The sequence below is a fragment of the Hymenobacter cyanobacteriorum genome, assembly GCF_022631375.1.
GTDB lineage: Bacteria > Bacteroidota > Bacteroidia > Cytophagales > Hymenobacteraceae > Hymenobacter > Hymenobacter cyanobacteriorum.
The window spans coordinates 229,057-342,475 of record NZ_JALBGC010000003.1; the positions used below are offsets into that span (position 1 = coordinate 229,057).

The following is a 113,419-nucleotide window of genomic DNA, read 5'->3' on the forward strand; positions in this document are numbered from 1 at the left end:
CGGACAAAGCGCCGCATAGCCAGTATTACGTCAGCATTACGGCGGCCGACGGCCAGAATCATAAGCTGTATTTCGATGCCGCCGGGCAACTGGTGGCGACGACAACGACGACGGCGACGGTAACCAGAGCTGCCAGCACCCCGGGCCTCATGGGCCTGCCCAGGCCCGCGCCCGTGCTGTACGTCGACGGCCAGCGCTACTCGGGCGATATGAACAGCATCGACCCCAATACCATCGCCAACATCAGCGTGTTCAAGGGTGAAAAGGCCCGCCAGCGCTTCGGAGCCGAGGCGGCCGCCAGTGGCGTGCTCGTGATAACCACCGTGGGCAAGCAGAACGATGCCGACGTGAGCGCCTTCAACAAGCAGGTGGCTGAAGGTGCGGACAAGCCCGCCGCGCCGGCGGCTGCGGCGGCCGCAACGGCCCCGGCCAGCGTCCCCTACCTGGCGGCCCCGGCGCTGGAATACCTGACCAAACAATACCCCGGCGCCCGCCTGCTGGGCGTGGCCCAAGTGCCGGCAGCCGATGGCGGCCCCACCCGCTACCAGGCCGAGATTGTGCGGGGCCGCCGCCCGGGCTACGTGCTGTTCGACGGCGCGGGGCAGTTTATTTCGGATTCTTACACCAGTTACCTGAAGTAGCCAACATCCTTCCTTTCCACCGCGTGCATGGCGGGCTTTCCCTCGTTGGGGCAGCGCTGGCCGGGGCCCCGGCAACGGCGAAAAGCCGTGCCCGCCGCTGCGTGCGCGCCTGAAGCGGCCCTAGCAACGAGCGGGCGCCAACTGCTTCTACATGAACCCCGGTGCGCCTGCGCCGGGGTTTCTTTTTGGCGGCTACCTTCGCCCGGGCCTTCTACCAACGGCGGGCTTTCACCTTTCTTTCGATGAAACACTTTTTCGCGGGAATGCGCGGCCGGCTGGCGGCAACTTGTTTGCTGCTGCTGGCGCTGGCCGGGCCGGCGGCACGGGCGCAGGCGCCGGCCTGGCAGGCGACCGTGACGACCCTCGGCGGCTACTCCTACATTCTGACCACGGCCGCTGATGACAACGGCAACGTGTACTTAGCCGGCACGTTTTCGGGCACGCTCAGCCTGGGGGCGCTTACGCTGACGAGCGCGGGAGGGGATGACGTGTTTGTGGCCCGATGGAACAGCGTGCGCAACGCGTTTGCCTGGGCGCAGCGGGCCGGTGGCACGGGCTACGAGCGCGCCACCGGCATTGCCCTGAACGGGACGGGCGTGTACGTGGCGGGCACGTTTCAGAGTGCCACCATCAGCTTTGGCGCTACCACGCTGGCCAACGCCAGTGCTACCGACGACGTGTTTGTGGCCAAACTCACCGACACCGGCCCGGCCGCTACTTTCGACTGGGCCCAGCGCGTAGGGGGGCCGGGCCACGAGCAGGCCTATGCCCTGGCGGCTGCCGGCGGCAACGTGTACCTGGCCGGGGCTTTCGACAGCGCGACCCTGGGCGTGGGCACCACCACGCTGGCCACTGCGGGCGACTACGACCTGTTTGTGGCCAAGCTGCTGGACCAGGGAACGACGAGCCAGTTTGCCTGGGCCGTGCGCGCCGGCGGTACCGGGGCCGATGCGCCGGCCGCGCTGGCCGTTGCCGACGAGAAGGTGTATGTGGTGGGCGCTTTTCGGGGCGCGGCGGCCAGCTTTGGCCCGCATACGCTCTACAACACGGGTGCGGAAAGCCTGCTGGTGGCGAAGCTGGTGGATACTGGCAGCACCGGCGACTTCGCGTGGGCTCAGCAGGCCGGCCCCGCCAACGAAGGCCAGGCCACCGCGGTGGCCGTGCGCGGCAGCAGCGTGTATGTAGCCGGCGATTTTCAGGGCGCTGCCGCCACTTTCGGCGGCACCTCGCTCGCCAGCCTGGGCAACAAGGACGTGTTTGTGGCCAAGCTCACCGATGCGGGCGCCACGGCCAGCTTTGCCTGGGCCCAACGGGCGGGGGGCACGCACGACGACCGGTGCTTTGCCCTGGCCGTGAGCGGGCCGAGCCTTTACTTGGCGGGCCTCTACCAAAGCGTTGCCGCCAGCTTTGGGGCCACCGCGCTCGCCAATGCCAACCAGAATACCTCCGGCGATGCCTTCGTGGCCAAGCTCACCGATGCGGGGGCGGCCGGCAGCTTTGCCTGGGCGCTGCGGGCGGGCGGCCCCAACGAAGACGCCGCCCGGGGCCTGGCCATTGCGGGCACTACCGTCTTCGTCACGGGGTACCTGAGCGCCCCGGCTACCTTCGGCAGTCAGGTCATCGCGGGCTTGCCGAACGACAATGCCGCCTTCCTCACGGCCCTTACCGACCCCACCCTGCTGGCCACTGCCGCCGCCCACAGCGGCCTGAGTTTCTCCCTGTTTCCCAACCCTACCCGCGCCGCTACTACCATTACGCTGCCGGCCCAGCCCGGCACTGCCGCCGCCACCCTTACCCTGCTCGATGCCCTGGGCCGTACCCGGCGCACGGCCACCGTGCCCCTGCCCGCCGCCGGCCTGCGCCACGAGTTGGACCTGAGCGGCCTCGCGCCGGGCATCTATGCCTTGCAAGTGCGCGCCGGCCGCACCGTCGGCACCCAGCGCCTAGTGGTAGAGTAGCCCGGCCGTACCCCGAAGCGGTGCTTCGGGGTACGGCCCACACCGCCTACCCTTCCATCACCCGGTTCTGGCGGTTGATGGATTCCAGATGCACGGCCGCCAAATACTGCTCCACAAACTCGTGGGTGAGGCCCACGGAGGCGCCCTGGCGCTGGGCGCGCTCCAGCACCTCGTTCCAGCGGTTGGTTTGCAGGATGGTGATGTCGTTGTCGCGCTTGTACTGGCCGATGCGTTCGGCCACGGCCATGCGGCGGCCCAGCAGCTGCATCATCTCGGCATCGAGCTGGTTGATTTGCTCGCGCAGGCCGGTGAGGGCCGACAGGAACTCCTGCTCGTTGGTGGTTTCGTGGCGCCACACCAGGTTTTCGATGAGGTCGCGCAGCACCTCGGGGGTGATTTGCTGCTTGGCGTCGCTCCAGGCATTGTCGGGGTCGATGTGGCTTTCGAGCATGTTGCCGTCGAAGCCCAGGTTGAGGGCCTGCTGGGCCACGGCGGCCAGCGTGTCGCGCCGCCCGCAGATGTGGCTGGGGTCGCAGAGCAGCGGCAGCTCGGGCAGCCGACGCTTCATCTCGATGGGCAGGTGCCACATCGGCGCATTGCGGAAATCGGTGTTGCCGTAGCTCGAAAAGCCCCGGTGAATGAGGCCCACCTGCTTCAAACCGGCCTTTTGCAGGCGCTCCACGGCGCCCACCCACAGCTCCAGTTCGGGGTGAATGGGGTTTTTGACGAGCACCGGCACATCCACGCCGCGCAGCACGTTGGCAATTTCCTGCACCGAAAACGGGTTGCCCGTGGTGCGCGCCCCCACCCACAGAATGTCCACCCCGAAGGCCAGGCAGTCCTCCACGTGCTTGGCGGTGGCCACTTCCACGGCCACGGGCAGGCCGGTCAGTTCGCTGGCTTTCTTCAGCCACGGCAGCCCCTTGGTGCCGATGCCCTCGAAGCCGCCGGGCTTGGTGCGGGGCTTCCAGATGCCGGCGCGCAGGGCCTGCACCTTGCCGGTGGCGGCCAGGCGCTGGCAGGTTTCGAGTACCTGCGCCTCGGTTTCGGCCGAGCACGGGCCGGAAATGAGGTAAGGCTTGTCATCGGACTGGCGGTTGAATAAGGCGGATTTCATTTTAATGGTCAATGGTTAGTGGTCAGTGATTAATTTTTGGCTGTCATCCTGAGCACAGCGAAGGACCTTATCACCGAAGAACGTCTTGCAGTAATTCACGCAAACGTGCTAAGGTCCTTCGCTCCGCTCAGGATGACAGATGTTGCCATCGTTCACGGCAGAATCTTGCGAATGTGGTTGGCCTGCCGAATCTGCTCGGCCAACCCGTCGTAGTCTTCACTGGCCAGCAGCTCGCGCAGGTGCTGCAATTGGTGCAAATGCTCATCAAGCACATCGAGCACATTCAGCCGGTTCTGCCGGAAAATGGGTACCCAGGTAGCCGGCGCGCTCTTGGCCAGCCGCACCGTCGACTCAAACCCGCCGCTGGCCAAATCGAAGATGCGCTGCTCCTCTTTCTCCTTTTCGAGCACCGTGAGGGCCAGGGCAAACGAGGTGATGTGCGAGATGTGCGACACGTAGGCCGTGTGCACGTCGTGGTCGGCCCCGTTGAGGTACAGCAGCCGCATGGGCAGCGCCTGAAACAGCCGCTCCACCGTTAGCACCGCGTCAGCGTCGCTGTGCTCGGCATCGCAAAGCACCACGGTTTTGCCTTCGAACAGGCCCGACACGGCCGCCTCCGGCCCCGAATGCTCGGTGCCCGCCATGGGGTGCACGGCCACGAAGCGGCCCCGGCGCGAGTGCCCCGCCACGGCGGCCAGCAATGCCTGTTTGGTCGAGCCCACGTCGATGACGACCTGCCGCGGGCCGATGAGGTCGAGCACCGGTGGCAGCACGGCCACCATGGCATCTACCGGCACGGCCACCACCACGAGGTCGGCCCGGCGCACGGCAGCGGCGAGGTCGGGTTCGATTTCGTCGACAAGACCTAATTCCAGCGCCCGACGGGCGTGGGCCGCGCTGCTCTCCACGCCAATAAGGTGCTGCGCTAGCCCATGTTGCCGCAGGCTCAGCGCCAGCGAGCCGCCGATAAGGCCCAAGCCGATAATGGTGACCGTCATTGGAGGAAGGGTTGAGTTTTGAGGGTTGAGTGGGCTAATGGAAACCGCCTGTCATCCTGAGCGCAGCGAAGGACCTTATCATGTCCGAACAACAGGCAGTAATTAAATCGGCGCGGTCGTGATAAGGTCCTTCGCTGCGCTCAGGATGACGGACGATTCCCGCACCCGCGCCAGCGCCTCGCGCAGCAGCGCTTCCGGCTGGCACAGGCTGGCCCGGATGTAGCCGTTGCCATTGCTGCCGAAAATGCCGCCTGGCGTGAGGAACACCCGCGCTTCGGCCAGCACCGCGTCGCTTAGCGCGTAGCCGTCGGCAAAGCCCGCTGGCACCGCCGCCCAGATGAACAGGCCCACCTGGCCCGGCGCGGGTGTGCAGCCCAGCGCCTGCAACAATTCCAGCACTAAGGCGCGGCGAGCACGATAGGTGGCGTTTAGCTCCGCAAACCAATCGTCGCCCAGCGCTAGGGCCGCCACGGCAGCCTGCTGCACCGGCAGAAACATGCCCGAATCCATGTTGCTTTTGAAGCGCAGGACGCTGGCGATGACGTCGGCACGGCCCGCCAGCAGGCCCACGCGCCAGCCCGCCAGGTTGTGGCTTTTGCTCAGCGAGTTCAGCTCGACGGCCACTTCGCGGGCGCCGGGCACGGCCAACAGGCTCAAGGGTGGCGTTTCGTTCAGAATGAAGCCGTAGGGGTTGTCGTGCACCAGCAGAATGTTGTGGGCTGTGGCAAATTCTACCAGCCGCGTGAGAAACGGCAGGCCGGCGGCCGTGCCGGTGGGCATGTGTGGGTAGTTCACCAGCATCAGCTTCACCCGCGAGAGGTCGGTTTGGGCCAGCGCGTCGAGGTCGGGCAGCCAGCCGGTGGCTTCGGTCAGGTTGTACTCGCGTACTTCCGCCCCGCAGATTTCGGCCACGGCCCGGTACGTCGGGTAGCCGGGGTTGGGAATGAGCACCGCGTCACCGGCCTCCAGAAACGTCATCCCGATGTGCATCAGGCCTTCTTTGGAGCCCAGCAGCGGCAGAATTTCGGTAGCCGGGTCCAGCGCCACGCCGTAGTGCCGCTGGTAGAACTCTGCCATGGCTCCGCGCAGTGCGGGCGTGCCCTGGTAGCTTTGGTAGCCGTGCGCGCCGGGCTGCGCGGCCGCCTGCGCCAGCGCTGCCACCACGCTGGGGTGCGGCGGCAAATCGGGGCTGCCAATGCCCAGGCTGATGATATTGGCCCCGGCTGCGTTGAGGGCAGCCAGCTCGCGCAGCTTGCGCGAGAAGTAGTATTCGCCGGTATGGGCCAGGCGGCTGGCAATGGAGATGTTCATGGGAGAAGGCAGCTTAATTTTTAGCAAGGCTTAGTGCCTCGTGAGCTTCTGTTTCGGCAACGTTCCAGGTACCGCGCCGGTAGGCTCCCAGCACCCGCAGTTCCTCCGTCACCGGCTCCAAATCCAGTAGCAGTGCCTCCAGTTGTGCCAGCGCCGCAAATTCCACGTCGGCGTGGAAGCCGTAGTGCCAGGGTTGGCCCGGCCGGGGGCACGATTGCAGCTTGCTCAAATTCAGCCCGTGGGCTGCCACGCGGGCCAGCACGGTGGCCAGGCTGCCGGGCGCGTGCGGCGCGCAGAAGTAGAGCGAAGCCTTATCGGCCGCGGGGTCGGGCAGCACCTCGGCGGCGCGTTCCAGCACCAGAAAGCGGGTGTAGTTGTGCGGGTCGTCGTGGATGGCGGGGGCCAGAATGTGGAGGCCAAACTGTTCGGCGGCCTGCGCGCCGGCCACTACGGCCACGCCGGGGGGGCGCTGCTCGGCCAGCAGCTGGGCACTGTGGCCGGTGTCGTCGGTTTCCACCAGCTTCCAGTGCGGGTGGTGGTCGAGGAAATCGCCGCACTGGCGCAGGGCCATGGGGTGCGAGTGCACGGCCTGCACGTCGGCCAGCGTGGTGCCGGGCAGCGCCAGCAGGTGCTGATGAATGGGGAGGTACACCTCGCCGGTGACGCGCACGGCGTGGCGCTCCAGCAGCAGGTAGTTGGGTAGAATGCTGCCGGCCAGCGAGTTTTCCATGGCCATCAGGCCGGCGGCGGCGGTGCCGTTCACCACGTGCGCCACCACCGCGCCAAAGGTGGCGCAGGGCAGCAGCGCCGGCTGCGCGCCAAAGAAGCGGCGGGCCGCTACCTCGTGGAAACTGCCCTGGAAACCCTGAATGGAAACGTGGTGAATCATGATGTTGGGGACTTAGGGACTTGGGAACTTGGTTTTTTGACTTTGGAGTCTTGGGTTTTGAGGTTTTTCTTCAGAAACAGGTTGGCTGACTTTGAATATCCAAGTCCCCAAGACCCTGAGTCCCCAAGTCCCGACAACAAAAAAGGGCCTCCGCGGTGCGGGGGCCCTGGGTTGTTGGCAAGCGTGTGATGGTTAACACGGGCAACACAGGGCCGGCTTCTTCGGATAGAAGAAGTAATAGCAATAGGTAAAAAAGACGTGGTGCAGTGTGGGCATCTGAAAAGAAACGGGCATTAAAAAAGCGCCTCCCGAAGAACGAGCGGCGCTGGAGAAGTTTGCGGGAGTTAGCTACAAACGGCGGCTCGTTCTACGCGGCGGCGTAGAAGTAATAATAGCCAAAAAAGTAGCGCGTCTGGAGCATGGTGCGGGTGGTTTGCGGCTGCAAGGTAAGGGGGGATTGCAGAAAAGCAAATTTTGCGGGGGCTCGGCGGGCCATAATTAAGAACGTCATGCTGAGCTTGTCGAAGCATCTCTACCGCGCAACGCAATCAATGACGACTTCAATGAAGCGGTAGAGATGCCTCGGCTGCGCTCGGCATGACGGACTGGTTTCCCTTCTGACTACACTACCAGCCACAACCTTCGCTCCGCAAACCCGGTTTACTCAGCTTCGCATTCCCTCAGCAATTTCATGGTTAAGCTATTTGAACCCCTGGCCCTGCGCGGCGTCACCCTCAAAAACCGCATTGTGGTATCGCCCATGTGCCAGTACAGCGCCGAAGACGGCTTTGCCAACGACTGGCACCTGGTGCACCTGGGCAGCCGGGCCGTGGGCGGCGCGGGCCTCATCATTCAGGAAGCCACGGCCGTGTCGTTCGAGGGCCGCATCAGCCCCGAAGACCTGGGCATCTGGAAAGACGAGCACCTGCCCATGCTGCGCCGCATCACCGATTTTATTGTGGCGCAGGGCAGCGTGCCGGGTATCCAGCTGGCGCACGCGGGCCGCAAGGCCAGCACCTACCGCCCCTGGAGTGGCGCGGGCGAAGTGCCACTGAACGCGGGCGGCTGGCCGGTGGTGGGCCCCGGCGACGCTGCGTTTGCCGACGACTACCCCCGGCCCGAAGCGCTGGACGCGGCCGGTATTAAAAAAGTCATTTCCGATTTCCGGGCGGCGGCTGGGCGGGCGCTGGCGGCCGGCTACCAGGTGGTGGAGTTGCACGCCGCCCACGGCTACCTGCTGCACGAGTTTCTGTCGCCGCTCAGCAACCAGCGCACCGACGAGTACGGCGGCAGCTTCGAAAACCGCGTGCGCCTGCTGCTCGAAGTAGTGGCTGCTACCCGCGAAATGTGGCCCGACGAACTGCCGCTCATCGTGCGCCTCTCGGCCACCGACTGGACCGAAGGCGGCTGGAACGCCGACGAATCGGTGCAGCTGGCGGCCCTGCTCAAAACGCGCGGCGTGGATTTGATTGACTGCTCAACGGGCGGCAACGTGCCCAAAGCCCCCATCCCCGTCGGCCCCGGCTACCAGGTGCAGTTTGCCGGGCGCATCAAGGCCGAAGCCGGGATTATGACCGGCGCGGTAGGACTCATCACCACGCCGGCCGAGGCCGAAGCCATCCTAGCCAACGGCCAGGCCGACCTGGTGCTGCTGGCCCGCGAGTTTCTGCGCGAGCCCTACTTCCCGCTGACGGCGGCTCAGGAGCTGGGCGTGGAAATTGAATGGCCGGCGCAGTATGAGCGCGCCAAGCCACGTGCGTAGTATTTTACTGCGCAAATAGTTAGCTACCGCGCGGCCGACAGTGGCTTATTCCACCATCAGCCGCGCGGTGGCGCTGCCCGCCTGCACCAGGTAGAGCCCGGGCCGCAGCCCGGCCAGCGGCAGCGCGACGGCGGTGCCGGCTACCGGCACAGTGCGCACGGCCCGGCCCATGGCATCGCGCACCAGCACGGCGCGGGTGCCGGCCGGCAGCTGCCGCACCCACACGGCGTCATCGGCGGGGTGGGCCGGCACAGGGCTTATGGTGAATGGAGCGGCTGGGGCTGGGTTCAACTGTGCCAAGGGAGCGCCGGTGCCATTGTTCAGGCGCACGCTCAGGCGGTTGCCGGCAGTGCTGGCCAGGGCCACGTCGAGGTCGCCGTCGTTGTCGAGGTCGGCGGCGGCCAGGTCGCGCGGGCCGAAGTACACGTACGACGAGTTCATGCGGGGGCCGAAGCCGCCCGTGCCGTTGTTGAGAAAGGACTCGACTTTGTCGCTGCCCGTGCCCAGCACGTCGGGCGCGCCGTCGCCGTTGAGGTCGGCGGCGGTCAGGCTCGTCTGGTTGCCCAGGGTGGCCAGGCGTGCGAACAGCAGGAAACTGGCCTGGCCGTTATTAGCGTACAGCTCGACGCCGCGGAAATTGTCCGAACTCAAGGCGATGTCAAGGTCGCCGTCGCGGTCGAAGTCCGCCAAGGCAAGCGCGTAATTGTAGGTGTTCGTGACGATGCTGGCCGTGCCCGAAAACACGCCGCTGCCGTTGTTGAAGCGAATGCTTACTTCGCCGCCGTTGTAGGTATTGGCCAGCAGGTCGAGGTCGCCGTCGCCGTCGATATCGCCCAGGCACAGGCGCAGACACTCCGACTGCATGGGCAGGCTGGTGGGCGCGCCAAAGCCTCCCAAGCCGTTGTTGAGGCGCACCTGCACGGCCGGCGCGGTGCCGCCCAGGCTGGCCAGCAGGTCGAGGTCGCCGTCGCCGTCCACATCGCCCAGCACCAGGCTGTGCACTGGCTGGGGCGCGGCCACGTTGCCGGTGCCCGAAAACACGCCGCTGCCGTTGTTGAAGCGCACGCACAGCACTCCCACGCCCGACACCGCGCCGGGGCTGGTGTATGCGCCGGCCACCAGGTCGAGGTCGCCATCGCCGTCGAGGTCGCCCACCGTCAGCGACTGTGGGCTGTAGGGCACGGGCACCGCCACGATGCCGCCGGCCGTGAAGCCGGCCGCCCCGTCGTTGCGAAACACCGTCACGTTAAAGCCGGTGGAGTTGGCGCTCAGCAGGTCCACGTCGCCGTCATCGTCCACATCGGCAGCGGCAATGGCGTAGGGGTTCGACGGCCCCATGATGTCGGTGTTGCCAAGCAGCTGGCCAGTGCCGCCCACCGCGGCGGCCGTGAACTGCTACACCTGTGGCCGCGCCAGGGCCGTGCCGCTGGCCGTTTGCGCGGCGGTTGTGGCCGTGGCCCAAAGCGTTTCGCCCGGCCGAAACGCCCGCTGCGGCTGCAACGTCAGCGCGTTGCCGCTCAGCGTGCGGGCGCCCATCAGCCGGCCACCGCGCTGCTGGCTGAACACCTGCACCGCCGACGCCGAAGCCGCCCCTAACGGCTGCGAAAAAGTGAGCGTGACCGCGCTGGTCCGCGGCACCTGCGTTGCCATCGGGGCCGGCTGGCGGCTGGTGAGCAGCAACGCCTGGGCCGAAGCGCCGACCGGGCCCGCAGCTAGGCCAATCAGGATTGCCAAGCGCATCGAAACGAGAAAATCAGCATTCATGCCGGAAGATAAGCACCCGCCCAGTATGTGCCTCTTAGGCAGCGCCTACGCCTGGCTGCGCACCCATTTGGCCGTTACCAACAGCTGGCCCAGGTGGCGGGTGGTGTGCTCGGCGGCGTGTACCAGCAAGCCGATGACGGTGGAGGGCACCTGCGCCCGCCCTACGCCGCGCAGCTCGGTGAGGTCGGCGAAATCGGTGGTGCGGAGCTGGGCCAAAGCCCGGTCTACTTGTTGATTGAAGCGCTGCTGAAGCTGCTCCAGCGTTTCGGCATCGGTGGGCAGCGGCTGGGTTTCTTTGGCCAGCTGGGCCTGCTGGGCGGGCGTAAGGGCCTCGCCGCGGGCGTAGGTAAAGGTGCGGTCGAGCACGCCGGCTAGGTGCTGGAGGTGAAAACCCACCGACGCCACTGCTTCGGGGCGCTCGTTGAGCAGGGTGGGCGGGAAGTCGGCGAAGGCGCCGGCCAGCTCCTCGCGGGCTTGCAGCAGGGCGTGGGCCACGGGCTGAAGCATGGATGGCACGCCCGGCACGGGGCCGCGCAGCCAGACTTCGAGGGAAGCAGAATCGGACATGTGAAATAGAAATATACGGGGCCTGCGGTGGTACGCAGCAGCGACCGAGCCGGTAGTCTTGTTGAATAAAAAGCAGTACTGCCAACCGCTTTCAGCGGTTGCAGCAGCTTTCCCAAGGGCCTGGGGCAGCTATTTGCCGGGGGCGGCAAGGTGCTACAACAAGGGCGGGCGTACTTTTGTGCTTATGTCAGAAATTAACGAGGCGCTGCGCGCCGCGGCCGAACAGTTCGGCACTCCCCTATACGTTTACGACGCCGCCACCATCACGCGCCAGTACCGCAAGCTGGAAAATGCTTTCTCGCTGCGGCCCACGCGGTTTTTCTACGCCTGCAAAGCCCTGAGCAACGTGGCCATCCTGCGCCACATCCTGAGCCTGGGCGCGGGCCTCGACTGCGTGAGCATTAACGAAGTGAAGCTGGGCCTGCACGCCGGCTTCGCGCCCGAGAACATTCTGTTCACGCCCAACGGCGTGACGTTTGCCGAGGTGGCCGAGGCCAAAAACATGGGCGTCAACCTCAACATCGACAACATTTCGCTGCTCGAGCGCTTCGGCGCTACCTACGGCGGCTCGTATCCGGTGTGCGTGCGCCTGAACCCGCACATCGAAGCCGGCGGCAACTACAAGATTCAAACCGGCCACATCGACTCGAAATTTGGCATCAGCATTCACCAGCTGCGCCACCTCGAGCGCGTGGTGAAGAGCACCGGCCTGCACGTGCGCGGCCTGCACATGCACACCGGCTCCGAGATTAAGGATGTGGAAGTGTTTCTGCGCGGGCTGGCGGTGCTATTCGATGCGGCCGGGCGCTTCCCCGACCTGGAGTTTCTGGACCTGGGCTCGGGCTTCAAAGTGCCCTACCGCCCCACCGAAACCGAAACCGACGTGGCCGAGCTGGGCCGGCGTGTGGCCACGGCCTTCAGTGCCTTCGAGGAAGAGTACGGCCGGCCGCTGGAGTGCTGGTTCGAGCCGGGCAAGTACCTGGTGAGCGAAAGCGGTTTTCTGCTGGTGAACGTGGCCGTGGTGAAGCAGACCACCGCCACGGTGTTTGCGGGCGTGAATTCGGGCTTCAACCACCTCATCCGGCCCATGTTCTACGAGAGTTACCACCACATCAGCAACCTCACCAACCCCGAGGGCGCCGAGCGGCTCTACACGGTGGTGGGCAACATCTGCGAGACGGATACCTTCGCCTGGGACCGCCTGCTGCCCGAAATCCACGAAAACGACCTGCTGGTGTTCCACAACGCCGGGGCCTACGGCTTCGAGATGAGCAGCAGCTTCAACTCGCGCCTGCGCCCGGCCGAAGTGCTGCGCGAAGAATCGGGCGAGCTGCGCCTAATTCGCCGCCGCCAGACGTTTGAGGACCTGCTGGCCGGGCAGGTGTGATTTGAACGTCATGCTGAGCGCAGTCGAAGCATCTCTACCCCGAGAGTAATCCTTCCGATTGGAATGCGTTGCGCGGTAGAGATGCTTCGGCAAGCTCAGCATGACGTTCTTTTTCCATTACTAGCCCCTAACTCTTCACCGAACCCAGCCACGCCACCGCCTCGGCTTCGTTCTCGAAGGTGCGGTAGGTGTGGGGCAGGTCGCGGGTGCCGAAAACCAGCTGCGTCATGGCCAGGCGGGCGAAAACGTTGTGGGCCACCAGCACCGCCCCGTGGCGGTAGCCGTGCTCGTGCACGGCTTTGGGTAGCCACTCGCCGGTCATCCAGGCCTGCTCGACGGGGGTGAAGGGAGCCATCTGGCGCTGGTCGACAAGCATATTGGCCCAGCCGTGGCGGCTTAGCGCCTGCGCCGCGTGGGTGAGCAGGGCGCGGAACTGCACCAGCTCGCGCGGGCCGGGCTTGTATTCCAGCCGCAGGTAGCCTTCGGGTTCTTCCCAGAGGCGGCCAATGGTGTTTTCGAAATAGAGGGAACGGGTGGCCGGTGGCATTAATCAGAAAAACAACTGCATACAACCGCGGCTGCTACAGCCCATTGGCCCCGAGGGCCAGGCTGCAACAGCCGCGTTCGCGCTTAAACCGCTAAGGGCAGGCAGAAGTTGGCCGGCCCCGGCTTTTTCTGCCAGGCCAACCCGCCTGCTACGCTTCTTCTTCCGTCGGCAGCGGGCCGCGGAAAGCGTCGAGCCGCGGGGCGGCGGCCAGTTTCACCGGCTTGCTTTCGCGGGCCGACTGGTAGATGGCTTCCATGATGCGCTGGTCCTGCAGGCCCTCTTCGCCGGGCGTGTAGGGCGGCCGGTTCTGGCGCACGCACTCGGCCAGGTGGTCCATTTCGAGGGCAAACTGGTTTTTCATGGGGTCGTTGGGCGTTTCCTTCAGCTGCTTGCCGTTGGGCGCGTGCACGTATTCCAGGTGCAGGCCGTGGTAGGGAAAGGCCGGGTCCATTTTAATGCTGCCGGTTTCGGCGTGCACCGTGTAGGCCTTGCTGTTGAAGCTGCCGTAGCCGGTGGTGCACTGCGCCAGCACGCCGCTGGGGAAGCGTAGCGTAAACGTCACGTTCTCTTCTACTTCCTTGAAGCGGGCATCGCCGGGCGTGCTGTATAGCTGGGCCGACACTTCGATGGGTTCTTCGCCGAGCAGGTAGCGCGTGGTGTTCAGGCAGTAGAGGCCGATGTCGGGCAGGGCGCCGCCGCCGGCCAGGGCTTTTTTGTGGCGCCACTGCTGGTCGTGGGCCTGGTTCTGGCAGTTCACCATCTGAATGAGCTTGGTCTGGCCGTAGGTTCGGGCGCGCACCGCCTTCTGGGCCTGGCGGTTCAGGGGCTCGTACTGAATGCGGTAGGCCACCATGAGGTGCTTGCCGGCTTTTTTGCAGGCCGCAATCATCTCCTCGCACTCCTGCACCGAGTTGGCCATGGGCTTTTCGCAGAGAATGTGCTTGCCGGCCTTGGCCCCGCGCAGCGTGAATTCGTGGTGCATGGAGTTGGGCAGCACGATGTAAATCACCTCCACCTCGGGGTTGTCCTTGAGTTGGTCGTAGGTCTGGTACGAGTAGCAGCCGCTGGGCTTGATGCCGTATTGATGAGCCACCTTGGCCATTTTGTCGGCGTCGCCGCTCACCAGCGCCACCACTTTGGCGTGCTTGCACTGCCCAAAAGCGGGCAGAATCTCGTTCAGCGTGAGGTGGCCCAGGCCCACCACGGCGTAGCCCACGCGGCGCTCGGGCGCGTCGGGGTTGAGAGGGCCCGCGCCCTTGGGGTCGGTGGGCGCCTCCAGGGGCGGCAGCTTAATATCGAGCGGACCGGTGACGGGCGGCGGGGTGGCCGTTTTGGCGGTTTTGCCGGCCTGCGCCTCGGCGGCCAGCGGCAGCGCGCCGGCCACGCCCACGGCCAGCAGCCCGCGCCCGGCGTGGTTGATGAAGTGGCGGCGCGAGGTGTCGCAAGCGGCATCGGCTGCGGCCGTGTCTAGAAGGGCGGAAGTTGAGAAGCTGTTTTCCTGGAGCATATAACCGGGGCGAATACGTAAGATTGAATGAGAAGCTGCGACGAGAACCTGCCGTCATTCCGACGCAGGAGGAATCTGAGTAAAACCAATAATCCGCACTCTTCAGATTCCTCCTGCGTCGGAATGACCAGAGGCGGTTGCATGTCTTACGTGCCGGAGCGGCTTGCGAGTTGTGCCCAAAGGCCTTGTGGTTGAGCTTATCGGCCAATTCCCGGCTCCGTGCAACCCGGCACCAAAACCCTGTTACATTTACAGCCCCGCATTGGGCCCGTTTTGATTTTCAACGCTATGCCGCAGGTTTTACGCCCCTCTTTTTTCGTTCTGCTTCCCACGCTGCTGGCCGCCGGCCTGGCTTCGGCCCAGGCCCAGACCATCACGCCCATCGGCACCATTCAGGGCAGCGGCGTGCTGGCCACCTCGGGCAACTACACCATCGAAGGCGTGGTAACGGGCGTGTACGCGGGCCTGAGCCCGGCCGGCTTCTACGTGCAGAACGACGCGGCCGCGGCCGACGGCGACCCCGCCACTTCCGATGCCCTTTTCGTGGTGCAAACCGCGCCCACCGTGGCCGTGGGCAACCGCGTGCGCATCAGCGGCGCGGTGCAGGAAATTGCCAGCACGCCCTCGTTCAACCAGGCCGTGCTTACTACGCCGGTTATCACGGTGCTGAATGCCAGCAGCCCGCTGCCCGCGTTCAGCATCATCGACAACGCAACCTTCTCGACGGCCGATGCCGAGCCGCTCGAAGGCATGCTGGTCGAGTTCAACGGCACTACCACGGTGGCCGACGTGGCGGCCGTGAAATCGCGCGGCGAGCTTACCATTTCGCTGCGCGGCCTGGTGTACCAGCCCACGCAGTTCGTCGACCCCAACGACAACCCGGCCAGCGGCACCAGCAGCACCGGCACCAGCAACGTAGCCGCTGTGAATGCCTACCAAACGGCCAACGTGAACAAGTCGCTGGTGCTCGACGATGGCCGCGCCGCCACCAACCCCACGCCCATCCCCTACCTCGACGCCACCACCCAAACCGTGCGGGTGGGCAGCACTATAGCAAAATTGCGCGGCGTGCTGGGCTACGGCAACAGCAAATGGCGCGTGCAGCCGCTGGCCGGCGTCGATGCCCCGCAGGTTGTGACCGTGCGCCCGCCAGCGCCCACCTTCGGGCCGATTGACGTGAAAATTGCCAGCATGAACGTGCTGAACTTCTTCAACGGCGACGGTGCGGGCGGTGGCTTTCCCACCTCGCGGGGGGCGCTCACGCTGGCCGATTTCCAGCGCCAGCGCAGCAAAATCATGGCCGCCTTCACCCAGATGAACGCCGACGTGCTCGGGCTGATGGAGGTAGAAAACGACGGCACCGGCGCCACCTCGGCGGTGCAGGATTTGGTGAACGGCCTGAACCAGAGCTTCGGCGCGGGCACCTACGCCTTCATCAACGACGGCGGCGCGGTGAAGCAGTACAACAACACCGACCTGATTCACTGCGCCATCATCTACAAGCCGGCGGTGCTCACGCCCTACGGCCCGGCGCTCATATCCCTCACGCCGGGCGTGTTCGAGCGGCCGCCGCTGGCCCAGCTGTTTATCACGAATAATGCCGCCCGGCGCGACACGTTTGCCCTCGTGGTGAACCACCTGAAATCGAAAGCCAGCGGCAGCGGCGTGAACGCCGACCAGCAGGACGGCCAGGGGGCCAGCAACCTGCGCCGCAAGCAGCAGGCCGACGGCCTCGTGCAATTCATCAACACCGTGGTGAAGCCGGCCGGCACCCGCTACGTGGTGAGCGTGGGCGACTACAACGCCAACTACGAAGAAGACCCCATCGATATTCTGCGTGCCGCCGGCTTCGTGCTGGGCAGCCCGGCCGCCAGCGCTTCCTACCTGTTCAGCGGCCTCAGCGGCTCGCTCGACCATGCCGTGCTCACGCCCAATCTGGCCGGCCATTTCGCCGCCGAAAAGTGGCACATCAACGCCGCCGAGCCCGAATTCCTGGAGTACGACGTGGCCGGCGCGGCCACCGATGTGAACAGTCCCTTCCGTTCTTCCGACCACGACCCCATCCTCATCGGCCTGAATTTCCGCACCACCGTCACGGCCGCGCTGGCTCCGAAAGCCGCCACCGCCCGCTTACAGCTATTCCCCAACCCCGCGCCGGGCGCGTTCAACATTCGCATCGCCAGCCCCAACGCGCAGCCGCTGACGCTGGAGGTGCTCTCGGCGCTGGGCCAGCCGGTGCTGGCGCTGCGCGGCACCGCCGCCGAGGTGCAGGCCGCGCTGGCGCAGCGCACGGCCGCGCTGGCTCCGGGCGCTTACTTGGTGCGGTTGAGCGGCGAAGGTTTGAGCGAGGTGCAGCGAGTGGTGAAGGAGTAAAGGAGTCGAATTATAATCGAGCGCCTTTGGATTTAATGCTTAATTTTCAACGCAATAGCATTGCGCTGCAACATGTCTTTCCGCTTTCCTCAGGTCATCGCAGTCCTTTCTTTGCTCGGCCTTCTACTCAGCAGCGGCTCGCCGGTGAAGGGGCAGTGCCCGGTGGCGGCCTGCACGCCAGGTAATGCGCCGGCATCGAGCGCTGCCTTTGGCATGGGGATTTTCCGGGTGCAGCTGGCCGGGCTGGATACAACTACCGCCGGCGGCACCGACGGCTACGGCAACTACGTCTGCCGCTCCGGCGCCGTGTTGCAGCGGGGCGCTACCTACACGCTGAACGTGCGCACCAACCCGTACACCGATGAAACGGTGCGTGCCTGGCTGGACTACGATGACGACGGACAGTTTGCCACCAACGAACTTATACTAGCCTCGACGGCCCGCCAGCACGCGGGCACGTTCACGGTGCCAGCCGCGGCAGTGCTGGGCCAGCCTTTGCGCCTACGCATTGCGGCTGACTATGCGAATGCGCCGGTGCCCGGCCCTTGCTCAACTCCGCAATACTCCCAAACCGAGGACTACCGCATTGTCTGTTCGGCCGGTGCGCCCCTGCGGCCCACCCCGCGCTTTGCCGCCCTCGATACGGTGAGCTGCGGCGGACCGGTGGTGTTTCACGACCAGTCGGGGAATAGCCCCACCACCTGGCGCTGGAGCTTTGGCGATGGAACTGCCAGCACCCAGCAGCACCCGCAGCACACGTACGCACAGCCCGGCACCTACAGCGTGCGGCTGCGCGTGTGCAACGCCGTCGGCTGCGATTCGCTAACCAAAACCGGCTACGTGCTGGTGCGGGCCGATGCCCCGCGGCCGGCCCCCTGCCAGCCCGCCACCATAGCCGCCTGCTGCGGCTTCGGCATTACCCGGGTCCGACTAGCGGGCCTCGACCACGCTTCGGCTGCCGGCACGGCAGGCTACGAGGACTTCAGCTGCACTTACCGCGCCACGCTGCGGGCCGATTATCCGGCGCTGCTTCAGCTTACTACCGGGCCAAACGCGCACGATGTGCGGGTGTATCTCGATTTGAACGACAACGGCCAGTTCGACCTGCCGACGGAGCTGCTTTACCAGGGCGCGGGCGTGCAAAGCCCCGTGGTTCAGCTGCTGGTGCCGGCCGCAACGGGCGTGGTGTACAACCGGCCGCTGCGGCTGCGCCTGTGGGCCGATGCCGCCGGCGCCACGGCCAGCCCCACGGCCTGCACGCCGCTTCAGCAGGGGCAGGCCGAAGATTATGCCGTCGTATTGTTGCCAAATACAGCCGCCCCGGTAGCGGGCATTGGCGTGACGTACACGCAGTTCTGCCCATCCCTGCGCACCGTTTTCAGCAACACGACCGTGGGCGGGGCCACCAGCTACTCCTGGACTTTTGGCGACGGCACTTCGCCTTCCACCGCCGTGGTGCCCCCACCGCACGTCTATACCCAGCCCGGTCCTTACGAAATCAGGCTCGTGGCCCGCAATGCGTACGGCACCGACACGGCCAGATACCAGGTGGTGGCGACAACTTGTGGCGCTTATTGCACCGCCGCCGGGGCGGGCGGCTCGGCTGATGCCGCCGCCTATTTCACGCGGGTTCAGCTGGCCAACCTCGACAACGTCGATACGCGTAGCCCCGGCGTAGGCTACCGCGACTTTACCGCGCGCTACGCGGAGCTGCAGCAGAGCCGGAATTTTACGCTGCGCGCCGAGTCGCCGCCGTGGTCGTTTGGTGGCCTGGGGCCGTGGGTGGTTGTCACGGCCGCCATCGATTACAACCAGGACGGGGCCTTTTCGGCCAACGAGCAGCTGGGCAGCGTGAATACCTACAGTCCTTACCTGCTCCCGTTTCACGTGCCGCTCAGTGCCCGCCCCGGGGCTACCCGCCTGCGCATTCAAATCAGGGCCAGCTCGCTGCCGACTGGTAATGCCGTGTACTGCACGCCGCCCTCGTGGAATACGAGTACCGAAGATTACACGGTGGTCATTACCGCGGCCAATGTTGCCCCCCAGGCGGGCTTCCGCAGCAACCTGACGACCTCCTGCTCCGGCACAGTGCAGTTTCAGGACACCAGCTCGGCCGCTCCCAATAGTTGGTACTGGACCTTCGGCGACGGCACTTCCAGCACCCAGCAGCATCCGTTGCATACCTATGCGCAGCCCGGAACCTATAGCGTCGCGTTGCGGGTCACCAATCAAACCGGGGCCGCAACGGTTGCCCGCGCCAGCTATATTACCATAGCTTCGCTGAACCAAGCCCCGGTGCCCACCACCTGCCTGCCCATCACCGGCCCGAATGCGGCGCTGTACTTTAGCCCGGTAAGCACGCTGGAGCTGGGCCCGTGGATTTACAACAACCCGGGGTTGCGCGATGGCTACCGCGACGAAACCTGCGCCGCGGCCCCAATTGCCTGGGATGCCGGCCGCACCGTGCCCGTCACGTTTCGCCAGCCGAGCCAGTTCCAGAACGTTTCCTCGCCCCGGCTGTGCCGGCTGTGGCTGGATGCCAACGACGATGGCATGCTCGACGACAGCGAAAAAATATTGCAGTACACCATTTCCGGCTATGTCTCGGTTTGGAACACCACCCTTACGGTGCCAACGGGAACCATACGCAACCGCCCGCTGCGGCTCCGGATGACGTATTTTGGCTACGACGGGTATTCTCCCTACGACACGCGTGCCTGTGTGCGCAATGAGGACTACGGTCAATCGCGCGACTTCACCGTAGTGGTGGCGGGTACCGCGACGGCCGTGACCGGGCCGCCCGTAGCGGGCAAGGGCTGGAGCCTGTTTCCCAACCCGGTTTTGGCGCACCAGCTGACGGTGCTGACGGCCCCAGGCACTGGCCAGAGCTATTTGCTGCAATTGTGGGATGCATCGGGCCGACTGGTGGCTACGTTGCCGGGTACGGCCAATAGCCACGGCGAAGCCTCCCTGACGCTGCCTGATTTGCCCGCCGGATTGTATTTGGCGCGCATAGCTGGCCAGGCCGCCGGCCAACGCATCGAGATTCGTTGAATCCAGCCAGTCTCCGCTGCAAGCACGTTTTCACTTTAGTCAGATAAGCGCTGTACTTCATGCCGCCCCGCCGCAAGCCCACCCCTGCCCCGCGCAAGCCCACCTACTTCCCCGATGAAAACGTGGCCGAGCGCTGGGATGCCCGGCACCTGTTGGGCCACACCGAATTTGATGAATTTCGCTTCGTGGGCTGCGATTTCGGCGGAGCCGACCTGCGCCGCCTGCGCTTCACCGATTGCCGGTTCGAGCACTGCAACCTGACGACGGCCCAGCTGGCGGGCACGGCCTTCCAGAACGTGGCCTTTGACGACTGCAAGCTGATGGGCCTGCAGTTTGGGGCCTGCCGCGACATGCTGTTTGGCGTGCATTTCGACCAGTGCCAGCTGCGTTACGCCTCGTTTGCGGGGCGGGCCATGCCGGGCACGCGCTTCGTGGGCTGCCAGCTGGAGGATGCCGACTTTGCCGATGCCGACCTGAGCAACGCTGCGTTTGAAGATTGCGCGCTGGGCGGGGCCGTATTCCAGAACACCAAATTGGCCGGGGCCGACTTCCGCACCGCCACCGGCTTCATCATCGACCCCGAGCGCAACCCGCTGGCCGGCGCGCACTTCACGCTGGCCGGCCTGCTGGGCGTGGTGGCGCGCTACAACCTGGTAGTGGAGTAGCCGGCGGCGGCGGCCTGATTTCAACAAAGGCAGCCAGATTCGCGGGCCGGTGTAGATTGCGGGTGAATTCCCATCGATGGCCGAAAGCGGCTGCCCCGCGCGCGGGCGGCCTACCTATCTTCGGCCGTATGCCAGGGCCCGGCCCGGGCGGTAGTGCCGCCCCCGCCGGGTTTTCGTTCACCTCGCCAACTATATCCGATGGCTAACCGCCGCGCTTCCATTACCGACCTGGCCAAAACGCTGGGCTTGTCGCCGTCCACCATTTCCCGCGCCCTCAGCGACCACGCCGACGTGAGCGAGGCCACCAAAGCCCGCGTGCGCCAGCTGGCCGAGGAGATGCACTACCAGCCCAACCAGCTGGCCGCCGCCCTGCGTCGGGGCCGCAGCAACACGCTGGGCGTGCTGGTGCCGCACATCACGGGCCACTTTTTCCCGCTGGTGGTCAATGGCATTGCCACCGAAGCCGCCAAGCTGGGCTTCAACGTGATGATTTGCCAGTCGAACGAAGACGCCCGGCAGGAGCAGAAGAACATCGACCTATTGATGAACTCGCAGGTGGAAGGCATTCTCGTTTCGCTGGCCAACACCACGCAAAGCTTCGGGCACTTCGAGGCCGTGCGCCAGCAAAACATTCCGCTGGTGTTTTTCGACCGCATGGTGGAGGATTTTGAGGGCAGCAACGTGAGCGCCGTGGTGATTGACGACTACCAGGGCGCCTACCAGGTGGTGACGCACCTCATCGAGCAGGGCTGCACCCGCATTGCCCACTTCACCGGCCCACTGCACCTGAGCATCCACAAAAACCGCCACCAGGGCTACCTCGATGCCCTCGTCGCCCACGGCCTGCCCATCGCCCCCGAGCTGACCGTGCACTGCGAGATGAACCAGAAGGGCGGCCAGACCGCCATGCGCCAGCTACTGCGCTTGCCCGCCGCCCAGCGCCCCGACGGCGTGTTCTCGAGCAACGACCTGGCCGCCGTGGGCGCCCTGCAAGCCGTGAAGGCCCACCGCCTGCGCGTGCCCAAAGACGTGGCCATCGTGGGCTTCAGCAACGAAGTCTTTACCGCCCTCACCGAGCCCATGCTCAGCAGCGTGGACCAACGCTGCGAGCAAATGGGCAAAACCGCGGTGCAGCTGCTGCAGAAGATGCTGAAAAGCGGCCCCAACCGCGTGGGCCCGCCCAAGCCCATCGTGCTCAAGCCCAAGCTGCTGGTGCGCGAGTCGTCGCAGCGGCGGTAGCTGAATGACGAATAAAGCTCGTCATGCTGAGCGCAGCCGAAGCATCTCTACTGCAGAAGTAAACCATTCGATTGGATTGCGTTGCGCAGTAGAGATGCTTCGGCTGCGCTCAGCATGGCGTTCTCTTTGGCCCTTCTTCAGCCAAAAGCCGTAAGCAGCCATTTGCATCGCTGAGTTGTTATAACAAGCGAAACCCTGCCGCTGCCCGATGCCCGAAGCCACTACTGCCCCGCCCGCCCCCAAAGTCACCCTCTGGACGCCTTTTGCCTACTCCGTTTTCCGGGCCATCTGGATTGCGGGCATGGTTTCCAACGTGGGCACCTGGATGCAGAACGTAGCCGGCGTTTGGCTCGTGACCACCCTCACCACCTCGGCCCTGCTCGTGGCCCTGATGCAGACGGCCACCTCGCTGCCCGCCTTTTTGCTGAGCATGCCGGCCGGGGCCATGGCCGATTTGGTGGACCGCCGCCGGCTGCTGCTGTTCACGCAGGGCTTCATGTCGGTGGTGGCGCTGGGGCTGGGCGCGCTCACGCTGGCCAACGGCATTTCGGCCTATGGCGTGCTAGGCTTCACGTTTCTGCTGGGCATGGGCGCGGCCCTGAACGCGCCCATCTGGCAAAGCATTGCCACCGAGCTGGTGCCGCGCCAAGCGTTGCCCTCGGCCATCACGCTGAACGGCGTGAGCAACAACATTGCGCGGGCCATCGGGCCGGCCATCGGCGGGGCTATCATTGCCTACTATTCGGCCGGCTGGGTATTTGTGCTGAACGGGGTATCGTTTCTGGGCACCTGGGCGGTGGTGTATTTCTGGAAGCGCCAGCCCACGGTAACCAACGGGCCGGCCGAAAACTTCATTGGCGCGCTGCGGGCGGGGCTGCGCTACGTGCAGTATTCGCCAGCCATTTATGGGGTGCTGGTGCGCACGTTCGCGTTTGCGTTTGGGGCGGCGGCCATGTGGGGACTGGTGTCGGTGGTGGTGGCGCGGCGGCTGCACCTGAGCTCGGGCCACTACGGCGTGATGCTCTCGTGGCTGGGCGCGGGCGCCGTGACCGGGGCCGTGCTCATGGGCCGGGCCGGCTCGCGCCTCACCTTCAACCAGCGGGTGCTGCTGGGCGTGCTGGCCTTCGTGGGCACCAATACAGCCCTGGCCCTGGTGAACCAGATTTATGTGCTCTACGCCGTCATGTTTTTGTCGGGCATTGCCTGGCTGATGGTGATGACCAGCTTCAGCACCACCGTGCAACTGAGCGTACCCAAGTGGGTGCAGGCCCGCGTGATAAGCGTGTACATGCTGGTGTTCCAGGCCGGCTTGTCGGTGGGCAGCCTGGTGTGGGGCGAACTGGCCGACCACCTCTCGCTGCAAACCGCGCTGTTGGCCGCGGCCGGCTGGATGCTGGCCAGCACCCTGCTGGCGTTCCCCTTCCCCATGCGCTCGGCCGAGGGCCTGAACCTCGACCCCGCCGAGCACTGGCCCGACCCGACCACCGAAAGCCCCATCGACCCCGACGACGGCCCCGTGCTCGTGATGATTGAATACCAGGTAGCGCCCGCCGACTGGGCCGCCTTCCACCAAGCCGCCGAGCAGCTCACGCGCCTGCGGCTGCGCGACGGCGCCCTGCGCGCCGGCGTGTTTGCCGATGTGGCCGTGCCCACGCGCATCAGCGAGTTTTTTTACGTGGCCACCTGGGGCGAGCACCAGCGCCAGCACCACCGCTTCACCCGCGAAGACCAGGTGGTGGAAGGCCGCGTGCGCCGGTTTCACCGGGGGCCGGAGGAGCCGCGCGTGACGCACTTCCTGGCTTTCCCGAATACTTCGAACGTGGAAGTCGCCACGCCCATCCCGACGCTGGAAAGCCAGCGCTAGCCGGCTTGCACGACGGGCTGCCCGCTCATGGCGCGCCGCTCCCACAGCTGCTTCAGAAACTCCTGCTCGGCCAGCCACTGGCTCTGGCGGCTCAGCAGCCAGGCTTCCGAATTCTGGTCGGGCGCGGCGGGCTGGGTGCGGGCCAGCGGTTTCAGGCGCTGGGCAGCGAAGGCCAGGCAAGCACGAAAATCTTCGGGCTCCAGCCCGGGGTGCGCGGTTATAATTTCAGATTCCGGCCGGCCAGTCGCCAGCCATTCAAGCACTTGCCATACCGGTACGCGCAGGCCGCGCACGGTCGGTTGCCCGTCGCAGATGGCGGGATGAACGGTAATACGTGAGGAGCCCGGCATATTCATTCATCCAAAATACGGGTTGCTGATGACATTTGCAACTTCTGCCTTACAAAGCCTGAGCATCCTGGAACGTCCTGCTGAGCGAAGTCGAAGCATCGCTACCGCGCAAGTAACTTGATTTACTGTTGCGGTAGCGATGCTTCGACTTCGCTCAGCAGGACGTTCTTTCTAATTGCCCAAACACTCTCCAAAGGCAACCGGAATCCAGAGCCGCTACAGCAACTGCCGCAGGTCGGCGGGCTGGTCAATTCGCTCGGGCGCTTCGTCGTGGCTAAGCTGGCCGAAGCCGTAGGTAGCGAAGATGAACGGCACGCCGGCTTTTTGGCTGGCCTCCAGGTCGCCCAGCGTATCGCCCACGTACACGGGCGCTTGCAGGGCATACTGCGCCACTACCTCGCGGATATTCTCCGACTTGGGCAGCAATTTGGTACCGAAGCACTGATGGCCTTCGAAGTAATGACCCAGCTGGCTGTGCTTGAAAAACGCCTCTACGTAGCCCAACTGGCAGTTGCTGACGATGAACAGCCGGTAGCCCTGCGCTTTCAGGTAGGCCAGCGTGGGTTCGAGGCCGGGATAGGGCGCGCCGCCGTGCTGCTCGGCGGCCGTTAGCTCCTGGCGGGCGCAGAGGGCGCGGTATTCGTCGAGCTTGTCGGCGGGTAGGGTCGGGAACAGGCGCTCGTACACCACGGTATAGGGCTGGCCGGTCACGGCCTGCACCTGGGCCAGCGTCACATTGTGGTCGATGTAGTCGACGCTTTCAACGGCAGCCTGAAAGGCTTTGGTAATACTCGCCGAGGCATCCCAAAGGGTGCCGTCGAGGTCAAAAATTACGCTGTCAAAACGGGTAGGCATCAGCAATGAGAATGGGTTGGGCGCAATGAGCTCGCCCGGTACCTAACCGCCAGATGCGCCCCGGGGTTGCGCACATCTGATGGCGAAGGCAGCACGCCCGGTTCTGTGTGTTGACTGGAACGGGGTAGAGCCGCCAACTATTGCATCTCTACCCCATCCCTGCTGAGCCTCTAGTGCAGCTTAATCGCACTGTATACTACCCCGGCCACCATGGCCAGTGCCTGCGCTCCGACAGCGGCGGCCTGCTGCCGCACCAGCTGCCGCGCCCCCCGCCAGCGGCTGCTCATGGGCCGGACGTCGGCCGAGAGCGGGCGGCCCAGAAATTCGGCCAGCGCCTCATCAAAGGCCTTTTCCTTCCCGGGCTGCTTGAGTAGCAGCGCGAAAAATTCGGCATCGAGCGCCACGCGCCAGGCCAGGTATTTTTCGAGCAGGCCCAGCAACACCGCGCCGCCCAAAATCAATACTTCCAGCCCGGCACCAGCCCGCGCGGCCAGCACCAGCGCAGCCAGCAGCAGCATCGACGAGCCGTGGTCGAGTACCCGGCCCGCTTTCAGAAAGCCCACCAGCACGCGCAGCCGGACCGTATTTTCAGGGTTTGCCATGCCGATAACATCAATTAGCCAACACCGGCTGCGGGCACCAGACCGCCCCATAAGCAGCCAGCGCCGCGCAGTGCCCACCCGACAGCACCACCTGCGGCCTCGCGGCCCGCACCTGTGCCACGGCGGCTTCGGGCGTGGCGGCGAGGCCGCGGTGCAGCAGCCAGGCCGCCACCACCACGGCCGCCCGCGAGTAGCCCAAGGCGCAGTGCACCAGCACCGGCCTGGCTGGCCACAGCGCGTCGAGGGCGGCCACGGCCTGCGCCAGCTCGGCCGGCGTGGGCACCACCAAATCCAGCAACGGCACGCTGCGGTAGGGCCGGTGGCGAGCGGCAGCGGGCCGGTTGAACTCAGCCGTGAGGTCGAGGATAGCGGCGGCGGGGAGGTGGCGGCGGTCGGCGCGGCCGGGCGCGCGGCCCAGCCAGAGGCCGGGCACGACTTCGGCGGCCGGCGCTTCGCGGCGCGTGAACCAGCGCGACGACAACCAGGCCCCCACGCGGTAGGGCAGCAACAGCCAGCCCGCAGCCCAGCTCAGCTGCCCACCTTGTTTCTGAAATATGGACACCCCGAAGCGGCTATACGCCAGGCCTACCAGCAGCAACGCCGCGCCCGGCCACAGCAGCAGCCACGCCCAGCCGCCTAGCGCGGCGGCCAGCCCGAGGCAGCACGCGGCCCCTAGCAGGTAGGTGGCCGCCAAGTGGTGCCGCCGGGGTGCATTGGCCGGAGCGGGGGCGGGTTGCCAGCTATGTGGCACATCGGGCAGCAGGTACACCACCACCACGGCCACGGCCGCGCCGGCCACCCCATCAATGAAATGGTGCTGGAAGGTGGTGAACACCGACACTGCAATCAGGCTGAACCAGCCGTGCATCACCCAGCGGGCTGCGCCACGCAGGTGGCGCGCAAATACCAGCCACACCAATATTACTAAGCTGATGTGCAGCGACGGGGCCTGGTTGTAGGGCTTGTCGAACCCCATCAATACCTCGAACAGCGCCCCGCTGAAGCCACTGGTAGCCGGCCGCACAAAGCTGAACTGCAGCGGAAACAACAGAAACCCCGCCACCGAAATAATGCTGGCCGCCAGCAGCCGCCGGGCGTGCGTATCGAGCTCGGCCCGCGTGGCGCACAGCAGCAGCGAGCCGGCGTAGAACGCATCGAGCGACATGTAGGGCACAATGGTCCAGGGCACGAACGGGATGTGGCGCTCCCAGCCAAACACCACCGCGCCCACGTGCGGCAGCCGGCCCGTCCACCAGTTAGCGAAGCCGTAGGACAGGAAAAAGAACGGCCCCAGCACCGCCAGCCAGCCCACCGCCCGCCACCACGGCCGGCGCACCGCAGTGCCCGGCACCAGTGCAGCCGGCCGGGCCAGCAGCACGGCCAGGCGAGTATCCGAGAGCGCAACGAAGAGGCGAATAAGGAGCGACATGAGGAAGCGTTTGGATGCTGAGCCGACGGTTATTCGGCCAAAGCCATGGCGGCTTTTGGTGCGGCAACTACTGTGGCCGGGGCGGGCAGCCGGCGGGCCAGCGACACACTGAAAATGCCCCACTGGTCGCTCAACTGGTCGATTTTCTCGAAGCCGGCGGCCGTCACCAACTCGTCCATTTCGGCCTGCACGCGGCGGCGCATCACCCAGGCCCGGCCTTCGCGGTGGCTGGTGAGCGAGCGGGCAATCATTTCGAGCTGCGGGTGCCAGGGCTGGTTGGTGTAGAGCAAGTAGCCGCCGGGCTCGACCGCCTCGGCCAGCCCGGCCAGCGACCTGCGCACCAGCTCGTTATCAGCAAACAACTCGTAGAGGCCCGACACCACGGCCAGCGTGGGGCGCGGCTCCAGCGCGGCCAGGCTGGCCTGGTCGAAGGCGTCGCCGGACTCGAACCGGGCCACGCCAGCCAGCCCTTTTTCGGCAATGAGGCGGCGGCCAGCGGCCACGTTGAGGTCGCTGTAGTCGCGCAGCAAAATGCGGTCGACCTGGCCGGGGCGCTGGCCCAGCGCCTCCAGCACGTAGCGGCCGTGGCCGGCGGCAATGTCGACGATGCGCACCGGCCGGCCGGCGGCCCGCAGCCGGTCGATGGCCTGGCCGATGAGGCGTTCGAGGTGGGTTTTGCGCACCCGGATGCCGCGCCAGCCGATGCTGTTCAGGTAAAACCCATCCACGAGGCGGCCGATGGGCGAGAAGCCCTGGCGGCGGTTGCGGTAAACGTAATCGAGCGTGCTGCCCGAGTCGAAGCCGGTGGCCAGGCTCTGTTTGATACCCGCCGAAAACCGGCCGCCTACCCGAATCCAGAAGCGGCTCATGGCCCAGTAGGCGCGGGCCAAGGCCGAGACGGCGGGCCGGCCCAGCGTGTCGAACTCCGTTTTGGTGAAGCCCTGCTGGTCGGCCGCGAGCAGGCCGGGCGTTGCCACAGGCGCAGCGAATACGCGCTTTATAAACCCGCGCACCAACGCCACGGCCCGGTCGCGGTCAAGCTCGCCCAGCGTGTCGTGGTAGAAGCCGTCGAGCACGTGCAATTCCTTCTGAGCGCTGCTTAGGTTGTCGTAGAAAGCCTGCTGCGGCTCGCGGTACACCACCTGGTCGTCGCCCGACACCAGCACCTGCGTAGGCACGTGGATGGCGGCAGCATCGGCCACCACGCGGGCAGCAGCGGCGTCCACGTCGAGCAGCACGTTCACGGCAATGGGGCGGGTGATGAGCGGGTCGTGGGTATAGGATTTGATGCGGGCGGGGTCGTGGGTGAGCTGGGTGGGCTTCACATACGACTTCACGAAGAAATTGCCCCGCACCTGGTGCAGCAGTGCCAGCAGCTGGCGGGCGCCGGGCACAATGAGGTTGATTTTGAAAGCCGGAGCGGCCAGCACCATGCCCCGCAGGCGCGGCGCGTAGTCGTGCACCCAGGTAGCCACCGTCACCGCCCCAAAGCTCTGGCCGATGACGACGGTGTTTTCGGGCGTAATGCCGTGGGCCGTGCCCAGGTGGCGCACGAAGGCGTCCACGTCCTTCACCAGCACGCCGAAGCTGGCGGCCGCGCCGCGCTCGCCCAGCGACTCGCCCAGGCCCCGGGCATCCCAGGCGAAAAAGTCGTAATCGGGCAGGTTTAGCTCGTCCACGAGGTGGGCCATGCGCCCACCGTGCTCGTGGCCGCGATGAAACAGCAGAATGGCCTTTTTCGACCCGGCCACGTGGCCGGCCGTGGTAGCGGCCGGCCAGTGGCGGTAGAACAGCGGCATGGCATCGGCCGAAGAGAAGTAGTGCTCGCCACAAGTGCGCGCGGTAGCATAAGCAGTGTCCATGAGCTGGGGGGTTAGGAAATGGGAAAAAGGAAATGGGGAAAGGGGAAGCAGGAGAAGCGCCGGCAGCTAGTCGTCGGCGAGGGCGGGCGTGTGCACTTTGTGCTGCAGCCAGGTAAGCTGCTCGCGCAGGTGGTGCAGGAAATCGAGCTTGTCGGCACAGCCGTGCAGGGGCTGGCCCACGGCCACCTTCACGTAGAAGGGCACCGGAATGAGCGTGCCCCGGGGCATGGCCTTGCCCAGGCCGTGCAGGTACACCGGTATCACGGGCACCTGGGGGAAGCGCCTGGCCAGGTGCCAGATGCCGGCCTTGAGTTCGGCCATTTCTTCGGGCGCGCCGCGGGTGCCTTCCGGAAAAATCACCAGCACCTTGCCGGCTTCGAGGGCGCGGTAGCAGTCGGCCAGCGGGTCGGGGCCGTCGGGGCAGAGGTGCAGGCTGCCGCGCACCACCGGAATAATGCCGATGACGTGCAGCGAGAACCATTTCAGCCAACGGTTCTGGCAGAAGTAGTCGGCCGCGGCGGCCGGCTGCACGCCCGGAATGCGTAGCAGCGGAAACAGCGAGAGCAGCGCCAGAATGTCGAGGTGGCTGTTGTGGTTGGCCGCGATGATGGCCGGCCCGCGGGTGGGCAGCCGCTCGCGGTGCCGCACATGAATGCCCAGCCACAGCCACACCACCGGGTAGGCCACGCACGTCACAAACAGGAGCCGCAGCGGGGTTTCGGCCCAGCGGCTGGCGGTATTCAGCAGCTTGCTCATGGCTATTGGCAGTGAGATGGGAATACTGAGTAACAAGTATTGAGCAGCGAGACACCTATTTGACTATCTGACATCTAACTACTCAATACTTACTACACAATACCCTTAGTAATAGAAGTAGTAGAGGAAGTGAAAAAACAGCGGGGCCGTATAAGTCAGCGAGTCGAGCCGGTCGAGGATGCCGCCGTGGCCGGGGAGCAGGCTGCCCGAGTCCTTCACGCCGATGTCGCGCTTGATGGCCGAAATCACCACGTCGCCGGTGAAGCCGAAGGTGCTGATGAGCACACCCGCCAGCACGGCGTGCAGCGGCGAGAGCGGCGTGAACCAGGGGGCCAGCAGCCAGGCCAGCAGCGTGGTGGTGGCCACGCCGCCCAGCAGGCCTTCCACCGTTTTGTTGGGGCTCACGGTGGGGGCGGCTTTGTGCCGGCCCAGCCACTTGCCCCACAGGAACTGGGCCACGTCGTTGAGTTGCGTGAGCACCAGCAGGAAGAACACCAGCATCTCGCCACGCACGGGGCCGTGCGCGCCGGTGTGGGCCGGCAGCACCAGCAGGTAGGCCAGGTGGCTCAGGCTGAACACCGTCGTCATCAGCCCCCAATGAATGGTGCCCGCCGCGCGCAGAAACCCCTTGGTTTCGCCGGCGATGACCATGCGCAGGGGCAGCAGCAAAAACACGTACACCGGAATGAAGATGATGAACATGCCGTACCAGCCGCGCCCTACCCACAGGTACTGCACCGGAATGGCCAGGTAGGCCAGCAGCAGCGCCCCGTTGTCGATGGGCCGGGTGGGAATCAGTGAGATGAATTCCTTGAAAGCCATGAAGCTCAGCAGGCCCAGCACCACCACGGCCACCGTGCGGTTGATGCCCAGCGCCAGAAACAGCAGCCCCGCCAGCCACCACCACGTTTGGATGCGCAGCTTGAGCTCGCGAAAGTTGCGGCCGGGGCGGGCCCGCATCAGCCCGGCCAGTACACCCGACGCCGTGAGTAGCAGGCCCACAATGCCCCCAAAAGCGTAACTCAATACGTCGTTCATGGCGAGGTTAAGCAGCTAAGGATGAAGCAGCCCGCAAAGCCCGACGGGCGCGGTTGCAAATGGTGAGGACGAGCAGGCCAGCCAGGGCCGCCATCACGTAGTCGAGGTAGGGGGCCACCGGCACGCCCAGGCCCAGCAGCAGCGCTACCGCACCAAAGGCCACCGCCCGGTCGCTTTTGCCGCAGGGGCCGTCGTAGCGGCGGCCGCCGCCCACCACCTGGCCCAGCACGCCCACAAACTCGCTCAGCCCGGCCAGAAATACCACCGCCAGCACCCCTAGGGCGTGCACGCCCGGCAGCAGGGCCAGCGGCGCGTAGAGGGCGGCATCGGCCACCACGTCGCCGGCCTCGTTTAGCAGCGCGCCGAGCTGGCTTTGCTGGCCATATTCGCGGGCCAGCAGGCCGTCGATGGCATTCAGGGCCATGCGGGCCAGCAGGAAGGCCGGCAGCAGGCCCCAGGCCCAGCGGTTGGCCGGGTCGAGAGCCAGCCAAATACCGTAAGAGGCCGAGGCCAGCGCGGCTGCCACGGTTACGCTGTTGGCCGTGCAGCCGGCCCAATGAAAGAAGGCAGTAGCGGGCCGCAACAGCTGCTGAAACCGGGGCTTCAGGTCGTAGATGGAAGGCATGGGCGGGGACGTTTGGCGGATAGGCCCGGCCAGGTGCTGGCTTGCACCGAACCGGGTTGATATTGAGCCAAAGCTAGAAGTTGCCCATACGCCTTCGCAATCCAGAAATTCGAGATTACGGACTTTATCCAATCAGACCAACCTATCCAAAAAACGCATTAGCATGGCGTATAAGGCAATAATCGAGTTTGCATCATCAGACTTTTCAGCCGCTGATATATCGTATTATTATGGTATCAAATCGCCTTACTCACCCCAAAAAGCAAGCAGCCGGCCCGCTCGCGTGATAGGCGAGGAAGCCGGCTGCTTGCTGCACGGTGGCGATGTGGATAGGGTAATCGATGCAGGAGCATGCTCAGCCGTTCAACAACGGGCGGGGGCAAGCCACGCCCCTACGCTGTTCAACCAATTCAACCCGCTTCTACTCGTACAAATCCTGCGGGTCGGCGGCGGCCAGCTCCACCAGAAACTGTGCGATGTTGGTGGTCACGGCTTCCAGAAAAGCCGCGCCTTTTTCGGCCGTGGCGGCGGCCGGGTTGCCCACCCCGGTATCGGCCGATACCTGGCTCCACTCGCGTTGCGCCCAGGCCCAGCCCTCGCGCAGCGCCGCGATGCGGAAGCGCTTGGCCGCGCCGTCGCCGGCTTCGGCCAGAGGGCTTACCAGGTCGGGCACGAGGTGCATCATTACGCTCGTTTCCAGTTCGTCGGCATGGTCGCCGGGAGCCGAAAAGAATTGGTTGCGGTCGGCCGCTTTAAACCAGTTCAGCGTGCTCAGAAACACGGTGGGGAAATCGGCCTGCAGCTCGCGCAGAATCTGGCGGAAGTCGTTGCCGCCGTGCCCGTTCAGAATTACCAGCTTCGGGATGCCCTGCCGCGCCAGCACCTGCACGAGGTCGCTGAGAATGGCCAGCTGGGTACTGGGGTTCAGGTTCATATCGAGCGTGATGTCGAGCTGGCCGGTGTTCACCCCAAATGGGATGCAGGGCAACACCACCACTTTCGCGCCTTGGGCCCAGGCTTTGCGCGCCGACTCGGCCGCTACGTAATCCGACTGAATATTGTCGGTGGCGTAGGGCAAGTGATAGTTGTGGGCCTCGGTGGCTCCCCAGGGCAGCACCACCACTTCGTAATTGGCTTCTCGCACGGTTTTCCAGGTGGTTTCGGCGAGGATGTAGGGACGGGAGGCCATAGCGGGAGCAGTAAAGAGTGGTTTGGAAGCCGAAAAATAGCCTATTCGGAGCTTACGAGCTGAAGGTTGAACTGGATAAGGAAGACGGAAAATGACAAATAAAAATCTTACCTTCGCCTTAACCAACTGGTTAAATAATGGCAACGATTGATGCTCCGACCCGCGACCGAATTCTGACCATTGCCAGCGAGGTCTTCTACCAAAAAGGCCTCAGCGGGGCCCGAATGCAGGAAATTGCCGACCAGGCCGGCATCAACAAAGCCCTGCTGCACTACTACTTTAAAAGCAAGGAGCAGCTGTTCGACACGGTGTTTCAGCGGGCGCTGGGGGAGTTTCTGGGTGGCATCGGGCGGGTGCTGAACGGCGAGGTTCCGCTGCGAGCCAAGATTGAGCAATACGTGGCCTACACTACCACCGCGCTGGCCGAAACGCCAGCCCTGGCCGCTTTCATCGTGCACGAGCTGCAACAGCACCCCGAGCGCCTCAGCGAACAGTTCGGCAGCGGTCAGGTGATTGATTTTGAGCAATTTCGGAAGCAGCTGGCGGCGGCGGGGCCGCAGTTTCAAACGCCCAATGCGGCCGAACATTTCTTCGCCAACATGGTGGCGCTGTGCGTGTACCCGGTGCTGGCCGCGCCGCTGCTGGCGCCGCTCATGCACCAAGCCGGGCCACAGTATCGCCGCTTTCTGCGCGAGCGGGCTACCCAGATTACGCAGTTGCTGCTGGGGCAGCTGTGAGTTTTTTTATCCATTCCTTAACCAATTGGTTAATACAAAACCTGCTGAACATGACACCGAGTAAGCTCACGCAGCGCGCCAGCTTTGGCGGGGCGCTGGTCTTTCTGGCCGTGGCCATGCTGGCCGGCTACCGCAACATCGGCCTGCCGCCAGTGGTGATTGTGGGCGGTTCGGGCGTGGCGGCGCTGCTGCTCTGGAGCCGCACCTACCTGAAGCGCCCTGCCGACCCTGCCCTCATTCTGCCGCTGTTTCTGCTGACGGTGGCAGCCCTCGAAATCCACATGGTTGAGGAGTACCTCACCGGCTTCGGCCCGGCCATGAGCCGGCTGTTCGACATCAGCTGGACGGAACGGGGCTTCCTGCTGATTTTCGCATTTTTCGGCCCCATTCTGTACACGCTCACGGCGCTGGGGCTGTATTACCGGGTGCCCATCGCGGGGTTTATGGCGTGGTTTATCTTCATCGGGCCGGGCGTGGCCGAGTTCACGCACTTCATTTTTCCGGCGCTGCGGCCCGCCATTCAGCCCGAGCTGGCCCGCACCATTTCGGCGGTGGTGAGCAACGGCGGCTTCGTGGCCAACATGCCCAACTACTACTTCCGCATCACCGGACACTACTACTTTGCCGGCATGTGGACTGCTGCCCTGCCTATGCTGCCGGGCATCTACGCCATTGTGCGGCTGCTGCGAGCGCACCGGCAGGCAGCAACGGCCGGGCTCGGCTAGCCGGCCGCGCCCGGCCGCTCCAGCAGCACGATGGGGGCGCCGTGGTAGATGCCGCGGGCGTACTCGTGGTAGCCAAATTTGGCCGCCAGCTTCAGCGATGGCTCGTTGCCGGGGTCGATGATGCACACCGTGCGCACCGGGCCGAAGTGGCTTTCGCCCCAGGCCAGCACGGCCGCCACGGCTTCGCTGGCGTAGCCCTGGCCGTGGATGGCGGGGTCCATCACCCAGCCGATTTCGGGGGCGTCGCCCAGCGGCGGCTCAATGGCGCGCTTCAGGCGCAGGAAGCCCACGGCGCCCACAAACCGGCCGCTGGCTTTCTCCTCCACCGCCCAGAACCCGAAACCCATTATCACCCAGTGCCCGGCGCTGCGCAGCAGCAGCTTCCAGACTTCCTCGGCCGGCATGGGCTCGTTGCCGAAGTAGCGGTAGTAAGCCGGCTCCCGGCTGAAAGCAAACCAGCTGTCGAAATCCTCGGCCCGAAAGCCGCGCAGGCGCAGGCGGCTGGTTTCAAGTACCGGGGCAATGGGTTGGGTGATGGGTTGGTCCGACATCAGTAGCAAAAGCCCATAGGCTTGGGTAAGGAGAAAGAAAACCGCAGCCGCAGCAGCGGGCAACTGCCAAAGCAGCAGTCGTAAATACCGGCGAAAGATATAGCGCGACTTCAATAAACGCCGCCCAACTACCCAACAGGATAAGCGCTAAAAAGAAAAAGGCCCCGGCGGCCATATGCCCCGGAGCCTTTTCCATCTTGATTCAGCCCCAACGGCTACCACGAGCCGCTGTTGTCATTGGTGCTGTCGAAGCCGCCGCCACCGGTGTCGCCGGAGGAATTGTCGTCGTACGACGAGTTGTTGTCGTCGGAAGAAAAGAAGTCGTTTGAGTTGTCCGGGGCCGTGTTGGCATCGGAGAAGTAGTCGGGGGCCGAATTATCGGCGCTGCCGCTGCCACCGTCGCGGGAGCTGAAGTAGTCGCTGCCAGCCGAAGAGCTGGCCGCGCCCGCCGCGCCGGCTGCCGCGCCGCCAAAGCCGCCGCCGTTGTTATCATTGGTCATGCTATTGCCCGAGGTATCGTGGCCCGAAGCCATGCGGTTGCCGAGGTAAGCGCCGGCCGCCGCGGCCGCGCCGGTGGCCAGCATGCCACCCACGCCCATGCCGCCGCCCGAGTTGGGGGCCTGGCCGTAGCCGGGGCCGTAGTTGCCGGGGTTCTGGCCGTAGTTATTGCCGCCTGTGGGGCCATTGGGCCGGTTGGGCAGGAAGTTGGGCGTGCCATTGGGGTTGCTATTGTTAGCAGCCGCGCGGCCCTTGAACATGCGCACCACAAACCACAGAATGCCGCCAATCACGAGCGCGCCAATCAGCAGCGTGCCCATGCCGGGGCCCGAAGGAGCCGGCTCGACGGGCGTGGTCGTCACCGGGTCGTTGCCGGTGGTGGGGTACTGCTGCGTCTCAGCCGACATATTATCCGACGGGTTTTCGGAGGCGGCGGCCGCGCCGGTTGTAGCGGCTGCATTGTTGGCCGTGGCATCCTTCACCGAATTGGGGTTGGCCGTAGCCATCAGCGTGTTCAAGCCCTTCCGAAAACCGGCGAAGTAGTTGTTCTGCTTGAAGTCCGGCGTCATTTCGTTGATGACGCGGCTGGTCACTTCCGGGGTGATGGCGCTTTGCATGCCGCTGCCGGGCTGAATGGAAATTTTGTGCTCCTGCGCGCCCAGCAGCACCACAATGCCGTTGTTTTTGTCGCGCTGGCCCACGCCCCAGGCAGTGCCGAGGGCCCGGGCGTAATCGGCCACCGTGCGGCTGCCCAGCGAGGGCACGGTTACGACCACAATCTGGGTGCCGGTGTTATCGGCGTAGCGGCGCAGGCCGCTGTCCAGCTTTTTGGCGTCGGCCGGCTCCATTAGGCTGGCCTGGTCGTTCACGAATTTGAAGGGAGTGGGGCGGGGCGGCAGGCCGGCTTCGCCCGTTTGGGCAGCGGCCGGGCCGGCACCTACGGCTCCCACCAGGAGCATTACCAAAAGCAACAGACGGTTCATAGCACGAAGTGTAAGAGGGTGAAAACGATAGCCTGATGAGCTTTCGCGATGGCGGCTACCCGGCAGTACGGCGCGGGCGGCCAACCGTTACGCGCCGGCGGGCAGGGCGGGTGGCGGCGAAGGCTCCACGGCGCGCTCGAAACGCAGCTGGCTATCCTCAGCGGTGCCGGCCGGCTCGAAGCCGTTGCGCAGCAGCACCCGTTGCGCGACCTCATTAGCAGCAGCGGGACGGGCTACCAGGCGGCGCACCAGGCCGGTGTCGGCGGCTTGCTGCACCAGGCCGGCCACCAGCTCGGTGCCCAGGCCCTGGCCGCGCCAGTCGGCCGCAATGGCGAAGGTAATTTCAGCCACTCCCGCGGCATCGGGAGGGCCCAGGAAGCTGGCCGCGCCCACCAGGGTGCGGGGCGTGGTATCGTCGGCTTTGCGCAGGGCGTACCAGCCGTGCCAGCCGGCGGCATCGCGGCCGCCGGCCGTGAGGGCTTCGAGCGACTGCTCCAGCGTGGCGCGCGGGGCCTGGGCCGTGTTCCAGTCGGCGGGCAGCGCGGCCCCGAGGAGCACCGGGAAATATTGGGGTTTCTGCAATTCGGCCGTGAGCAGGGCACGGCTGGCGGCCAGAATCTGGAGGCGGGGGGTTTGGGTGATGAGCGGAATCATGGGGGCAGTATACGGCAGTTTGCCCGCGGGGGCCAGTTCTGCGGGTTGGCAGCAACGCATCGCCGGGCTGTTGTGCGGCTCCTACCTTTGTGCGCAATGCCCCAACCTGCTGCTCTACCCCTCCTTTTTACCAATGCGGCCGGCCAGCTGCACGAAGACCCCGCTGGCTTTCTGCGCGCCACCTGGGGCAGCGCGCCCCGCCCTTCGGCGGCCGTGCAGGAGCTATTCGAGCGCATGCTGCTGGTGTTGCAGCACCGCCAATGGGCACGCATCCTGGTGAACCAAAGCCAGATGCGGGCTTTCACGCCTGAGGAGCAGCGCTGGGTGGCGCACGATTGGCTGCCCCGGGCCGTGGTAGCGGGCTACCGCTACGGCGCGGTGGTGGTGTCGCCGGTGGCCATGGTGCGGCTGGCGACCTCTTTCATCACCACCAGCGTGATGGGCCTGCCGCTTACTTACCGCTCCTTCGATGATGAGGCGGAAGCCGAAAGCTGGCTGGAACAGCAGCCTGGGTAAGTATATCAGACGCAATTAGCCAAAAGGTAGGGGCGGGGCTTGTCCCCACCCGTCGTATGCGCAACGACTTAGCATTGTGCACGCGACGGGCGGGGCAAGCCCCGCCCCTACTCAAAAGTTAAAAAACCGTTAAAACTTCAAGCCCACCGAGGCCAGGTAGTTGCAGGTGGCCTGCGGGTAGAACCAGTTGAAGGTTTGCGAAGTACCGTTGCCGTCGAGGTAGCTGTAGGTGTAGCCGTTGGCCGAATACTCGCGGTTCAGCAGGTTATTCACGAGCAGGCCCAGTTCAATCTCCTTCATAAACGACGGGTGGATGGCGTAGCGCAGGCGGAAATCGAGCGTGTTGTAGGGGTCGAGGCTGCGGTTCTTGTTCTCGGAATTGTCGAGGTACTGGCGGCTCACCGTCTTCAGCAGCAGCGCCAGTCGCAGGCCCTTCACCGGCTGCCCTTCGAGCGTATGAGCCGATACCACGCCGGGCGAATACGAAATGGTGGACGTGCGCGCCGCCGCCAGCACGGGCTCGTAGTTGGCATCGTAGGTTACGTCCTGGTAGTCCAGAATGCGGTTCTGGCTCAGCGTAACCGTGGTGCTGAGGCTGATTTTGTCGTTGGCCGAGATGAAGCCGCTCAGCTCCACGCCGCGGCGGTAGCTGCGGGCCACGTTGGTGCGCAGGGCCGTGCCCACGTCGTTGAGCTGGCCGGTGGCCACCATCTGATTCTGGTAGTTCATGTAGAAGCCGTTGGCTTCGAAGCGCAGCGCTCCATTCGCACCCAGAAAACCCAGGTCGGTGCGATTGAAACGGTAGCCGCCTTCGAAATCTTCGAGGCGCTCGGCTTTGGCCGTCTGGTCGCCCACGGGGCGGTCGGTGAAATCGGAACGCACGGGCTCGCGCTGGCCCACGGCGAAGCTGCCGTAGAGCTGGTGCCCGTGGCCGAGCGTGAGTGTAGCCCCGGCCTTGGGGTTGAAGAACGTATAGCTAGCGCGGGTCGTCACGTCCTGGTTGCCCTGCTCCACACCGTTGATGGCGTAGTTGATGTGGCGCACCTGCACGTCGCCGTAAATGCCTAGCACCGGCAGCACCTGCCAGGTGGCCCGGGCGTAGGCGTTGTAGTCGGTTTTCACGGCGTTGTTGAAGTAGTAGCGCTGGTTCAGAAAGCTCGTCGAAGCGTAGCGCGCCCAGATGATTTCACCGTAGTGGTCGTTGTCGAAGCGGTTCCAGGCGCCGCCCACGGTGGCCTGCAGCTTGCCGTTGGTGGGCTGGTAGTTCAGGGCCAGCGTGCCGCCGTAGAAATTGTTATTGAGCCACTTGCGGTCCACCAAATCGGTGCGGGTAATCGTCTGGGTGCCAATGACGACGTTGGGCAGGCCGTAGTTCGAGAACTTTCGGCCCGCGCGGAAGCTCTCGTAGTAGCCGAAGCCGCGCGTGAGGTGCAGCGCCGCGCCCAGGCTCCAGCGCTGGCCCAGACCCTGCGAGAGGTGCAGCTGGTAGTGGTTCTGCTGGTAGTTGTCGGTCTGGTTGTCGTAGGTGTAGTAGCTGTAGCGGCGACCCTCGGTGAGCACGCGGGCGGCATCGGCGGGGCTCAGCTCGCCGTTGTCGACGTAGGTCTGCAGCAGGGCGCGGTTGCCGGTGATGGCCGGCTCGGGCACGCCGTTCCAGGCCTGGTAGGTTTTCTCGCGGCCCGAGAAGGTGATGAACTTCAGCAGCGTGTTTTTGGCCTGGTAGCCGGCCGCGAAGTAGTACGACTTCAAATCCGACGTCGCCCGGTTCATGTAGCCATCCGAAGTAATGCGCGACAGCCGCCCATCCACCGTGAAATGGCCGTTAATCAGCCCCGTGCCGAAGGAAACGTTGTTTTTCCAGGTCTGGTAGGAGCCGTAGGTGTTCTGGGTTTCGGCATAGGCTTCGCGGCGGTTGTCGAGCGTGCTGATGTTCAGGCTGGCCCCGAAGGCCGCGCCGCCATTCTGGCTCGTGCCCACGCCCCGCTGAATCTGCAGCGAGTTCACCGACGACGCCAAATCGGGCAGGTTAATCAGAAACGCCCCGTGCGACTCGGGGTCATTCAGCGGCACGCCGTTGATGGTGGTGTTGATGCCCGTGTTGCTCGTGCCCCGAATGCGGATGTCGGTGTAGCCCACCCCGGCCCCGGCGTCGGAGTTCACCACCACCGAAGGCGTCTGGTTGAGCAGGTAGGGCAAATCCTGCCCGAAATTCTGCTTGGCCAGGTCCTGCTTGCTCAGGTTGGTGTAGGCTGTGGCGGTGCGGTCGTTGGCCCGCGAGGCCGTCACCAGCACTTCGGGCGTCACGCTGCTGCTGGCTTCAATAGCCAGCGGCGGCAGCTGCTGAGCGGCGGGCTGGCCGGTCACAGCGTAGATTATCGGGCTGAAGCCCAGCGCCGTGAAGCTAAGCTCGTGCGCGCCGGCCGGCACGGCGGGCAGGGCAAAGGTGCCGTCGGCGGCGGTGGCGCCCACGGGCTGGCCGTCGAGGCGAATGGTGGCGCCGGGCACAGCTTGGTCGTTGGCAGTGGCGAGGCGGCCGGACACGGGGCCTTGCGCCCACGCCGGCGCGGCAGCCAGCCCCAGAAGGGCGGCAGCCGCGAAGAATACAGTTTTCAAGAAAAAAACGAGGTAAAAGGTGGAACGCGCCGTCGCCCCAGGGGTCGGAGCGGCCGCGGAATCGTTCGTGGATTGTTTATTTCCCTGCGCCGGCATTACCCGGTTCAGGTTCGATGGGTATCATCTCAGCCGATGTCGTGCACAACATCAGCACCCCTAAACATGCAGCAAAGGTAGGGCCGCGCCGGCCTCCGCACTGCAGATGCCGCAAAAATTGGTGGCGGCGAACTTGCGTGGCTGTTGCCGGTTTCCTGACTATGAGTTAATTTAGGGACGTCGGCCGGCGCAACGTTGGCCCCAGTGCCTGCGTTCACAGCACTGCCCCGTTTTAGCCGCCTTCGCCATGATTAGCTTAGTCTACGCCGCTGCCATCTGCGCCCTGTTTTTGTTTGTGCTGGTGCTGCCCCGGCGTCGGCGCGTGCTGCCCCCGCCGCCCCCCACCGACGGCGACGACGACGGCGGCGAACCTCACGACCCCGGCCTGCCCGACCTCGACCTGCCCCCCGGCATCTCACGCCCCATCAACGACTGGGAACCGGATTACAACCGGCGCCGGGTGGAGATTTAGGCCCTTCTGTCATTGCGAGTGAAGCGCAGCGAAACGCGGCAATCCTTCCGCTCGATGCAACCAACCTAATAATGTGACAAGCCTCTTACTTACCCCTTGTAAAGCAGAAAGCCCCGACTCACTCCAGAGCCGGGGCTTTTCACATCTTGAGGGTTGGTCGCTGGGAGAGGAAAGATTAGCTACGCTGACCTTCGGGTGCCGCGCTTCGCTCGCAATGACAGACGTGGTCCGACTTCTACCCTATTTCCATCGAATAGGTGGCCGTGAACGACTGCCCGGGCTCCAGCGTCAGAATGCCTTCCTTTTCGCTGAGCTCGCCGGGCTCGCCGGCCGGGCTGGCGATGCCGTACCAGGGCTCGACGCACACGAAGTTGGCGCCGGGGCCTTTGGTCCAGAGGCCGAGGTAGGGAAAGCCATCGAACTGGAAGCGCACGAAGCGCGCCGACTTGTGCGAGCGCAGTGTGAGGCGCGTGAAGTCGTAGTGTTTGAACACCAGCGCGTCATCGGCAAACAGCTCGTAACTGAGCGGCAGCTCCTGGCCCTCGGTGAGGACGCGGGCCGTTTCGCCGGTGAGCAGGCCACCGGTGAGCAGGTGGCGGTCCAGCGTGACGGGATGGTCGAAGGCGAAGTAATAGTCTTCGAACCGCTCGCCGGGCAGCAGCGGGCAGCGCACCGCCGGGTGCGCCCCGATGCTGAAGAGCAGCGGCTGGTCGGGCGCGGGGTTGCGCACGTCCCAGCGCACGCTTAGCTGCGCGCCCCGCAGCGTGTAGGTGATGAGCAGCTCGAAGGCGAAGGGGAACACGGCGCGGGTGCTCTCGTCGTGCTGCAGGCGGAACACCAGCTCGGTGGGGCTCTGGCTGAGCACGGCAAACTCTTGGTCGCGGGCGAAGCCGTGCTGGGGCAGGCGGTAGTCGCGGCCCTGGTAGTGATAGGCGTCATCGGGCAGGCGGCCCACCAGCGGAAACAGCACCGGCGCGTGCCGGCCCCACACGGCCGGGTCGCCCGACCACAGGTATTCGAGGTTGTCGGCGGTGCCGATGAGGCTGATGAGCTCGGCCCCGCGCGGGCTGAACGTGGCCCGGCACTCGGGCGTGAACAGCGTGTAGGCGGGGGCACGGTAAGCGGCGCGGGGTTCTTCCATGAGGGGCAGGGCGGGTTGGGCGGCGGCGAGCAGCAGCTCATCCACCAGAAAACAGGCGTGGGCGAAGCGGCGGTTGTAATCGCCCGATATTTCGGCGAAGTTGGACATCTGCTCGCGCAATTCGCGCTGGTAGAGGTCGTAGAAGTGCTGGCGCAGGTGCGGGTGCTCACGCAGCGGGTCGGGCTCCCAGGGCAGGTCCACGCCCATCAGCAGCACCAGGTCGTAGTGCTGGCGGGCAATGGCTTGCTGAATCCACTCGGGGCAGGAGCCGAAGGAGTGCTCGAACCAGATTTTGATGACGAGCAGGTCGCTGTCGAAAAATACCACGCGGTGGCCCCGGGCCTCGGCTTCGGCCACGGCGGTGGCTTCGGCGGCGAGCTGGCCGCGGGCAATTTCTTCGAGGTCTTCGGGCGAGTAGTGCGGGCCGGAATCGGCGAGGTACTCGCGGGCGAACTCGGGGGCGAAGGTGGTGCCGTAATGCGCCGCCAGCCGGTCCGCCAACGTCGATTTACCCGTCGATTCGGGGCCAGTCAGGGAAACACGCAGCAACGGAGAAGATGGGGGAATGACTCGTGAAAGGACAGTTGCGAAAGGCAGGATGCGGCCGGCGCAAGGTGGGCCAGGGTAAAGAATTTGGAAACTATACTTTCGGCATTGTCGGCGGCGATGCTTCGGCCATCAGCTTAGGCGCGGCCAGTAGCTCGCGTCGCCACTGCCAGTAGCCGTAAGCGGCCAGCGCCAGGTACAGGAAATAGAGCAGGCTGGTGGTGTACAACGCCTTGTACCAGAGCACGGGAACGTAAATAATATCGACCAGCAGCCAGAGCAGCCAGTTTTCGAGGCGCTTGCGGGTGAGCAGATATTGGGCCACGATGCTGCCGGCCGTGGTGAAGCTGTCGAGGTAAGGAAAGGCCGCGTCGGGGTGGTGGTGATGCAGGTAGTAGCCAAAGCCCAGCGTGAAAAGCGCCGCGAAGGCCGCCCCCAGCAGCCACTCGCGGCCGGGTGTGTGCGTCACGCCTAGTTCCGTAGCGTTGCTGCCGCCGTATAGCCACTCGTACCAGCCGTAGCAGCTCAGCAGAATGAACAGCCCCTGCAGGCCACTGTCGGCATAAAGCGTGGCTTCGAAATACACGAAGACGTAGAGCAGGCAGCTAATAATGGCCAACGGGAAGTTCCAGATGGACTCGCGGGCGGCCAGCCACACGCAGGCAAAACCCGTGGCCACGGCCACCAGCTCCAGCGCCGTGGTGGCCTGCCAGTATTGGGCCAATGCCCCCGAAATATCAAGCGCCAGAAATATGCTCACGAAAGCCCGCTGGTGGTGAAAGCCGAAAGGTAGCGCCGGGCAGGCCTATTTTTGGGATTTCCGCACCCTCGCATGCCTCCCGAACCCCTCGACCTTACGCCCGAAGACCTGCACCGCCGCCTGCAGGCAGGCGACGACCTCCAGCTAATCGACGTGCGCGAGGAGATGGAATTTGAATACTGCCACCTGCCCGGCAGCCAGCTTGTGCCGCTAGATGAGCTGCCACGCCGCGTAGCCGAAATCCGCACCGAGGGGCCGGTGGTGATGATTTGCCACCACGGCGTGCGCTCGGCCCACGCGGCGGGCTACCTGCGCCACCTCGGCCGCACCAACGTGCTGAATCTGCGCGGCGGCGTGGATGCCTGGGCGCTGCGGGTCGACCCGAACTTTCCGGTGTATTGAGGCAGCGCGGCTATCCGACGAACACGGCGGTCTGGCAGCGGTTTGCGTTTAAAGCAAACCTTTCCCACCCGCCCTCATGCTCGATTTACCCCTGCTGCCCACTCCTCCCCCGGTTCCCGACGCGGTACCGCTTTCAGCTCGCTTAGCGTTGCGCGAGCGACCGGCCGGCGCGCCGTTGCTGCGCCAGCAGTGGAGCGAACTACTGTTTCTGCACTGGCCGGTGCCCGCCGAGCTGCTGCAGGCCCACCTGCCGCCCCGGCTGCAGGCCGACACCCTCCAGGGCCAGGCCTGGATTGGCATTGTGCCCTTCGAAATGAGCAAGGTGCGCACCCGCTACACGCCGCCGGTGCGCGGCACCCACGAGTTTCTGGAGCTGAACGTGCGCACTTATGTGCACCTCGACGGCGTGCCCGGCGTGTGGTTCTTCTCGCTTGACGCTACCAGCGCGCTGGCCGTGTGGGTGGCGCGCACCTTCTTCCACCTGCCCTACCTGCGCGCCGATATGCGCCTCGACCAGCCCAGCCCCGAGTTGCGCCAGTTCGCGGCCACGCGCACCCACGGCGGGGCCCCGCCCGCCACCTTCCGCGCTACCTGGAAGCTGGGCGCGCCCATGCCACCCTCGGAACCCGGCTCGCTGGAATTTTTCCTCACTGAACGCTACTGCCTGTACGCCAGCAACAAGGACCAGAGCAAGCTATATCATGGTCGGGTGGCCCATGCGCCGTGGCCGCTGCGCGCCGCCCAGGTGTTGCACCTCGAATCGGACCTACTGGAAGGCCACGGCCTGCCCACGCCCACGGGCAAGCCGGTGGTGCACGCCGGCGGCCCGGTGCAGGTAGAGTTGTGGCCCATGCAGCGGGTGTAGCGAATTATTCGCGCAACCAGCGTTTCATGCGTGGGAAGTCCTCGTTCGTCGTCAGGCCCATCCAGACCAGCAACGGTAGGCCAGGGAATATTTTTTGGCTAAAATTATTCAGCATCCAGTGGCTACTGCCCCGGTAGCCGGCAGGGTGAAACACGATTTCGGGCGGCACGCCGATGACCTCACTGGCGGCGTACGACCACAGCATAGCCGCGATTTCTTCGCCGTCGGTGCCGTGCTGCTCGGGTTTGCCGGCCATTACGTTGCCCGCCAGTCGGGCGCGCTCGTCGGCGGGCGTCACGGCCAAGTGGCCGGCCTCGTGCAGGAGGTCGCCAGGGTAGAGCAGCTTGGCGGGGTCGATGAGCAGGCCACCGTTTTCGATGAGAATACCGGGCAGGAAGGTGTCAGCAGTGAGCTCGGATTCCTGGGTTGGAATACCGATTTCGGCCAGAAATTCCCGCATGGCGGGTAGGTAAGCGGTGGCGGTCGGTGGCGGGGCCATTTCGTTGCAATTGTTATTGCAGCAAGCTATAGCGCGCAATGGGTTTCGGCGCCTGCCATGCGGCTTGCATTATTAATCTGCCAGCACCAACTCTTGGCTGAAATGCTCAGCCAAGCCGGGCAGCATCAACTGCAAATCTGCTACTTTGTAGGCATTGGGAAACTGATAACCATTGAGATACAGCGTGGGTGTGCGAGCGATTCCGTGCTGCTTTACCCACACATAGTGCTGCGTACCGAGCTGCGTGCTAAGGGAATAATCGTCGGTGAAGTCGGCCGGATGCGTGGCGGCAAATTTGTCGAGGTTCATCACGGTGTACCAGTCATGTAGCAGGGTGGCCGTGCGGGCCGGCTCGTCGGGCGTGCCCCAGATATTGGTGAGCCAATAGTGCAGCAGATACTGCGTGGCCGTGGGAAAGCGGCCGGTATCGGCTGCGCTCACCACAAAGCGCAAGCGGACTTTCAGCTTCTCCGGGTGCAGCGCCAGCAGGTGGTCGAGTTGCTCGTGCTGCCGCTTGCACGGCGCGCAAAACGGGTTGCTGACCATTAGAATTTCGATGGGTGCGTCCGGGTTCCCCAGCACCAGCTCCTGATTGAACTCGCGCAGGTCGGCGCGGGGTTGCTGCAACAGCGCCGCGGTAAAAAGGGAAACCGAATTTTTGCTGCGTAGCAACCGCAGCTCACGTTCGTGCACTTCGTTGTAGCGCAGGCCAAATTGCTTCAGGGCCACTACTAAAACACTTATAGCCAGCAGCGCCAGCACCGCCGTAAGGCTGCTACCCAAGCCGAAAGCCGACCACACAAAACCGCCGCCAACCAGCACATAAATGGCCAGCCCCGCCTGCACCAGCAGCACAGCGTCGACCACCAGGCACAGCCGGCACCAGGCTTTGGCCACCGCCTGCTGATAATACAGCGAAAACGCCACCACCGGCAGGCCCAGCAATGCGCCCGCGCCCGCCAACAGCCCCAGGCCCGCCGCCGTAGCCGGGGCTAGGGCCGCTACCAGCAGCAGCCCCACCTGCCAGGAGAAATAAGCCGCCGCTGCTTCCGAAAGCGTAAAAAAATTGAACAACCGCACCGGGTCGGCCTGCAATACCTCGTCGCAGCCCGCGTGGGACCCGCCGCCGCAAAAGTCATCCACTATTTCCGACGTGATGCCCAAGTCCTTGGCTAGCAACACCCAGCCAACCACCACGCCCACCAATGCGGTGCCGTAAGCGGCCGCCAGCACCCAGCCGTGCAAGTAGAAAAACGGTTGTAGCAGCAGCCCCGCCCCCAGCCCCCACGCCAGCTTGCGCCCCACCGACTGCTTGCGCTCGCGGGCTACTTCTTGGGCCTGCTCGGGGCTTGGAGGCACGCGCAGGCCATCGGCCTGCACCAGAATGCCGCTCCAGGTGGTTGGGTTGGCTCGCGCGGCGGCCAGCTCGGCGGCGTTGGTTATAAGCACCAGGTCGCCGTTGCCTTGGGCATCGCTTAGGTGGGCCAGGTATGGGAAAGCCACTTCGTCGACTTCGGCCTCGTCGAACTGGGCCACATAGTTGTTCACGCCCAAGCTATCGAGAGCGTCCGACACGCTCACCAGCGCCGGGTAGTCGGGGTGCGACTGAATGAGTTGCTGGCATTCGTGCCGGGCTACCGGCAGGCGCAAAAGCTGTAAAAAACGGGCGACGGCTTGCTCCATGATAGAAAAGGGCAAAAAGTTGATGAATAGATTTCAGCCTCAATTGACGTTGTGCAGCGCCGATAGCAGGGGGCTGAACAGACGTTGCAGCAGGCGGCGGTCCTGCGTAATGACTTCGGCCGAGGCCGTCATGCCCAGCTTATAGGTGAGTTTCTGGCCGCGCGAGGTTATCAGGTCTGTCGGCAGGCTCACTTCGGCCATGAAGCCTTCTTCCAAAGGAATTTCGGCCACGTTTCGGATGGTGCCGCGCACCAGGCCAAATTCCTGGTAGGGGTAGCCATTGAAGCGAATCAGAACCGTTTGACCAGCCCGCACCTTGCCCGCGTTCTGTTGCGGAATGCGCATCTGGCCCAAGTAGGCGGTGTGGCCGGGGGCCACGTAAAACAGCACCTGTTCGGTCGCTACCTGCTGGTTTTCCTGCAGCGGGGCCGGGAAATACACCCGGCCAGCCCCCGGGGCGCGCACTACGTACTTGCGCTCCCACTCGTCGGCGGCGCTTTGCAAGGCATTCAGGGCTTGCAGAAACTGGTCGCGCTGCTCAATCAGGGCCTTGTCCAGCTCCAGCAGCTCCTGCTGCTTGCCGCGCTGGGCCACCGTGTTGGAGATGCGCGAGGCTGCCATCTGGCGGTAGGGCAACTGGTGAGCAAGCAGCTTGGTTTCCTCGTGCTGCAAGTCGAGCGGCGCAATCACGCGCTGCTGCGCCAGTTGCTGCTGCACCCGGTAGTCGGCCTCGGCCAACGCCAGCGCGTGGCCCTGAATGGCCTGCTGCTGTGCCAGGTTGCGGGCCATGGCCTGAAGGTCGCCGGCTTCCTGCTGCAACAGGGCCCGGCGGCGCACATAAATGCCTTGCGCGAAGAACGTTTGCAGCCGCAGGTGGGCTAGGGCAAACGGCTGGTAAGCGCCTTGCAGCTCGCCCAGCTGCCGAAACCGCTCCAGTGGCAGGCGGGCTACCGCCTCTAGCTGGCCAGCGCTGGCCAGCGTCCAGGCCTGCCGCATGGCTTGCCCGAGCTGGGCCACTTCCCGGGGCTGGGCAGTGCTTTCCAGGTAGGCCAGTGGCGCGCCGGCCGGCACCTGCACGCCGTCGTGCACCAGCAGCCGCACCAAACGGCCGCTGCTGTGGGCGGGTGCCGCTTTCGGCGCATTCACCGAGGTGAGGGTGAAAGTGGCGGGCACTAGGTCGGGGAAATGAATGAGCCAGGCACCGGCAAACCCCAGCGCCAGCAGCACGGCCAGCAGCGTCACGCTCCAGCGCAGAAACCAGCTGGGCTGCCGGGCCATCAGGTCCTGCACCTCTTCGGCGCGCCGCTCTACGAATGGGGCAGTCGTGGGCATAAGAGTTTTGGGTTAGGCGCCCAGCGCCAGTTGGTTTTTCACCAGGTTCCAGTACTGCCCTTTTTGGGCCACGAGGCTGGCGTGGGTGCCGCTTTCTGTCAGCCGGCCTTTGTCGAGCACCACCAGTTGGTCGGCGTGGCTTACCGTGCTTAGACGGTGCGCGACCACCACTACGGTGCGGCCTCGGAAAAACTCCTGCAAACGCCCCCAAATAACCGCTTCGTTATTGGCATCGAGCGCGTTGGTAGCCTCATCAAAAAACAGATACTGCGGGTTTTTATACACCGCCCGCGCAATGAGAATGCGCTGGCGCTGGCCCTGACTAATGCCGTTGCCCTCGGCCCCTATTTTGGTGTGCAAGCCCATGGGCAGGGCCGCCAGAAAATCCTCCAGGTTGGCCACGTGCACCGCGTGGGCCAGCTGCGTGGCATCGATGGCCTCGACGCCCACGGCAATGTTGCGGGCAATGGTATCGGAAAACAGAAAGCCGTCCTGCATCACCACGCCGCACTGCTGGCGCCAACTGGCGTGGCTCACGTTGGCTAGCGCCACATTGCCCACCCGCACTTCGCCCGTGCCCGGCGCGTAGAACTTCAGCAGCAGCTTCAGCAGCGTGGTTTTGCCACTACCGCTCATGCCCACAATAGCCGTGGTGCGGCCGGCCAGTATCGACAGGTTTATCTGGTCGAGCACCGTGGTTTGGCCCGCGCCGGGGTAGCCAAAGGAAACGTCGCGCAGGTGCAGCGTCTGCTGCTCGCTCACCGGGGCCCCGGCGGGCGGCACGGCCAGCACCAGGCTGCCTTCGGGCTCCTCATCGGCCAGCGCATGAATTTCGTTGAGCCGCTCCACGCTGATTTTGGCATCCTGCAAGCCCTGCACGAAGCCCACCAGCTGGTCGATGGGCCCGTTGAGTTGCCCCACCATGTATTGCATGGCGAGCATGGCCCCCAGCGTAAGCTGCCCGCCAATCACGGCCTTGGCGGCCAGAAAAGTAATGAGCAGGTTTTTGGTTTCGTTGATGGCAAAAGCACCCGCCTGCTGGTACTGCACCTGGCTAAGCGACTTCATTTGCAACTGAAACAGCCGGGCCTGCAGCCGCTCCCAGGCCCAGCGCATGGGCCGCTCGGCCCCGGCCAGCTTAATTTCCTGCATGCCCTGAATGAGCTGCACCAGCACGCTCTGGCTGCGCGCCGAAGCGCCGAAACGCTTGTAGTCGAGCTGCCGCCGCCGGTGCAAAAACAGCCGAATCCAGCCCAGATACAGCAGGCTGCCACCCGCAAAAACCAGGAAAATGGTGCCGTTGTACAGCGCCAGCACCGCCCCAAACACCACCAAGTTCAGCAGCGACAACAAGATGTTGAGCGCCTGCCCGGTCAGAAAAGCCTCGATGCGGTTGTGGTCGTTGATGCGCTGCATCAAGTCGCCGTAGTGCTTCGTGTCGAAGAACACCACCGGCAGCCGCATCAGCTTAATAAAGAAATCGGATAAAATATTCAGGTTGAGCCGGGTACTGATGTAAAGCAGTATCCAGCTGCGCACAAATTCTACCGCCAGCCGCCCCAGCAGCAGTACCAGCTGCGCCCCCAGAATGAGATACAGAAACGAGACGTTCTGCGTGTTGACTCCCACATCCACCACCGCCTGCGTGAGGAACGGCAGCAGCAATTGCAGCCCAGAGGCTACCACCACGCCCAGCAGCAGCTGCGCAATCAGGGCGCGATACTGGCCCAGGTAGCCCAGCAGCAGCCCGAAGCCGTAGGCGGCCGGGGCGCTGTCTTCTTCCTGCTCATAAAACGCCGGCGTGGTTTCGAGCAGCAGCGCAATGCCGGTACCCGTTTCCTGCTGGTCGTCGGGCAGCCAATGCTGACAAAACTCCTCGGCCGAATACGTGAGCAGCCCTTTGCCGGGGTCGGCCACGTAAAACGTTTCCTGGCTGTGCCGGCGCCCCAACCAAGGCCGCGGCTTTTTCACGGCGTGCACCACCACGTAGTGGTTCTGGTCCCAGAGTACCACGCAGGGCAATGGGGCCTGCTCCACCAGGCTTTCCAGCCCCATTTCTACGCCCATTGTGCGGAAGCCTACCGCCTCGGCCGCTTCCGCCATGCCCAGCAGCGACGCGCCTTCGCGCGCCAGTTGGCTTTTCTCGCGCAGCACCTGCACCGGAATGGAACGGCCGTAATGCCGCGCTATCATGCGCAGGCAGGTAGGGCCACAGTCCATCAGGTCGAACTGCTTGTAATGAGGAAACTTGGCCACCTTCAATAATTAAGTACTCCGGCATTGGCTAAAACGGGGGCGCGGACGGCTTGTCCGTGCCCCCGTTCTCGGCAGTTAAAAAGTCCTTATTCGAGAGGTGGCTGACATGCAATGGAGCCCGTTACACAGAAACAGTGGCTACCACCATCAAACTGAGCCCGCGAACCGTCGCTGCAGCGGCAAAGCGAGCCGCAGCCGGGGTCGTTGGGGTCGTAAGGCCGGCCAGCGGTAATCGATTTCATCTGGGTGCGGCTGAGTTTACCGCTCATGCTTTCAAAAGATTTCGTTTTCATGATTTTGGGAAAGAGTGGATTGATTTAAACCGTAACGCTGCGACGTGCCATAGCGCACTCGCAATAAATCGGATTATTGGTCGCCCGTACCGACCGAGCACGGCAGCGTGTAGCCGCCATCACAAGCACATGAGCCGCCTTGGTTATATGATACGCCACTATTGCAAATGCATTCCGAAGAGCAGTCAAGTGGCTGGGGATATTTACCGGCAGAAACTGCTTTCATCTGGGTACGGCTGAGCTGGCGCTGGCCGCTAATGCTTTCAAAAGATTTGATTTTCATGTGGTTGTGAAGGTTGAAAATGGGTAAAAATGAACATTGCCGGTTTTATCGCGTGATGGGCACCGACATACAACCCCTCGTTCGGCCGAACAATACTTGCGAAAAATGGGCCTGTGGCCCAATCCATTCCCTAAATCAGGCCTCCGGCGCAGTGCCGACGGTCTTCTAATTGCTGATGACTACTTGCGGCCAGAAACCGCGTCATTATCGCCAAACGATGATTGGAAATTCGCTGACAACTGCAGCCAAGCGTAGCAATGAAATGAGAACAAAACCGTCCGGCTCTCGCAAAACGGCATCTTCCCAAAAGAAAGTTTGAGTGATTATGCAGGCAAAGTGTAGATATGGCTTTGGTCAGAAACTGACAAACGCCATCAGTGCAAGCCGCAGAATTCGCAGGTCGAATCCGGCAGGCTTCGCCACAGCCTGTAGCTGTGTTAAGGAAAAGACTCAGGGTGTAAAACCCAGCGCTAAGGTGGAAGGGCTTAGCGGTGTGGAAAAGGAATGGGCAAATAAAGTCAGAAGAAAAAATACATTCACCAACTGCTTGATTAACTTTCCGAAAATATCCTACAAGTATCTTTTTTTCAGATATTTATCACAGTAAAAATAATTTTGGCTTTTCTATTTCAACTATCTCGAACACCGTTGCCACAACAATTATCCAACTCATAACCCTCCTATTCCATCTCGAACGCGGCACAATAGCAAAGCAAGGTAGCCCCAACACCAAGCAGCTTAAGCCCCTTGCCGCAGGGCACCCATGGTAACTATCCAAGCACAGAGAAAGCAAATACTGAGTATGCATTTTGCCTTAAAGACAATTTATAATATTTCAATAATGATGGCTGCCATTTTTTGTGCCTTATCCCAGGCGTTGCGGCAGTTCAGGCCATAAAAAATGCACGCAGCATCTTCCCTCAGCAAGAAGGCGCCCCGCGCCAGGCCGTAATTTTGGCCCGATGCCCAACGCCTTCGTCCTGCCGCTCCTGCCCGACTTGCCCATCATCGCGGCGCTGCCTGAGTTGCGGGCCGCGCTGGCTGCCAATAGCCGCGTGGTACTGGAAGCGCCGCCCGGCGCGGGCAAAACCACTGTGGTACCGCTGGAGCTACTGGCCGCCGCGTGGCGCCACCCCGACGATAAAATTCTGGTGCTGGAGCCGCGCCAACTGGCCGTGCGCGGCGCGGCCGCCCGGCTGGCCCAGCTGCTGGGTGAGCCCGTGGGCCGCACCATCGGCTACCGGGTGCGGCTTGATAGCAAAGTCAGTAAAGAAACCCGCGTGGAAGTCATCACGGAGGGCATTCTCACGCGCATGATTCAGGACGACCCGGCACTGGAAGGCGTGGCGGCAGTGGTATTTGATGAATTTCACGAGCGAAGTTTGAACGCCGACCTCGGCCTGGCGCTGGCGCTGGATGCGCAGGCCGTGCTGCGGCCCGAGCTGCGCATTCTGATAATGAGTGCCACGCTGGAGGCCCAGCGGCTGGGCCAGTGGCTGCCCGCGCCGGTGGTGTCGTCGGCGGGCTTTCTGTTTCCGATTGAAACGCACTACCTCGACCCACGCCGGGCTTCGGCCCTGCCCAACAAGCCGAATGAACGGCTGGCCGAGCTGGTGCCCGCGCAGGTAAAAGCAGCTTTAAATGCCCACCCGGAAGGCGATATTCTGGTGTTCCTGCCCGGCGTGGGCGACTTGCAGCGCAGCGCCCGCAAGCTCGAATCGTTGGCTGATAACATCGACCTGCACCTGCTGCACGGCGAATTGCCCCTCGAAACGCAGGATGCCGCGCTGCGGCCATCGAAAGCCGGCCGGCGCAAGGTCATTCTGGCCACCAGCATTGCCGAAACCAGCCTCACCATCGAGGGCGTGCGGGTGGTGATTGACGGCGGGTTTGCGCGGGTGCCGCGCTTCGTGCCCCGCACCGGCTTCACCACCCTTGAAACCGTACCGGTGGCCCGCGCCGCCGCCGACCAGCGCCGGGGCCGCGCCGGTCGCCTTGCGCCCGGCACCTGCTACCGCCTCTGGACCGAAGCCGAGCACCACAACCTGCCGGCGCACCGCCCGCCCGAAATCCACACCGCCGACCTCAGTAGCCTCGCTCTGGAACTGGCCCTCTGGGGTGCGGCCGAACCTACGAGTTTGCGCTGGCTGGACGTGCCGCCGGCCGCGGCGTTTTCGCAGGCGCGGGAATTGTTGATTCGATTAGGCGCAGTAGGGGCGGGGCCTGCCCCCGCCCAATCGTCCGCATTGAACACTCAAGCTCCCCTTACGACCGGGCGGGGGCAGGCCCCGCCCCTACTCCCTACGCGCCACGGCCGCCAGCTGGCCACGCTGGGCCTGCCGCCTCGCCTGGGCCACCTCGTAGTGCGCGGGCAGGAACTGGGCCATGGCGTGGCCGCTGCGTCGTTGGCAGCATTATTGGCCGAGCGTGACCTGTTGCGTTGGGCCGCTCCTACCGACACGCGCCCCGCTCCGCCCGACCTGCGCCTGCGCCTCGAAGCGCTGGCCAGCGGTCGGCCGCCCCTGCCCGGCCTGGCCCTGCACCACGCCACCCTGCAACGGGTGCGCGACGTGGCCCGCAACCTCACCGGCCGGCTGGGCAAGTCGAGCAATCCACCAACCCACCAATCCGCTCACCCACCAGTGGGCCTGCTCACCGCGCTGGCCTATCCGGACCGGCTGGCCCAGCGCGAAACCCACGACCGCCTGCGCCTCGTGACCGGTCAGCGCGTGAGTCTGAACACGACCGATGTGGACCCGCAGGCCACGTTTTTCGCGGTGGCGCACTTGGCGGGCACGGCCTCGGCTCCGCGCGCCACGCTGGCCGCCCCGCTCGGGCAGGATGAGCTGGAGCTGGCCTTCGCCGACCAGATTACGAGCTCCGACGAAGTGCGCTACGACCCTGCCACCCAGCGCGTGACCGGCCGCCGCGTGCGCCGCCTGGGCGCATTGCTGCTCGATGAAAAGGTCATCGGCCAGCCTGAACCGGCGCTGGTGGCGCGGGCCCTGCTCGATTATTTGCAGGAAGCCGGCGTGAGCAAGCTGAACTGGACGCCCGCCGCCCGCCAGCTGCAGCAGCGGCTGGTGTTTCTGCGGCAGCACTTCGTCGTGTCCGAAACCGGCCTGACAACTGACAACGAACAACCATCAACTACAAATTGGCCGGCTTTCGATGACGCCACGCTGGCCCACGAGCTGGCCGACTGGCTCGGCCCGCACCTCACCGGCCTCAAAACCCTCGACCAGGTGCAGCGCCTCGACCTGTACGAGCCGCTGCTGGCGCGCCTGCCCGGCGGCTGGAACCAGCGCCAGGAGCTCGACCGCCTCGCTCCGGCCGCGCTCGAAGTGCCCAGCGGCTCACACATCACCCTGGATTACAGCGACCCGGCCGCGCCCGTGCTGGCCGTGAAATTACAGGAGTTGTTCGGCCTGACCGAAACGCCCACCGTGGCCGCCGGCCGCGTGCCGCTGCTGCTGCACCTGCTGTCGCCGGGCGGGCGGCCGGCGCAGGTCACGCGCGACTTGCGCAGCTTTTGGGAGAAGGGCTATTTCGAGGTGCGCAAGGATTTGAAGGGCCGCTACCCCCGCCACCCCTGGCCCGACAAGCCAATGGAGCACATTCCAACCCGCCTCACTAAGAAGCGGCTGGGACAGTAGTGCGGGGCTGAATCAACGGTTTTTACAGAAAGAGAAACCCAGCTAAAAAACCATTTCGCCGCCGGGAAGTCGTCGCGTAACTTCGTAGAAAATCAGTCTTTTTTCTCCCGTTACATGGCTTCTACTGCTACTCCCGAAGCGCCGGTTATTGCCGGCGACCGGCTCACGCCGGGCTGGCTCAAAATCGTTTGGCTCTACCTGATGCTGGTACCAGCGCTGGTATGGGGCTTTTCCAGCTTGTCGGGCTCGCGCAGCCTGGCCTCGGCCCTGATTACGATCATCACGGTAGGGTTCGGGCATTCTATTGGTCTGCACCGGGGCATCATTCACCGCTCGTACCGCTGCGCCCGGTTTACGCGGGGACTGCTGGCATACTTGTTTGTGCATACGGGGCTGGGCGGGCCGCTGTCGTGGGTGCGGGTGCACTACTTCCGCGACTACTGGCAGAACCGAATGGATTGCCCGGCCTACTTCCGCTACGACCATTCCATGGCGAAGGACTACTACTGGAACCTGCACTTCGCCCTGAAATCGGGCGACATCAGCCGCTACGAAATCCCCGATGAAGACCTGTACGACCCCTGGCTGGCCTTCCTCGAAAAAACCTGGTACCTGCACGTATTGGCAGCGGCCGGCCTTATCTGGGCCTTTTTCGGGTTCGAAGCCATGATAGTGTGCGTGCCGCTGCGCATCAGCATCACCATTCTGGGGCACTGGTTCGTGGGCTTCATCTCGCACAAATACGGCTACGCCCGCTACGACATCGACGACGCCACCGAGCACGGCTACAACAACTGGGTGCTGGGCGCGCTGTCCTTCGGCGAGGGCTTCCACAACAACCACCACGCCCACCCCAGCTCGGCCAAAATGAGCACCGAATGGTACGAGCTCGACCTGGGCTGGTACCTGGTAGCCGGCCTGCGCGCCGTGGGCCTGGTGTGGGATGTGCAGGTAGTCGGCCACGACCACACGCAGAAAGCCCGCGCCAAAGAGCGCAGCTTCCGCTGGCGCTGGCCCTGGCAGGACTAGCCGCCGGGGTTAGCGCATCTCATTCTCGTCCAAGAAGTTCTTGCCGTCGGCCCGCGGCGAGTAGTGGCGGTGCAGCCAGCGGCTTAGGCCGCCGAGGCCCGGCAGCAGCACCCGCTCGGTGATGTTAGCCTGGTCGAGCTTGTCGCGTACTTCCCACTTGAGGCGAGCCGGCAGAATGATGCGGAAGTAGAGGTCGGGCCGGTCGGCCAGCCAGTCGTGCAGTACGCTCTGGGCCGTGCTCATCAAAGAGAATAAAGCGTACTGGTGCACAATGCGGGCATCGAGGCTCGGCGGCTCCAGAAACAGTACGTAGGGCTCGGCTTGTAGCTCTTCGAGTTCGCGCAGGCTGCTGCTCACGGGCTGCAGCAGCTCGGAGGTGAAGACGTTGGAGCCTTCGGCCTGCAGGGCTTGGCGCAGGCGCTGGGGCAGGTGCTCGGCCGCCTTCACGTAGTTCAGCGCCCAAATGATGCCGTCTTCGTGGTAGGCCGCGAGGTCGTCGGTGGCAAAGTGCAGGGCTACGTAGGGCGAGTACGTCCAGTCGAGCAGGCGGGTGGGCAGGCCGTGGTGCTGGGCCAGCGCCAGCCAGTCCCAGGTGCTGCTCGTGGCGGTGGGCAGGCTGGTTTCGCGGGCATACTTGCGGAAGTTGCGCAGCAGGTGGTGCTCCAGGTTCTGATACTCGCCGCCGAGGCGCTGCAAACTGGTTTCGAGCTGAAAATGGCGCGAACGGCCGCCCCGGTACACAAACGGCGACCGGAACCGCCCAATGCGCGCGTCCCAGGTGTCCTGAAACAGCAGCCGCTGCAGGTCTTCCCAGGAAGTGGCGGTATAGTCGTTGGCAGAAAGAGGCATGGGGCGAAGATACGGTGGGCGGGCGGGGCTTATATTGAGGTAGGGGCGGGGCTTGTCCCCGCCCGGTCGTTGAACGGAATCGTTGAGGCGATTCTGACGACCGGGCGGGGACAAGCCCCGCCCCTACCTCATACGCACCTTACTCCCCCGCTGGAAAGTCCGCCGCGTCGCCCACTTCGGCATACTGCTCCAGCTCCTTCGCAATGCCAGCGAATTTCTCGCGCGCACCCTTCACGGCGGCTTTGCCCAGCGGCAGGTGCAGCGGCGGGTTCTCCAGCTGCACCACGTCGTACATGGCTTTGGCGGCGCGCACCGGGTCGCCGGGCTGCTTGCCGCTGTAGCCCTGAATGCCGCGCAGATTTTCGCCCACGGTGGCCTCGTAATCGGCAATTTTAGTATTGGCAATGGTGGCCGACTCGCCCGCCCACTTCGTGCGGAAGCCGCTGGGCTCGATGTTCGTCACCTTAATGCCCAGTGGGGCCACTTGTTGGCTCAAACTCTCGCCAATGGCCTCCAAGGCAAACTTCGAGGCGTTGTAGATGCCCACTCCAGGGAAGGTTTTCAGCCCGCCGATGCTGGTGATGTTGAGCACGTGGCCCGAGCGCTGCTTGCGCAACTGCGGCAGCACGGCCCGCAACACGTGCAGCGCGCCGAACACGTTCACGTCGAACTGGCGTTGTACTTCCTCGGCGGGCACTTCTTCAATGCTGCCCATCGAGCCGTAGCCCGCGTTGTTCACGATGACATCGAGCTGATTGAATTTAGCAATGGCGTCGGCAATGGCGGTTTTGACGGTGGCTTCGTCGGTTACATCGCACACCAAGCCCAAGGTGCGACCTTCAGCTTTTTTCGTGAATTCATCGGCCTGCCCGGGCTTGCGGAAGGTGGCGGCCACCCGGTCGCCTTTTTCGAGCACGTAGTCGGCCAGGGCTTCGCCGAAACCGGACGAAGCGCCGGTAATAAACCAGGTTTTGGCAGTGGAATCAGACATAATAAGTCATTTATTGAAATGGTAGGTGTTAAGACGGGTTGGGGTAGGCAATTGTTTGCGGATAGATTGTTTGCGGGCAGTTAATACCGTCTGTCATCCTGAGCTTGCGAAGGACCTTATCACCGATGAACAGCTTGCAGTGAATTCGAAACGTGCTGGCGTGACAAGGTCCTTTGCAAGCTCAGGATGACAGACGCCTCCAAAGCCCCCGCTGGTCATGCCGTACCTTCACGGCCCGAATTCTCCCATCCTTCCAATCCCACCCACTTCCCATGAGAAAGCTTTTCTCGCTGTTGCTGGTGCTTATCGGCTTCGCGGCCCAGGCCCAGGTCACCTTCAAAATCACGGCCGTGCCAGCCAACACGCCGGCCAACGCCACGCTTTACATCGCGGGCACTTTCAATAGCTGGAACCCCGGCAGCGCGGCCCACGCCCTCACCCATAACGCCGACGGCAGCTACCAAATCACGCTGCCCGCCGCTACTGGCACCATGGAATACAAGTTTACGCGTGGCTCCTGGGCGGCCGTCGAAACCAACGCCTCGAACGGCTCGGTGCCCAACCGCACCTACACGTTTGGCACGGCTCCAGCTACGGTGCTGGTGCAGGTACTGAACTGGGAAGACCTCGCCGGCCCCGGCGGTGGCGGGCCAACTTCCACGGCCGCCGCCAACGTAAGCGTGATTTCGACCGCCTTCGCCATGCCGCAGTTAGGCCGCACGCGCCGCGTGTGGCTGTATTTGCCGCCCGGCTATGCCACCAGCGGCCGCCGCTATCCCGTATTGTATATGCAGGACGGCCAGAACGTGTTCGATGCCGCCACCTCCTTCGCCGGCGAGTGGGGCGTGGACGAGGCCCTGAACACATTGGCTGCCAACGGCCAGGACCCCACCGGCTGCATCGTGGTGGCCATTGATAACAGCGCCAACCGCCTCGACGAGTACTCGCCCTGGAACAACCCAGCCTACGGCGGCGGCCAGGGCGACCTGTACATCGATTTCCTGGTGCAAACCCTCAAGCCCTACATCGATACCAACTACCGCACCCTGCCCGACCGCGCCAATACCGGCATCGGCGGCTCCAGCATGGGCGGGCTCATTGCCACTTATGCCGCGTTGCGCGAGCCTTCGGTGTTTGGCAAAGTGGCCTCGTTTTCGCCCGCTTACTGGTTTGCCTACCCGCAGCTGGCCGCCTACGTCCACCAGCATCCGGCCAACCCCAACACCCGGTTCTACTTCGTGAGCGGCACCACCGAAAGCACCACCATGGTGCCCCAGATGCAGGCCCTGCGCGACTCACTGCAGCGCGGCGGCGTGCCGGCTGCCAACCTCAACTTCAACACCCGCGCCGACGGCCAGCACGCCGAATGGTTCTGGAAGCGCGAGTTTCCGGCCGGCTACTCCTGGCTGTATGCGCCCGCCGTAGCCACGGCCGCCCGCCCGGCCCAAACCCTCGCCGTGAGCCTCTACCCCAACCCCGCCGCCCGCGAGCTGCGCGTGGCGCTGCCCGCTAATCTCACTGAAGAAGCGCAACTCGTAATAACCGATGTCCGGGGCCGGGCCGTGCTGCGCACCCGCGTGCGCAACGGCCAGAGCGTGGACGTAAGCCGCTTGGCAGCGGGCCTGTACCTGTCGCGCCTCACGGCCGGCAGCGCAGTGGGCACCAGCAAATTCACCAAAGAATAATGACAGAGCGGCGAGAAGTTGGGCTTCCAACCCAACTTCCCGCCGTACCTTTGACTGGCAAAAGGCCCCAACCCCCAACCCCTTTTGCCATGGCGGATTCCGCAACCCCCAAAATTGCCTTCGAGGCCCTCACCTACGACGACGTACTGCTGCTGCCCGCGTACTCCGAGGTTTTGCCCCGCGACTGCGACACCGGCACCCGCCTCACCAACAACATCCGGCTGCAAACCCCGCTGATTTCGGCGGCCATGGACACCGTCACGGAGTCGGACATGGCCATTGCGCTGGCGCAGGAAGGCGGCCTGGGCATCATTCACAAGAATATGTCGGTGAAGGCGCAGGCCGAGCAGGTGCGCCGCGTGAAGCGCAGCGAGTCGGCCCTGATTCAGGACCCCTTCACCCTGCCGCCCACCGCCACCCTGGCCGACGCCCGCCAGCTGATGCGCAAGCACAACATCGGCGGCATTCCGGTGGTGAATGAAAACCATGTGCTCGAAGGCATCCTCACCAGCCGCGACCTGCGCTTCGAGAAGGACATGAGCCAGCCCGTGACTACCGTCATGGTGCCGCTCTCCCGCCTCGTCACGGCTCCCGCCGGCATCACCCAGGCCGCCGCCGAAACCCTACTTACCGACAGCAAAGTCGACAAGCTGCCACTGGTTGACAGCGAAGGCCGCCTCGCCGGCCTGATGACGTACAAGGATATCCGCAAGCGTCGCCGTGCCCCGCACGCCAGCAAGGACCAACTGGGCCGCCTGCGCGTGGGCGCGGCCGTGGGCGTTACGCCCGACCTGCTCCAGCGCGTGGCCGCGTTGGTTGAAGCCGGCGTGGACATCGTGAGCCTCGACACGGCCCACGGCCACTCCAAGGGCGTGATGGATGCCGTGCGCGCCATCAAAGCCGCCTACCCCAACCTTGATGTGATGGCCGGCAACGTAGCCACCGCCGCCGGTGCTAAAGCCCTGGCCGACGCCGGGGCCGACTGCGTGAAAGTGGGCGTGGGCCCGGGCTCCATTTGCACCACGCGCATCATCGCCGGCATTGGCGTGCCGCAGCTTTCGGCCGTGCTCGAAGCCGCCAAGGGCCTCGAAGGCACCGGCGTGACGCTGGTGGCCGACGGCGGCATCAAGTTTTCGGGCGACCTTGTGAAGGCCCTGGCCGGCGGCGCAGCCGCCGTAATGGTAGGCTCATTGCTGGCCGGCACCGAAGAAGCTCCCGGCGACCTGATTATTTACGAAGGCCGCAAGTACAAGAGCTACCGCGGCATGGGCTCGGTAGAGGCGATGGAAGACGGCAGCAAAGACCGGTACTTCCAGGACGCCGAAGACGACGTGAAGAAGCTGGTGCCCGAGGGCATTGTGGGCCGCGTGCCCTTCAAAGGCAACGTGTCGGAAGTGATTTACCAACTGGCGGGCGGCCTGCGGGCGGGCATGGGCTACGTGGGCGCGGCCAACATTGAAGCATTGCAGGCGGCGCAGTTCGTGCGCATCACCGGGGCCGGCCTGCGCGAAAGCCACCCCCACGACGTGCAGATTACCCGCGAAGCGCCGAATTATTCGAGCCGCTAACATTTGGATTGTCGCGCGGTTTGCAGCGGGCAGCGGTTGGCGAGGGCCGGCGCTGCCCGCTTTTTTACATACTCGCCGCGTGAACCCTTTTCGGGCCGCTACTTGTATCTTGCACGCCGGTTGAGCGTCGCCTGAAGGGGCGGCGGGCTGGCGCGCATCTGCTTATTCCTGGTTACTGTCTGTGGCTCAACGCTTACTCCCTACTCTTCTTCTTTTCAGCCTGCTGAGCTGGGTGCTGCTCCTCTTGAGCGCGCTCAGCCATTCGGGCGCGGGTCCGTGGCTGGGCCAGTGGCCGCAGTGGAGCACGCAGCTCACGCAGGCGGCTTTCGCATTAAGCGTATTCTTGTATTACCGCTATCAGCCCTCGCCGCTGCATGGGCAGCAGTTTGTGAAGCTGCTCAAGCGGTTGCTCACCGGGCCGGGCCTGCTGGCGCTGGGCTGCGTAGGCCTGCACCTGCTGGAAGTAGCCGCGCAGGACGAGCCGGTTTTCAGCAGCAACAGCCTGTTTTTCACGACCATCTACACGGTCAACTTAGGCCTGTTCGTTATTTTTCTGGCTCGTACCAACTATGCGTGGCGGGCGCTGGTGCTATTCCGGGCCTCGCCGCGCCTACAGAAAGAGTGGACGCTGTTCGAAGTGCTGCTGGGGGCCACCCTGCTGTTTCGCCTCGTGGGCATCGACCCGCCAGCTTACATCGGCACGCCCATTGTGGTGCTGCTGGGCCTGTTTGGTGTGTACCTGAGCGGGCACCAGAAATGGGTGGCCTACCTCAGCCAGCGCGACAAGTGGCGGGCCGTGCTGCTGCAGGCCGGGCTGCTGCTGGGCGTCCTCATCTTCGTGCAGTATTTCCGCGTCACGCAGGTCGACCCGCAGCTGATTGCGCCGCGGCCGCAGTATGCGTTTCTGCTGCTCACGGCCTTCTTCTCGGCGTTTTATGCCCTGATGGGTTTGATGGTCACGTTCTTTAACCTGCCCATTTCCGACATCGTGGAGCAGCGCCGCAACGAGATTCTGCGGCTCCAGCGCCTCACCCAGATTATCCAGCGCGGCCAGACGTCGGGCGAGGTGTACCGCATTCTGCTCGAATCGGCGGCCCAGACGGTGAACGCCGATGCCGCCTGGCTCGACCTCGACCCGGCCCACACCGGCGTCGAGGCCAGCCAGGCCACGCTCTGCCTCAATTTCTCGCCCGAGCAGGCCCGCGAGCTACGCGCCCGCCTGACCACCTACGACCTGCCCGAAGGTGAGTTCATCACCAACGACCTGCACCTGCGCCCTGGTTTCGAGGGCACCCTGCAACACTACCGCTCGCTGTTGCAACTGCCCTTGCGCGGGCTGCACTACAACTACGGCATGCTCTACCTGCTGAAGGAGGAGCCCCACACCTTCCACCACGAAGACCTGAGCATCCTGCAAACCTTCACCGGACAGGCCGTGCTCAGCATCGAAAACTTGGAGCTGGTGCAAACCTCGCTGGCCAACCAGCGCACCCAGGAAGAGTTGAAAATCGCCTCGCAGGTCCAGGACAGCCTCATCCCGAAAAACCTGCCCACGGATAACTGGTTCGACATCAGCTCGCACTCGTTGGCGGCCAAGGAAGTGGGCGGCGACTTCTACGATTTCCTGCACCTGCCGGGCCGCCGCCTGGCCGTCATTATCGGCGACGTGAGCGGCAAGGGCGTCACGGCCGCCTTCCACATGGCCCAGATGAAAGGCATCTTTCATTCGCTGATGCAGGAAAACCCGCTGGCCAAGAACGAGCGCGACAAATTCCCGGTGCCCAGCAAGTTCATGGCCCAGGCCAACACTGCCCTCATCCACTGTCTGGAGAAGTCTTCGTTCATCACGTCGTCGCTCTACATCATTGATTACGAGCAGGGCGGTTTCGTATTTGCCCGCGCCGGGCACTGCCACACGCTCTACTACCACGCCATGCGCGAGGAGGTATTCTACTTCGAATCACAGGGCCTTGGGCTGGGCATCATCCGCAACGACTCGTACGAGAAGCACATCAAAAACCAGTTTTACGACTACAGCCCGGGCGATGTGATGGTGATTTACACCGACGGCATCGTGGAAGCCCGCGGCGGCGACGGCACCGACGAGTACGGCGAAGACCGCCTGAAGCTGCGGCTGGAAGAAAGTTATTTCCAGGAAGCCCACGACATCAAAAACTTTATCCTCGACGACCTTAACGCGTTTACGTCCGGCCACCCCATTCACGACGACCAAACCCTGCTCGTCATTAAATTCAAGTCGGCCCAACCCCTGCCGTAGGCCCCACGTATCGCCCTCATTATGAAAGTTACCGCGCAACCCTCCGCCGATACCCTCACGCTCCTGCTCGATGGCGAGCTCGACGCTAGCTCCGCCATTGTGCTTGATACCGAGCTGGCGAAGCCCGATATTCTGAACTATCGCAAGGTCCTCATCGACTGCGCCAAGCTCAGCTACATTTCCTCGGCCGGCCTGGGCGTCTTCATCTCCCACCTGCAGCGTTTCCAGGATGCCAACGTGAAGCTGGTGTTCTTCAACATGCAGGAAAAAGTCTTCAACGTGTTCGAAATCCTGGGCCTCGATGCGCTCATGACCATCGTGCCCAGCCTCACCGAAGCCGAAGCTGCCTAATTGAAGTTTTGAGTGTTGAGGGTTAAATGTTGAGTTAATGAGCGTTTTGTCTCTTTTGAACTACACATTTAGTAACTCAACATTCAACCCTCAACACTCAACATTTCCAAAGTGAAATCAGCTCTCCGCATTGCTTGTTCGCGTGCCAACCTCCAGCAGGTGCGCGATTTCGTGCGGAATTACCTAAACGCCCGGCAACTGTCGGAGAAGGCCGTGAACCAGGTGGTGCTGGCCGTGGACGAGGTAGTAGCCAATTTCATCATCCACGCCAATGGGGAGGACGAAACCCAGTTTCTGGACCTGAAACTTGACTTCGACGACCACGATTTGAACGTGGAAATTGCCGACAACGGCGACACCATTTTCCAGCCCGGCCCGCACAAAGACCCCGACATGCGCGCCTACATTCAGGAAGGCCGCAAGGGTGGCATGGGCATGACGCTGGTGACCCGCCTCATGGACCGCGTCGAATTCTTTACCCGTGGCAACCACACCGTTTGCCACCTCAGCAAGCACCTGGCCTGACTCCAGTAGTGCCACTCCCCCTTGAAAACGTCCGGCTGCTTCTAGTGGCCGGACGTTCTTTTTTCGGGCCCCTCGGCGCGGGCCGGAAAGTTGGTTAATTTCGCACCGGTAATTTTATGCCCGCGCGCCTGGTTTCACTGTGCCAGCGCCCTACGACTCTTTCCCTTGTTTATGCACAAACGCATTTTGTATGCCAGCGCCGCCGCTGCCGCGCTGCTGGCGGGTTGCCAGGCTGCCAAACCGGCCGCTACCACTTCCGCCCCGATGGCCACTCCGGCCGGGCCGGCGGTGGAAATGCTGGGCACCTACCCGGTGCCGGCCAACGAGTTTGCCTACGTGTACCGCAAAAACAACAGCGCGGCCGCCGACTACGGCACCCGCCAGAGCGTGACCGACTACCTCGACCTCTACACCAACTTCCGCCTGAAGGTGCTGGAAGCCGAGCAGCGCGGCCTCGATACCACGCAGGCCTTCAAGCGTGAGCTCGACGGCTACCGCCAGCAGCTGGCCCAGCCCTACCTCACCGAGAAAAGCGTGACCGACCAACTGGTGCGCGAGGCCTACGACCGCATGGGGCAAGAAGTGAACGCCTCGCACATCCTCATCCGCGTAGCGCCCGACGCCGCCCCGGCCGACACGCTGGCTGCCTACAACAAAATCACCGCGCTGCGCCAGCGCGCAGCGAGCGGCGAGGATTTCGGCAAGCTGGCCCGCGAAAGCAGCGAAGACCCTTCGGCCCGTGAGAACGGTGGCAAGCTGGGCTACTTCACGGCCATGCAGATGGTGTACCCGTTCGAGTCGGCCGCCTACAAAACGCCGGTGGGCCAGATTTCGGCTCCCATTCGCACGCGCTTCGGCTACCACATTATCAAGGTGAACGACAAGCGCACGGCGCAGGGCGAAATCAAGGTGGCCCACCTGATGATTCGCATGAACCCGAATGCGGCTAAGGCTGATTCGCTCACGGCCCGCAAGAAGATTGACGAGCTGTATAGCCGCCTGAAAAAGGGCGAAAGCTGGGACAAGCTCGTGGCCCAGTTTTCGGAAGATGCCGGCTCGGCGGCCAACGGCGGCGAGCTGCCGCCCTTCGGCACCGGCCGCATGATTCCCTCGTTCGAGGAAGCTGCCTTCAAGCTGCAAAAGCCCGGCGACCTCTCGCCCCCCGTGCAGACGCCTTACGGCTGGCACGTCATCAAGCTGATTGAGAAGCAGCCCCTGGCCAAGTTCGCCGACCTCGAAGCGGGCCTGAAAAGCAAGGTATCGAAAGACTCGCGCTCGGAGCTGAACAAAGCCGCCTTCCTCAAGCGCGTGCGCCAGGAAGACCAGTTCATGGAGATTCCGGCCGCGAAAGCCTACGCTTTCAGCAAAGCTGATACGGCCTTGGTCGCCGGCCGCTTTAAGTACACGTTTGCGCCGGGCGAAGGCATGAAGCCCGCCCAGGCCAAGGCCAGCGGTGGCAAAATGCCCCTGTTTCTCATCAAGAGCAAGCCCTACTACGTGAGTGATTTCCTCACCTACGTGCAGCAGAACCAGCGGGCCCGCGCCGGCGCGCAGCCCAGCTTCGCCATGCAGCAGCTCTACGACCAGTACGTGGAGCAGAGCCTGACTGACTTCGAAAAAAACAGCCTCGACACTAAGTACGAGGACTATCGCATGCTGGTGAAGGAGTACCGCGACGGCATTCTGCTCTTCCAGCTGATGGACGAGAAGGTGTGGAGCAAGGCCATTGAGGACACCGTGGGCCTGAAGAAATTCTTCGCCGACAACCAAGCCAAGTACCAGTGGGACCAGCGGGTGCAGGGCCGCGTTATCAGCGCCGCCACCCCCGCCCTGCTGGCCCGCGTGCAGAAAGAGCTGAAAACCGGCAGCTTCCCGATGACCAACCCCGGCGCGAAGTCGCTGGTGTTTAACGCCGGCAAGGCCGAACTGAGCAAGGCCAGCGAAGTTGCCCTCGACGATCTGGCCAAGCGCATGGCCGGCGATACACTGATGCAGGTAACCATCACGGGCCGCGTGCGAAAGGGCGAAAAAGCCAGCCTGGCCCGCACCCGCGCCGATGCCGCCGCCCGCCTGCTGCGCCAGCACGGCGTGTCGGCCCGCCGCATTCGCACGGCCACGCAGGCCGGCGCCACCGCCGACGGCGGCGCCCAGCTGGCCCTGACCACGACCTCGCCCGCCGCCCTGGAAGCCAGCCTGAACGAGCAAAACCCGCTGTCGGTGCAAATCAGCCAGCGCGTGTTTGCCAAGGGCGACAACAAGGTGATGGACGACCTGATGGCCAAGGGACCCGGCACCTACAACGTGCAGAAGGACGGCCGCTACTACGCCGTGACCATCGACAAGGTGCTGCCCGCCGGCCCCAAAACCCTGGCCGAAGCCCGCGGCCAAGCCACCAGCGACTACCAGACCTACCTCGAAAAAGAGTGGATTGCCCAGTTGCGCGCCGCCCGCCCCGTGAAAGTGAACGAGGCCGAGATGAACAAGCTGATAACGAAATAATTTGTAGCGCGGACTTTTAGTGCGCGTTTCTGCACCGCTGGGAGGCTTTCCGACGGCATGGAAACGCGTACTAAAAGTCCGCATACGGCTTTCTGCAACCCTTATTCGCCCGTTCGGCTCCTTGTAATTGTCCGCCGACGGATTTATCGTGAAATTTGTGCGGCCGTTGCAGTGTTGTGCATCCAACGGCTTTCGTCCGGACAGCTTGTCCGGGCTCTTCAATCCTACTCTATGCTTGTTAAAGTGAATCGCGCGGCGACGTTGGCCCTGCTGACGTTGGCGCTGTTATTGGGCTTCGCGCCCGCCTCCCAGGCCCAGTTGGGCATCAGCCGCCCCAAAGGGCAGGAGCTGCTCGACGGCATTGTGGTGAAAGTGGACAACCAGATTGTGCTGCGCTCCGATGTAGAGCTTTTGTATGCCCAGGAGGTAGCCCGCGCCGCTGGCAAGCCCATGCCGCCCGACCTGAAATGCAAGATTCTGCAAAGCCTGGTACTGAATAAACTGATGCTGGCCCGGGCCGAGGTAGACTCGGTGACGGTGGAAGAAAAGCAGGTGAACAGCGAAGTAGACCGCCGCATGGCCTACTTCGTGCAGCAGATTGGCTCCGAAAAGCGCCTGGAGGAGCAATACGGCAAGTCGCTGAAGTCGCTGAAAGAAGACCTGCGCCCTCAGATTAAGGAGCAGCTCACGCAGCAGAAGATGCAGGAAACCATCACCGGCAAGGTGGCCGTGACCCCGCGCGAAGTGGCGGCCTATTTCACCCGCATTCCGAAAGACAGCCTGCCCTATTTCAGCACGGAGGTAGAAGTAGGCCAGATTGTGGTGCCCGCCCAGGTGAACGACAAAGCCAAGCAGGCCGCCATTGCCAAGCTGAACGACATTCGCGGCCAGATTCTGGCCGGGGCCGACTTTGCCACGCTGGCCAAACAGTATTCCGAAGACCCGGGCTCGGCCAAAGAAGGCGGATACCTGGGCCTGTTCGGCCGCGGCGAGCTGGTGCCCGAGTACGAAGCCGCGTCGATGAAGCTGGAGCCGGGGCAGATGTCGCCCGTGGTGCAGTCGCAGTTCGGCTTCCACCTCATTCAGTTCATCGAGCGCAAGGGCAACAAGTATTCCACGCGCCACATTCTGCTGAAGCCGGAAACGGGCGCGGCCGACATCAGCGCTTCAGCTAAGTTGCTCACCCGCCTGCGCCGTCAGATTCTGAGCGACAGCACCACGTTTGCCAAAGCGGCCAAGGATAACTCGACCGATAAGCAGAGCGCCAACAACGGCGGCCTGTTGGCCAACCGTGCCGACGGCAGTTCGCGCCTGCCCCTCGACAAGCTCGACCCGGCCATCTTCTTCACCATCGATACCATGAAGGTGGGCCATATCACCCCGCCCATGGCCTACCGCACCGATGAGGGCAAGGACGCCATGCGCATTCTGTGGCTGAAATCGAACACGCCGCCCCACCAGGCCAACCTGCAGGACGACTACCAGAAAATTGCCGCTGCGGCCCTCAACGAGAAGAAAAACAAAGCGCTGGACGAGTGGTTTGCCAAAAACCGCGGCACGGTGTACCTCGAAGTGGCCCCCGAATACGCCCAGTGCAAAGTGCTGGACGTGGCGGAGAGGTAAAACCTTCTTGCTTCCTGAACGTCATGCAGAGCGCAGCGAAGCATCTTGCCCGCCACCAGTAATTCATTTTACTATTGCGGTAAAGATGCTTCGCTGCGCTCTGCATGACGGGCTCTTTTATCTTTCTTGCTCTTACCTTTTCGAATGGCTCAATTCCAAAACGACAAAGAAGCGGCCGACGCGCTGGCTGCCTCCTTCCAGAAGCTGCGCCAGGAAATTGGCAAGGTCATCGTGGGGCAGGACGAAGTGGTGCGGCTGGTGCTCACTGCGGTTTTTTCGCAGGGCCACAGCCTGCTGGTGGGCGTGCCCGGCTTGGCCAAAACCCTGCTGATTCAGACCATTGCCGACTCGCTGGACTTGTCGTTCAACCGCATCCAGTTCACGCCCGACTTGATGCCTTCGGACATTGTGGGCTCGGAAACGATGAACCAGCAGCGGGATTTTCACTTTGTGAAAGGCCCCATCTTCGCCAACATCATTCTGGCCGACGAAATCAACCGCACCCCGCCCAAAACCCAGGCCGCCCTGCTCGAAAGCATGCAGGAATACGCCGTGACGGTGGCCGGGCAGCGCTACCCTTTGCAGCGCCCGTTCTTCGTGCTGGCCACCCAGAACCCCATCGAGCAGGAAGGCACCTACCCGCTGCCCGAGGCGCAGCTCGACCGCTTCATGTTCAACATCGAGCTGGGCTACCCCACCTACGCCGAGGAGTTGAACATCGTGAAAAACACGACCTCGAACATCAAGCACACTGTCAACAAAGTGCTACACGCGGCCGACATTCAGGCTTTCCAGGAGCTGGTGCGCCGGGTGCCGGTAGCCGACAATGTGGTGGAATACGCCGTGGGCCTTGTGCACAAAACCCGCCCCAACACCGAGCGTGCCCACGCCCGCACCAACCAGCTGCTGGAATGGGGTGCCGGGCCCCGCGCTTCGCAGCACCTCATTGTGGGCGCCAAGTGCAACGCCCTGCTCAACGGCAAGTACTCGCCCGACATTGAAGACGTACGAGCCGTGGCCGTGCCGATATTGCGCCACCGCCTCGTGCGCAACTTCAAAGCCGAAGCCGAAGGCATCGGCGTGGAGCAGATTGTGAAAGAACTTCTCTGAGTTAAGAGTTAAGAGTTAAAAGTTAAGAGTTGGCGCTGCTTCCACTCCCCTTTCAACTCTTAACTCTTAACTCTTAACTCTTAACTTAAAAAAGTGGAAGCCCAAGCCTACTATCAGCAATTTGAGCGCAACGTGCGCATCATTCTCGACGCCCTGGCCGCCGGCCTCGACCTGCGCACCACGGCCCTCGAAACCAGCCTGCCCATCGAAGTGTACGTGCTGTGCGAGGTGCTGAACCAAGGGGCCGGCGAGCACTTCACCCTCACCGCCAGCGGGGTGGCCCGGCTGGCCGAGTTCCAGCAGCAGTTTATGAAGCACGAGGGCCAGACGCTGGCCGCCATGCAGCGCGTGCTGGCCGACAAGCGCGCCGTGATGGCCACGCCCGAAGGCCGCGTGCTGACCAAGGAAATGCTGATTCGCCGCCTCGAATTCTTCAACGAAGCCGCCCGCCAGGTGAACGTGATGCGCACCCAGCAGGCCCTGGGCAGCCCCAGCCAGTACGTGGGCCTGAACAAATAATCGGTTTATTGCTTGTGAAAGGGCCGCATCCGGGCACGGAGGCGGCCCTTTTTTCGTCGTTTGCTGCCATGCTGCCCCGCGCCCCGCTCTACACCGAACGCCTCTGCCTGCGCCCCTACGAGCCGGCCGACGCCGACGCCTTTTTCGGGCTGCTGCACGCCGACCGCCCCCGCTTCCAGCCCTCCTTTCCCGACCGCCTGCAGGCCGTGCGCTCCACCGCCGATGCCCACGTCACGCTCCGCACCTTTGCCGACGACTGGCGCACCGGGCGCTTCTACGTGTTTGGCATCTGGCACCGCGCCACGGCCGCGTACGTGGGCGACATTTGCCTCATGCCCCAACAAAAAGGCCAGGCCGAAATCGGCTACTACCTGGCCGCCGCCGCCGAAGGCCAGGGGTTTGCCCGCGAGGCCCTGGCGGCCATCATCGATTTTGGCTTTGAGGCCGTGGGCAGCCAACGGCTGCTGGTGCGCTGTTTCCAGAGCAACGTGCGGGGCCAGGCCGTGGCCCGGGCAGTCGGCTTTGTGCCCGAGCCGCCGCCCCGCCGTCCTGTCTGGTTCCGCAACTCCGATGCGATGAGCCAGATTTGCCGCTTCTGGCTAGTCAAGCCGTAGCGACCAGCGACCTAAATTTCCCCCGAAGGCGGCAAGGCTCCCTGCTGGTCAGGTTGAATTTCCGGGAGGTCATAAGGGGTCCCGGCTGGGCAGGTTGAACTTCCGGAAGGGTAAAAGGGGTCCCTTATGCCCTCCGGAAGATTTCGAGAGGCCAGCCGGGAGCGCTACTGCCCCACCCGGGCGCGCTTGCCGATGTTGCCCAGCAGCCAGTCCTGCCGGAAGTTGAAGTACATCGCAAACGAATAATCGAGCAGCCCGGCGTTCAAATCGAACAGCGGCTCGGCTCGCGCCGTGAGCGAGGCCGCGTCGGAAATGCGGAAGTCGCGCAGTAGCCGCACGATGACAATCTGGCGCTGCGGGTCCCGAAAATCAGGGTTCGACACCGTGCGCGAGGCGCTCTGGAACAAGTCGCCCCCCAGCGGCGAGATGAAGCGCGAGCCCTGCCAGTAGCTCACCATCACATCGGCAAAGCGGGTTTCGAGCGTGCCGTTCAGGTACAGGCCCCGGCCGTACTTATAGGGGAATTGCCCCGGCGTGAAGGAGTAGTCCTGAAAGCCCAGCACGTAGCCGTTGAAGCGCACGGCCTGCACATTCGGCCCTTGCAGTTGGTAGCGCGCCTCCACCCCAAAGGCTTCGTTGAAGGCCGTTTGCAGCGGCTTGTCGAGCGTATCAATCTGCCCGCCGTGGTGAATGGCGGTAAACTGGAACGGCAGGGCCACCGTCCAGCGGCTGTCGTCGGGGCTGATGCGGTAGCTGGTGCTCAGGCCGCCGGCTACTTCTTCCTGGTAGTTGCTGTAGCGGTACTGCTGGCGCTGCCAGTCCACCCACTGGTCCAGAAACAGCCGCTTGCCCCGGTAAATGGTTTGGATGCCCTCCTCCAGTGGGTTTAGCATCACCCGCTCAAAGTTGAACATCGGCTCGATGTAGTTGTGGTGCAGGTTTGCCCGGATGTTGCCCAGAATCGTCTGCTGCTTGCCGTGCGTCCACGTCGCCCGAAACGTGGGCCGCACCGCCTTCAGCTGCGGGTTGCCGAAGTCCTTCCACAGAAACACGCCGCCTTCGAGGCGCAGATTTTTCACTGGATAATACACCAGTTGCGGGTTCAACTGCGTGCCGTAAAGTGTGTAGCCATCGACAATCTTGTTGAAGTATTCGTTGTCTTTGAAGAAGATGAAGGCGTTGAGTGATAGGCGCAGGTCGCCGGCTGAAACAGAATCTTCTTGTCTTCGCTGTTGGCTTTCTCTTTTGAGCGAATCTTCTTTGGCATCGGGCCCATCTGGATTTAGCAGGATATAACTGTACTTCAGCTGACCAGGACGGTTGCTCGTAAACGCCCGATTGTCCAGCTGCGCCCGGGCTTCTCCCACCCTAATTAGCAGAGCCACAAGGCCAACTAATATTTTTAGATAATTCCTCATATATTTCCGCTTCCTGCGGCACCAAACCGATGGTCTTTCTGTTAGAAAAAGCCGCCGCCAAACAGCCTATTCGGGGCTTTTACCAAAGAATAGATTTATTCGATTGCGACCCGGCCAAAACCGTTAACTTTACCAAACCTAACCCGTTTTTCTTAAACACCCCCACATGGCACTAGCTACCAAAGCGGCTCCGAAAGCCGAAAAAGCAGAGAAGGGCGAAGTGAACACCGCCGCCGAAAAAATGAAAGCCCTCCAGCTCACGCTGGACAAGCTGGATAAAGCTTATGGCAAAGGCACGGTGATGAAGCTTTCCGACAACAAGGTAGGCGACATTCCGAGCATCAGCACGGGTTCGCTTTCGCTGGATATCGCTCTCGGCATTGGCGGTGTGCCCCGCGGCCGCGTGATTGAAATCTACGGTCCGGAATCTTCGGGTAAGACCACCCTGACGATGCACATGATTGCCGAAGCGCAGAAGAAAGGCGGCATGGCCGCGTTCATCGACGCCGAGCACGCCTTCGACAAATCGTACGCCGAAAAGCTGGGCATCGACACCAGCAACCTGCTCATCGCCCAGCCCGACAACGGCGAGCAAGCCCTCGAAATCGCCGACCAGCTGATTTCCTCGGGTGCCATCGACATCATCGTCATTGACTCCGTGGCCGCCCTCGTGCCGAAAGGCGAACTCGAAGGCGACATGGGCGACTCGAAAGTGGGCCTGCACGCCCGCCTCATGAGCCAGGCCCTGCGCAAGCTCACCGGCACCATCAACAAAACCGGCTGCTGCTGCATCTTCATCAACCAGCTGCGCGAGAAAATCGGCGTGATGTTCGGCTCGCCCGAAACCACCACCGGCGGTAACGCCCTGAAATTCTACGCTTCGGTGCGCCTCGACATCCGTCGCATCGGCCAGATTAAGGAAGATAAGGACAATGTGACCGGCAACCGCACCAAGGTGAAGGTGGTAAAGAACAAAGTGGCGCCGCCCTTCAAGGTGGTCGAGTTCGACATCATTTACGGCCAGGGCATTTCCAAAGTCGGTGAGATTGTGGACCTTGGCGTCGACATGGGCATTATTGGCAAGTCGGGCTCGTGGTTCAACTACGGCGACACCAAAATCGGCCAGGGCCGTGAAGCCGTGAAGACGCTGCTGCTCGACAACCCCGAGTTGGCCGCCGAAATCGAAGACAAAATCCGCACCATGGCCAAAGGCGACGAGGACGTCATCCCCGTCGACATGACCATCGCCGACGACGGCGAAGACACGCTGTAAGGTGAGTTAACAGTTAAGAGTTAAAGGTTAGGAGTTGCTGTTCTGCTACCCCCTAACCTTTAACTCTTAACTGTTAACTGATAAAAAGCCCGTTGCCCCTGGCAACGGGCTTTTTTTACGTCCGTATCTTTGGTAGCTCCGCGGGGCTGGCACTGCGTTTGTCTAAGGCCCTCTGCGTTACTTTCTGTTACTCTTATGAATCGCCGCTGGCTCGTTCTTACTCCCGTTATTGCGTTGTTTCTGGCCGCTGCTGTGCCGGCCCTGGGTCCCGGCGATGCCGTGCGTAGCATCCCGCAGAACAGCTTTGGGCGGGGCGAAACCATTAAATACACGGTGCATTACGGCCTTATCAACGGCGGCGAGGCCACCGTGGAGACGGGCGGCAGCCTGGAGCGCTTCAACGGTCGCCCCTGCTACAAGGCGTCGGTAAGCGGCAAAACCACGGGCTCGTTCGACTTTTTCCTGCGCATCCGCGACCAGTGGCGCGCCCTCATCGACACCACCAGCATTCTGCCCCTGCGCGCCCAGCGCGAGATTGCCGAAAAGAACTACCGCAAGCGCGAAACCGTGGATTTCGACCACCTGCACGATGTGGCCGAAGTAACCGACCACACCCACGAAAACGCCCGCACTACCGTGAAGGTGGCCAACAATACCCTGGAGCTGGTGAGCGGCTTTTACTACCTGCGCACCCTCAACTTCGACCGCATGAAGGTGGGCGACGTGGTGCGCGTGCCGGGCTATTTCGACGGCGACAACTTCATGCTCGAAGTCGTGTTCAAGGGCCGCGAAGTGGTGGAAACCAAGGCCGGCGACGTGCGTGCCTTCAAGCTGGTGCCGCGCATGCCGAATAACAAGCTGTTCCGGGGCGAAAACGCCATTTCGGTGTATTTCTCCGACGACCGCAACAAGATTCCGGTGCTGTTTCAGGCCGAGATGTTTGTGGGCACCGTGAAGGTGGACATGGTGCGCTACCAGGGCCTGCGCTGGAAGTTGAACATGGCGAACTAGCCCGGTCCGTTTTAGTGCCGCTTGCTTGCCGCGCCGCCGTACCTTAGTGTCCGGATGCAGATGTCGGTTCAAGAGTTTATCCTACAGTTTTCTACCGTACCATTGGTAGGGGCCTGCGTGGTGGGCCTGCTGCGCTACCGGCATTTGGAAACCACTCGACGTTACCTGGTGTGGCTGTCGTGGTTGGCGCTGTTGGTAACGGGCGTGGCGGCGTGGTTCTCGTCGCATCACCGCCCCAATTTGTTTCTGGCCCCCATCGACACCGCCATTGAGCTTACCCTGCTGGGCCTGATGTACCGGCGGGCGTTGCGGCCGCTCGCCATGGCGCGCTACCTGCCGCTGGGCATCGGCTTGTTTCTGCTGGGCACTGTGCTCAGCTATTCGCCCCGGCTCGATACGGTGGAATTCAGCCCCATTCAGCACTTCATCGAAAGTGTGGTGGTGCTGATACTGGCGTTGCTTTACCTGCGGCAGCTGCTGCAGCCGCCCATCACAATGGCGCCATTGGAACGCGAGCCCATGTTCTGGGTATCGGCTGGGGCCATTCTCTACTTTGCTGGCAATAGCCTCATCTTCCTCACCAGCAACCTCACGCTCTTCCATTCGCGCGAGCTGAGCCTCACCGTCTGGACCGTTCATGCGCTGCTGTATTCGTTTTTGAACGGGTTTTACATCGTTGCACTGTCGGTCACGCCCCGGCCTGCGCCGCTGGCCCGCGTCACACAATCGTAACACAGCGCCCGCCGCCGAAAGCGGTACTTTTGCCGGCGCATTGTTCTGCTTCACCTAAGCCCGTTTGCCGTGACTGCCGCCAAAACGCCCGTGTATAAGATTCTCGTGGTTGACGACGACCCCGATATCGTGGAGCTGCTGGAGTTCAACCTGAAAAAGGAAGGCTACCAGACTGCCTCGGCTCCCGACGGCCGCAAAGCCCTGGAAGTAGCCGCCGATTTCAACCCCGACATCATTCTGCTCGATGTGATGATGCCCCACCTCGATGGCATTGCCACCTGCCGCCTGCTGCGCGAGAACCCCAAGTTCAAAGACACCTACATCCTGTTCCTCACCGCCCGCGCCGAGGAATTTTCCGAAGTAGCCGCCTTCGACGCCGGGGCCGACGACTTCATCGCCAAGCCCATCAAGCCGCGCGCCCTGCTCGGCCGCCTGGCCGCCGTGAAGCGCCGCGACCAAGACCCCCACGCGGCCGTCGATGCCATCGACATCAACGGCCTGCGCATCGACCGCACGGCGTTTGCGGTGTACCAGGATGGCAAGAAAATCAGCCTGCCCAAAAAGGAGTTTGAACTGCTGGCCTTCCTGGCCGCCTCGCCCCACAAGGTATTCAACCGCGAAGAACTGCTCCAGAACATCTGGGGCAACGACGTGTTCGTGCTGGCCCGCACTGTGGATGTCCACGTGCGCAAAGTGCGCGAGAAGGTAGGCGACCACCACATTCAGACAATCAAGGGCGTAGGCTACAAGTTCAACGCCGACTAATAATCCAGCTGTCTACCGCCTGTCATCCTGAGCGCAGCGAAGGACCTTATCACGCTAGAACAAGTCGTTCAACCGTGATAAAGTCCTTCGCTGCGCTCAGGATGCCTTATTTTCACCCGTCCAGCCCTTACTGCCATGAACTTCTCTTCCCGCACCATCGCTGTTTTCATTGCACTGCTGGTGGCCGCCGTGCTCACGACTTATGCGCGCGTGGCCCCCACCCTGCCGTTTCGCGAGGCTTTCTTGGGCGCGGGCATTGCCGTGGCGGCCTGCTTCCTACTGGTGTACTTGTCGTTTGAAGCATTGCTCTTCCGAGAAATCAACGGCGTGTACGCGGGCCTCGAAAACATCAAACGCAAGGAGTTCAAGAAGCTCAGCAATAAATTCCTGTTCCGCCCCGAGCCGGTGAAGCGCGTGCGCGACGAAATCCTGCAGATGGCCGAACGGCGCCAGCAGGAGCTCGACGAGCTGGTGCGCCTACAAGCCCTACGTCGCGAGTTCCTGGCCGATGTGTCGCACGAGCTCAAAACCCCGCTGTTTGCCGCCCAGGGCTTCGTTCACACCATTCTCGATGATGAGGACGACGACATCGACCTAGCCACGCGCCGCAAGTTTTTGCGCAAAGCCGCCGCCAGCCTCGACACCCTCGATGCCCTCGTGCAGGACCTCGTCACCATCGCGCAGCTCGAAAAAGGCGTGGTGCGCATGCGCCGCCAACGCTTCGACTTGATTGTGCTGGTGCGCGAAATATTCGAGCTGCTGGAGCAGCAGGCCGACCGGCGTGGCACGCACTTGGAACTGTTCCCGCCCGGCCTGCCCGCCACCGGCCTACCCGTCATCGCCGACCGCAACCGCATTCGCCAGGTTCTTATCAATCTGATTGATAATGCCATTAAGTACGGCCGCGACAATGGCCGCGTGGTAGTGTCGCTCATCGAAGGCGGCCGCTCGGTGCGCATTGCCGTGCGCGACGACGGTGCGGGCATCGCCCCCGAGCACCAGTCGCGCATCTTCGAGCGCTTTTACCGCATCGACAAAAGCCGTTCGCGGGACTCGGGCGGCTCGGGGCTGGGCCTCGCCATCAGCAAGCACATTGTGGAGGCGCACAAGTCCACCATCCACGTAAAAAGCACGGTGGGCGAAGGCACCACGCTGGAGTTCAAGCTCAACAAGCCTAAAACCGGCCCGGTGGGAGGCGCGGCCTGATTATTAAAGAATGTCATGCAGAGCGCAGCGAAGCATCTTGCGTGCATTGGTAATTAAGTTGATTAGTGGTGGCACGCGAGATGCTTCGCTACGCTCTGCATGACAATCGTATGACAGTCGCGCCGGGAAAAAGCCAAGACTCTAAGTCCCCAAGACCCCAAGTCCCTACTGGCTACCTTTGCGGCCTCTTATGAAGCTTCCCGATTTCTCCGACCTCGTTATTTTCGAAAACGACGACTACGTGGTCGTCAACAAGCCGCCGTTTCTGGCCACGCTCGACGAGCGGGTGGGTGGCGCGCCCAACATGCTGCGCCTGGCCCGTCAGGAGCACGACGACATTCAGGCCGCCCACCGGCTTGACCGCGAAACCAGCGGCGCGCTGGCCTTCGCCAAAAACCCGGCCGCCTACCGCCACTTGGCCATGCAGTTCGAAAACCGCGAGGTGAAAAAGCAGTACCACGCCGTGGTGTGGGGCACGCCGCAATTGCAGGACGAAGTGGTGACGCGCAACATCGAAACCACCAGCCGCGGCAAGGCCCGCCTCGCCTACAAGGGCAAGGCCGCTGAAACCCACTTCACCACCCTCGAAACCTACGCCCGCCACGCCCTCATGCTCTGCGAGCCTGTGACCGGCCGCATGCACCAGATTCGCCTGCACCTGATGTACCTGCAGGCCCCCATCGTGGGCGACAAGGACTACGGCGGGGAGGATTTCTTCCTGTCGTCGCTCAAGAAGAAGTTTAACATGAAGGAAGGCCAGGAGGAGCAGCCCTTTATTAAGCGCTTCGCCCTGCACGCCCTGCGCCTGCAGTTCACGGGCCTGAACGGCGAAGAAATCAGCGTGGAGGCCCCGTATCCGAAGGATTTTCGGGTGCTGGTGGAGGTGCTGGGGCAGAACCGCTAGCCACGATAACGGCGGGCAAGCAAGTGGTTTCCAGAAAAACTACTGCGCCACGTTTGCCTATTTCCCGATAAATCAGTACCTTTGTGTCCGTTTTTCCCGAAGCCTTAACGGCTCCGTACTCTTATTCAATAGTTTAGCATACCTTTTTTTCGACTCATGGACCACCTGAGCTTCAAGACGACCCACGTCAATAAGGCCAACGCCCAGAAGAGCTGGGTTATCGTAGACGCCAGCGTGGCCCCGCTGGGCCGCGTTGCCAGCCAAATTGCCAACATCCTGCGTGGCAAGCACAAGCCTTCGTTCACCCCCAACGCTGATTGCGGCGACAACGTCATCGTTATCAACGCCGACAACCTGCGCGTGACGGGCAAAAAAATGACCGAGAAGGTCTACATCACGCACTCGGGCTACCCCGGCGGCCAGAAGCGTCGCACCGTGCGCGAGCAGATGCAGCGCGATTCGCGCCGCGTGATTGAGCACGCTGTGAAAGGCATGCTGCAGGGCAATAAGCTCGGCTCGGCCCAGTACCGTAACCTGTACGTGTACGCCGGCGACCAGCACCCCCACGAGGCTCAGCAGCCCGTGGCCATCGAACTGAAAAACCTGTAAGCCACGACGGCTTACGCTCTTTAATTTTTCCACTAATGGCAATTACCAACACCTCTGGTAGAAGAAAAACCTCGGTGGCCCGCATTTACATGCAGGCCGGGCAAGGGAATATCACTATCAATGACCGGGACATGAAATCGTACTTCAGCAACGAGTTGCTGGAGAACGTAGTGAACCAACCCCTGGCAATCCTCGAGCAAGTCGGCCAGTACGACATCAAGGTGAACGTGCGCGGCGGCGGCATTTCGGCTCAGGCCGAGGCTATCCGTCTGGCAATCACCAAGGCTCTGGTTAGCGATAACGAAGAAGTTCGTCCTGCTCTCAAGAAGGAAGGCTTCATGACCCGCGACCCGCGCATGGTGGAACGCAAGAAATTCGGCAAGCGCAAAGCTCGTCGTTCGTTCCAGTTCTCGAAACGCTAATCCAGGAGGAAATACATCATGGCTCAGACGACTTATAAGGACCTGCTCGACGCAGGTGCCCACTTTGGTCACCTCACCCGCAAGTGGGACCCCAAAATGGCGCCGTACATCTTCATGGAGAAGAACGGCATCCACATCATCGACCTCAACAAAACGTTGGTTTCGCTTGATTACGCAGCCCAGGCTATTCGCAACATCGCGAAAAGTGGCCGCAAAATCATGTTCGTAGCCACGAAAAAGCAGGCGCAGGAAATCGTTACGACGGAAGCCGAGCGTTTGAAGATGCCTTTCGTGACCGACCGGTGGTTGGGCGGCATGCTCACCAACTTCGCCACGGTTCGCAAGAGCCTGAAGAAGATGGCCACCATCGACAAGATGGTGAAAGAGAACACCGCTTACGCGGCACTGGCTAAGCGCGAGAAGCTGATGATGCAGCGTGAGCGCGAAAAGCTCGACCGCGTGCTCGGCGGTATCGCCGACCTCGGCCGTCTGCCCGCTGCCCTGTTCGTAGTGGACGTGAAGCGCGAGCACATCGCTGTGAAAGAAGCCCACAAACTGGGTATCCCCGTTTTCGCTATCTGCGATACTAACTCGAACCCTGAGTTGGTGCAGTTCCCGATTCCCGCCAACGACGACGCCTCGAAGTCGATTCAGCTCATCGTGAGCGTGATTGGCAAGGCCATCGAAGACGGCCTGTCGGAGCGCAAAGTTGACAAAGAAGACGCCGACCGCAAGGAAGCCGACGAGGCTGCCATTGCTGAAAAGACGGCCGCTGACGAAGAATAGTCCCTTCTGAGCTCTTTGAAAAAAGGGAACCTTCGAGTAGTCTAGGCTCCGGAGGTTCCCTTTTTCTTTTCCCTGAATTCCAACCCAACAAACACAACATCTAATGGCCGCTATTACCGCCGCAGACGTAAACAAGCTCCGCACCATGACCGGTGCCGGCATGATGGATTGCAAAAAAGCCCTGACCGAAGCCGATGGCGACTTCGAAGCTGCCCGCGACATTCTGCGCAAGGCTGGTCAGAAAATCGCTGACAAGCGCGCCGAGAACGAGACGTCGGAAGGCTTTGTGGCCGTGAACGTGAGCGAGGACGGCACCAACGGCAAGCTGGTGGCCCTGGCCTGCGAAACGGAGTCGGTAGCCAAAGTGGCTAACTTCCGCGAGCTGGTGCAGCGCATCCTGGATGCCGCTGTGCGCACCAATGCTACTTCGAAAGAGGAGTTGCTGGCCGTGAAGGAAGATGATGGCCTGACCATTCAGGAGCACATCACCGACCTGATGGGCAAAATCGGCGAGAAGCTGGACCTGACCTACGCTACCCTGACCGCCGAGAAAGTGGCTTCGTACATCCACTCCGACAGCAAAAAAGGCGTACTCGTGGGCCTGAAGAACGTGGGCTCGGCCGACGCTGCTGCCGTGGGCCGCGATGTAGCCATGCAAATCGTAGCCATGAAGCCCGTTGCCGTTGACAAAGACGGTGTGGACTCGGCTACGGTGGAGCGCGAAATTGAAATCGGCAAAGAGCAGGCGCGTGCCGAAGGCAAGCCCGAGGCTATGCTGGAGAAAATCGCCCAGGGCAAGCTGAACAAGTTCTACAAAGAGCAGACCTTGCTGAACCAGGAGTTCGTGAAAGACAACTCGCTGACCATCGCCCAGCTGCTCGACAGCAAGTCGAAAGGCATGACGGTTTCGGACTTCAAGCGAGTGGCTATCGGCGCTTAATTGCCGTTTTTAGCTAAATTGAAAGCCCCGCTGGCATTGTGCCAGCGGGGCTTTTTTATACTTTTAATTGCGACATGAACGACCTGCGCAAAGCTGCTTATCGGGGTATTTTATACAATTTTTTATTGAGTATCCGCTCCATCCCTACCACGTTGAATGATGACAACCAAGCTATGAAACTTGGCAAGTTTGCCGGGCCGGTGGCCTACCAGCTACATAATCTGGCCTTGGCTTCAGTGAACGACTTTGTTGGGTTCGATGAAGCACAGTTTTGGAGTTCGATGGATATTTTCAATAACAATAATCCTGACACTCAACTCACGTACTTGCGGACACAATTTGAGCGGGATTTACTTGCTTCGTAGTTGCCACGCCCGCACCCGCGCTTTAGAATTCTCGCGGATGTTCATGTAAAACAAGGCGTAATCGGCGATGTGGCGGGAGTAGCGCAGGGCTTTGCGGCCGGAGGGTGGGAAGTGCGGGAAGCCTTTGAAGCGCGGCGCGTGCACCCAGAGCTGGCCGTGGTGAATCTGGGCGTCGGTGAAGTTGGGGTGGACGTGCTTGAAGCGGATGCTGACCGCGCCGCGGTTGAGGCTGGCCGGGGCCAGGGTAGAATCGAGCGTCCAGGTGAGGGGATTGACGGCGATGCTGGGCTGGAACATGGGTGACTCGTGGCCGGCGTCGGAGGTGTTGTATGCGACAAAGCAGTCGGTGGCCAGCGAGTCGGTGCAGGGCTTGATGGTCAGGAATTCGTTGGGTTTGACCTGGAAGCCGATGAGGTAGGCGGCTACGAGCTGGCGGCGCAGCGGGGTGGGTTTGTCGAAGAATTCGTGGAGCAGGCGCGTGGCGTGGTCGGTACCCTGGCTGTGGCTGGCGATGATGAAGGGGCGGCCCTGGTTGTAGTGCGCGAGGTAGTATTTAAAGGCGGCGCGCACGTCGGAGTAGGCCAGTTCCAGGGCTTTCTGGCCGTTGGGTTCTTTGTCGAGGAAGGAAAAGAGGGTAGCTTGGCGGTAGCGCGGCGCGTAGATGCGACCGGTGGCATTGAACACGCTGGCCTGCTGCTTGATGGTGGTGCGGTCAGTGTATTTGTTCAGCCACTTTTTGCGCACGTCGCCGTTCCAGTGCCGGGGCGAGTAGTAGGTGGTGGGATGCACGAAAAACACATCAACGGCGGCCGTGGCCTGCTCATCGCGTAGCATAGAATGCCGGGGCACGGCATCGGCCGAATCGCGCCGAGTGGGCAGGGCGGCCCAGTTGCCCGATTGCGCGTAGTCGGGCGCGGGTGGGGGCGTGTATTTCTCAAATTCCCGGCCGGGCTTGAGAAGCAGCCTGATGCAACCGTTGAGTGGCAGGAGCAGCAACAGAATTAGTGCGGTGCGGAGGTAAAATGGCAGCACAGGGATGTTTCAGTATAAAAAGAACGTCATGCTGAGCGCAGCCGAAGCATCTCTGCCGCGATACTAAATACTAATTAGTCGCGCAGTAGAGATGCTTCGGCTGCGCTCAGCATGACGTTCTTCTTCCTAATTTAAATAGTTAAAGGCCATTGCTTGAGCTGCTTGGGTTCCCCAGCTTCATCATAGAGCAGGCTCATTGGCTCAGCGGGTTTCGCCACTACATCGGCCAGGGTGATGTTCCAGCGCAGCCACATTTCGGCCAGGGTTTGGGTGTAGGCGCTGTTTTCCCAGGGGTTGAAGATGGCGCCGGTGACGTCGTCGATGAGAGCATCGAACACGATTTGCGTGTCGCCGGGGCGCGGGTGGCGCGGGTAGATGTCGGGCACGACGTGCAGCAAATGGGCGGCGTAGTACACGCGGGCCTTGAACTCGGCAATTTGGACGGGGTGTAGCGGGCGCTGGGCATCGGCGTAGACCTTTCCCATGGCCTGGCCAATCAACCCAATATCCACCAGGCAGGCTACCAATACAGTTTTATCGAGCTTGATGCTGAACACGAGCGTGTTCAGGTCGTCGTCGTATTCGAAGGGCGTATGGTCTTCGGCTGGGTCGGCTTCGAGCACGAACACGGAGCCGGGCACGAAGTCGGCGTACTCGGTGGGCACGCGCAGGCCCTGCAGCAGCTGGAAAAACGCCTGAAAGCGGCGCACCAGCGCAGCGTTTTCGGCCAGCGGGTACTTGGGCTTTATCAGGGGCTCGAACTCGTTCAGCAGCTCGGTGATGAAGATGCCGTAGAACATTTTGCCCAGCCAGAGGAACAGCGTGTCGTCGCCGAGGGCGCGCAGGGCGGCGGGGCCTTGCGCGGCGGCGGCCTCTACCCTACTCTCCAACTCCTCGATGCGCTGGCGGGCCGCCGGGCTGGCGGGCAGGCGCAGGTCTTTGATGAGAACGGTGCGCTGGTCGAGAAGCTGAATGGGGCGCTCGGCCAGATTGTACCGGGTTTGCAGCCACTCGGCGAAAACGGGTACGGTATCGTCGGGGCCCACGGGCTGGCCGCTGAGGAAGCAGGTTTCGGGGCCGAAGCGCATCCCGTCGAACGGGTCGTAGGGCAGCAGGTCGGCGGGAATGGGCTGGGACATATAAAAGCAGTAGCGCGAACTCTGAATTTCGCGTCGCCACGCGGCCAGCCGGAATTTTCCGGGTAGCGCGGGGACGCGAACTACAAAGTTCGCGCTACAATGGTTACGAAGCGGCCTTTCGGCTTACTTCGAGAGCGTGGAAGCGGCCCGGATGAGCTGCTTGCTGAGGTTGGCGAGCGGGGCGCTGTAGTCGCCGCCAGCTTCGTCGGCCACCTTGGCGGTTTCGGCCCCGAGGCTGGCCAGCACTTCGGCAATGTCGTGGGCGGGGGTTTTGGTATTGGACAGCAAGTCATTGAGCTGAGCCAGCTCCTGCTTGATTTTGGCCAGGCCGGTGCGCTCCGAAGCGCCGAGTACGGCTAGCCAGCGGTCGATTTCGGTGCGACCTTCGGGGCCGGAATTGACGGCTTTGCTGCTGGTGAGGAACGTGAGCGTGTCGTCGAGCAGGGCGGTGTTTTGCTGGTCGCTTACGGCCATGGGCACGGCGGGCGTGGCGGGCGTTTGCGGAGTGGCGGCGGTGGAATCCATAAGAATGCGGGGTAAGAAAAATGCGTATGGGCTATACTAGGCACGGCCCTAAAAAGTTAGCGCCCGGCCCGGCCGGCAGCAGCTGGGCGGCGGGTTACCTTTTGGGCTTCGGGCCGATTAACGGCACAATCTCACCTCCACTCTTTTTTTCCAACCTCATGAATATCTCCGTTAAAACCCTGTTCGTGGCCGTTGCTGTTGCATTCGCCGCCACTGCCTGCGAAACCAAAACCACCGAAACCACGACTACCACGCCCGAAGGCACCACCGCCACGGTCACCACCGATTCGACGGTAGCTCCGATTTCGGCCGAGGAAGCAGGCGCTAAAATGGATGCCGCCGGCAACAAAATCGAAGGCAAGATGGAGGAAGCCGGCACCAAGATGGATGCCAAAATGGAGGAGGCCGGCCGTAAAATGGACGCCGCTGGTGCCAAACTGGACGCGAAAATGGAAGCCGCTGGCCGTAAAATGGATGCCATGGGCGACGCGGCTGCCAAATCGGCCCAGCAAACCAAAGAGAATATGAAGGAAGCGGCCAAGAAGTAAGCCAGCTTACTGCCAGTTGCTTTCGCACCAACAAAAAAGCCCCGGGCCAGTATGCCCGGGGCTTTTTCGTGCGCAATCATTAGCCATGCGCCAGCTCCAGCAGCACCTCGTAGTAGGGGCGTTGCAGCACCCGCGCCTTCAGCCAGGCGTAAAAGCTGATGACCTGCAAATCCTCGCGCTCCTGCGAGATGAATGGCGGCAGGTGCAGCACGCGGTTGCCGAAGGTGCGCTCGTGGGTGAGGTAGGGGGTTTCGACCAACTCGCGCACCAGCGCCAGGTAGGCCAGCACTGGCTGGTACGCGCCGCCGGCGGGCACGGCGGGGGCCTCGGCCGTGGCGGGCACCGCCGGAAACTGCTCGCGGATGCCCCGGTCGAGGGCGCGCAGCCGGCCTAGCGCCACTTCGGTGTTGCCCAGCTCTACCTGAATCAGCATTTCGCCGATGTTGCGGTTCAGCATCCACTCCAGGCCCAGGTGCTGCTCCAGCCAATGGTCGGTGCGGCCCAGGGCCAGCAGCACCTGGTTGGCTTTGGCAAACTTGCCCTCGGCAAAGTAGTGGAAGGTGAGCTGCAGGCGCACTGACAGGTCGTTGATTTCGGTGAGGGGCTTGGGGGCGGCCAGCAGGGCTTCGAGCAGCACAATGCTTTCGGCGTTGCGCTCCAGAAACGCGTAGTTGGCGGCCAGCAACAGCGTGAAGCGCGGCGCAAACTCGCCAAACTGCCGGCCCGGCCCGGTGGCCAGCAGCTCCTGCGCCTGCGTCAGGTACGCCACCGACTCGGCGAAGCGGCGCGAGCGGTACAGCGCGTGGGCCAGCATATACAGCAGCTTGAGCTGGTGCCCGCGCTGGGCTGGCGCGAAGCCGTGGCGGCGCTCCATGAGCTTGTAGCAGCGCTCGATGAATGCCGCAAACGCCGCGAAATCGCGCCGCACCAGCATGGCGTTGCGCGTGATGGACATGAGCCGGCTCAGCAGCGAGGGCGAGCGGGCGAAGGCTTCCTGCAGGTCGTACTCGGCCAGCACCTGGCGCAGAATATCGTCGGCGGGCACCACGGCGCGGCCCTGCACCCGCGAGCCGCGCAGGCGCTGCCGCAGCACGCTGTCGGCAATATTGGCGCGCTCCTCTTCGTCGGCAGCTTTTTTATTGAGGCGGTAGCGGGGCAGAATCTCGTCGAGCGGCTCGGCGTGGGGCGAGCCGGCGTACTGAATCTGGAGGTTGTAGATGGCATTCAATGGTTCGTACTGCTCGCTTTCGCGGCCCAGCTTCTCGGCTTTGCGCAGCGTGTTCCAGGCCAGGCGCGGTATGCCGGCCTCGAACAGGTACTGGGCCAGCGTGAGGTGGCCGCGCACGGTGGCCGCGGCCGTGGTATCGAGTTGGCGCTGGCGCAGCAGCAGGTAGTCGGTGAGGTGGCGCATGAGGCGCTTGCGCAGCGCGTAGTAGGCTACGGGGTTGGGCTCATCGGGGTAGAGTTTGGCTACCAGCTTCTCGGGCTTGAGCTCCTTGGCCTGAATCAGCAGCTCGTAGAGGCGCAAGTCGAGGCGGCCGGTGGTTTTGCGCCGCTGTCGCTGAATGAATACGCCGAAGTCGCGGCGCTCATCGGCATTGAGGGTGAGCAGGGTCGTGCGCAGGTCGTCCATGAGCCCAAATTACGGCGCTGCCGCCGGCCGGGGAGCCGATAAGCCTACGCTGGGCGCTGGTGGCCGCGCCCCGGCCAGCGCAGCTATTAGGCAGTGCTATCATTTGGCGCGGGTTACCTTTTGTGCTTCTACCTATTAAGGGCACATTTTTGTCAATAATCTCCTTCCCCAGCCCCATGAAAATCTCCTTCAAAACCCTGCTCGCCGTAGCCGCCTTCGCCGCTTTCGGCACGACTTCGTGCTCCGAGAAAAAAGCCGATGAGGCCGCTACTGCTACCGAAAACGCCGCTTCCAACGCCGGTGCAGCCGTAGAAAACACCGTTGACAGCGCCAAAGCCGACATGGCCCGCGAACCCGGCGACACCGCTGTAGTGGTTGACCAGCCCGCGAATGGCGTGATTGAAAAAACGCCCGCTACGCCCCAGAAGTAAGCGGCCCCGCCTACTTTGTTCCGAAGCCCCGCTGCCTCCGCAGCGGGGCTTTTTGTTTGGTGCGTGGTGCGCCGACAGCGCACAAAAGTTACACAGCCTGCGATATCCTTTATTTTATATATAACCAGTTGTTGCTGTATGCGATAAGGCAAAACAGCCGCCATTCAAAAGTCTGCAAAGCGCAAAAGTCGACTGGACAAAGGCTGCACAAAACTGCACCTTTGGCCCACACTCCAGCTCACCTAAAGCCCTTTGCTCATGCGCCCTTTTTTACTGCTGCTCCTACTCACCCTGCTGGGCCCGCTGGCCCACGCGCAGGACCTGCTCACCAAGCGCAACGGCGAAGAAATCTCCGTGAAGGTGGTCGAAATCACGCCCTCCGAAGTGCGCTACCGGCGCGCCGACAACCCCAACGGCCCGCTCATCACCATCTGGAAATCCGACGTGTTTCAGATTCGCTACGCCAACGGCAGCCTGGAAATGGCCCCGCCGCCGGCCCCTGCTCCTGCCGTTGTGCCGGCCCCGACACCCGCATACGCGCCGGCTTTGCCAGCGCCGGCCCGGCCGGCGGCATCGGCCAGCAACGTGCCCGTCATCAGCAACACCGACCCCAACGATGCGGTGCTGGGCGAAACCATTCACCTCGACGGGCCGCGCCTGGGCTTCACGGTGCTTTCGGCGCGCGTCATCGACAAGGCCCGCGAAAACCACGTGAGCCTGGGGCCCGTCATCTCGCAGTTTGGCTGGCAGTTTGAATCGCGCCTGTTCCGGCTGGCCAACGGGGTGAGCGGGCTGGTGGAGTTTGTGCCGCTGATAGGCGGGCTCGACCAGGGCCAGTTTCTGCCCAGCGTGAGCGGGCTGCTGGGCGTGCGCGGGCCCAAGGGCTTCGAGTTTGGCGTGGGGCCCAACGTAACGCTGCTCGGGCCCAGCCTGGTGCTGGCCATGGGCACGTCTATTCAGTCGAATGGCATCAATTTTCCCATCAACGTGGCCGTGGCCCCCAGCAGCGAGGGGGCCCGCATCAGCTTGCTGGTGGGCTTCAATGCCCGCCACCGCTAGGCGGCCCGGAAAAGGCAGGCGCGGCGCCTAGCGACGAGGTATAAAATTCCGGCATTCGGGGGTGGGCCTCAACGCGGCCGAAAAGCTGCGCGTACAAGCCTCACATTCTTTCTCCCCACCCAAATTCATTCCATCCTCCCTTAACAGCTTTCACTCATGGACCTCAACAGCAATAACGTTAGCGACAATACCGAGCTGCAAGCCCGCGGCAACTGGAACCAACTGAAAGGTGCCGCCAAGCAGAAGTGGTCGAACCTGACCGACGACGACCTGACCTACAACGAAGGCAAACAGGACGAATGGCTGGGCCGCCTGCAGGAAAAAACCGGCGATACCATCGATAACATCAAAAACTGGTTCAATAACCTGGGCAATGACGCCAGCGCTACGGCCAATGGCAACAGCACCGAGCTGAAAGCCCGCGGCGACTGGAACCAGATTAAAGGCCAGGCCAAGCAGAAGTGGGGCAACCTCACCGACGATGACCTCGACTACGAAGACGGCAAACAGGACGAGTGGTACGGCCGCCTGCAGGAGAAAACGGGCCACGCCATCGACGACATCAAAGGCTGGTTCCAGCGCACGTTCTAAGATGACCTTGTTCTGGTAACGCGACGTGGCTGTTAGCCCACGTGAACTTCCCTTACCAGCAAAAGCCCTTCCCAAATATGGGAAGGGCTTTTTTTATGGTCCGAAACAGGTTATGCCGTGGCCGCTTCGGCCACGTAGTCGCTCAGGTATCGGTACCGCTCCGTGAGCTGGCCGCCTTTGGCAATGGTGGCACGGGCAATCACGCCCTCGGCATCATCGCCGAGCAGATGGGGCAGCACTTTGTCGATGAGCTGGCGGCCGAAGTCGCGGCTGGCGTTGCGCGGCAGCTCGCAGGGCAGGTTATCCACGGCCATTTCGGTGATGTTTTCGGGGCGCGAATAGGCCGGTTCCAACTCGCCGGTGGCGGGGTTGTAGTCGAAGGCCGGCTCGGCGATGGTGCTGCTGCGCTTGGTGGTGGGCACCGAGCCGTTCACGTCGCAGGTCACGTCGGCAATGGTGTTGATGCGGAAATCGGGCCGGCGGGTGTCGGCTTCGGTAAAGAGCAGCGGGGCGGCCGGGTGCCAGTAGGCGCAGGCAATCAGCAGGTCGGTCACGGGCAGGAAGTTGCCGAACGTCGACTCGTACTCCTCGGGGTGCTGGTGGAAATTCTGGGTGTCCCACACGCGGCCGTCGCGGCGGCGGTTGTAGTCGGAGCTGCGCAGCTGCGTATACACCGGCTCGTTGAAATCGAGGTACAAATAATCGTACACGCTCACCCGCCGAATGCCCATGCGGTCGAGCACCTCCAGCGCGCCTTGGGCCACGCGGCCCGAGCCCGTCACGGCCATTTTGATGGGCGGCAATTTTTTCACCTTGAAAAACTCCTCCTGCATGTCGTCCATGTCCACGCACTGGTAGGCAGGTTTCAGGTCATACAGGCCGTGCTTGCGGCCGTAGGTGAGCAGGCCATTATAAGCTCCCACAATGCCGGCGTAGCGCCCAAAGGCCACGATGCGCTCGCCGTGCTCGTTGGTCAGCAGCTCGTAGTCAATCAGGGTGATGTTCTTCTTCAGCACGGCTTGCAGCAGCTTGCGGTTGGCGGGCTGCTTCTTCACGGTGTGCGAAAAAAAGAGGTAGGTTTTGTCGGGAATCAGCTGGTCGACGGGCACTTCCTTCACGCCCATCAGCACGTCGCAGGCGCTCACGTCGTCGCGCACTTCCAGGCCCAGGTCGCGGTATTCCTGGTCGGCGTAGCTGCGGATGGGGCTACTTTGCACCACAATTTGCAGGCCGGGAAAGGCCGCCTGCGCTTCAATGCATTTCTTGGGCGTAAGGGGCACGCGCTTGTCGGGCGGGGTTTTGCCTTCGCGAATCAGGCCAACTGTGAGGGACATGAGTGGGTGGGAATTGGGGAGGGAGGGGGATGTAGGAATTTATTCGACCGTCATGCAGAGCGCAGCGAAGCATCTTTACCTCAATACTAACTCAATCGATGAATTTGCTACTGCGGTAAAGATGCTTCGCTGCGCTCTGCATGACGGTCTTCCTGTTGAGCCAACGGCCAAAATTACGGGTTTGCCCGCGGTTCGCCGGGAGGTTTCGGGCGTACCTTTGTTAAGGAATCTGATTTCCTCAACCCACCCGCCTAACCGGCTTTCAACCAACCTATTTCCGTCTTTATGTCGTTGAAATTCTCGCCAGTCGACGTTTTTGAAGCCCGCCACAACGCGCCCGGGGCCGATGCCCAGGCCGCCATGCTGCGCACCATCGGCGTTAGCAGCATCGAGCAGCTCATCGCCGAAACCGTGCCGCCCGCCATCCGCCTGAAGAAACCGCTCGACCTGCCCGCCGCCCTCAGCGAACGGGCTTTTTTGGCGAAATTCAAGCAGATTGCCAGCCAGAATCAGGTCTTCAAGTCCTACATCGGCCTGGGCTACCACGACACCACGCTGCCCCCCGTTATTCAGCGTAATATTCTGGAAAACCCGGGCTGGTACACCGCCTACACGCCCTATCAGGCCGAAATTGCTCAGGGCCGCCTCGAAGCCCTCATCAATTACCAGACGATGGCTATTGACCTCACCGGTCTCGAAATCGCCAACGCCAGCCTGCTCGACGAAGGCACCGCCGCCGCCGAGGCCATGCACATGCTGCACAGCCAGACCAAGAAGAAAGGCGCCAACCAGTATTTCGTGTCGGAGCAGGTGCTGCCCCAGACCATCGACCTGCTGCGGACCCGTGCCACGCCGGTCGGCATTGAGCTGGTAGTAGGCGACCACCGCCAGATTGACCTCAGCAACGAAGGCTTCTTCGGGGCCATGGTGCAGTACCCCGCCGCTGATGGCGAGGTGTTCGACTACAAAGAATTCATTGCCAGCGCGCAGAAAAACAACGTTTTCGTAGTGATGGCGGCCGACCTGATGGCCCTCACGCTCCTCACCTCGCCCGGCGAGCTAGGGGCTGATGTTTGCGTGGGCAACTCGCAGCGCTTCGGCGTGCCGATGGGCTACGGCGGCCCGCACGCCGGTTTCTTCACCTGCCGCGAGCAGTTCAAGCGCGTGATTCCCGGCCGCCTTATCGGTCAGAGCATCGACGCGGCCGGCAACAAGGCTTACCGCATGGCCCTGCAAACCCGCGAGCAGCACATTCGCCGCGAAAAAGCCACCAGCAACATCTGCACCGCCCAGGTGTTGCTGAGCGTGCTGGCCGGCATGTACACCGTATACCACGGTCCGCAGCGCCTGCAGCAGTTCGCCACTAACACCCACCTGCTGGCCCAGACCCTCGAATCCGGCCTCAAAAAGCTGGGCGTGGCGCAGGTGAACGAGCACTACTTCGACACCCTGAACCTGCGCCTCGAAAGCGCCGAGCTGCAGCAGGCGCTCAAAACGGAAGCCGAAGCTGCGGGCATCAACTTCCGCTATTTCGAAGAGCAGCACGTGGGCATCTCGCTGAACCAGAACACCGAGCTGCACGATGTAGCCGACATTCTGGACGTGTTTGCCAAAGTGCTGGGCAAGGAAGCCGACCAGCTGGCCGAAGCCGTGGAAGCTGCCGAGCTGCGCGTACCCGCCAGCCTCATTCGCAGCAGCGACTACCTCACGCACCCGGTGTTCAACACGCACCACGCCGAGCACGAGATGCTGCGCTACATGAAGCAGCTCGAAAACAAGGACTTGAGCTTGGCGCACTCCATGATTGCACTCGGCTCGTGCACCATGAAGCTGAACGCCACCGCCGAGATGATTCCGGTGACCTGGCCCGAAATCGGTGGCTTGCACCCCTTCGCCCCGCGCGAGCAGGCTAAGGGCTACGAACAGATTTTCTCGGACCTGCAGGCGTGGCTCTGCGAGGTCACCGGCTTCGACGCCGTGAGCCTGCAGCCCAACTCGGGCGCGCAGGGCGAGTACGCGGGCCTGCTGGCCATCAAAGGCTACCACGATGCGCGCGGCGACCACCACCGCAACGTGGCCCTCATCCCCGCCTCGGCCCACGGCACCAACCCCGCCTCGGCCGTGATGGCCGGCATGCAGGTAGTGGTGGTGAAAAGCACCGAAGACGGCAACATCGACGTGGCCGACCTCAAAGCCAAAGCCGAGCAGCACGCTGCCAACCTGAGCTGCCTGATGGTGACCTACCCCAGCACGCACGGCGTGTACGAGGAAACCATCATCGACATTTGCCAGACCATTCACAACCACGGCGGCCGCGTGTACATGGACGGCGCCAACATGAACGCCCAGGTAGGCCTCACCTCGCCCGCCACCATCGGCGCCGACGTGTGCCACCTCAACCTGCACAAAACCTTCTGCATCCCGCACGGCGGCGGCGGCCCCGGCATCGGCCCCATCGGCGTGGTGGCCGACCTCATTCCCTACCTGCCCGGCCACGCCGTGGTGCCGGTAGAGGGCCGCGCCAGTGGCTCGGTTTCGGCCGCGCCGTGGGGTTCGGCCAGCATCCTGCCCATCAGCTACGCCTACATTTCGATGATGGGCGGCGACGGCCTGCAGCGTGCTACGCAGCTGGCCATTCTCAACGCCAACTACATCAAGGCCCGCCTCGAGCCGCACTATCCGGTGCTCTATACCGGCAGCCACGGCCGCTGTGCCCACGAGATGATTCTGGAATGCCGCCATTTCAAAAAGGCCGGCATCGAAGTTGAAGACATTGCCAAGCGCCTGATGGACTACGGCTTCCACGCGCCTACCGTGAGCTTTCCCGTAGCCGGCACGCTGATGATTGAGCCCACTGAAAGCGAAAGCAAAGCCGAGCTCGACCGTTTCTGCGACGCCATGATTTCCATCCGCAAGGAAATTGCCGACGTGGAATCGGGCAAAGCCGACGCCAAGGAGAACGTGCTGAAGCACGCCCCGCACACCGCCGCTACCGTGCTGGTGCACGACTGGACGCGCCCCTACTCGCGCGAGCAGGCCGTGTACCCCATGGAGTACGTGCGCGCCAACAAGTTCTGGCCCAGCGTGAGCCGCATTGACTCGGCCTACGGCGACCGCAACCTGATTTGCAGCTGCACGCCCATCGAAGAGTACGCCGACCAGCAGGAAGAACTGGTGCAGGCCGACAAAGGCCCGTCGTACTAACCACACCCGCTTAGGCAAAAGAAAAAGCCCCGCCGTTGCTGGCGGGGCTTTTTTATGGTCTATTCGTCGGTTTCCGGCCCATTGCCAGGCAACGGGCAAGAGACGCTATTTTCGCTTGCGGTTGCCGCGCTCGTTGCCGCGCTCGCCAAAGCAGCGGCGGTCCATATAGCCTACCTGGGTCTGGCCGCCTTTGTCGAGGCGTACGCGCACGAAGTAGGCGTTGATGGTATCGGTCACCTGCACTTCGTTGCCGGTCGTGGTTTGGGCGAGCACGGTCGAGTTCTTGGTCATGCCGTCGTACACCGGGCAATCGACGATGGTGTTGTAGGCAACGGGCGTATGTTCAACGCCGCCCCGGTTCAGTTCGTCGCGGGAGGCGGTGCAGGCCGCAGCCAACCCAACCGCGGCCACTAAGAGTAAGGCTGTACTTTTCATTAATAAACGGGAAGCCGGAAGATGTATTTTGCGGGTAAGGTAGGGTAAAATCCGCTTAAGTCAATAATAGCTGAGGGTAATTAGAAATTCCCATCCCAATGCAGTCCAACTTCGGCAAAGGGTGGCGGGGCCAGGGCTTCCCTGCCTGCTTTACCGGCGGGCCGCTTACTGGCCTGGGCAGGCACTTACCCAGTGAACAGTTTTTTCGAACGGACTGGTAAATTATGAACGTCGGATTGCCGTTTTCCGTTAACATACTAGCCGCCCGCACCCGCTCGTTTGGTCTGAAAAACGGCCTGTTAGGCGCTCCATTCACTCGTTCTATTTCTGTTTTATGAACCGCATCACCCGATATCTGGCCCGTCCGGCGGCATTGGCCGCTACTGGCCTGCTTCTGCTGCTGGGCCCCAGTGGCTGCACCCCCGCCGCCCGTGTGGGCGTGACCAACGACTTCGACCACGCCGTTAATTTCCGGGCGTTTAAAACCTGGGCTTGGTACCCGCAGCAGCCCAAAGATGCCGAAGGCGGCCCCGCCAAAGGCTACGAATCGTTCCTCGACAAACGCATGCGTGCTGCTGTATCGGCCGAAATGGCCGCCAAGGGCCTGACTGAGGTGGCGGTGAACGCTGCTCCCGATATTTACGTGGCTTACAGTGCCCGCGTGGAAGACAAGCAGCAGGTATCGCCCTACTACAACGGCCTGGGCTACCCGTATGGCTACGGCTATGGCTACTACGGCCGTGGCTACTCGCCCGTGACGCAGTACAAAGCCGGCACCGTGGTTATCGACATCGTGGATGCCCGCCGCAAGGAACTCGCCTGGCGCGGCACCGGCCAGGCCCAGGTGAACCAGAACACCATTGACGAAGCCGAAACTCACCGCATTGTGAACGGCATTCTGAGCACCTACCCGCCGCAGGATAACAACGCCCGGCGTTAGTAAACACTTGCCTGCCGCAACAAAAGAGCCCGCTCAGTTTGAGCGGGCTTTTTTGTTGCAGTTGCTATAATTGCAGTTAAACCGGCACGTTCACGTGGCGCTCGGCGTGGTAGGAACTGCGCACCAGCGGGCCGCTTTCCACGTACTTCAGGCCGCGGCGCAGGCCTTCTTCTTTGTAATGGGCAAACTGGTCGGGGGTAATGAATTCGGCTACGTCGAGGTGGCGCTTGGTGGGCTGCAGGTACTGGCCCAGCGTGAGGATGTCGAGGCCGTTGGCCACGAGGTCGTCCATGGCCTGGTACAACTCGTCGGGCTTTTCGCCCAGGCCCAGCATGATGCCCGACTTGGTGCGGTGGCCAGCCAGCTTCGTGCGGCGGATTTGCTCCAGGCTGCGGTCGTAGCGGGCCTGCGGGCGCACGAGGCGGTAGAGGCTGCCCACGGTTTCGATGTTGTGCGAAATCACTTCCTGGCCGCCCGAAATCATCACGTCGAGCGCGTCCCAGTTGGCTTTCACATCCGGAATCAGGGTTTCGATGGTGGTACCGGGCGAGAGCTGCTTGGTGAAGACAACCGTGTCGCGCCACACGCTGGCGCCGCGGTCTTTCAGCTCGTCGCGGTTCACCGAGGTGATGACGGCGTGCTTCACTTTCATCAGGGCAATGGCTTCGGCCACGCGGCGGGGCTCGTCGAGGTCGTACTCGGTGGGGCGGCCGGTGGCCACGGCGCAAAACGAGCACGAGCGGGTGCAGATGTTGCCCAGAATCATGAACGTGGCCGTGCCGGCCCCCCAGCACTCGCCCATGTTGGGGCAGTTGCCGCTTTCGCAGATGGTGTGCAGCTTGTGCTCGTCGACGAGGCGGCGCACGGCGGCGTATTCTTCGCCCACGGGCAGCTTCACGCGCAGCCAGTCGGGCTTGCGGGGGCGGGCGGGGGCAGCCGTTTCGGGCTGGATAACGGGCAAGTCAATCATTGTTTCAATGAGGAATGAAGAATGAGGAATGAAGAATTACCTCTCGCCCACTCTGTACAGCGCATTAACAAATTTACGGCACAAAAGGCTCATCATGGCTTTTGCGAGGCTTCATACTGCCTCAACGACCTCATTCCGCTTTCTCATTTTTTCATTAGGCGCGGCGCTACGAGCGGTGCCCGAAGTAGAGCGTGAGGTATACCGAAGGAAAAAACTGACGGTTGAGCTGGTCGCTGGACAGGTTAGGGTCGGGCGACAGAATGACCATGCGCTTGGTGAAGGCTTCAACCAGGAAACCCACTTCCAGCCCGGCCACGGCGTCGCGGTAGCGGCCGTACTCGAAGCTAAGTGCGCCGCGCAGGTGCGCGCCCGGCACCACTTTCGTCTGGCCGATGCCACTAAACAGCGGGCCGTGGTCGAGAATGGCCAACTCGACATTGTGCTTCGTGGGGTCGTACTGCTCGTTCACGATGTCATCGGTCGACAGATTGTACTGCTGCTGCCCCACGGCAAATGTGCGGTCGTACGTAATGTAGTAGGGCATGAGCAGGCCCACCGACGGGCCGGCGCTGGCCAGCACGTTCACTTGCACGCCCGCATCGGCAGCCTTGCGAAACAGCACCCGCTGCAAGCCGAAAGAAGGCCGCAGCACAAACCCATAGTTGGTTTTGCTGGCGATGTAGCTGCCGCCCACGTAGGGATTGGTGACGCGCTGCTCCTTGGCATTTTTCAGCATCACGCCTTCCAGCATCCAGAAGCGCAGGTTGCGGTCGTCGAGCACGCGCGACGACCGGATGGACGCCCCGCCCAGCAGACCGCCCTGGGTGTTGAAGTTGACGCCGAATACGAACTCTTTGCGGTAAGACTGCTCGTCGGACGGGGCCGGCGGCACCGCAACCGTGCGCAGCGGTGCCTGTGCCTGCGCCGTGCCCACGGCCAGCAACAGGCCCACGGCGGCCACCGGCAGGCTACGCACAATGCAACGAAGAGCGCCCCGCAAGCGAACAAAACCGAATTGCTCCGGTGCAGAACCCCCGGCCGGGTGTAAATTAGCTACTGAAATCATGATGCCTTAAAGGTAACTATCTGACTTGAAGAACACCGCCACCGCCCGCTACGCCGGCCACCTCCGCACCGAAGCTACGCACACCGCTTCGGGCAACGCAATTCAGACCGACGCCCCCGTGGACAACCACGGCCGGGGCGAGGCCTTCTCCCCCACCGACCTCGTGAGCACGGCCCTGGGCTCGTGCATGATGACGGTGATGGGCATTGTGGCCGAGCGCCACAACTGGGACCTGGTAGGCAGCTCCTTTGCCGTGCTCAAGCACATGAGCACTGAGCCGCCGCGCCGCATTGCCCAGATTGACGTGACGTTTACCCTGCCTGCTACCCTGGCCCCGCAGGAACGCACCCTGCTGGAGCGGGCCGCCCACACCTGCCCGGTGGGCCTGAGCCTGCACCCGGACGTGCGGCAGAACATTGTGTTTGAGTATAAGTAGTGAATAAAATCTGTCGGTTGTCCTCCTGAGCTTGCACAAGCTCAGGAGGACAACCGACAGATTTTATTCACTATTTCACAGCGGCCTGCACGTCGTTGAGGCGGATGCCCATGTGCGAAGCATCGTAAACGCATTCGCCATCCTTGATGAGCAACAGCTGCGGCGACTCGTGACGCACGCCGAACTGCTCGGCAATCTGGGCCGAAATGGGGCGAAAGCGCAGCAAATCGAGGTAGTAGATGGGTAGGGTCAGGCCGCTGTCGGCCCACTGGCGCTCAATTTTACCCTTGGCGGCAGCGCTGATGGAGCAGGTGGTGCTGTGCTTAAAAATAAGCACTGGCTGCTCGTGCGAGGCCTGAGCGAGTTCGGTGAGCTGTTCGGGTTGGGTGAGGGGAAGCCAGGGAGTGGACATTCGGTACTTGCTTAATTTATAGACGAGAAAACGCGGCAGCACCTGCTGCCGCGTTTGGGTATACTACAACAACCGGCGGGCAGTTGATTCCCGCCGGTATCCTCACTTCTTTTTTTCTTTTTTGGTTTCCGGGGCCGGTGGGCGCTGGATGGCCGTTTTGCGGCGCATGCCCAGCAGGCCGGGGGGCTGCACGTTGGGCGCGGTCCCGGTTTTGTAGTCGAGCTGGGGGTTGGTGGCCGGGCGGGGCTCGTTGCTGGCCCCGCGCTTAAGGCGGTCGGGCGTCACATCGAGGTGGCTGTCTTTATAGGGCGACTCGGTGGCGCGGGCCTCGCGCAGGGCGCGGCGGTTAGCCGCCCGAATGCGGCCGGGCTTTTCCTTCACAATCTGGGCCTGGGCGGCTGGTGCTGCCAACCATAGCAGCATCAGAAATCCAGCTACCCAGCTTATTCGGCTACGGCTTGCCCGTGGGGCCAGCACCAGGCGCGGCCGGTGGGCCGCCGGGGCCGGCATCAGGCGCGGCGGGCGGGCCTCCGGGGGCTGCATCGCGGGCCGGCGCATCGTCGGGCTCGGGCTTGGGCTGCTTGGGCGCGGGCCGGTGGTCGGGGCTGTAGTTGGGTTTTGCATGGAGGCCGAATTTGAAAAAATTGCGGATAGAATCGATGGGATGGAAACCCTTGCGCTGCTTGTGGATTTTGCGGCGGTTCAGCTTCGGTTTCTTCATCATCTGGTGCTTGTCGTAGCGCACCGTGGAGCGCTCGGGCAGCGTGCCAGTGGCCGCCGCCGTGGGCGTGGCCGAAGCCAGGGGCGCGCCCGAAGGCGTGGATACATCGGTGGCGGCCTCGGGCGCCCCGCCGTTGTTGGCATCCTTCTTCTTACTCGACCCGAATAAGCCGCCCAGTAGGCCGGTTTTCTGGCCGCTGTTAGCCTGGGCCTCTTTGGCGCGGGCTTCTTTGGCCTTCTTTTCCGCTTTTTGCTGGGCGATGAACTGCTTGGAAGGCTTGGGCGTGGGCAGGCGGTAGGGGTGCACCACCTTGTGGTAGAGGCTGCAGCTACTCAGCCCGGCCACCAGCAGCACGCCAAGCATTAACGAAAAAAAAGGAGCGAAGAAGCGTTGTTTCACTGCGGGTTGGGCCGAAGCTCAAGGTACGTAATATAGCCATGCGGCGGACGCGCGAAAACCGCGCCAACCTCGCGGGCCGGGCTAGTAGTTGCGCAGGGCCTGCACCTGCTCGCGCAGGCGCTGCTGCGGCAGAAAGGCGGCCTCCAGCGGCGGCGCAAACGGAATGGCGGTATCGAGCGAGGCCACGCGGCGCACGGGCGCATCGAGGTGCTCGAAGCAGTTTTCGCCAATCCAAGCCGCGATTTCGCCGCCGATACCGCCGGTCATGGTGTCTTCGTGCAGGATGAGGACGCGGCCGTTTTTCTCCACCGTGCGGCGCACCGCTTCTTGGTCCCAGGGCAGCAGGGTGCGCAGGTCGAGGATGTCGGCCGACACGCCCAGGTCCTGGCAGGTTTGCAGGGCCCAGCGCACGCCCATGCCGTAGGTGATGATGCTTAGCTCATCGCCTTCGGCGGCCAGCGCCGCCTGGCCGATGGGCGTGGTGTAGTAGGCTTCGGGTACCGGGCCGGTGAGGCTGCGGTAGAGCATCTTGTGCTCGAAATACAACACCGGGTTGGGGTCCTCAAACGCGGCGCAGAGCAGGCCTTTGGCATCGTGCGGGTTGCTGGGGTATACCACCTTCAGGCCGGGCACGTGCGTGAACCACGCCTCGTTGCTCTGGGAGTGGAACGGGCCGGCGGCCGAGCCCGCGCCGGTGGGCATGCGCACCACCACATCAGCGTTCTGGCCCCAGCGGTAGTGGCTCTTGGCCAGGTTGTTCACAATCTGGTTGAAGCCGCAGGTGACGAAATCGGCAAACTGCATTTCCACCATGGCCTTCTTCCGCTTGATGCTCAGGCCCAGCCCGATGCCCACGATGGCCGACTCGCACAGCGGCGTGTTGCGCACCCGGGCCTTGCCAAATTCGGCCACGAAGCCTTCCGTGATTTTGAACACCCCACCGTAATCAGCAATGTCCTGGCCCATGAGCACCAGCTCGGGGTAACGCTCCATGCTCTGCTTCAGGCCTTCCTGAATGGCATCGATGAAGCGGACCTCCTTCGTCGGAGTTAAAAGTGAAGAGTTAAAAGTTGGAGCACTTTCCGAACCTTTTAACTCTTCACTTTTAACTTTTAACTGCAGCGAGGCATCCGGCGTGAAGGGCTGGTACATGTCGGCAATTTCCTCCGCGATGTCGGCCGTGGGCATGGGGGCGGCGTCGGCTTCCTGCAGGCCGGCTTCGATGGCGGCCTTGATTTTCTCGCGGATGCCGTGCTTGGCCGTTTCGGTGAGGATGCCTTCGGCCAGCAGCCACTTCTCGTAGTTCTCCACCGGGTCTTTGGCGGCCCACTCTTCCATCAGGCTCTGGGGCACGTACTTGGTGCCGCTGGCTTCCTCGTGGCCGCGCATGCGGAACGTGAGGGCCTCCACCAGCACCGGGCGCGGGTTCTGGCGCATATCCTCGGCCAGGCGCTTGATGGTGGTGTACACGTCGAGCACGTTGTTGCCGTCGACCTGCACGGCCTCCATGCCGTAGGCGGGGCCTTTGTCGACGAACGATTTGAAGCGGAACTGCTCGTTGCTGGGCGTGCTCAGGCCGTAGCCGTTGTTTTCGATGATGAAGATGACCGGCAACTGCCACACGGCGGCCACGTTCAGGGCCTCGTGGAAGTCGCCTTCGCTGGCGCCGCCGTCGCCGCTGTAGGTCACGGTCACTTTCGGGTTCTTGTCGAGCACGTCGGCCAGGGCAATGCCGCCGGCCACGGCCAGCTGCGGGCCAAGGTGCGAAATCATGCCCACGATGTGGTGCTCGTTGGTGCCGAAGTGGAAGCTGCGGTCGCGGCCCTTGGTGAAGCCCAGGCGCTTGCCCTGCCACTGCGCAAACAGGCGGCCCAGCGGCACCTCGCGCCCCGTGAACACGCCCAGGTTGCGGTGCAGCGGCAGAATGTACTCGTCGGCGTCCAGCGCCAGGGTGCTGCCCACCGAAATGGCCTCCTGCCCGATGCCCGAAAACCACTTGCTCACCTTGCCCTGGCGCAGCAGAATCAGCATTTTTTCCTCAATCAGCCGCGGGCGTAGCAGGTGCTGGTAGAGGTGCAGCAGGGTTTCGTTGGTGAGGTCCTGGCGGTCGAAGGCCAAAGCGGTGGCGGTGGGAGTCATGGGGAAAAAACGGGTGGGTTGGGCGGGCAAAGGTAGCGGGCGCGGGCCTGCTGTCAGGCCCTGCTTCCCTCCCCGGCCAACCGGCATCCCCCTACCAGCATCGGCTACCGCCAGCCGCTAGCGGTTGAGCTCGATGTCGAACCGGCCTTCGGTTATGCGCACCTGGGCTGGGAAGCCGGCGACCCGGGGCGCATCCGGGGTGAGACTGGCGTGTAGCTCGAACCGGCCGGCCACTACCGGGTGCGCGCCTGTGGTATCGAGGCGGGTGATGATGAGCGTACCGATGCCGGCCGCGTAGGCCCGCTCGCGGGTGCCGGTGGCCAGCGCGGCGGTGCGGCCCGCCGGTTCGGCCGGGCCGCCCAGCGCGTACACGCTGGGGCCGTTAACGCGCGTGGCGCGCAGCGAAACGGTGGTAATCGGTCCTTCAACCTGCAGGCGCCGGAAGGCATCGAGGCGCAGCTCGCCGTGGTAATAGCGGGCGGTGGGCGTAAGCACGCGGCCGTCGAGGGTGCGGGAGTTGCTGGCTTCCCAGGGCTGGCCATTCACGCGGCAGCCGAAGGTATTGGCCCCTATCCGGCTTTCGGCGGGCAGGTGCACCGGCGGCAGCGTGGGGTAGAGGTCGGCGGTGGCATCTTCGCAGCTGGCCAGCAGCGGGAGGAGCGGCAGCAGCAGGAGTAGGCGTTTGGACATGGGAAGCGGCGGAAGAAGAGGTGTGGATGAGGGCGAAAGGTAACGGTTTGGGCTGACTTTGCGGAGCTCGCCCGGTGCTTATGGCCAACAGAATCGGGGTGCCCCGCTGCGCTGGTGGCGGGGCGGCCGGCGAAGCCGGCGGCGGTGGGAATGCCCGACTCGGAGTGGCATCTGCAGGCAGGTATCGGGCTTGAAGCACTGCCGGCACCCGTTGTAGCTTTGACGCCTCCTTTCCGCTTCCTGCTTTCTGCTGATGACCAAGCGCTACTACTTCGGGCTGCTGGCTGCTGCGCTCGCCCGCCCTGCCGCAGCCCAATCCTCAAACCCCGCCCCGCCCCTGCCAGCCCCGCCAGCGGTAGCCGACACCCTGCGCCGCCCGCCCTTCCGGGGCGAGCTGCCCGATTCGCTGGCCCCGGCCCCTGCCCCAGGCGGCACCGTGCAGGTACAGGGCCAGGAGCAGCCAGCCCGGCCGTTTCTCACCGTGCAGGACCAGCTGCACGCGGTGGCGGGCGTGCAGGTAACGCCCTACGACGGCAGCCCCGGCAGCGGCAGCGTGGTGCGCATTCGCGGGGCCAGCGTGGCCCAGGGCCAGGCCCAGCCGCTGTACGTGGTCGACGGCCTGCCCGCCCTCAACGACGACCTGACGCCGGGCCAGTCGCCGGGCTTGTTCTCGCTGGCCGCTGCTCGCTTCTTCGACCAATACTACCAAGCCAATATTGCCGAGCAGAACGCCGAAACCGGGGCCAGCCCCCTTCAAGTGCTGCCGCCCGAAGCCATTGCCAGCATCGAAGTGCTGGCCGGGCCGGCCGCGGTGGCCCGCTACGGGCCGCTGGGTGCCAATGGCGTCGTCAGCATCCAAACGCGGCGGGGGCTGGCGGGCCGGCCGCTGCGGGTGCACTACCGCGCCTACGTGGGCGTGCAGCAGGTGCGCCAGCGCTACGAGCTGCTGGAGGCCAGCGAATACGCCGCGCTGGCCAACGAAGCCACGCGGCAGCGGTTCGGCCCATCAGTACCACTGCCGTTTGCCGACACCAACCTGGGGGCCGGCACCAACTGGCAGGCCGAAACCTACCGCCTGGCCGGCCTGCAGCAGCACAACGTGAGCCTGGATGGCGGCCGCGGCAACACCACCTACCTGCTCGGGCTCGACTACCGCCGCCAGGCCGGCGTGCTGCACGGCTCCGACCTTACCCGCCTCGGCCTGCGCCTGGCCCTCGACCAGCGCGTAGGCACGCACCTGACGCTGCGCGGCACGGCAGCCCTTGGCCAAACCGACCAGCACCTGCCCAATACGTTTGGCACGCAGGGAGCTGTGCAGGCCGCCCTGCTGGCCCCGCCCAACCAAACCGTGCGCGATGCCCAGGGCAATTACAGTGGCTACGGGCCGTATACTTATTATCCCAGCGCCCAGCTTACTTTCACCAACCCGCTCGCCATTGCCGAGCTGGCTTACCGGGCCCCGCGCACGCGCCGCGCATTGGCGCAGCTGGCCGCCACCTACACGCCCCTCGCGCACCTCACGGTAGAGGCCGCGGCTAATTTCCAGCGCACGGTGCTGGCGGCCGATGGCCAGCTGCCGGTATACAGCCTTACCAATGGCCAGCTGCGGGCACCTAGCAGCAGCTACTCGGCTACCACGCAGGCGTATCGCATCAGCCAGTGGGGTGCCCGGCTGGCGGTGCGCTACCACCGGCAGTTGGGCACGCGCCACGCGGTGGGGGCCGAAATCGACTACCAATACCAAGCGGCCGACGTGTTTGCCCGCAGCGAGCTGCGGGGTCAGCCCAATCCCTCATCCGGCTTTCCGGCTTCGATGAGCTACGTCGAGCAACGCGGCGAATTCCGGCTGCATCGCCCTTGGGCGGCCCTGCATTATAGCTTCGACAGCACGCTTGCGGTGCAGGCTGGCCTCAGCTACGGCCACTACCGCGACGCCAACCGCACCGAATACTACCCGAGCGCCGAGCTGAGCTGGCAGGCCGGCACCCGCTGGCGCCTGTGGCTGGGCGCGGCCCGCACCAGCACGCTGGGCATGGGCTACAGCGCCGGCGGGCCGGCGCGGCTCGATAACCGCCCGGTGGGGCCGGCGCCCTACCAGTCGCCGCTCTACACCGACCAGGCCGAAACCGGCCTGCGCCTGGGCCGCCGCCACGGCCGCCTCACGGGCCAGCTGGTGGCCTACCAGCGCACCAGCTACCACGCCCTGATAGGCACGCAGGTTCCGGTGTCAACCAGTGGCGGCACATTTACCTACCTCACCGTTTTCGACGAGGCCACCATCCGCAACCAAGGGCTGGAGCTGACGCTGACCGCCGACTGGCAGCGGGGCCGCCTGCAGGGCACCACGCGCCTGGTGGGCAGCCTCAACCGCAACCGGCTGCGCGAGAACAATGGCGTGCCGCCGTTCAACGAGGTGTATGATAACCAGCCGACCGGGGCGTTCTACGGCTACCAGCAGGAGGGGCTGAATGCCGACGGCTCGCTCCGTTTCCGCCAGCGGCCCGGCAGCAGCTACGCGGTACTCAATCAGGCCGTGCTGGGCAGCGGCATTCCGGCGCAGCTGCTGGGCCTGAGCCAGCAGCTGCGCCTGGGCCGCTTGGCGCTGGATGCGCAGGTGGATGGGCTGTTTGGCTATCAGGTCATCAACCAGCAGCTCAACTTTCTTGATTTGCCCTCGGGCTCCTTCAACAGCGCCACCACGGTGCGCGACCGTTGGACGCCCACGCATACCAACACCACGGTGCCGGTGGCGGGCACCAGCTTCGGCAGCCCTTATCTGGGAGCCAATTCGATTTCGGACCGCCTGCTGGAAAGCGGGAACAACGTACGCCTGTCCTCGCTCACGCTCACCTACCGCCTGCGCCAAACGGCTACGCAGGACATCAGCATCTGGGTGGGTGGCCAGAACCTGTTCGTGCTTACCGCCTACCGTGGCTACGACCCCAACGTGAGCAGCGGCGGCAGCACGCCCTACCAGGCCGGGCAGGACTACGGAGCCGTGCCCGTGCCCCGCACCTGGCTGCTGGGCGTGAAAGCCGACTTCTAATTGGCCGAACCGCCTTTTTGTGCCGGGCACCGGGCAGCCGACGGCCGGGGCTCAGGCCCGGCAAAAACTTCTTTCCCCCCGTCCATCGTATTCAGGGTACTGCTTTGCAATCACTAGCTCTGAATCATCATGCGCTACTCTCCGATTTGTGCGGCCCTGCTGCTGGCCTTGGCCGGCCACGCCCAGAACATTGCTCCCAAGCTGCTGGCCCCGGCCAACCGCTGGAACGCGGGCCTAAAAGCCGGCACCGGCATGGAATTCGTTTCATCGGGCGCGGTGGCCGTGCCGCCGCACAACCTCTCCTACGTCACGGCCGGCATCACGGGCGGCTACCTGCTGGCCCGTACCGAACCCATCCTCACGCTGCAGGCCGACGTGCTGGCCACTTACCGCGCCGCCCGCCCCTGGCAGTCGGCCGGCAATCACAACGGCAGCTTATTTGTGCCCGTGTACCTGCGTAGCGGCCTGCCCAAAGCCCGGCTGCACCTGCTGCTGGGCGCCGGCCCCACCTTTTGGCTGAACGATGCCCGGCCGCCTGCCAACTTCGTGGGCCGCTACGCCACGCACCCGGTTGAGCTGACGGGCGTAACCGGCGTGGAAGTGCGCGTGCTGCCGCTATCCGAGCGCCTCGAAACCACCATTGCCCTCACCTACCGGCGCAGCTTCTCGCGCAGCCTCACGGTCTACCCATCCGAGCAAAGCAGCGTAGCACGCGATGAATTTTATAGCTGGCTGGGCGCTACGCTCAACGTGTACCTGCACCAGCCCCTGCGGCCCCGCTAGCGGGCCGTATCTTCGCCGCATGATTCACTTCACCGAATTTACCCTCGCCAACGGCCTGCGCTGCATCGTTCACGAAGATTTCAGCACGCCCATGGCCGTGCTCAACGTGATGTACGACGTAGGCTCGCGCGATGAGGACGCCGCACACACCGGCTTCGCCCACTTGTTCGAGCACCTGATGTTCTCGGGCTCGGTTAATATTCCGAGCTACGACGAGCCGCTGCAGCGCGTGGGCGGCGAAAACAACGCCTTCACCAGCTCCGACGTCACCAACTACTACCTCTCGCTGCCGGCCGCCAACCTCGAAACTGGCTTCTGGCTCGAATCGGACCGCATGCTCAACCTGGCTTTTTCCGAAAATGGCCTCGAAGTGCAGCGCAAAGTGGTGGTCGAGGAGTTCAAGCAGAGCTACCTCAACCAGCCCTACGGCGACGTGTGGCTGCAGCTCAAGCCCCTCGCTTACCAAACGCACCCTTACCAGTGGAACACCATCGGCAAGGAGATTTCGCACATCGAAAATGCCGTAATGGACGACGTGCGCGGCTTTTTCCGGAAGCACTACGCCCCGCAGAACGCCGTGTTGGTCGTGGCCGGCGCCGTGAGCGAGGCCGAAGTGCGCCGCCTGGCTGAGAAGTGGTTCGGGCCCATCCCGGGTGGCCCGGCCTACCAGCGCCACCTGCCCGCCGAGCCTGCCCAAACCGAGGCCCGCCACCTCACTGCCACCGCGCCCGTGCCGCTGAGCGCCCTCTACAAAGCCTACCACATGCCCGCCCGCGCCGACGACCGGTACCACGCCGTGGATTTGCTGAGCGACGTGCTCGGCCGCGGTAAATCGGCCCGCCTGCACCAACGCCTGGTGAAGGAACAGGCGCTGTTCAACAACATCTCGGCCTCGCTCACCGGCTCGCTCGACCCCGGCTTGCTCGTCATCAGCGGCAAGCTGAACGAGGGCGTGAGCCTCGAAGCCGCCGATGCCGCCGTAGAAGCCGTGGTGGCCGAATTTCTGACCCACGACGTGGACGCGCAGGAGCTCGAAAAAGTGAAAAACCAGGCCGAAAGCAGCCTGGTCTTCGGCGAAATTGACCTGCTGAACCGCGCCCTCAACCTGGCTTACAGCAAGCTGCAGGGCGATGCCAACCTGGTGAACGACGAAAGCCGCCGCATCCAGGCCGTGACCGTGGCCGACGTGCGCGCCGCCGCCGAGCTGGTGCTGCGCCCCGAAAACTGCAGCACGCTCTACTACCAGGCCGCGCCGGCTGCCGCCGAAGTAGCGGCCTAGAAACAGGTTGGAAAAACTAAAAGCCTGTCATCCTGAGCGCAGCGAAGGACCTTATCAAGCCCGAAATCCGAGCGTGATAAGGTCCTTCGCTGCGCTCAGGATGACAGGCTTTTGCGAATGCAGAAGGGCTGGCTTTCGCCAGCTACCCGCCAGCCTAGCGCTTGGCTTTGACTTTCGTTTTGGTTTTGCCCGGGGCCAGCGGCACGGCGTTGTCGCGGTTCAGGCTGCTGTTGGCGGGTTTCACGTAGCGCGGGCGCGGGGTGCGGTTGTCGTTGTAGCCGCCATTGCCCTGGTAACCCACCTGCTTGCGCATGGGCATGCTAGGGGCTAAGTACGACATCGTGCCGTTCTTAATGTCCTCGGGCACGCCGGCCCCGTAGGGCTTGCCGGTGTGTGGGTTGATGTTGGCCGCCTTCTTGCGCGGGCCGCGCACCGAGTACGGCACAGCTTTTTTGCGCGGGCGGGTCTGAGCATCGGCGCTGCCGGCCACGGCAGCTACCAGCAACAGCGAAGTGATGACGGTGCGAAACATACGAAAATCAGTGGAGAGAGTGGCAAATGGGGGCCGACCGGCCCGGGGCTGTAAAGGCTGCAGCTCCCATCATACGCGCCACGGCCCGCGAGGGATTGTGGGCGGCTAATGGAAGCTGCAAAAAACAAGCCGCGACCCGGCAAATGCGGCGTCGCGGCTTATCGAAATTTAGTTGCCGAGGGTGTTCTGAGTGGTAGCGGCAGCCGGCTTGCGGGGCGGGCGCACGCTGTAGGGCACCATGCCGTTGCTGGTGCGAATGTGCACCGGCATGCCGGGCGAGGCATACACGTTGGCGTTGTCGATTTCGCCGCGGTTGCTGCTGGCGGTAGTGGCAGCGCCCCAGCCGTCGTTGGCCGCAGTGGCCGTCGAGGCAACGGCCGTCGTCTCCTCAATGGGAGGCCAGCCGTCGTTGAGCACGGCCACTTTAGGCGTCGACTTGATGGCTGCTTTGCGGGCCTTCTTGGCGGCGCGGGCAGTAGCCTTAGCGGTGGTTTTTTTGGCGGTGGCCGGCGTGGTCTGAGCACTGGCTTCAGCCAGCAGGAACATCGACAGGGCGAGGGTAAAAACGGTGCGGAACATGGCTGAAGCGAGTAAGAAGTAAGACGTTTATTTTCGGTTGCTGAAAGGGCTAATTCGAAAAGCGTGCCAACTTCTGTTTTTTGTCTTCGCGCCAATGCAAACGGCCCGGCCGGCGCACTTTTCGCACGCCAGCCGGGCCATTCCGTTTTCTCATCACGCCAGCTTAGCGCGGCGGCGTGAGAGTTGTCGTGGTTTTGGTTTTGGTGCGGCGGGGGGCAGCGCCATCGTAGCCCATGGTAGCCCGGCCCTGAATGTCGACGGGCTCGCCCGGCGCGGCATACACGCCCTGGCCTTTGCCGCTGGCCGGGTCGGGGGCCGCTGCCGCCGCATTCTGGCGACGAGTTACCACCGCACCGGTTCGCTTGGCCGGCGTGGCCAGGCCCACCTTCTTCGTGGTGGTTTTGCGCACGGTGGTGTGGCCCGGCTTGCTGGTGGTGCGGTGGGTGGTTTGCTGCGTGGTATGGCGCAGGGGCGGCGGGCCGGGTGGCGTGGTCTGGGCCGAGGCTTCAGCGGCAACAGCCAGCAAAAGCAGGCCAAAAAGCAGGTTACGGAACATAGGACAAAAATTGAGGTGAACGACTGAGTAGCCAGCCCCGGCGCGCGACGACGCCCTAAAGGCTGGCCTGCTACATACGCGAAACCCAGCCCCGGGTAGGTCCCAGCCCCATCCTACTATTCAACCCCAAACTATTCAACCCCAAAAAATAAGCCCGCTCCCCAAAGGGAAGCGGGCTATATCTATAGCAGGGAAACTGGCAACCCAGCTGTGAGGGCAGCCGCGGCCAATCCATCTTTACACTACCAGCCCAGGGGCTCAGGGGCCTTTTTCTTAGGGGCAGCTTTCGGAGCCGCTTTGGCCGGGGCCGCAGCTTTCAACGAAGCGGCGGGGGCCTGAGCGCCACCGGCAGTCTGCGTTGCGGTGCCGCTGGCAGCATCAGCCGAAGCTGGTGCTGAGGCTGGCGCCGCCACCGGAGCAGCAGCGGCGGTTACGGCTTCGGCCGGACGCGGAGGCCAGGGTTTTTCGCGGCGCACCTTGCGGTTCATGCGGCGCTCGCGGGTAGCGGCGGCATCGTCAGCCATCACGCTACGGCCGCCGCGCATCACAATCGGGGCACCCGGCGCTACCGAGATACCAATGCTGCTGGGGGTGTTGCCGCCCCCACCGCCGCCAAAGCCCGCAGAAGCGGCGGCTGGTTCCGGCCCCGCCGTGGCAGCGGCCGCCGGTACTTCGGCGGGTGCGGGCGTTTCGGCCGCGCCGCCGTTGGCAGCGGCTTGCTGGCCACTAGCTTTGGTCGACGTGGTTTTGGTGGTCTTTTTGGCCGGGGCTTTTTTAGGAGCATCCCAGCCGCCGGTATCCCAGCCGCTTTGAGCGGCGGCGGAGTTGGCGAGGCCAGCGGCAAACAACAGGAAGAATAGCGCGCGTTTCATGGCGATATATAGGGGGAATAGAGGGGTTTCGGGGGGCTAACTGAAAGCGCGGTTGAAACGTTCGGCGCGGCGCGAGCCTTGCCGTAACTTTGCCGGATATGATGCAGATGCAGGACTCCATTGCCGCGCTGACGGCCGAAATTACAACCGCCGACCTTAGCAACGCCGCGCACCTCGATGCTTTTCGCATTGCCTACCTCGGCCGCAAGGGCCGGCTGGCCGATTTATTCGACCAGCTTAAGACCGTACCTGCCGAAGATAAGCGCGCAGTAGGCCAGCAGCTTAACGCGTTGAAACAGCAGGCCCAGGCCCGCTTCGACGAGGCCCAACAAGCGGCCGAAGCGGCGGCCGATAATGCGCCCGCCAACCCCGATTTCGATTATACCCTGCCCCCAGTGCCCAACGCCCTGGGCACCCGCCACCCCCTGAGCCTGGTGCGCGAAGAGATGATGCGCGTGTTTGCCCGTATTGGCTTTGCTATTGCTGAAGGCCCTGAGATTGAGGACGACTGGCACAACTTCACGGCCCTCAACTTTCCCGAAAACCACCCGGCGCGCGACATGCAGGACACGTTTTTCGTGGCCCCGGCCTCGCGCACGGCCACGCCCGGCGACGTGCCCACCGGCGCGCCCGACCTGCCCCACCTTCTCCGCACCCACACCAGCACCGTGCAGGTGCGCGTGATGGAAACCGAACCGCTGCCCATCCGCCGCGTGATGCCGGGCCGCGTGTTCCGCAATGAGGCCATTTCGGCCCGCGCGCACATGATGTTTCATCAGGTGGAAGGGATTTTCATTGACGAAGGCGTGAGCTTCGCCGACCTGAAGCAGACGGTGTACTACTTCGTGCAGGAGCTGTTCGGGGCCGACATCAACATCCGCTTCCGCCCCAGCTTCTTCCCCTTCACCGAGCCCAGCGCCGAGATTGACATCACCTGCCTGATTTGCAAGGGCGCGGGCTGCAACATCTGCAAATACTCGGGCTGGGTGGAAATTGGCGGCTGCGGCATGGTGGACCCCGCCGTGCTCGAAAACGCCAAAATCGACTCCGAGAAATACTCCGGCTACGCCTGGGGCATGGGCATTGAGCGCATCGCCATGCTCAAGTATCAAATTAAGGATTTGCGCCTGTTCACGGAAAACGACATGCGCTTTCTGCGGCAGTTCGAGGCGCTGTAGCAGAATGCTGTAATAAACAGTTTCAGAGAAGCGGGGAATAGTTGGTTGGCCAACTGTTCCCCGCTTTTTTGCATCCTTGCAGGTATGCCGCAACCCGATACTCTGCCCGCGCCCGCCCGCCTCGACCTCTTCCTGAGCCAGAAGCTACGCTTTTGGTCGCTGGTGGCCATGGTGCTGCTGATTTACGTGCACGCCTACAACCTGCACCCGCGCTACCTGCAGCCCTTCACGCCGGTGCAGGAGCCATTGGGGCCGGGAACCTGGCTGCAATATTTTCTGGCCAACGGGCTGCTACGCTTCCGCATTCCCATTCTGTTCGCCATTTCGGGCTACCTGTTTGCCTGGCGCGACGGCGCCGAGCCGCACGGCCAGCGCGTGAAGCGCCGCCTGCGCACGCTGGGCCTCCCCTACCTGCTCTGGAGCGGACTGTGGCTGCTGGCCCTGTGGGCACTGGAGCAATTCCCGATTACCAAACAGGCGGTGGTTGATGCCGAAATCAGCCCATTCTGGCCCCGGCAGCTGCTTAGCCAGCTCAGCGACGGTGAGCTGCTGGTGCGCTGGCTGGTGGAACCGGCTCCGTTCCAGCTGTGGTTTTTGCGCAGCCTGCTGGTGTTTAACCTGGTGTATCCGTGGCTGAAAAAAGTGCTGCTGCGTTGGCCCACAGCGTATTTTTGGGTAGCGGGGCTGCTGTGGTTTTTCATGGTGCCGCTGCCGCTGATAGAAGGCGAAGGCCTGTTATTTTTCGGGCTGGGCGTGTGGCTGGCGCTGCGCAACGCGGACGTGCTGACGCCGCCGCGCTGGTTACGCCTGCTCCCGCTGGCGGCGCTGTGGCTGGGCGTGTGCGCGCTCAAAACCTGGCTGGCGTTTCACGTCGGGCCGCCGTTTTCGCTGCCGCTGGGCCTCACAATGCTGGCGTTGCATAAGGTGGGCGAAGTCAGCGGCGTGCTGGTAGCGTGGTTTGGGCTGAATGGCCTCGTGCGATGGTGCATGGCCCGGGCCTGGTTTCGTTGGCTGACGGGCTTTTCGTTCATGATTTACGTGCTGCACGTGCCGCTGGTGAACTATGCCACCGAGCTGGCGTTGCGCTATGGCCGGGCGGTGCCGCACATCCACCTGCTCACCTACCTGGGGCTGCCGCTGCTGATTGTGGCCGTCAGTGCCGGGCTGGGCGCGCTGCTGCGCTGGGCGTTACCGCAGGTTTATGCGGTGCTCACTGGTGGGCGGGGACTGGCTACGTCGTAAATTTGTCGTCCTGAACGGACTGCCTGTCCTTTTTGCATTCCGAATTACCCGCTTTTATTCAAGTCATTATCCGCGCCGCTATCCTGCAAAAGCTGCCTAATCCGCGCGCCAGCCGACAATTCCGCATTCATGAAGGTTAGAAATCAGACCACCAATAAAGTAAACGTCATCACCCTCGGCTGCTCGAAGAACATCGTGGACAGCGAAGTCCTGATGGGCCAGCTCCAGGCCAACGACTTCGACGTGACCCACGAGGCCGAGAAGTCCGACGCCAACATCGTCATCATCAACACCTGCGGCTTCATCGACAATGCCAAGCAGGAAAGCATCGACACTATTCTGCGCTACGCGGATGAGAAGGAAGCCGGCCGCCTGGACAAGCTCTACGTGACGGGTTGCCTCTCGCAGCGCTACAAAGACGAACTGGAAGTGGAAATCCCGCAGGTGGACGCCTATTTCGGCACCCTGGAACTGCCCCAGATGCTGAAGGTGCTGAACGCCGACTACAAGCACGAGCTCATCGGCGAGCGCCTGATTACCACGCCCAAGCACTACGCCTACTTCAAAATTGCGGAGGGCTGCAACCGCCCCTGCTCGTTCTGCGCCATCCCGCTGATGCGCGGCAAGCACGTTGACCGCAAGATTGAGGACCTGGTAAAGGAGGCCAAACGCCTCGCCAGCATGGGCACCAAGGAGCTGATTCTCATTGCCCAGGACCTGACGTATTACGGCCTCGAAGCCTACGGCGAGCGCAAGCTGGCCGACCTGCTCCGCAACCTGTCGGACGTGAATGGCATCGACTGGATTCGCCTGCAATACGCCTACCCTTCGCAGTTCCCGCTGGATGCGCTGGACGTGATGGCCGAGCGCGGAAACATCTGCAAATACCTCGACATGCCCCTGCAGCACGGCTCCGATGCCATGCTGAAAAGCATGCGCCGCGGCATCACCAAGCGCCGCACGATTGAGTTGGTCGACACCATTCGGCAGCGCGTGCCGGGCATTGCCCTGCGCACCACGCTCATCGCCGGCCACCCCGGCGAAACGGAAAAGGATTTCCAGGAAATGTACGATTTCGTGGAGCAGACGCGGTTTGAGCGCCTGGGCATCTTCACCTATTCGCACGAGGAAAACACGCACTCGCACACCCTCGTGGACGACGTGCCGGCGGAGCTGAAACAGGAGCGCGCCGACGCCATCATGGAACTGCAGCAGGGCATTTCGATGGAGCTGAACGAAGCCCGCGTGGGCCAGACCTACAAGGTACTGTTTGACCGCAAGGAGAGCGGCCATTTCGTGGGCCGCACCGAATTCGACTCGCCCGAAGTAGACAACGAAGTGCTGGTGGCCGTGGAGAAAGACACCTTCGTGCGCCTCGGTGATTTCGCGAACGTGAAGATTGATTCGGCGTCGGATTTCGACCTCTACGGGCACTTGGTCTAACGGCCGAACCGACCCAAAACTAACTTTTCCGGCAGGGCCGGGTTTTGTACGGACTTTTGCCATTGGCACGGGTTCGCACCGAACCCGGCCCCGCTCGTATTACCCCCATGCCTACTCGCTGTACCACGCTGCCCTACGCCGAAACCGGCGCCTTCTCGGGCCTGCTGACTGACTATATTGCCCAGAAGCCTGCCCTGGCGCCCTTCTATAACCGCTGGCCCGCGCTGGAAAATTTCGCGGCCCAGATTGAAGAGAAACAGGCCAGCTACACGCCCGAGGCGCGGCAACGGCTGGTAGCGGCTTTGCGTGAGCAATACGGGCCGAACCCGGCTCCGGCCATCGAAGCTAATTTGCAGCTGCTGGCACAGGAAACCACCTTTACCGTGACGACCGGGCATCAGCTCAATCTGCTCACCGGGCCGCTGTATTTCATCTACAAAATCGTGTCGGCCATCAAGCTGAGCCGCGAGCTGAAGGCCGAATACCCGCAGTACGATTTCGTGCCGGTGTATTGGATGGCCACCGAGGACCACGATTTCGCCGAAATCAACCACTTTTCGCTCTTCGGCAAAACCTACGCTTGGGACGCGGCCGGCACTGGCGGCCCCGTAGGCCGGCTGGCGCTCGATGGTTTCACGGAGCAGCTATTGAGCCAGCTGCCGCCCGAGGTGCCGGCGGCTTTTCACGAGGCGTATTCGGCATCACAAAACCTGGCCGAAGCTACCCGCAAACTGGCCGATGCGCTGTTCGGCGAGTTTGGGTTGGTGACGCTGGATGCCGACCGCCCGGCCCTGAAACAGGCCCTAGTGCCGCTCCTGACCAAGGAAATCAAGGAGCAGGTGTCCAACGCCGCCGTGCAGGCCACCAACGGCCGCCTCACGGCCGCCGGCTACAAGCCGCAGGTATATTCGCGGCCCATCAACCTGTTTTTCATCACCGACGAGGGCAAGCGCGAACGCCTAGAACCCGACGCCAGCGGCGCCGACTGCGTGGAAGTGACCATCCGCAACACGGCCAAATGCCATAGCCAGGCCGAACTGCTGGCCCTGGCCCAGGCGCATCCCGAGCAGTTCAGCCCCAACGTGGTGCTGCGGCCGGTATATCAGGAAATTCTTTTGCCCAACCTCGTGTACATCGGCGGCGGGGCCGAGGTGGCGTACTGGTTTCAGCTCAAGGACGTGTTTGCGGCGTTCGGGGTGCCCTACCCCATCGTGCTGCCGCGCAACTCGGCCGAGTACATCAGCCGCGCCAACGGCGGCAAGCTGAAAAAGCTGGGCCTGACCTGGCGCGAAATCTTCCGGCCGCTGCCGGAGCTGAAGAAGCAGGTGGGCGCGGCCCTGGGCCAGGAGGAAATTAGTTTAAAAGAGCAGCAGCAGGCGCTGGCCGCCGCATTCCAGCAAGTGCAGGACGTGGCCCAGCGCCTCGACCCCACACTGGTGAAAACCGTGGCCGCCGAAGCTCAGAAAGCCGCCGCCGGCCTCGCCGGCCTCGAAAAGCGCCTGAGTAAGGCCGCCGAAACCAAGCACGAAACCGCCTACACGCAGCTGGCGGCGCTCAAGGATAAGCTATTTCCCGGCGGCGGCTTGCAGGAGCGCAGCGAAAACGTGCTCAGTATTCTGATTAACAACCCCGAATTTATTCAGCAGCTAATTGAGGCGTTTGAGCCGTTGGCGCTGGAGTTTACGGTGCTGGAGGAGGAGTAAGGCGGAAAATATTTATGCTGGAGATAGTAGATAGCTGCCTGCAATGGATGGTGAACCATCGATTGAATAATATACCATTGCCGGTTCACCCTGCAATGGCAGCTTGGCATCCATCTCCTTATGCTGATGATGGATACGAAAGCTGGATACCCATTGCCAGTACGGTTACAAATCAGCAACTAAACGATTTAGAAGCATCAATTAATTATGCGCTGCCAGCAGACTATCGTTGTTTTCTGCAGCACAAGCATTTCTATGAACTGCTGCTGGGAGATGCTGAATTCTTTCCACATCCCATTGGTGAGTGGCAGCAAATATTACTCCGCCAAGTACTTACCAACTGGCCACTAGCGTGCCAGCAGATGGGACTTATTCCGTTCGCTTCCTGGGGTGGAGCCGGTGATTTGTTATGCTTTTCGGCTAACTCAATGTCTCCCGATTACCCTGTAGTGCTTTGGAATCATGAGGATTGGAGTATTGAAGATTTCAGCCCAAATTTCACCTCATTGCTGGATGAACT

General features: G+C 63.1%; 104 protein-coding genes and 1 riboswitch (2 of these 105 running past the window's edge). Of the genes, 53 read left to right on the forward strand and 51 right to left on the reverse strand.

The window, feature by feature from the left end:
* Positions 1–641: the end of a M56 family metallopeptidase gene (locus MON38_RS10750; RefSeq protein WP_241936173.1), read on the forward strand. The gene continues 1,141 nt to the left of window position 1, outside the view; 641 of the gene's 1,782 nt are visible here — the last part of the coding sequence; its start codon lies beyond the left edge, outside the window; the stop codon is at positions 639–641.
* 242 nt (positions 642–883) lie between these two features.
* Positions 884–2,599: a T9SS type A sorting domain-containing protein gene (locus MON38_RS10755; RefSeq protein WP_241936174.1), complete on the forward strand. Its 1,716-nt coding sequence runs from the start codon at positions 884–886 to the stop codon at positions 2,597–2,599.
* A gap of 46 nt (positions 2,600–2,645) precedes the next feature.
* On the opposite strand, the gene MON38_RS10760 is transcribed toward MON38_RS10755, so the two are convergent.
* The 5 genes from MON38_RS10760 to MON38_RS10780 form a co-directional block, all read right to left on the reverse strand.
* Positions 2,646–3,716 (reverse strand): chorismate mutase, encoded by a 1,071-nt coding sequence (locus MON38_RS10760; RefSeq protein ID WP_241936175.1) that lies wholly within the window; start codon positions 3,714–3,716, stop codon positions 2,646–2,648.
* 152 nt (positions 3,717–3,868) lie between these two features.
* Positions 3,869–4,714 (reverse strand): prephenate dehydrogenase, encoded by an 846-nt coding sequence (locus MON38_RS10765; RefSeq protein ID WP_241936176.1) that lies wholly within the window; start codon positions 4,712–4,714, stop codon positions 3,869–3,871.
* A gap of 102 nt (positions 4,715–4,816) precedes the next feature.
* Complete coding sequence (locus MON38_RS10770) at positions 4,817–6,025, reverse strand: pyridoxal phosphate-dependent aminotransferase (RefSeq protein WP_241936177.1); 1,209 nt, start codon at positions 6,023–6,025, stop codon at positions 4,817–4,819.
* Positions 6,026–6,038: 13 nt separating this feature from the next.
* Entirely contained in the window at positions 6,039–6,914 is an 876-nt protein-coding gene (locus MON38_RS10775) for a prephenate dehydratase (RefSeq protein WP_241936178.1), read from the reverse strand.
* Between the two features lie 367 nt (positions 6,915–7,281).
* On the reverse strand, positions 7,282–7,425 hold the full coding sequence (locus MON38_RS10780) for a hypothetical protein (RefSeq protein ID WP_241936179.1): 144 nt from the start codon (positions 7,423–7,425) through the stop codon (positions 7,282–7,284).
* A 180-nt stretch (positions 7,426–7,605) separates the two neighbouring features.
* Between MON38_RS10780 and MON38_RS10785 the strand changes: the two genes are divergently transcribed.
* Positions 7,606–8,676: an NADH:flavin oxidoreductase/NADH oxidase gene (locus tag MON38_RS10785; RefSeq protein WP_241936180.1), complete on the forward strand. Its 1,071-nt coding sequence runs from the start codon at positions 7,606–7,608 to the stop codon at positions 8,674–8,676.
* 45 nt (positions 8,677–8,721) lie between these two features.
* Here MON38_RS10785 and MON38_RS10790 read toward each other — a convergent pair whose 3' ends face one another.
* Genes MON38_RS10790 through MON38_RS10800 form a run of 3 tightly spaced genes read right to left on the reverse strand, consistent with a single transcriptional unit; the run spans position 8,722 to position 11,007 of the window.
* Positions 8,722–10,053 (reverse strand): FG-GAP repeat domain-containing protein, encoded by a 1,332-nt coding sequence (locus MON38_RS10790; protein ID WP_241936181.1) that lies wholly within the window; start codon positions 10,051–10,053, stop codon positions 8,722–8,724.
* Between the two features lie 18 nt (positions 10,054–10,071).
* Positions 10,072–10,440 (reverse strand): Ig-like domain-containing domain, encoded by a 369-nt coding sequence (locus MON38_RS10795; RefSeq protein ID WP_241936182.1) that lies wholly within the window; start codon positions 10,438–10,440, stop codon positions 10,072–10,074.
* A 45-nt stretch (positions 10,441–10,485) separates the two neighbouring features.
* Entirely contained in the window at positions 10,486–11,007 is a 522-nt protein-coding gene (locus MON38_RS10800) for a DinB family protein (RefSeq protein ID WP_241936183.1), read from the reverse strand.
* Between the two features lie 184 nt (positions 11,008–11,191).
* On the opposite strand from MON38_RS10800, the gene lysA reads away from it, so the two are divergent.
* Entirely contained in the window at positions 11,192–12,394 is a 1,203-nt protein-coding gene (lysA, locus tag MON38_RS10805; RefSeq protein WP_241936184.1) for a diaminopimelate decarboxylase, read from the forward strand.
* Between the two features lie 127 nt (positions 12,395–12,521).
* Here the strand turns inward: lysA and MON38_RS10810 are convergent, their stop codons facing one another.
* Together MON38_RS10810 and MON38_RS10815 are read right to left on the reverse strand one after the other, a co-directional pair.
* Entirely contained in the window at positions 12,522–12,941 is a 420-nt protein-coding gene (locus MON38_RS10810; protein ID WP_241936185.1) for a SpoIIAA family protein, read from the reverse strand.
* 148 nt (positions 12,942–13,089) lie between these two features.
* Positions 13,090–14,448 (reverse strand): Gfo/Idh/MocA family protein, encoded by a 1,359-nt coding sequence (locus MON38_RS10815; protein ID WP_241936186.1) that lies wholly within the window; start codon positions 14,446–14,448, stop codon positions 13,090–13,092.
* Positions 14,449–14,736: 288 nt separating this feature from the next.
* Between MON38_RS10815 and MON38_RS10820 the strand changes: the two genes are divergently transcribed.
* The 5 genes from MON38_RS10820 (at position 14,737) to MON38_RS10840 (ending at position 23,643) form a co-directional block, all read left to right on the forward strand.
* Positions 14,737–16,821, forward strand: a complete 2,085-nt coding sequence (locus MON38_RS10820) for an ExeM/NucH family extracellular endonuclease (RefSeq protein WP_241936187.1) — start codon at positions 14,737–14,739, stop codon at positions 16,819–16,821.
* 111 nt (positions 16,822–16,932) lie between these two features.
* A complete protein-coding gene (locus MON38_RS10825) occupies positions 16,933–19,875 on the forward strand; it encodes a PKD domain-containing protein (protein ID WP_241936188.1) in 2,943 nt (980 codons plus the stop codon).
* Positions 19,876–19,934: 59 nt separating this feature from the next.
* Entirely contained in the window at positions 19,935–20,540 is a 606-nt protein-coding gene (locus MON38_RS10830) for a pentapeptide repeat-containing protein (RefSeq protein WP_241936189.1), read from the forward strand.
* Between the two features lie 198 nt (positions 20,541–20,738).
* A complete protein-coding gene (locus tag MON38_RS10835) occupies positions 20,739–21,779 on the forward strand; it encodes a LacI family DNA-binding transcriptional regulator (protein WP_241936190.1) in 1,041 nt (346 codons plus the stop codon).
* A gap of 208 nt (positions 21,780–21,987) precedes the next feature.
* Positions 21,988–23,643 carry an MFS transporter gene (locus MON38_RS10840; RefSeq protein ID WP_241936191.1) on the forward strand — a complete coding sequence of 552 codons (1,656 nt, stop codon included), beginning with the start codon at positions 21,988–21,990 and terminating at the stop codon, positions 23,641–23,643.
* On the opposite strand, the gene MON38_RS10845 is transcribed toward MON38_RS10840, so the two are convergent.
* The 9 genes from MON38_RS10845 to MON38_RS10885 form a co-directional block, all read right to left on the reverse strand.
* A complete protein-coding gene (locus MON38_RS10845; protein ID WP_241936192.1) occupies positions 23,640–23,993 on the reverse strand; it encodes a DUF433 domain-containing protein in 354 nt (117 codons plus the stop codon). The genes MON38_RS10840 and MON38_RS10845 overlap by 4 nt on opposite strands.
* Before the next feature lie 216 nt (positions 23,994–24,209).
* On the reverse strand, positions 24,210–24,848 hold the full coding sequence (locus tag MON38_RS10850) for an HAD family hydrolase (protein WP_241936193.1): 639 nt from the start codon (positions 24,846–24,848) through the stop codon (positions 24,210–24,212).
* Between the two features lie 170 nt (positions 24,849–25,018).
* Positions 25,019–25,450 (reverse strand): hypothetical protein, encoded by a 432-nt coding sequence (locus tag MON38_RS10855; protein ID WP_241936194.1) that lies wholly within the window; start codon positions 25,448–25,450, stop codon positions 25,019–25,021.
* Between the two features lie 10 nt (positions 25,451–25,460).
* A complete protein-coding gene (locus tag MON38_RS10860; protein WP_241936195.1) occupies positions 25,461–26,879 on the reverse strand; it encodes a dual specificity protein phosphatase family protein in 1,419 nt (472 codons plus the stop codon).
* Positions 26,880–26,908: 29 nt separating this feature from the next.
* On the reverse strand, positions 26,909–28,741 hold the full coding sequence (locus MON38_RS10865; RefSeq protein ID WP_241936196.1) for a bifunctional alpha/beta hydrolase/class I SAM-dependent methyltransferase: 1,833 nt from the start codon (positions 28,739–28,741) through the stop codon (positions 26,909–26,911).
* A 66-nt stretch (positions 28,742–28,807) separates the two neighbouring features.
* Entirely contained in the window at positions 28,808–29,497 is a 690-nt protein-coding gene (locus tag MON38_RS10870) for a lysophospholipid acyltransferase family protein (protein WP_241936197.1), read from the reverse strand.
* A 105-nt stretch (positions 29,498–29,602) separates the two neighbouring features.
* Positions 29,603–30,535, reverse strand: a complete 933-nt coding sequence (locus MON38_RS10875) for a phosphatidate cytidylyltransferase (RefSeq protein ID WP_241936198.1) — start codon at positions 30,533–30,535, stop codon at positions 29,603–29,605.
* Positions 30,536–30,542: 7 nt separating this feature from the next.
* Positions 30,543–31,160, reverse strand: a complete 618-nt coding sequence (locus MON38_RS10880; RefSeq protein WP_241936199.1) for a CDP-alcohol phosphatidyltransferase family protein — start codon at positions 31,158–31,160, stop codon at positions 30,543–30,545.
* A 421-nt stretch (positions 31,161–31,581) separates the two neighbouring features.
* The gene (locus MON38_RS10885) at positions 31,582–32,349 is read right to left on the reverse strand and encodes a creatininase family protein (RefSeq protein WP_241936200.1); all 768 of its coding nucleotides are present in this window, start codon (positions 32,347–32,349) and stop codon (positions 31,582–31,584) included.
* 137 nt (positions 32,350–32,486) lie between these two features.
* Between MON38_RS10885 and MON38_RS10890 the strand changes: the two genes are divergently transcribed.
* Both MON38_RS10890 and MON38_RS10895 read left to right on the forward strand, forming a co-directional pair.
* Positions 32,487–33,086 carry a TetR/AcrR family transcriptional regulator gene (locus MON38_RS10890; RefSeq protein ID WP_241936201.1) on the forward strand — a complete coding sequence of 200 codons (600 nt, stop codon included), beginning with the start codon at positions 32,487–32,489 and terminating at the stop codon, positions 33,084–33,086.
* A gap of 50 nt (positions 33,087–33,136) precedes the next feature.
* A complete protein-coding gene (locus tag MON38_RS10895; RefSeq protein ID WP_241936202.1) occupies positions 33,137–33,811 on the forward strand; it encodes a hypothetical protein in 675 nt (224 codons plus the stop codon).
* Here the strand turns inward: MON38_RS10895 and MON38_RS10900 are convergent.
* The 3 genes from MON38_RS10900 to MON38_RS10910 form a co-directional block, all read right to left on the reverse strand.
* Entirely contained in the window at positions 33,808–34,362 is a 555-nt protein-coding gene (locus tag MON38_RS10900) for a GNAT family N-acetyltransferase (RefSeq protein ID WP_241936203.1), read from the reverse strand. The two genes, MON38_RS10895 and MON38_RS10900, sit on opposite strands and share 4 nt — an antisense overlap.
* A gap of 215 nt (positions 34,363–34,577) precedes the next feature.
* The gene (locus MON38_RS22700) at positions 34,578–35,843 is read right to left on the reverse strand and encodes a TPM domain-containing protein (RefSeq protein ID WP_277881454.1); all 1,266 of its coding nucleotides are present in this window, start codon (positions 35,841–35,843) and stop codon (positions 34,578–34,580) included.
* Between the two features lie 87 nt (positions 35,844–35,930).
* Positions 35,931–36,497: a GNAT family N-acetyltransferase gene (locus tag MON38_RS10910; protein ID WP_241936204.1), complete on the reverse strand. Its 567-nt coding sequence runs from the start codon at positions 36,495–36,497 to the stop codon at positions 35,931–35,933.
* 96 nt (positions 36,498–36,593) lie between these two features.
* Here MON38_RS10910 and MON38_RS10915 point away from each other — a divergent pair, with 96 nt between their 5' ends.
* Positions 36,594–37,013, forward strand: coding sequence for a hypothetical protein (locus MON38_RS10915; protein ID WP_241936205.1), 420 nt, complete (start codon positions 36,594–36,596; stop codon positions 37,011–37,013).
* Positions 37,014–37,142: 129 nt separating this feature from the next.
* On the opposite strand, the gene MON38_RS10920 is transcribed toward MON38_RS10915, so the two are convergent.
* Entirely contained in the window at positions 37,143–39,626 is a 2,484-nt protein-coding gene (locus MON38_RS10920) for a TonB-dependent receptor (protein WP_241936206.1), read from the reverse strand.
* A gap of 64 nt (positions 39,627–39,690) precedes the next feature.
* Positions 39,691–39,794: riboswitch (TPP riboswitch) on the reverse strand.
* A gap of 175 nt (positions 39,795–39,969) precedes the next feature.
* Here MON38_RS10920 and MON38_RS10925 point away from each other — a divergent pair.
* Positions 39,970–40,194, forward strand: coding sequence for a hypothetical protein (locus tag MON38_RS10925; protein ID WP_241936207.1), 225 nt, complete (start codon positions 39,970–39,972; stop codon positions 40,192–40,194).
* 235 nt (positions 40,195–40,429) lie between these two features.
* Here MON38_RS10925 and MON38_RS10930 read toward each other — a convergent pair whose 3' ends face one another.
* Both MON38_RS10930 and pnuC read right to left on the reverse strand, forming a co-directional pair.
* Complete coding sequence (locus MON38_RS10930; protein ID WP_241936208.1) at positions 40,430–41,884, reverse strand: aldose epimerase family protein; 1,455 nt, start codon at positions 41,882–41,884, stop codon at positions 40,430–40,432.
* Positions 41,885–41,975: 91 nt separating this feature from the next.
* Entirely contained in the window at positions 41,976–42,641 is a 666-nt protein-coding gene (pnuC, locus tag MON38_RS10935) for a nicotinamide riboside transporter PnuC (RefSeq protein ID WP_241936209.1), read from the reverse strand.
* 72 nt (positions 42,642–42,713) lie between these two features.
* On the opposite strand from pnuC, the gene MON38_RS10940 reads away from it, so the two are divergent.
* Together MON38_RS10940 and MON38_RS10945 are read left to right on the forward strand one after the other, a co-directional pair.
* A complete protein-coding gene (locus MON38_RS10940) occupies positions 42,714–43,043 on the forward strand; it encodes a rhodanese-like domain-containing protein (protein WP_241936210.1) in 330 nt (109 codons plus the stop codon).
* 76 nt (positions 43,044–43,119) lie between these two features.
* Complete coding sequence (locus tag MON38_RS10945; protein ID WP_241936211.1) at positions 43,120–43,908, forward strand: YqjF family protein; 789 nt, start codon at positions 43,120–43,122, stop codon at positions 43,906–43,908.
* Positions 43,909–43,912: 4 nt separating this feature from the next.
* On the opposite strand, the gene MON38_RS10950 is transcribed toward MON38_RS10945, so the two are convergent.
* The 6 genes from MON38_RS10950 to MON38_RS10975 all read right to left on the reverse strand — a co-directional run bounded on the left by MON38_RS10950 (position 43,913) and on the right by MON38_RS10975 (position 50,254).
* The gene (locus MON38_RS10950) at positions 43,913–44,368 is read right to left on the reverse strand and encodes a hypothetical protein (protein ID WP_241936212.1); all 456 of its coding nucleotides are present in this window, start codon (positions 44,366–44,368) and stop codon (positions 43,913–43,915) included.
* A gap of 111 nt (positions 44,369–44,479) precedes the next feature.
* The gene (locus MON38_RS10955) at positions 44,480–46,090 is read right to left on the reverse strand and encodes a vitamin K epoxide reductase family protein (protein ID WP_241936213.1); all 1,611 of its coding nucleotides are present in this window, start codon (positions 46,088–46,090) and stop codon (positions 44,480–44,482) included.
* A gap of 39 nt (positions 46,091–46,129) precedes the next feature.
* Complete coding sequence (locus MON38_RS10960; protein ID WP_241936214.1) at positions 46,130–47,422, reverse strand: HlyD family secretion protein; 1,293 nt, start codon at positions 47,420–47,422, stop codon at positions 46,130–46,132.
* Between the two features lie 12 nt (positions 47,423–47,434).
* Positions 47,435–49,678 (reverse strand): peptidase domain-containing ABC transporter, encoded by a 2,244-nt coding sequence (locus tag MON38_RS10965; protein WP_241936215.1) that lies wholly within the window; start codon positions 49,676–49,678, stop codon positions 47,435–47,437.
* An 86-nt stretch (positions 49,679–49,764) separates the two neighbouring features.
* Complete coding sequence (locus MON38_RS10970; RefSeq protein WP_241936216.1) at positions 49,765–49,971, reverse strand: hypothetical protein; 207 nt, start codon at positions 49,969–49,971, stop codon at positions 49,765–49,767.
* Positions 49,972–50,044: 73 nt separating this feature from the next.
* Entirely contained in the window at positions 50,045–50,254 is a 210-nt protein-coding gene (locus MON38_RS10975; protein WP_241936217.1) for a hypothetical protein, read from the reverse strand.
* A gap of 962 nt (positions 50,255–51,216) precedes the next feature.
* On the opposite strand from MON38_RS10975, the gene hrpB reads away from it, so the two are divergent.
* A complete protein-coding gene (gene hrpB, locus MON38_RS10980) occupies positions 51,217–53,910 on the forward strand; it encodes an ATP-dependent helicase HrpB (RefSeq protein ID WP_241936218.1) in 2,694 nt (897 codons plus the stop codon).
* 114 nt (positions 53,911–54,024) lie between these two features.
* A complete protein-coding gene (locus tag MON38_RS10985; protein WP_241936219.1) occupies positions 54,025–54,939 on the forward strand; it encodes a fatty acid desaturase in 915 nt (304 codons plus the stop codon).
* Positions 54,940–54,948: 9 nt separating this feature from the next.
* Here the strand turns inward: MON38_RS10985 and MON38_RS10990 are convergent, their stop codons facing one another.
* Both MON38_RS10990 and MON38_RS10995 read right to left on the reverse strand, forming a co-directional pair.
* The gene (locus tag MON38_RS10990) at positions 54,949–55,788 is read right to left on the reverse strand and encodes an FRG domain-containing protein (RefSeq protein ID WP_241936220.1); all 840 of its coding nucleotides are present in this window, start codon (positions 55,786–55,788) and stop codon (positions 54,949–54,951) included.
* Between the two features lie 139 nt (positions 55,789–55,927).
* Positions 55,928–56,779, reverse strand: a complete 852-nt coding sequence (locus MON38_RS10995) for an oxidoreductase (RefSeq protein ID WP_241936221.1) — start codon at positions 56,777–56,779, stop codon at positions 55,928–55,930.
* 272 nt (positions 56,780–57,051) lie between these two features.
* Here MON38_RS10995 and MON38_RS11000 point away from each other — a divergent pair, with 272 nt between their 5' ends.
* The 10 genes from MON38_RS11000 (at position 57,052) to MON38_RS11045 (ending at position 69,551) form a co-directional block, all read left to right on the forward strand.
* Entirely contained in the window at positions 57,052–58,464 is a 1,413-nt protein-coding gene (locus MON38_RS11000) for an alpha/beta hydrolase-fold protein (protein WP_241936222.1), read from the forward strand.
* Between the two features lie 89 nt (positions 58,465–58,553).
* Positions 58,554–60,032, forward strand: a complete 1,479-nt coding sequence (gene guaB, locus MON38_RS11005) for an IMP dehydrogenase (protein WP_241936223.1) — start codon at positions 58,554–58,556, stop codon at positions 60,030–60,032.
* Between the two features lie 181 nt (positions 60,033–60,213).
* A complete protein-coding gene (locus MON38_RS22875; protein WP_241936224.1) occupies positions 60,214–62,310 on the forward strand; it encodes a PP2C family protein-serine/threonine phosphatase in 2,097 nt (698 codons plus the stop codon).
* 21 nt (positions 62,311–62,331) lie between these two features.
* Complete coding sequence (locus MON38_RS11015; RefSeq protein WP_198069888.1) at positions 62,332–62,661, forward strand: STAS domain-containing protein; 330 nt, start codon at positions 62,332–62,334, stop codon at positions 62,659–62,661.
* Positions 62,662–62,772: 111 nt separating this feature from the next.
* Positions 62,773–63,186, forward strand: coding sequence for an ATP-binding protein (locus MON38_RS11020; RefSeq protein ID WP_241936225.1), 414 nt, complete (start codon positions 62,773–62,775; stop codon positions 63,184–63,186).
* Between the two features lie 171 nt (positions 63,187–63,357).
* Positions 63,358–65,685 (forward strand): peptidylprolyl isomerase, encoded by a 2,328-nt coding sequence (locus MON38_RS11025; protein WP_241936226.1) that lies wholly within the window; start codon positions 63,358–63,360, stop codon positions 65,683–65,685.
* 231 nt (positions 65,686–65,916) lie between these two features.
* Positions 65,917–67,308, forward strand: a complete 1,392-nt coding sequence (locus MON38_RS11030; protein ID WP_241936227.1) for a peptidylprolyl isomerase — start codon at positions 65,917–65,919, stop codon at positions 67,306–67,308.
* A gap of 144 nt (positions 67,309–67,452) precedes the next feature.
* The gene (locus MON38_RS11035) at positions 67,453–68,418 is read left to right on the forward strand and encodes an AAA family ATPase (RefSeq protein WP_241936228.1); all 966 of its coding nucleotides are present in this window, start codon (positions 67,453–67,455) and stop codon (positions 68,416–68,418) included.
* Positions 68,419–68,511: 93 nt separating this feature from the next.
* Positions 68,512–68,937, forward strand: coding sequence for a hypothetical protein (locus MON38_RS11040; protein ID WP_241936229.1), 426 nt, complete (start codon positions 68,512–68,514; stop codon positions 68,935–68,937).
* Between the two features lie 68 nt (positions 68,938–69,005).
* The gene (locus MON38_RS11045) at positions 69,006–69,551 is read left to right on the forward strand and encodes a GNAT family N-acetyltransferase (RefSeq protein ID WP_241936230.1); all 546 of its coding nucleotides are present in this window, start codon (positions 69,006–69,008) and stop codon (positions 69,549–69,551) included.
* A gap of 164 nt (positions 69,552–69,715) precedes the next feature.
* Here the strand turns inward: MON38_RS11045 and MON38_RS11050 are convergent, their stop codons facing one another.
* Positions 69,716–70,936 carry a hypothetical protein gene (locus tag MON38_RS11050; protein WP_241936231.1) on the reverse strand — a complete coding sequence of 407 codons (1,221 nt, stop codon included), beginning with the start codon at positions 70,934–70,936 and terminating at the stop codon, positions 69,716–69,718.
* 274 nt (positions 70,937–71,210) lie between these two features.
* Between MON38_RS11050 and recA the strand changes: the two genes are divergently transcribed.
* The 11 genes from recA to MON38_RS11105 all read left to right on the forward strand — a co-directional run bounded on the left by recA (position 71,211) and on the right by MON38_RS11105 (position 79,982).
* A complete protein-coding gene (gene recA, locus MON38_RS11055) occupies positions 71,211–72,242 on the forward strand; it encodes a recombinase RecA (protein ID WP_241936828.1) in 1,032 nt (343 codons plus the stop codon).
* A 195-nt stretch (positions 72,243–72,437) separates the two neighbouring features.
* Entirely contained in the window at positions 72,438–73,253 is an 816-nt protein-coding gene (locus MON38_RS11060) for a DUF3108 domain-containing protein (RefSeq protein ID WP_241936232.1), read from the forward strand.
* Positions 73,254–73,313: 60 nt separating this feature from the next.
* The gene (locus MON38_RS11065; protein WP_241936233.1) at positions 73,314–73,985 is read left to right on the forward strand and encodes a hypothetical protein; all 672 of its coding nucleotides are present in this window, start codon (positions 73,314–73,316) and stop codon (positions 73,983–73,985) included.
* A gap of 69 nt (positions 73,986–74,054) precedes the next feature.
* Complete coding sequence (locus tag MON38_RS11070; protein WP_241936234.1) at positions 74,055–74,750, forward strand: response regulator transcription factor; 696 nt, start codon at positions 74,055–74,057, stop codon at positions 74,748–74,750.
* Positions 74,751–74,885: 135 nt separating this feature from the next.
* On the forward strand, positions 74,886–75,956 hold the full coding sequence (locus tag MON38_RS11075) for a sensor histidine kinase (RefSeq protein ID WP_241936235.1): 1,071 nt from the start codon (positions 74,886–74,888) through the stop codon (positions 75,954–75,956).
* A gap of 190 nt (positions 75,957–76,146) precedes the next feature.
* Complete coding sequence (locus tag MON38_RS11080; protein ID WP_241936236.1) at positions 76,147–76,860, forward strand: RluA family pseudouridine synthase; 714 nt, start codon at positions 76,147–76,149, stop codon at positions 76,858–76,860.
* A gap of 156 nt (positions 76,861–77,016) precedes the next feature.
* The gene (rplM, locus tag MON38_RS11085; RefSeq protein WP_241936237.1) at positions 77,017–77,469 is read left to right on the forward strand and encodes a 50S ribosomal protein L13; all 453 of its coding nucleotides are present in this window, start codon (positions 77,017–77,019) and stop codon (positions 77,467–77,469) included.
* A 35-nt stretch (positions 77,470–77,504) separates the two neighbouring features.
* Positions 77,505–77,891, forward strand: coding sequence for a 30S ribosomal protein S9 (rpsI, locus tag MON38_RS11090; protein WP_198069873.1), 387 nt, complete (start codon positions 77,505–77,507; stop codon positions 77,889–77,891).
* 18 nt (positions 77,892–77,909) lie between these two features.
* Complete coding sequence (gene rpsB, locus MON38_RS11095) at positions 77,910–78,677, forward strand: 30S ribosomal protein S2 (protein WP_201977389.1); 768 nt, start codon at positions 77,910–77,912, stop codon at positions 78,675–78,677.
* 103 nt (positions 78,678–78,780) lie between these two features.
* Positions 78,781–79,617 carry a translation elongation factor Ts gene (tsf, locus tag MON38_RS11100; protein WP_241936238.1) on the forward strand — a complete coding sequence of 279 codons (837 nt, stop codon included), beginning with the start codon at positions 78,781–78,783 and terminating at the stop codon, positions 79,615–79,617.
* Positions 79,618–79,691: 74 nt separating this feature from the next.
* Positions 79,692–79,982 carry a hypothetical protein gene (locus tag MON38_RS11105; RefSeq protein ID WP_241936239.1) on the forward strand — a complete coding sequence of 97 codons (291 nt, stop codon included), beginning with the start codon at positions 79,692–79,694 and terminating at the stop codon, positions 79,980–79,982.
* Here the strand turns inward: MON38_RS11105 and MON38_RS11110 are convergent.
* From MON38_RS11110 to MON38_RS11120, 3 genes are all read right to left on the reverse strand, one after another.
* Positions 79,968–81,014, reverse strand: coding sequence for a DUF3089 domain-containing protein (locus tag MON38_RS11110; protein ID WP_241936240.1), 1,047 nt, complete (start codon positions 81,012–81,014; stop codon positions 79,968–79,970). The genes MON38_RS11105 and MON38_RS11110 overlap by 15 nt on opposite strands.
* A gap of 131 nt (positions 81,015–81,145) precedes the next feature.
* Entirely contained in the window at positions 81,146–82,153 is a 1,008-nt protein-coding gene (locus MON38_RS11115) for a hypothetical protein (protein WP_241936241.1), read from the reverse strand.
* A gap of 123 nt (positions 82,154–82,276) precedes the next feature.
* A complete protein-coding gene (locus MON38_RS11120) occupies positions 82,277–82,678 on the reverse strand; it encodes a hypothetical protein (protein WP_241936242.1) in 402 nt (133 codons plus the stop codon).
* 158 nt (positions 82,679–82,836) lie between these two features.
* On the opposite strand from MON38_RS11120, the gene MON38_RS11125 reads away from it, so the two are divergent.
* Positions 82,837–83,226, forward strand: coding sequence for a hypothetical protein (locus MON38_RS11125; protein WP_241936243.1), 390 nt, complete (start codon positions 82,837–82,839; stop codon positions 83,224–83,226).
* Positions 83,227–83,305: 79 nt separating this feature from the next.
* Here MON38_RS11125 and MON38_RS11130 read toward each other — a convergent pair whose 3' ends face one another.
* On the reverse strand, positions 83,306–84,859 hold the full coding sequence (locus MON38_RS11130) for a hypothetical protein (RefSeq protein ID WP_241936244.1): 1,554 nt from the start codon (positions 84,857–84,859) through the stop codon (positions 83,306–83,308).
* Positions 84,860–85,035: 176 nt separating this feature from the next.
* On the opposite strand from MON38_RS11130, the gene MON38_RS11135 reads away from it, so the two are divergent.
* The 3 genes from MON38_RS11135 (at position 85,036) to MON38_RS22880 (ending at position 86,940) form a co-directional block, all read left to right on the forward strand.
* Entirely contained in the window at positions 85,036–85,290 is a 255-nt protein-coding gene (locus MON38_RS11135; protein WP_241936245.1) for a hypothetical protein, read from the forward strand.
* A 258-nt stretch (positions 85,291–85,548) separates the two neighbouring features.
* The gene (locus tag MON38_RS11140; protein ID WP_241936246.1) at positions 85,549–86,349 is read left to right on the forward strand and encodes a hypothetical protein; all 801 of its coding nucleotides are present in this window, start codon (positions 85,549–85,551) and stop codon (positions 86,347–86,349) included.
* A gap of 156 nt (positions 86,350–86,505) precedes the next feature.
* Positions 86,506–86,940 carry a CsbD family protein gene (locus MON38_RS22880; RefSeq protein WP_338423767.1) on the forward strand — a complete coding sequence of 145 codons (435 nt, stop codon included), beginning with the start codon at positions 86,506–86,508 and terminating at the stop codon, positions 86,938–86,940.
* A gap of 110 nt (positions 86,941–87,050) precedes the next feature.
* Here MON38_RS22880 and MON38_RS11155 read toward each other — a convergent pair whose 3' ends face one another.
* Positions 87,051–88,274: an NAD(P)-dependent oxidoreductase gene (locus MON38_RS11155; RefSeq protein ID WP_241936247.1), complete on the reverse strand. Its 1,224-nt coding sequence runs from the start codon at positions 88,272–88,274 to the stop codon at positions 87,051–87,053.
* Between the two features lie 285 nt (positions 88,275–88,559).
* On the opposite strand from MON38_RS11155, the gene gcvP reads away from it, so the two are divergent.
* Positions 88,560–91,478, forward strand: coding sequence for an aminomethyl-transferring glycine dehydrogenase (gene gcvP / locus MON38_RS11160; protein ID WP_241936248.1), 2,919 nt, complete (start codon positions 88,560–88,562; stop codon positions 91,476–91,478).
* Between the two features lie 105 nt (positions 91,479–91,583).
* Here gcvP and MON38_RS11165 read toward each other — a convergent pair whose 3' ends face one another.
* On the reverse strand, positions 91,584–91,913 hold the full coding sequence (locus tag MON38_RS11165) for a hypothetical protein (protein ID WP_241936249.1): 330 nt from the start codon (positions 91,911–91,913) through the stop codon (positions 91,584–91,586).
* A gap of 334 nt (positions 91,914–92,247) precedes the next feature.
* Between MON38_RS11165 and MON38_RS11170 the strand changes: the two genes are divergently transcribed.
* On the forward strand, positions 92,248–92,853 hold the full coding sequence (locus MON38_RS11170) for a DUF4136 domain-containing protein (protein ID WP_241936250.1): 606 nt from the start codon (positions 92,248–92,250) through the stop codon (positions 92,851–92,853).
* Positions 92,854–92,929: 76 nt separating this feature from the next.
* On the opposite strand, the gene lipA is transcribed toward MON38_RS11170, so the two are convergent.
* Both lipA and MON38_RS11180 read right to left on the reverse strand, forming a co-directional pair.
* Positions 92,930–93,823 carry a lipoyl synthase gene (gene lipA, locus MON38_RS11175; RefSeq protein ID WP_241936251.1) on the reverse strand — a complete coding sequence of 298 codons (894 nt, stop codon included), beginning with the start codon at positions 93,821–93,823 and terminating at the stop codon, positions 92,930–92,932.
* A 166-nt stretch (positions 93,824–93,989) separates the two neighbouring features.
* Positions 93,990–94,799: a hypothetical protein gene (locus tag MON38_RS11180; RefSeq protein ID WP_241936252.1), complete on the reverse strand. Its 810-nt coding sequence runs from the start codon at positions 94,797–94,799 to the stop codon at positions 93,990–93,992.
* Positions 94,800–94,914: 115 nt separating this feature from the next.
* On the opposite strand from MON38_RS11180, the gene MON38_RS11185 reads away from it, so the two are divergent.
* Positions 94,915–95,325, forward strand: coding sequence for an OsmC family protein (locus MON38_RS11185; protein WP_241936253.1), 411 nt, complete (start codon positions 94,915–94,917; stop codon positions 95,323–95,325).
* Between the two features lie 70 nt (positions 95,326–95,395).
* Here the strand turns inward: MON38_RS11185 and ytxJ are convergent, their stop codons facing one another.
* The 5 genes from ytxJ to MON38_RS11210 form a co-directional block, all read right to left on the reverse strand.
* Positions 95,396–95,737, reverse strand: a complete 342-nt coding sequence (ytxJ, locus tag MON38_RS11190; protein ID WP_241936254.1) for a bacillithiol system redox-active protein YtxJ — start codon at positions 95,735–95,737, stop codon at positions 95,396–95,398.
* 102 nt (positions 95,738–95,839) lie between these two features.
* Positions 95,840–96,160, reverse strand: coding sequence for a hypothetical protein (locus MON38_RS11195; protein ID WP_241936255.1), 321 nt, complete (start codon positions 96,158–96,160; stop codon positions 95,840–95,842).
* Between the two features lie 28 nt (positions 96,161–96,188).
* Positions 96,189–96,821, reverse strand: a complete 633-nt coding sequence (locus tag MON38_RS11200) for a hypothetical protein (RefSeq protein ID WP_241936256.1) — start codon at positions 96,819–96,821, stop codon at positions 96,189–96,191.
* Positions 96,822–96,938: 117 nt separating this feature from the next.
* The gene (locus MON38_RS11205; protein WP_241936257.1) at positions 96,939–98,996 is read right to left on the reverse strand and encodes an alpha-ketoacid dehydrogenase subunit alpha/beta; all 2,058 of its coding nucleotides are present in this window, start codon (positions 98,994–98,996) and stop codon (positions 96,939–96,941) included.
* Positions 98,997–99,113: 117 nt separating this feature from the next.
* The gene (locus tag MON38_RS11210; protein WP_241936258.1) at positions 99,114–99,686 is read right to left on the reverse strand and encodes a Riean_0653 family protein; all 573 of its coding nucleotides are present in this window, start codon (positions 99,684–99,686) and stop codon (positions 99,114–99,116) included.
* A 253-nt stretch (positions 99,687–99,939) separates the two neighbouring features.
* Here MON38_RS11210 and MON38_RS11215 point away from each other — a divergent pair, with 253 nt between their 5' ends.
* The 3 genes from MON38_RS11215 (at position 99,940) to MON38_RS11225 (ending at position 104,794) form a co-directional block, all read left to right on the forward strand.
* Positions 99,940–102,732, forward strand: a complete 2,793-nt coding sequence (locus MON38_RS11215) for a TonB-dependent receptor plug domain-containing protein (RefSeq protein ID WP_241936259.1) — start codon at positions 99,940–99,942, stop codon at positions 102,730–102,732.
* A 129-nt stretch (positions 102,733–102,861) separates the two neighbouring features.
* On the forward strand, positions 102,862–103,515 hold the full coding sequence (locus MON38_RS11220) for a hypothetical protein (protein WP_241936260.1): 654 nt from the start codon (positions 102,862–102,864) through the stop codon (positions 103,513–103,515).
* Positions 103,516–103,534: 19 nt separating this feature from the next.
* The gene (locus MON38_RS11225; RefSeq protein ID WP_241936261.1) at positions 103,535–104,794 is read left to right on the forward strand and encodes a M16 family metallopeptidase; all 1,260 of its coding nucleotides are present in this window, start codon (positions 103,535–103,537) and stop codon (positions 104,792–104,794) included.
* A 154-nt stretch (positions 104,795–104,948) separates the two neighbouring features.
* Here the strand turns inward: MON38_RS11225 and MON38_RS11230 are convergent, their stop codons facing one another.
* The 4 genes from MON38_RS11230 to MON38_RS11245 form a co-directional block, all read right to left on the reverse strand.
* Positions 104,949–105,326, reverse strand: coding sequence for a hypothetical protein (locus tag MON38_RS11230; RefSeq protein ID WP_241936262.1), 378 nt, complete (start codon positions 105,324–105,326; stop codon positions 104,949–104,951).
* 168 nt (positions 105,327–105,494) lie between these two features.
* On the reverse strand, positions 105,495–105,905 hold the full coding sequence (locus MON38_RS11235) for a hypothetical protein (RefSeq protein WP_241936263.1): 411 nt from the start codon (positions 105,903–105,905) through the stop codon (positions 105,495–105,497).
* 163 nt (positions 105,906–106,068) lie between these two features.
* Complete coding sequence (locus tag MON38_RS11240) at positions 106,069–106,461, reverse strand: hypothetical protein (protein WP_241936264.1); 393 nt, start codon at positions 106,459–106,461, stop codon at positions 106,069–106,071.
* A 242-nt stretch (positions 106,462–106,703) separates the two neighbouring features.
* Entirely contained in the window at positions 106,704–107,333 is a 630-nt protein-coding gene (locus MON38_RS11245) for a hypothetical protein (RefSeq protein WP_241936265.1), read from the reverse strand.
* Positions 107,334–107,440: 107 nt separating this feature from the next.
* On the opposite strand from MON38_RS11245, the gene pheS reads away from it, so the two are divergent.
* From pheS to MON38_RS11270, 5 genes are all read left to right on the forward strand, one after another.
* A complete protein-coding gene (gene pheS, locus MON38_RS11250) occupies positions 107,441–108,511 on the forward strand; it encodes a phenylalanine--tRNA ligase subunit alpha (protein WP_241936830.1) in 1,071 nt (356 codons plus the stop codon).
* Between the two features lie 84 nt (positions 108,512–108,595).
* Complete coding sequence (locus tag MON38_RS11255) at positions 108,596–109,753, forward strand: acyltransferase family protein (protein WP_241936266.1); 1,158 nt, start codon at positions 108,596–108,598, stop codon at positions 109,751–109,753.
* A gap of 129 nt (positions 109,754–109,882) precedes the next feature.
* Positions 109,883–111,196: a 30S ribosomal protein S12 methylthiotransferase RimO gene (gene rimO / locus MON38_RS11260; protein ID WP_241936267.1), complete on the forward strand. Its 1,314-nt coding sequence runs from the start codon at positions 109,883–109,885 to the stop codon at positions 111,194–111,196.
* A 107-nt stretch (positions 111,197–111,303) separates the two neighbouring features.
* A complete protein-coding gene (gene bshC / locus MON38_RS11265) occupies positions 111,304–112,899 on the forward strand; it encodes a bacillithiol biosynthesis cysteine-adding enzyme BshC (protein ID WP_241936268.1) in 1,596 nt (531 codons plus the stop codon).
* A gap of 14 nt (positions 112,900–112,913) precedes the next feature.
* Positions 112,914–113,419: the 5' portion of an SMI1/KNR4 family protein gene (locus MON38_RS11270; protein WP_241936269.1), read on the forward strand. Its footprint extends 25 nt past the window's final position; only the first 506 of its 531 coding nucleotides appear in the window; the start codon lies at positions 112,914–112,916; its stop codon lies beyond the right edge, outside the window.

What these genes read in the sequence shown, in the direction of transcription:
- MON38_RS10755 (WP_241936174.1), top strand. Translation starts at nt 884, where the DNA reads ATGAAACACTTTTTCGCGGGAATGCGCGGCCGGCTGGCGGCAACTTGT.
- MON38_RS10760 (WP_241936175.1), bottom strand. Translation starts at nt 3,716, where the DNA reads ATGAAATCCGCCTTATTCAACCGCCAGTCCGATGACAAGCCTTACCTC.
- MON38_RS10765 (WP_241936176.1), bottom strand. Translation starts at nt 4,714, where the DNA reads ATGACGGTCACCATTATCGGCTTGGGCCTTATCGGCGGCTCGCTGGCG.
- MON38_RS10770 (WP_241936177.1), bottom strand. Translation starts at nt 6,025, where the DNA reads ATGAACATCTCCATTGCCAGCCGCCTGGCCCATACCGGCGAATACTAC.
- MON38_RS10775 (WP_241936178.1), bottom strand. Translation starts at nt 6,914, where the DNA reads ATGATTCACCACGTTTCCATTCAGGGTTTCCAGGGCAGTTTCCACGAG.
- MON38_RS10780 (WP_241936179.1), bottom strand. Translation starts at nt 7,425, where the DNA reads ATGACGTTCTTAATTATGGCCCGCCGAGCCCCCGCAAAATTTGCTTTT.
- MON38_RS10785 (WP_241936180.1), top strand. Translation starts at nt 7,606, where the DNA reads ATGGTTAAGCTATTTGAACCCCTGGCCCTGCGCGGCGTCACCCTCAAA.
- MON38_RS10795 (WP_241936182.1), bottom strand. Translation starts at nt 10,440, where the DNA reads ATGAATGCTGATTTTCTCGTTTCGATGCGCTTGGCAATCCTGATTGGC.
- MON38_RS10800 (WP_241936183.1), bottom strand. Translation starts at nt 11,007, where the DNA reads ATGTCCGATTCTGCTTCCCTCGAAGTCTGGCTGCGCGGCCCCGTGCCG.
- lysA (WP_241936184.1), top strand. Translation starts at nt 11,192, where the DNA reads ATGTCAGAAATTAACGAGGCGCTGCGCGCCGCGGCCGAACAGTTCGGC.
- MON38_RS10810 (WP_241936185.1), bottom strand. Translation starts at nt 12,941, where the DNA reads ATGCCACCGGCCACCCGTTCCCTCTATTTCGAAAACACCATTGGCCGC.
- MON38_RS10815 (WP_241936186.1), bottom strand. Translation starts at nt 14,448, where the DNA reads ATGCTCCAGGAAAACAGCTTCTCAACTTCCGCCCTTCTAGACACGGCC.
- MON38_RS10820 (WP_241936187.1), top strand. Translation starts at nt 14,737, where the DNA reads ATGCCGCAGGTTTTACGCCCCTCTTTTTTCGTTCTGCTTCCCACGCTG.
- MON38_RS10830 (WP_241936189.1), top strand. Translation starts at nt 19,935, where the DNA reads ATGCCGCCCCGCCGCAAGCCCACCCCTGCCCCGCGCAAGCCCACCTAC.
- MON38_RS10835 (WP_241936190.1), top strand. Translation starts at nt 20,739, where the DNA reads ATGGCTAACCGCCGCGCTTCCATTACCGACCTGGCCAAAACGCTGGGC.
- MON38_RS10840 (WP_241936191.1), top strand. Translation starts at nt 21,988, where the DNA reads ATGCCCGAAGCCACTACTGCCCCGCCCGCCCCCAAAGTCACCCTCTGG.
- MON38_RS10845 (WP_241936192.1), bottom strand. Translation starts at nt 23,993, where the DNA reads ATGCCGGGCTCCTCACGTATTACCGTTCATCCCGCCATCTGCGACGGG.
- MON38_RS10850 (WP_241936193.1), bottom strand. Translation starts at nt 24,848, where the DNA reads ATGCCTACCCGTTTTGACAGCGTAATTTTTGACCTCGACGGCACCCTT.
- MON38_RS10855 (WP_241936194.1), bottom strand. Translation starts at nt 25,450, where the DNA reads ATGGCAAACCCTGAAAATACGGTCCGGCTGCGCGTGCTGGTGGGCTTT.
- MON38_RS10860 (WP_241936195.1), bottom strand. Translation starts at nt 26,879, where the DNA reads ATGTCGCTCCTTATTCGCCTCTTCGTTGCGCTCTCGGATACTCGCCTG.
- MON38_RS10865 (WP_241936196.1), bottom strand. Translation starts at nt 28,741, where the DNA reads ATGGACACTGCTTATGCTACCGCGCGCACTTGTGGCGAGCACTACTTC.
- MON38_RS10870 (WP_241936197.1), bottom strand. Translation starts at nt 29,497, where the DNA reads ATGAGCAAGCTGCTGAATACCGCCAGCCGCTGGGCCGAAACCCCGCTG.
- MON38_RS10875 (WP_241936198.1), bottom strand. Translation starts at nt 30,535, where the DNA reads ATGAACGACGTATTGAGTTACGCTTTTGGGGGCATTGTGGGCCTGCTA.
- MON38_RS10880 (WP_241936199.1), bottom strand. Translation starts at nt 31,160, where the DNA reads ATGCCTTCCATCTACGACCTGAAGCCCCGGTTTCAGCAGCTGTTGCGG.
- MON38_RS10885 (WP_241936200.1), bottom strand. Translation starts at nt 32,349, where the DNA reads ATGGCCTCCCGTCCCTACATCCTCGCCGAAACCACCTGGAAAACCGTG.
- MON38_RS10890 (WP_241936201.1), top strand. Translation starts at nt 32,487, where the DNA reads ATGGCAACGATTGATGCTCCGACCCGCGACCGAATTCTGACCATTGCC.
- MON38_RS10895 (WP_241936202.1), top strand. Translation starts at nt 33,137, where the DNA reads ATGACACCGAGTAAGCTCACGCAGCGCGCCAGCTTTGGCGGGGCGCTG.
- MON38_RS10900 (WP_241936203.1), bottom strand. Translation starts at nt 34,362, where the DNA reads ATGTCGGACCAACCCATCACCCAACCCATTGCCCCGGTACTTGAAACC.
- MON38_RS22700 (WP_277881454.1), bottom strand. Translation starts at nt 35,843, where the DNA reads ATGAACCGTCTGTTGCTTTTGGTAATGCTCCTGGTGGGAGCCGTAGGT.
- MON38_RS10910 (WP_241936204.1), bottom strand. Translation starts at nt 36,497, where the DNA reads ATGATTCCGCTCATCACCCAAACCCCCCGCCTCCAGATTCTGGCCGCC.
- MON38_RS10915 (WP_241936205.1), top strand. Translation starts at nt 36,594, where the DNA reads ATGCCCCAACCTGCTGCTCTACCCCTCCTTTTTACCAATGCGGCCGGC.
- MON38_RS10925 (WP_241936207.1), top strand. Translation starts at nt 39,970, where the DNA reads ATGATTAGCTTAGTCTACGCCGCTGCCATCTGCGCCCTGTTTTTGTTT.
- MON38_RS10940 (WP_241936210.1), top strand. Translation starts at nt 42,714, where the DNA reads ATGCCTCCCGAACCCCTCGACCTTACGCCCGAAGACCTGCACCGCCGC.
- MON38_RS10945 (WP_241936211.1), top strand. Translation starts at nt 43,120, where the DNA reads ATGCTCGATTTACCCCTGCTGCCCACTCCTCCCCCGGTTCCCGACGCG.
- MON38_RS10950 (WP_241936212.1), bottom strand. Translation starts at nt 44,368, where the DNA reads ATGCGGGAATTTCTGGCCGAAATCGGTATTCCAACCCAGGAATCCGAG.
- MON38_RS10955 (WP_241936213.1), bottom strand. Translation starts at nt 46,090, where the DNA reads ATGGAGCAAGCCGTCGCCCGTTTTTTACAGCTTTTGCGCCTGCCGGTA.
- MON38_RS10960 (WP_241936214.1), bottom strand. Translation starts at nt 47,422, where the DNA reads ATGCCCACGACTGCCCCATTCGTAGAGCGGCGCGCCGAAGAGGTGCAG.
- MON38_RS10970 (WP_241936216.1), bottom strand. Translation starts at nt 49,971, where the DNA reads ATGAAAACGAAATCTTTTGAAAGCATGAGCGGTAAACTCAGCCGCACC.
- MON38_RS10975 (WP_241936217.1), bottom strand. Translation starts at nt 50,254, where the DNA reads ATGAAAATCAAATCTTTTGAAAGCATTAGCGGCCAGCGCCAGCTCAGC.
- hrpB (WP_241936218.1), top strand. Translation starts at nt 51,217, where the DNA reads ATGCCCAACGCCTTCGTCCTGCCGCTCCTGCCCGACTTGCCCATCATC.
- MON38_RS10985 (WP_241936219.1), top strand. Translation starts at nt 54,025, where the DNA reads ATGGCTTCTACTGCTACTCCCGAAGCGCCGGTTATTGCCGGCGACCGG.
- MON38_RS10990 (WP_241936220.1), bottom strand. Translation starts at nt 55,788, where the DNA reads ATGCCTCTTTCTGCCAACGACTATACCGCCACTTCCTGGGAAGACCTG.
- MON38_RS10995 (WP_241936221.1), bottom strand. Translation starts at nt 56,779, where the DNA reads ATGTCTGATTCCACTGCCAAAACCTGGTTTATTACCGGCGCTTCGTCC.
- MON38_RS11000 (WP_241936222.1), top strand. Translation starts at nt 57,052, where the DNA reads ATGAGAAAGCTTTTCTCGCTGTTGCTGGTGCTTATCGGCTTCGCGGCC.
- guaB (WP_241936223.1), top strand. Translation starts at nt 58,554, where the DNA reads ATGGCGGATTCCGCAACCCCCAAAATTGCCTTCGAGGCCCTCACCTAC.
- MON38_RS11015 (WP_198069888.1), top strand. Translation starts at nt 62,332, where the DNA reads ATGAAAGTTACCGCGCAACCCTCCGCCGATACCCTCACGCTCCTGCTC.
- MON38_RS11025 (WP_241936226.1), top strand. Translation starts at nt 63,358, where the DNA reads ATGCACAAACGCATTTTGTATGCCAGCGCCGCCGCTGCCGCGCTGCTG.
- MON38_RS11030 (WP_241936227.1), top strand. Translation starts at nt 65,917, where the DNA reads ATGCTTGTTAAAGTGAATCGCGCGGCGACGTTGGCCCTGCTGACGTTG.
- MON38_RS11035 (WP_241936228.1), top strand. Translation starts at nt 67,453, where the DNA reads ATGGCTCAATTCCAAAACGACAAAGAAGCGGCCGACGCGCTGGCTGCC.
- MON38_RS11045 (WP_241936230.1), top strand. Translation starts at nt 69,006, where the DNA reads ATGCTGCCCCGCGCCCCGCTCTACACCGAACGCCTCTGCCTGCGCCCC.
- recA (WP_241936828.1), top strand. Translation starts at nt 71,211, where the DNA reads ATGAAAGCCCTCCAGCTCACGCTGGACAAGCTGGATAAAGCTTATGGC.
- MON38_RS11060 (WP_241936232.1), top strand. Translation starts at nt 72,438, where the DNA reads ATGAATCGCCGCTGGCTCGTTCTTACTCCCGTTATTGCGTTGTTTCTG.
- MON38_RS11065 (WP_241936233.1), top strand. Translation starts at nt 73,314, where the DNA reads ATGTCGGTTCAAGAGTTTATCCTACAGTTTTCTACCGTACCATTGGTA.
- MON38_RS11075 (WP_241936235.1), top strand. Translation starts at nt 74,886, where the DNA reads ATGAACTTCTCTTCCCGCACCATCGCTGTTTTCATTGCACTGCTGGTG.
- MON38_RS11080 (WP_241936236.1), top strand. Translation starts at nt 76,147, where the DNA reads ATGAAGCTTCCCGATTTCTCCGACCTCGTTATTTTCGAAAACGACGAC.
- rplM (WP_241936237.1), top strand. Translation starts at nt 77,017, where the DNA reads ATGGACCACCTGAGCTTCAAGACGACCCACGTCAATAAGGCCAACGCC.
- rpsI (WP_198069873.1), top strand. Translation starts at nt 77,505, where the DNA reads ATGGCAATTACCAACACCTCTGGTAGAAGAAAAACCTCGGTGGCCCGC.
- rpsB (WP_201977389.1), top strand. Translation starts at nt 77,910, where the DNA reads ATGGCTCAGACGACTTATAAGGACCTGCTCGACGCAGGTGCCCACTTT.
- tsf (WP_241936238.1), top strand. Translation starts at nt 78,781, where the DNA reads ATGGCCGCTATTACCGCCGCAGACGTAAACAAGCTCCGCACCATGACC.
- MON38_RS11105 (WP_241936239.1), top strand. Translation starts at nt 79,692, where the DNA reads ATGAACGACCTGCGCAAAGCTGCTTATCGGGGTATTTTATACAATTTT.
- MON38_RS11115 (WP_241936241.1), bottom strand. Translation starts at nt 82,153, where the DNA reads ATGTCCCAGCCCATTCCCGCCGACCTGCTGCCCTACGACCCGTTCGAC.
- MON38_RS11120 (WP_241936242.1), bottom strand. Translation starts at nt 82,678, where the DNA reads ATGGATTCCACCGCCGCCACTCCGCAAACGCCCGCCACGCCCGCCGTG.
- MON38_RS11125 (WP_241936243.1), top strand. Translation starts at nt 82,837, where the DNA reads ATGAATATCTCCGTTAAAACCCTGTTCGTGGCCGTTGCTGTTGCATTC.
- MON38_RS11130 (WP_241936244.1), bottom strand. Translation starts at nt 84,859, where the DNA reads ATGGACGACCTGCGCACGACCCTGCTCACCCTCAATGCCGATGAGCGC.
- MON38_RS11135 (WP_241936245.1), top strand. Translation starts at nt 85,036, where the DNA reads ATGAAAATCTCCTTCAAAACCCTGCTCGCCGTAGCCGCCTTCGCCGCT.
- MON38_RS11140 (WP_241936246.1), top strand. Translation starts at nt 85,549, where the DNA reads ATGCGCCCTTTTTTACTGCTGCTCCTACTCACCCTGCTGGGCCCGCTG.
- MON38_RS22880 (WP_338423767.1), top strand. Translation starts at nt 86,506, where the DNA reads ATGGACCTCAACAGCAATAACGTTAGCGACAATACCGAGCTGCAAGCC.
- MON38_RS11155 (WP_241936247.1), bottom strand. Translation starts at nt 88,274, where the DNA reads ATGTCCCTCACAGTTGGCCTGATTCGCGAAGGCAAAACCCCGCCCGAC.
- gcvP (WP_241936248.1), top strand. Translation starts at nt 88,560, where the DNA reads ATGTCGTTGAAATTCTCGCCAGTCGACGTTTTTGAAGCCCGCCACAAC.
- MON38_RS11165 (WP_241936249.1), bottom strand. Translation starts at nt 91,913, where the DNA reads ATGAAAAGTACAGCCTTACTCTTAGTGGCCGCGGTTGGGTTGGCTGCG.
- MON38_RS11170 (WP_241936250.1), top strand. Translation starts at nt 92,248, where the DNA reads ATGAACCGCATCACCCGATATCTGGCCCGTCCGGCGGCATTGGCCGCT.
- lipA (WP_241936251.1), bottom strand. Translation starts at nt 93,823, where the DNA reads ATGATTGACTTGCCCGTTATCCAGCCCGAAACGGCTGCCCCCGCCCGC.
- ytxJ (WP_241936254.1), bottom strand. Translation starts at nt 95,737, where the DNA reads ATGTCCACTCCCTGGCTTCCCCTCACCCAACCCGAACAGCTCACCGAA.
- MON38_RS11195 (WP_241936255.1), bottom strand. Translation starts at nt 96,160, where the DNA reads ATGCTGCTATGGTTGGCAGCACCAGCCGCCCAGGCCCAGATTGTGAAG.
- MON38_RS11200 (WP_241936256.1), bottom strand. Translation starts at nt 96,821, where the DNA reads ATGCTTGGCGTGCTGCTGGTGGCCGGGCTGAGTAGCTGCAGCCTCTAC.
- MON38_RS11205 (WP_241936257.1), bottom strand. Translation starts at nt 98,996, where the DNA reads ATGACTCCCACCGCCACCGCTTTGGCCTTCGACCGCCAGGACCTCACC.
- MON38_RS11210 (WP_241936258.1), bottom strand. Translation starts at nt 99,686, where the DNA reads ATGTCCAAACGCCTACTCCTGCTGCTGCCGCTCCTCCCGCTGCTGGCC.
- MON38_RS11215 (WP_241936259.1), top strand. Translation starts at nt 99,940, where the DNA reads ATGACCAAGCGCTACTACTTCGGGCTGCTGGCTGCTGCGCTCGCCCGC.
- MON38_RS11220 (WP_241936260.1), top strand. Translation starts at nt 102,862, where the DNA reads ATGCGCTACTCTCCGATTTGTGCGGCCCTGCTGCTGGCCTTGGCCGGC.
- MON38_RS11225 (WP_241936261.1), top strand. Translation starts at nt 103,535, where the DNA reads ATGATTCACTTCACCGAATTTACCCTCGCCAACGGCCTGCGCTGCATC.
- MON38_RS11230 (WP_241936262.1), bottom strand. Translation starts at nt 105,326, where the DNA reads ATGTTTCGCACCGTCATCACTTCGCTGTTGCTGGTAGCTGCCGTGGCC.
- MON38_RS11235 (WP_241936263.1), bottom strand. Translation starts at nt 105,905, where the DNA reads ATGTTCCGCACCGTTTTTACCCTCGCCCTGTCGATGTTCCTGCTGGCT.
- MON38_RS11240 (WP_241936264.1), bottom strand. Translation starts at nt 106,461, where the DNA reads ATGTTCCGTAACCTGCTTTTTGGCCTGCTTTTGCTGGCTGTTGCCGCT.
- MON38_RS11245 (WP_241936265.1), bottom strand. Translation starts at nt 107,333, where the DNA reads ATGAAACGCGCGCTATTCTTCCTGTTGTTTGCCGCTGGCCTCGCCAAC.
- pheS (WP_241936830.1), top strand. Translation starts at nt 107,441, where the DNA reads ATGCAGGACTCCATTGCCGCGCTGACGGCCGAAATTACAACCGCCGAC.
- MON38_RS11255 (WP_241936266.1), top strand. Translation starts at nt 108,596, where the DNA reads ATGCCGCAACCCGATACTCTGCCCGCGCCCGCCCGCCTCGACCTCTTC.
- rimO (WP_241936267.1), top strand. Translation starts at nt 109,883, where the DNA reads ATGAAGGTTAGAAATCAGACCACCAATAAAGTAAACGTCATCACCCTC.
- bshC (WP_241936268.1), top strand. Translation starts at nt 111,304, where the DNA reads ATGCCTACTCGCTGTACCACGCTGCCCTACGCCGAAACCGGCGCCTTC.